Annotated in this window: 73 protein-coding genes and 3 pseudogenes; 32 read left to right on the top strand and 44 right to left on the bottom strand. The window is 71.9% G+C overall.

Annotated elements, in window-relative coordinates; genetic code table 11:
* Nucleotides 1-14 precede the first annotated feature (14 nt).
* Nucleotides 15-1,370, top strand: a complete 1,356-nt coding sequence (locus ACFWU9_RS22830; RefSeq protein WP_384321253.1) for a M14 family metallopeptidase — start codon at nucleotides 15-17, stop codon at nucleotides 1,368-1,370.
* An 86-nt stretch (nucleotides 1,371-1,456) separates the two neighbouring features.
* Here ACFWU9_RS22830 and ACFWU9_RS22825 read toward each other — a convergent pair whose 3' ends face one another.
* The gene (locus ACFWU9_RS22825; protein WP_384321197.1) at nucleotides 1,457-2,365 is read right to left on the bottom strand and encodes an aminoglycoside phosphotransferase family protein; all 909 of its coding nucleotides are present in this window, start codon (nucleotides 2,363-2,365) and stop codon (nucleotides 1,457-1,459) included.
* Nucleotides 2,366-2,629: 264 nt separating this feature from the next.
* On the opposite strand from ACFWU9_RS22825, the gene ACFWU9_RS22820 reads away from it, so the two are divergent.
* Complete coding sequence (locus ACFWU9_RS22820; protein ID WP_384321195.1) at nucleotides 2,630-3,247, top strand: TetR/AcrR family transcriptional regulator; 618 nt, start codon at nucleotides 2,630-2,632, stop codon at nucleotides 3,245-3,247.
* A 49-nt stretch (nucleotides 3,248-3,296) separates the two neighbouring features.
* On the opposite strand, the gene ACFWU9_RS22815 is transcribed toward ACFWU9_RS22820, so the two are convergent.
* Complete coding sequence (locus tag ACFWU9_RS22815) at nucleotides 3,297-4,796, bottom strand: LVIVD repeat-containing protein (protein WP_384321193.1); 1,500 nt, start codon at nucleotides 4,794-4,796, stop codon at nucleotides 3,297-3,299.
* A gap of 189 nt (nucleotides 4,797-4,985) precedes the next feature.
* On the opposite strand from ACFWU9_RS22815, the gene ACFWU9_RS22810 reads away from it, so the two are divergent.
* A complete protein-coding gene (locus ACFWU9_RS22810; RefSeq protein ID WP_384321191.1) occupies nucleotides 4,986-5,663 on the top strand; it encodes a DUF305 domain-containing protein in 678 nt (225 codons plus the stop codon).
* Between the two features lie 39 nt (nucleotides 5,664-5,702).
* On the opposite strand, the gene ACFWU9_RS22805 is transcribed toward ACFWU9_RS22810, so the two are convergent.
* Nucleotides 5,703-6,428, bottom strand: a complete 726-nt coding sequence (locus ACFWU9_RS22805) for a DUF6214 family protein (protein ID WP_384321189.1) — start codon at nucleotides 6,426-6,428, stop codon at nucleotides 5,703-5,705.
* A gap of 204 nt (nucleotides 6,429-6,632) precedes the next feature.
* On the opposite strand from ACFWU9_RS22805, the gene ACFWU9_RS22800 reads away from it, so the two are divergent.
* The 6 genes from ACFWU9_RS22800 (at nucleotide 6,633) to ACFWU9_RS22775 (ending at nucleotide 13,149) form a co-directional block, all read left to right on the top strand.
* Nucleotides 6,633-8,036, top strand: a complete 1,404-nt coding sequence (locus ACFWU9_RS22800; RefSeq protein ID WP_384321186.1) for an FAD-dependent oxidoreductase — start codon at nucleotides 6,633-6,635, stop codon at nucleotides 8,034-8,036.
* A gap of 211 nt (nucleotides 8,037-8,247) precedes the next feature.
* A complete protein-coding gene (locus ACFWU9_RS22795; RefSeq protein ID WP_384321184.1) occupies nucleotides 8,248-9,168 on the top strand; it encodes an aldo/keto reductase in 921 nt (306 codons plus the stop codon).
* Between the two features lie 133 nt (nucleotides 9,169-9,301).
* Nucleotides 9,302-10,390 carry a WD40/YVTN/BNR-like repeat-containing protein gene (locus ACFWU9_RS22790; protein ID WP_384321181.1) on the top strand — a complete coding sequence of 363 codons (1,089 nt, stop codon included), beginning with the start codon at nucleotides 9,302-9,304 and terminating at the stop codon, nucleotides 10,388-10,390.
* Nucleotides 10,391-10,433: 43 nt separating this feature from the next.
* Nucleotides 10,434-11,108, top strand: coding sequence for a uracil-DNA glycosylase (locus ACFWU9_RS22785; RefSeq protein ID WP_384321179.1), 675 nt, complete (start codon nucleotides 10,434-10,436; stop codon nucleotides 11,106-11,108).
* Nucleotides 11,105-12,133: an N-acetylglucosamine kinase gene (locus ACFWU9_RS22780; RefSeq protein WP_384321177.1), complete on the top strand. Its 1,029-nt coding sequence runs from the start codon at nucleotides 11,105-11,107 to the stop codon at nucleotides 12,131-12,133. The genes ACFWU9_RS22785 and ACFWU9_RS22780 overlap by 4 nt, the downstream gene beginning before the upstream one ends.
* Before the next feature lie 95 nt (nucleotides 12,134-12,228).
* The gene (locus tag ACFWU9_RS22775) at nucleotides 12,229-13,149 is read left to right on the top strand and encodes a sirohydrochlorin chelatase (RefSeq protein ID WP_384321175.1); all 921 of its coding nucleotides are present in this window, start codon (nucleotides 12,229-12,231) and stop codon (nucleotides 13,147-13,149) included.
* Nucleotides 13,150-13,309: 160 nt separating this feature from the next.
* Here the strand turns inward: ACFWU9_RS22775 and ACFWU9_RS22770 are convergent, their stop codons facing one another.
* Together ACFWU9_RS22770 and ACFWU9_RS22765 are read right to left on the bottom strand one after the other, a co-directional pair.
* A complete protein-coding gene (locus ACFWU9_RS22770; protein ID WP_384321173.1) occupies nucleotides 13,310-14,383 on the bottom strand; it encodes a lactonase family protein in 1,074 nt (357 codons plus the stop codon).
* A gap of 181 nt (nucleotides 14,384-14,564) precedes the next feature.
* A complete protein-coding gene (locus ACFWU9_RS22765) occupies nucleotides 14,565-15,497 on the bottom strand; it encodes an SDR family oxidoreductase (protein ID WP_384321171.1) in 933 nt (310 codons plus the stop codon).
* Nucleotides 15,498-15,613: 116 nt separating this feature from the next.
* Here ACFWU9_RS22765 and ACFWU9_RS22760 point away from each other — a divergent pair, with 116 nt between their 5' ends.
* The gene (locus tag ACFWU9_RS22760; RefSeq protein WP_384321170.1) at nucleotides 15,614-16,318 is read left to right on the top strand and encodes a TetR/AcrR family transcriptional regulator; all 705 of its coding nucleotides are present in this window, start codon (nucleotides 15,614-15,616) and stop codon (nucleotides 16,316-16,318) included.
* Here the strand turns inward: ACFWU9_RS22760 and ACFWU9_RS22755 are convergent.
* Nucleotides 16,310-16,603, bottom strand: coding sequence for a putative quinol monooxygenase (locus ACFWU9_RS22755; RefSeq protein WP_384321168.1), 294 nt, complete (start codon nucleotides 16,601-16,603; stop codon nucleotides 16,310-16,312). The genes ACFWU9_RS22760 and ACFWU9_RS22755 overlap by 9 nt on opposite strands.
* A 213-nt stretch (nucleotides 16,604-16,816) precedes the next feature.
* On the opposite strand from ACFWU9_RS22755, the gene ACFWU9_RS22750 reads away from it, so the two are divergent.
* On the top strand, nucleotides 16,817-17,524 hold the full coding sequence (locus ACFWU9_RS22750) for an HAD family hydrolase (protein ID WP_384321166.1): 708 nt from the start codon (nucleotides 16,817-16,819) through the stop codon (nucleotides 17,522-17,524).
* Here the strand turns inward: ACFWU9_RS22750 and ACFWU9_RS22745 are convergent.
* Entirely contained in the window at nucleotides 17,469-18,674 is a 1,206-nt protein-coding gene (locus tag ACFWU9_RS22745; protein ID WP_384321164.1) for a sensor histidine kinase, read from the bottom strand. The genes ACFWU9_RS22750 and ACFWU9_RS22745 overlap by 56 nt on opposite strands.
* Before the next feature lie 163 nt (nucleotides 18,675-18,837).
* Complete coding sequence (locus ACFWU9_RS22740) at nucleotides 18,838-19,491, bottom strand: response regulator transcription factor (RefSeq protein ID WP_384321162.1); 654 nt, start codon at nucleotides 19,489-19,491, stop codon at nucleotides 18,838-18,840.
* 87 nt (nucleotides 19,492-19,578) lie between these two features.
* Here ACFWU9_RS22740 and ACFWU9_RS22735 point away from each other — a divergent pair, with 87 nt between their 5' ends.
* From ACFWU9_RS22735 to ACFWU9_RS22720, 4 genes are read left to right on the top strand one after another with little or no spacing between them, the layout of a single operon-like run.
* A complete protein-coding gene (locus ACFWU9_RS22735) occupies nucleotides 19,579-20,145 on the top strand; it encodes a hypothetical protein (RefSeq protein ID WP_384321160.1) in 567 nt (188 codons plus the stop codon).
* The gene (locus ACFWU9_RS22730; protein WP_384321159.1) at nucleotides 20,142-21,419 is read left to right on the top strand and encodes a peptidoglycan-binding protein; all 1,278 of its coding nucleotides are present in this window, start codon (nucleotides 20,142-20,144) and stop codon (nucleotides 21,417-21,419) included. The genes ACFWU9_RS22735 and ACFWU9_RS22730 overlap by 4 nt, the downstream gene beginning before the upstream one ends.
* The gene (locus ACFWU9_RS22725; RefSeq protein WP_384321157.1) at nucleotides 21,419-22,150 is read left to right on the top strand and encodes an ABC transporter ATP-binding protein; all 732 of its coding nucleotides are present in this window, start codon (nucleotides 21,419-21,421) and stop codon (nucleotides 22,148-22,150) included. Before ACFWU9_RS22730 ends, ACFWU9_RS22725 begins: the two co-directional genes overlap by 1 nt.
* Nucleotides 22,147-23,379: an ABC transporter permease gene (locus tag ACFWU9_RS22720; protein ID WP_384321155.1), complete on the top strand. Its 1,233-nt coding sequence runs from the start codon at nucleotides 22,147-22,149 to the stop codon at nucleotides 23,377-23,379. The genes ACFWU9_RS22725 and ACFWU9_RS22720 overlap by 4 nt, the downstream gene beginning before the upstream one ends.
* A gap of 152 nt (nucleotides 23,380-23,531) precedes the next feature.
* On the opposite strand, the gene ACFWU9_RS22715 is transcribed toward ACFWU9_RS22720, so the two are convergent.
* The 4 genes from ACFWU9_RS22715 to ACFWU9_RS22700 form a co-directional block, all read right to left on the bottom strand.
* Nucleotides 23,532-24,014, bottom strand: a complete 483-nt coding sequence (locus tag ACFWU9_RS22715; protein ID WP_384321153.1) for an SRPBCC family protein — start codon at nucleotides 24,012-24,014, stop codon at nucleotides 23,532-23,534.
* Nucleotides 24,011-24,376, bottom strand: coding sequence for an ArsR/SmtB family transcription factor (locus ACFWU9_RS22710; protein WP_384321151.1), 366 nt, complete (start codon nucleotides 24,374-24,376; stop codon nucleotides 24,011-24,013). Before ACFWU9_RS22710 ends, ACFWU9_RS22715 begins: the two co-directional genes overlap by 4 nt.
* A 66-nt stretch (nucleotides 24,377-24,442) precedes the next feature.
* Nucleotides 24,443-24,919, bottom strand: coding sequence for a VOC family protein (locus tag ACFWU9_RS22705; protein ID WP_384321149.1), 477 nt, complete (start codon nucleotides 24,917-24,919; stop codon nucleotides 24,443-24,445).
* A 116-nt stretch (nucleotides 24,920-25,035) separates the two neighbouring features.
* A complete protein-coding gene (locus ACFWU9_RS22700; RefSeq protein ID WP_384321147.1) occupies nucleotides 25,036-25,455 on the bottom strand; it encodes a molybdopterin-binding protein in 420 nt (139 codons plus the stop codon).
* A gap of 194 nt (nucleotides 25,456-25,649) precedes the next feature.
* Between ACFWU9_RS22700 and efeO the strand changes: the two genes are divergently transcribed.
* The 3 genes from efeO to efeU all read left to right on the top strand — a co-directional run bounded on the left by efeO (nucleotide 25,650) and on the right by efeU (nucleotide 29,002).
* Nucleotides 25,650-26,801 (top strand): iron uptake system protein EfeO, encoded by a 1,152-nt coding sequence (gene efeO, locus ACFWU9_RS22695; RefSeq protein WP_384321146.1) that lies wholly within the window; start codon nucleotides 25,650-25,652, stop codon nucleotides 26,799-26,801.
* A 10-nt stretch (nucleotides 26,802-26,811) separates the two neighbouring features.
* Complete coding sequence (efeB, locus tag ACFWU9_RS22690) at nucleotides 26,812-28,098, top strand: iron uptake transporter deferrochelatase/peroxidase subunit (protein WP_384321144.1); 1,287 nt, start codon at nucleotides 26,812-26,814, stop codon at nucleotides 28,096-28,098.
* Nucleotides 28,099-28,165: 67 nt separating this feature from the next.
* Complete coding sequence (efeU, locus tag ACFWU9_RS22685) at nucleotides 28,166-29,002, top strand: iron uptake transporter permease EfeU (RefSeq protein ID WP_384321142.1); 837 nt, start codon at nucleotides 28,166-28,168, stop codon at nucleotides 29,000-29,002.
* 45 nt (nucleotides 29,003-29,047) lie between these two features.
* Here efeU and ACFWU9_RS22680 read toward each other — a convergent pair whose 3' ends face one another.
* Nucleotides 29,048-29,458, bottom strand: coding sequence for a cold shock domain-containing protein (locus ACFWU9_RS22680; RefSeq protein ID WP_384321140.1), 411 nt, complete (start codon nucleotides 29,456-29,458; stop codon nucleotides 29,048-29,050).
* A 132-nt stretch (nucleotides 29,459-29,590) separates the two neighbouring features.
* Between ACFWU9_RS22680 and ACFWU9_RS22675 the strand changes: the two genes are divergently transcribed.
* Entirely contained in the window at nucleotides 29,591-30,571 is a 981-nt protein-coding gene (locus tag ACFWU9_RS22675; RefSeq protein WP_384321138.1) for a YihY/virulence factor BrkB family protein, read from the top strand.
* Between the two features lie 37 nt (nucleotides 30,572-30,608).
* On the opposite strand, the gene ACFWU9_RS22670 is transcribed toward ACFWU9_RS22675, so the two are convergent.
* Nucleotides 30,609-32,324, bottom strand: coding sequence for an IlvD/Edd family dehydratase (locus ACFWU9_RS22670; RefSeq protein ID WP_384321136.1), 1,716 nt, complete (start codon nucleotides 32,322-32,324; stop codon nucleotides 30,609-30,611).
* A gap of 89 nt (nucleotides 32,325-32,413) precedes the next feature.
* Between ACFWU9_RS22670 and ACFWU9_RS22665 the strand changes: the two genes are divergently transcribed.
* Complete coding sequence (locus ACFWU9_RS22665; protein WP_384321134.1) at nucleotides 32,414-33,427, top strand: zinc-binding dehydrogenase; 1,014 nt, start codon at nucleotides 32,414-32,416, stop codon at nucleotides 33,425-33,427.
* A 421-nt stretch (nucleotides 33,428-33,848) separates the two neighbouring features.
* Here the strand turns inward: ACFWU9_RS22665 and ACFWU9_RS22660 are convergent, their stop codons facing one another.
* Nucleotides 33,849-35,444 (bottom strand): hypothetical protein, encoded by a 1,596-nt coding sequence (locus ACFWU9_RS22660; RefSeq protein ID WP_384321133.1) that lies wholly within the window; start codon nucleotides 35,442-35,444, stop codon nucleotides 33,849-33,851.
* Nucleotides 35,445-35,673: 229 nt separating this feature from the next.
* On the bottom strand, nucleotides 35,674-36,249 hold the full coding sequence (locus tag ACFWU9_RS22655; RefSeq protein WP_384321131.1) for a TerD family protein: 576 nt from the start codon (nucleotides 36,247-36,249) through the stop codon (nucleotides 35,674-35,676).
* Between the two features lie 196 nt (nucleotides 36,250-36,445).
* Here ACFWU9_RS22655 and ACFWU9_RS22650 point away from each other — a divergent pair, with 196 nt between their 5' ends.
* From ACFWU9_RS22650 to ACFWU9_RS22630, 5 genes are all read left to right on the top strand, one after another.
* Nucleotides 36,446-36,904, top strand: a complete 459-nt coding sequence (locus ACFWU9_RS22650; RefSeq protein WP_384321129.1) for an ATP-binding protein — start codon at nucleotides 36,446-36,448, stop codon at nucleotides 36,902-36,904.
* A gap of 114 nt (nucleotides 36,905-37,018) precedes the next feature.
* The gene (locus ACFWU9_RS22645) at nucleotides 37,019-37,666 is read left to right on the top strand and encodes a 2Fe-2S iron-sulfur cluster-binding protein (protein ID WP_384321127.1); all 648 of its coding nucleotides are present in this window, start codon (nucleotides 37,019-37,021) and stop codon (nucleotides 37,664-37,666) included.
* Nucleotides 37,663-38,691 (top strand): FAD binding domain-containing protein, encoded by a 1,029-nt coding sequence (locus tag ACFWU9_RS22640; RefSeq protein ID WP_384321125.1) that lies wholly within the window; start codon nucleotides 37,663-37,665, stop codon nucleotides 38,689-38,691. The genes ACFWU9_RS22645 and ACFWU9_RS22640 overlap by 4 nt, the downstream gene beginning before the upstream one ends.
* Nucleotides 38,688-40,790 carry a xanthine dehydrogenase family protein molybdopterin-binding subunit gene (locus ACFWU9_RS22635; RefSeq protein WP_384321123.1) on the top strand — a complete coding sequence of 701 codons (2,103 nt, stop codon included), beginning with the start codon at nucleotides 38,688-38,690 and terminating at the stop codon, nucleotides 40,788-40,790. Before ACFWU9_RS22640 ends, ACFWU9_RS22635 begins: the two co-directional genes overlap by 4 nt.
* A 191-nt stretch (nucleotides 40,791-40,981) precedes the next feature.
* Nucleotides 40,982-42,487 (top strand): phosphoesterase, encoded by a 1,506-nt coding sequence (locus tag ACFWU9_RS22630; protein ID WP_384321121.1) that lies wholly within the window; start codon nucleotides 40,982-40,984, stop codon nucleotides 42,485-42,487.
* A gap of 81 nt (nucleotides 42,488-42,568) precedes the next feature.
* Here the strand turns inward: ACFWU9_RS22630 and ACFWU9_RS22625 are convergent, their stop codons facing one another.
* The 7 genes from ACFWU9_RS22625 to ACFWU9_RS22595 form a co-directional block, all read right to left on the bottom strand.
* On the bottom strand, nucleotides 42,569-44,509 hold the full coding sequence (locus ACFWU9_RS22625) for a helix-turn-helix domain-containing protein (RefSeq protein ID WP_384321119.1): 1,941 nt from the start codon (nucleotides 44,507-44,509) through the stop codon (nucleotides 42,569-42,571).
* Between the two features lie 64 nt (nucleotides 44,510-44,573).
* Complete coding sequence (locus ACFWU9_RS22620) at nucleotides 44,574-46,061, bottom strand: MFS transporter (protein WP_384321117.1); 1,488 nt, start codon at nucleotides 46,059-46,061, stop codon at nucleotides 44,574-44,576.
* Between the two features lie 129 nt (nucleotides 46,062-46,190).
* Nucleotides 46,191-46,988, bottom strand: coding sequence for a 3-hydroxybutyrate dehydrogenase (locus ACFWU9_RS22615; RefSeq protein WP_384321115.1), 798 nt, complete (start codon nucleotides 46,986-46,988; stop codon nucleotides 46,191-46,193).
* Nucleotides 46,989-47,122: 134 nt separating this feature from the next.
* Nucleotides 47,123-48,616, bottom strand: coding sequence for a 3-hydroxybutyrate oligomer hydrolase family protein (locus tag ACFWU9_RS22610; protein WP_384321114.1), 1,494 nt, complete (start codon nucleotides 48,614-48,616; stop codon nucleotides 47,123-47,125).
* A 67-nt stretch (nucleotides 48,617-48,683) separates the two neighbouring features.
* Nucleotides 48,684-50,192 (bottom strand): PHB depolymerase family esterase, encoded by a 1,509-nt coding sequence (locus ACFWU9_RS22605; RefSeq protein WP_384321112.1) that lies wholly within the window; start codon nucleotides 50,190-50,192, stop codon nucleotides 48,684-48,686.
* Between the two features lie 203 nt (nucleotides 50,193-50,395).
* On the bottom strand, nucleotides 50,396-51,355 hold the full coding sequence (locus ACFWU9_RS22600) for a CU044_5270 family protein (protein WP_384321110.1): 960 nt from the start codon (nucleotides 51,353-51,355) through the stop codon (nucleotides 50,396-50,398).
* Complete coding sequence (locus ACFWU9_RS22595) at nucleotides 51,352-51,918, bottom strand: RNA polymerase sigma factor (RefSeq protein WP_384321108.1); 567 nt, start codon at nucleotides 51,916-51,918, stop codon at nucleotides 51,352-51,354. The genes ACFWU9_RS22600 and ACFWU9_RS22595 overlap by 4 nt, the downstream gene beginning before the upstream one ends.
* 198 nt (nucleotides 51,919-52,116) lie before the next feature.
* Between ACFWU9_RS22595 and ACFWU9_RS22590 the strand changes: the two are divergent.
* The 3 genes and pseudogenes from ACFWU9_RS22590 to ACFWU9_RS22580 form a co-directional block, all read left to right on the top strand.
* Nucleotides 52,117-53,575: pseudogene (locus tag ACFWU9_RS22590) on the top strand (ABC transporter substrate-binding protein); the annotation flags it as partial.
* A pseudogene (locus ACFWU9_RS22585) lies at nucleotides 53,575-55,793 on the top strand (bifunctional serine/threonine-protein kinase/ABC transporter substrate-binding protein). The pseudogenes ACFWU9_RS22590 and ACFWU9_RS22585, both read left to right, overlap by 1 nt.
* Before the next feature lie 73 nt (nucleotides 55,794-55,866).
* Nucleotides 55,867-56,598, top strand: a complete 732-nt coding sequence (locus ACFWU9_RS22580) for a beta-glucanase (RefSeq protein WP_384321106.1) — start codon at nucleotides 55,867-55,869, stop codon at nucleotides 56,596-56,598.
* A gap of 7 nt (nucleotides 56,599-56,605) precedes the next feature.
* Here the strand turns inward: ACFWU9_RS22580 and ACFWU9_RS22575 are convergent, their stop codons facing one another.
* The 3 genes from ACFWU9_RS22575 to ACFWU9_RS22565 all read right to left on the bottom strand — a co-directional run bounded on the left by ACFWU9_RS22575 (nucleotide 56,606) and on the right by ACFWU9_RS22565 (nucleotide 60,314).
* The gene (locus ACFWU9_RS22575) at nucleotides 56,606-57,064 is read right to left on the bottom strand and encodes a hypothetical protein (RefSeq protein ID WP_384321104.1); all 459 of its coding nucleotides are present in this window, start codon (nucleotides 57,062-57,064) and stop codon (nucleotides 56,606-56,608) included.
* A gap of 1,397 nt (nucleotides 57,065-58,461) precedes the next feature.
* Nucleotides 58,462-59,394: a serine hydrolase gene (locus ACFWU9_RS22570; protein WP_384321102.1), complete on the bottom strand. Its 933-nt coding sequence runs from the start codon at nucleotides 59,392-59,394 to the stop codon at nucleotides 58,462-58,464.
* On the bottom strand, nucleotides 59,391-60,314 hold the full coding sequence (locus tag ACFWU9_RS22565; protein WP_384321100.1) for a LysR family transcriptional regulator: 924 nt from the start codon (nucleotides 60,312-60,314) through the stop codon (nucleotides 59,391-59,393). The genes ACFWU9_RS22570 and ACFWU9_RS22565 overlap by 4 nt, the downstream gene beginning before the upstream one ends.
* 199 nt (nucleotides 60,315-60,513) lie before the next feature.
* On the opposite strand from ACFWU9_RS22565, the gene bla reads away from it, so the two are divergent.
* Nucleotides 60,514-61,476, top strand: coding sequence for a class A beta-lactamase (gene bla, locus ACFWU9_RS22560; RefSeq protein ID WP_384321098.1), 963 nt, complete (start codon nucleotides 60,514-60,516; stop codon nucleotides 61,474-61,476).
* Between the two features lie 15 nt (nucleotides 61,477-61,491).
* On the opposite strand, the gene ACFWU9_RS22555 is transcribed toward bla, so the two are convergent.
* The 14 genes from ACFWU9_RS22555 to ACFWU9_RS22490 all read right to left on the bottom strand — a co-directional run bounded on the left by ACFWU9_RS22555 (nucleotide 61,492) and on the right by ACFWU9_RS22490 (nucleotide 75,145).
* Complete coding sequence (locus tag ACFWU9_RS22555) at nucleotides 61,492-62,214, bottom strand: DUF6390 family protein (RefSeq protein ID WP_384321096.1); 723 nt, start codon at nucleotides 62,212-62,214, stop codon at nucleotides 61,492-61,494.
* An 11-nt stretch (nucleotides 62,215-62,225) separates the two neighbouring features.
* Nucleotides 62,226-63,218 (bottom strand): hydrogenase expression/formation protein HypE, encoded by a 993-nt coding sequence (gene hypE, locus ACFWU9_RS22550; RefSeq protein WP_384321251.1) that lies wholly within the window; start codon nucleotides 63,216-63,218, stop codon nucleotides 62,226-62,228.
* 155 nt (nucleotides 63,219-63,373) lie between these two features.
* Nucleotides 63,374-64,477, bottom strand: coding sequence for a hydrogenase formation protein HypD (gene hypD / locus ACFWU9_RS22545; protein WP_384321094.1), 1,104 nt, complete (start codon nucleotides 64,475-64,477; stop codon nucleotides 63,374-63,376).
* On the bottom strand, nucleotides 64,474-64,770 hold the full coding sequence (locus ACFWU9_RS22540; protein WP_384321092.1) for a HypC/HybG/HupF family hydrogenase formation chaperone: 297 nt from the start codon (nucleotides 64,768-64,770) through the stop codon (nucleotides 64,474-64,476). Before ACFWU9_RS22540 ends, hypD begins: the two co-directional genes overlap by 4 nt.
* Nucleotides 64,771-64,817: 47 nt before the next feature.
* Nucleotides 64,818-67,400: a carbamoyltransferase HypF gene (hypF, locus tag ACFWU9_RS22535; RefSeq protein ID WP_384321090.1), complete on the bottom strand. Its 2,583-nt coding sequence runs from the start codon at nucleotides 67,398-67,400 to the stop codon at nucleotides 64,818-64,820.
* A 2-nt stretch (nucleotides 67,401-67,402) separates the two neighbouring features.
* Nucleotides 67,403-67,951: a hydrogenase maturation protease gene (locus ACFWU9_RS22530; RefSeq protein ID WP_384321088.1), complete on the bottom strand. Its 549-nt coding sequence runs from the start codon at nucleotides 67,949-67,951 to the stop codon at nucleotides 67,403-67,405.
* A gap of 6 nt (nucleotides 67,952-67,957) precedes the next feature.
* Nucleotides 67,958-68,164 (bottom strand): hypothetical protein, encoded by a 207-nt coding sequence (locus ACFWU9_RS22525; protein WP_384321086.1) that lies wholly within the window; start codon nucleotides 68,162-68,164, stop codon nucleotides 67,958-67,960.
* Nucleotides 68,165-68,192: 28 nt separating this feature from the next.
* Complete coding sequence (locus ACFWU9_RS22520; RefSeq protein WP_384321084.1) at nucleotides 68,193-68,312, bottom strand: DUF6893 family small protein; 120 nt, start codon at nucleotides 68,310-68,312, stop codon at nucleotides 68,193-68,195.
* Complete coding sequence (locus tag ACFWU9_RS22515) at nucleotides 68,309-69,784, bottom strand: hypothetical protein (protein WP_384321082.1); 1,476 nt, start codon at nucleotides 69,782-69,784, stop codon at nucleotides 68,309-68,311. Before ACFWU9_RS22515 ends, ACFWU9_RS22520 begins: the two co-directional genes overlap by 4 nt.
* Nucleotides 69,781-70,479, bottom strand: coding sequence for a DUF6084 family protein (locus ACFWU9_RS22510; protein WP_384321080.1), 699 nt, complete (start codon nucleotides 70,477-70,479; stop codon nucleotides 69,781-69,783). Before ACFWU9_RS22510 ends, ACFWU9_RS22515 begins: the two co-directional genes overlap by 4 nt.
* Nucleotides 70,476-71,231 (bottom strand): DUF5947 family protein, encoded by a 756-nt coding sequence (locus tag ACFWU9_RS22505; RefSeq protein ID WP_384321078.1) that lies wholly within the window; start codon nucleotides 71,229-71,231, stop codon nucleotides 70,476-70,478. The genes ACFWU9_RS22510 and ACFWU9_RS22505 overlap by 4 nt, the downstream gene beginning before the upstream one ends.
* Entirely contained in the window at nucleotides 71,228-72,202 is a 975-nt protein-coding gene (locus ACFWU9_RS22500; protein WP_384321075.1) for a NifU family protein, read from the bottom strand. The genes ACFWU9_RS22505 and ACFWU9_RS22500 overlap by 4 nt, the downstream gene beginning before the upstream one ends.
* Nucleotide 72,203: 1 nt before the next feature.
* Nucleotides 72,204-73,976: a nickel-dependent hydrogenase large subunit gene (locus ACFWU9_RS22495; protein WP_384321073.1), complete on the bottom strand. Its 1,773-nt coding sequence runs from the start codon at nucleotides 73,974-73,976 to the stop codon at nucleotides 72,204-72,206.
* Nucleotides 73,977-74,089: 113 nt separating this feature from the next.
* Nucleotides 74,090-75,145, bottom strand: coding sequence for a hydrogenase expression protein HypE (locus ACFWU9_RS22490; protein WP_384321071.1), 1,056 nt, complete (start codon nucleotides 75,143-75,145; stop codon nucleotides 74,090-74,092).
* 187 nt (nucleotides 75,146-75,332) lie between these two features.
* Between ACFWU9_RS22490 and hypA the strand changes: the two genes are divergently transcribed.
* Nucleotides 75,333-75,662 carry a hydrogenase maturation nickel metallochaperone HypA gene (gene hypA, locus ACFWU9_RS22485; protein WP_384321069.1) on the top strand — a complete coding sequence of 110 codons (330 nt, stop codon included), beginning with the start codon at nucleotides 75,333-75,335 and terminating at the stop codon, nucleotides 75,660-75,662.
* A gap of 3 nt (nucleotides 75,663-75,665) precedes the next feature.
* Nucleotides 75,666-76,526: a hydrogenase nickel incorporation protein HypB gene (hypB, locus tag ACFWU9_RS22480; RefSeq protein WP_384321067.1), complete on the top strand. Its 861-nt coding sequence runs from the start codon at nucleotides 75,666-75,668 to the stop codon at nucleotides 76,524-76,526.
* Nucleotides 76,527-76,547: 21 nt separating this feature from the next.
* Here hypB and ACFWU9_RS22475 read toward each other — a convergent pair whose 3' ends face one another.
* Nucleotides 76,548-79,064 carry an alpha-L-fucosidase gene (locus ACFWU9_RS22475; protein ID WP_384321065.1) on the bottom strand — a complete coding sequence of 839 codons (2,517 nt, stop codon included), beginning with the start codon at nucleotides 79,062-79,064 and terminating at the stop codon, nucleotides 76,548-76,550.
* Nucleotides 79,065-79,495: 431 nt separating this feature from the next.
* Here ACFWU9_RS22475 and ACFWU9_RS22470 point away from each other — a divergent pair, with 431 nt between their 5' ends.
* Nucleotides 79,496-79,756, top strand: coding sequence for a hypothetical protein (locus ACFWU9_RS22470; protein ID WP_384321063.1), 261 nt, complete (start codon nucleotides 79,496-79,498; stop codon nucleotides 79,754-79,756).
* 101 nt (nucleotides 79,757-79,857) lie between these two features.
* Here ACFWU9_RS22470 and ACFWU9_RS22465 read toward each other — a convergent pair whose 3' ends face one another.
* The 3 genes and pseudogenes from ACFWU9_RS22465 to ACFWU9_RS22455 all read right to left on the bottom strand — a co-directional run.
* A complete protein-coding gene (locus ACFWU9_RS22465) occupies nucleotides 79,858-80,679 on the bottom strand; it encodes an endo alpha-1,4 polygalactosaminidase (RefSeq protein ID WP_384321061.1) in 822 nt (273 codons plus the stop codon).
* A gap of 262 nt (nucleotides 80,680-80,941) precedes the next feature.
* Nucleotides 80,942-83,686, bottom strand: a complete 2,745-nt coding sequence (locus ACFWU9_RS22460) for an alpha-mannosidase (protein WP_384321059.1) — start codon at nucleotides 83,684-83,686, stop codon at nucleotides 80,942-80,944.
* Nucleotides 83,683-86,433 (bottom strand): annotated as a pseudogene (locus ACFWU9_RS22455) (glycoside hydrolase family 2 TIM barrel-domain containing protein); the annotation flags it as partial. The pseudogene ACFWU9_RS22455 and the gene ACFWU9_RS22460, both read right to left, overlap by 4 nt.
* Between the last annotated feature and the right edge of the window lie 90 nt (nucleotides 86,434-86,523).

The raw sequence follows: 86,523 nt of genomic DNA, 5'->3' as shown, positions 1-86,523 counted from the left end.
ATCCGGGAGACAACATGCGACTTCGAATACGCGAGCACAGATCGAGGACCGCCGCTCTCGCGGTCATGCTGGCGCTCGCCGTGGCCGTCCCGTTCACGGCCGAGGCCGCGCCCCCGGCGCCGGCCGCGAAGGCCGCGCCCGGGACCGCGGGCGTGGCCGACGAGCGGATCCGCCAGTACGAGATCCCCGGCGCCTCCGACCCCGCGGCCCGCACAGCCCTGGCGGCGACCGGCGTGTCCGTGGACGAGGCGGGCGCACGCTCGACGGTCGTCAGCGCCACCGACTCCCAGGCGGAGCGGCTGCGGGCGCTCGGCCACGAGCTCGACCCGCTGCCCGCGCCGCCCGCCAGGACGAACGGCAAGGCCCCGGTGCCGTTCGACTTCCCCTCGGCCGACTCGCGCTATCACAACTACGCCGAGATGAACGCCGAGATCAACCAGCGGATCTCCGCCCATCCGAATCTGATCAGCAAGCGCGTCATCGGCAAGAGCTACGAGGGCCGGGACATCATCGCGGTCAAGATCAGCGACAACGTGGCGACGGACGAGAACGAGCCCGAGGTGCTCTTCACGCACCACCAGCACGCCCGAGAGCACCTCACCGTCGAGATGGCGCTGTATCTGATCCGTGAACTCGGCAACAGCTACGGCACCGACTCACGGGTCACCAACGCCGTGAACAGCCGCGAGATCTGGATCGTCCCGGACGTCAACCCGGACGGCGGAGAGTACGACATCGCCACCGGCTCCTACCGCAGCTGGCGCAAGAACCGCCAGCCCAACTCCGGCTCCTCGGCGATCGGTACCGACCTCAACCGCAACTGGGCCTTCCAGTGGGGCTGCTGCGGCGGCTCCTCCACGAGCCCCGGCTCCGAGACGTACCGCGGCCCCCGCGCCGAGTCCGCGCCGGAGGTCAAGGTCGTCGCGGACTTCGCGCGCGGCCGGATCGTCGGCGGCAGGCAGCAGCTCAAGGCGGCCATCGACTTCCACACCTACAGCGAACTGGTGCTCTGGCCGTACGGCTACACGAACGCCGACACCGCTCCCGGCATGACGCTGGACGACCGGAACGCCTTCGCCGCCGTCGGCGGCAAGATGGCGGCCAGCAACGGCTACACCGCCGAGCAGGCGAGCGACCTGTACATCACGGACGGGTCGATCGACGACTGGCTGTGGGGCAACCAGAAGGTGTTCGCGTACACCTTCGAGATGTACCCGGGTAGTTTCGGCGGTGGCGGCGGCTTCTACCCGCCCGACGAGGTCATCGAGCGGGAGACGAGCCGCAACCGCGACGCGGTCCTGCAACTGCTGGAGAACGCCGACTGCATGTACCGGTCGATAGGCAAGGAGTCCCAGTACTGCGCGGCCTGAGCACGCCGTCCCCGGTCTGAGTCGAGTGACGGTCGCGTCCCGCGTGCGGGGCGCGGCCGTCGTCGCCGGGGGTGGAATCCGCGCGGTCAGGCGAAGTGATCGTGGTCCGCGAGGACTTCGTCGATCACCCGCCGGTTGACGGCGGCCAGGTCCTCGTCCGTGTCGATGGTCTGGGACAGGACCAGCAGCGACTTCCACAGGGCCCAGCCACGTGCGCGCGCCCAGGTGCCGTCGTCCTGGCCGACCGCCCGCCTGAACGCCTCCCGGTCCTCGCCCGCGAACATCCCCCACGCGATCACCAGATCGCAGGCGGGATCGCCGACCCCGGCCGTACCGAAGTCGATGACGGCGGTGAGCCTCCCGTCGGCGACCAGCAGGTTGCCGGAGGCGATGTCGCCGTGGAACCACACGGGGTCTCCGTGCCACTCGGCCGCGAGCGCGGCTTCCCACACGGCGGCGGCGCGGTCGGTGTCCACCTGCCCCTTGAGGGCGTCCAGACAGCGGCGCGTCTCCTCGTCGTAATGCGCGGGCGGTGCTCCACGGTAGAAGCTGTGCTCCCCCGCGACGGGCCCGTCGGTGACATCACAGCGCCGCAGGGCTGCCAGGAACTCGGCCAGGTCGACGGCGAATCGGGACATGTCCCGGACGCGTTCACGCCGAGCCGTCTCACCGGGCACCCAGCCCCGCACCGACCAGGGGAAGGGATATCCCTCGCCCGGAACGCCCCGGCCGAGGACGGTCGGCACCGCCACGGGCAGCGAGGGCGCCAGCCTGGGCAGCCACCGGTTCTCCTTGTCGACGGCGGGAACGTAGCCGGCGGCCGTGGGCAGCCGGACCGTCATGCTGTCGCCGAGCCGGTAGGTCCTGTTGTCCCAGCCGTCGACCTCCACGGGTACGACCGGCAGCCCGCTCCACCGGGGGAACTGGGCGGCGACGAGGCGTTTCACCAGGGCGGCGTCGATGCCGGCGCGGCCGTCGGGGGGAGTGGGGACCATCCCACGATCATCGGCCCGGGGGATCGCGCCGGGCAACGCATTTATCGACCGCCCGTCGCGCGTCCGGCGATGGGTGGAGCGGTCGACGGGCGCCGGCCCTGGCGGGTCCACCGGTGCGGAAACACAAAAAGCCGTCCGCCTTGGACGATCCCCCGCGTCGCCCAAGACAGACAGCCTCGTCCCACGCCGACCAGGCCCGATGAATCGGGCCACAGGGACGTGCTGAGTATACTGGCTAGGAGCCAGTCAACGCAGGAGTCCAGCATGTCCCCGCGAAGCGCATCGGTCAATGAAGAACTTCGTCGGCGTTCCCGCGAACGGCTCCTGCAGGCCACCGTGGACCTTGTCGAGGAGCGCGGATTCGACGGGACGACCCTCGCCGACATCGCCGACCGGGCCGGAGCGGCACGGGGGCTGGTCTCGTACTACTTCCCCGGCAAGCGCCAGATGTTCCAGTCGGCCGTACACCGGCTGATGCACCGCACTCTGCGGGCGGCCCTGGAGCGCGAGCCCCGTACCGACGACGGCCATGAGCTGCTGGCGCGCGCCATCGACGCCGTCCTCGGTCTCACGGTCGACCATCCGGTCCTGATGCGCGCCCATATGGCGGGGATACTCCAGGCCGAGGGCTTCGTCCAGTGCGCGGAGCAGCAGCGGCTCGCGGAGCTGCTGCGCGAGACGATGGTGCGGTACGGGTCGGACGACGTGGACCGCGACTACCCGTTGCTGCGCGCGCTGATGATGGGCGCCGTGTTCGCGATTCTGCTGCCCGGGGCGGGCATGCCGCTGGTCAGCCTGCGGAACGAGCTGTTCCAGCGGTTCGGGCTTGATCCGGACTACCACGCTGCGCCGGGCGGGGAGCCCGCCCGGCGCAGCGTCTGACGACCGTTCGGCCGGTCCGGCCGGCCGCCTCAGCGGCCGGCCGCGCCGGTCAGTTGCGGAAGTCCTCGAAGTAGTCGGGCTGCGTCTGGACGTTGAGCTCGTCCATCCGCACCCGCTTCGCCTCGTCCGTCCGGCGGTCGTCGATCTTGATGACGTCCAGACCCTTGGCGATGTCGTTCGAGTAGATGTAGCCGTTGTAGTAGTACGCCGACCAGGGGCCGGCCGTCGTGACCTGGTCGAGGGTGACCGGGCCGCGCTCGAAGTAGGCGATCTCCTTCGGCTTCGACGAGTTGGTGAAGTCCCAGACCGATATGCCGCCCTGGTACCAGGCCTGGACCATGATGTCCTTGCCCTTGACCGGGATCAGCGAGCCGTTGTGCGCCACGCACACCTCGGCGTCCGCCTGCGGGCGGTCGATCTTGAAGTAGCTCTTGAACTCCAGCTTCCGCTTGTCGCCCTTGCCGAGGATGTCGTAGATGCCGTCCGCTCCGCGCTTCGGGCCGATCTCCTCGTTGCAGGTCGCCGCGCCACCGCCGCCGAGCTCGTCCGTGAAGACGACCTTGTTGGCGGCCTGGTTGAAGGTCGCGGAGTGCCAGAACGCGAAGTTGACGTTGTCCTGGACGCGGTCGATGACCCTCGGCGCCTCCGGGTTCTTGATGTCGAACAGAATGCCGTCGCCCATGCAGGCACCGGCGGCGACATCCTTGGAGGGCAGCACGGTGATGTCGTGGCAGCCGGTGGTGGCCGAGACGCCCGGGTTGGTGGGCGCGCCCGGGTTACCGCCGTCCGGGAAGAGCACCGGGAACTCGACGATCTTCGACTTCTCGGGCGCCTTGCGGGGCACCTTGATGATGCTGATGCCGTCGTGCGGCGGCTGGCAGTCCGGGAACGAGGCGCTCGGCGAGTACGAGGAGACGTACACGTACACGTTCTTGCCCTCGGGAACCAGCGTGTGCGTGTGCGAACCGCACGCGGTCTCGACAGCGGCGACGTACTCGGGGTTCCGCTTGTCGCTGATGTCGAAGATCTTCATGCCCTCCCAGGAGGACTTCTCCGTCGCCGGCGCCGAGACGCTGGAGCAGGAGTTGTCACTGCGCGAGGCGTCCGTCGACAGGAAGAGCAGGTCTCCCGAGACGGATATGTCGTTCTGACCACCGGGGCAGAGGACCTGGGCGACCGTCTTGGGCTTCGACGGCTTGCTGATGTCGAAGATCCGGAAGCCGTCGTAGTTCCCGGAGAAGGCGTACTTCCCCTGGAACGCGATGTCCGAGTTTGTCCCCTTCAGGTGCTCCTTGGGGACGTTGGCGACGTGCGACATGTTGTCACTGTGGATGATCTCGTCCACGCCGGGTATGTCGTTGTTCTCGATGGCCTTCTTGGCCTCGGCGCGCTGGCTCTTGGAAGTCTCTTCCTTGGCCGGCTTGTCGCCGGGGTCAGGCGTCGCGACCGCCGGTCCGGCGGCCAGCAGCGTGGCGAAGAGCCCGGCGGCAGCGGCTGCTGCCACGCCCAGACGTCTGCGCCGCACGCGGGTGCTGTGCAACGAAGTCACTGCGTCCTCCCTTGTATCCGTTCCCAGTTGAACGGCTTACGGACGTCGGCAGTATCGTCCTTCACATGTACATCTCAACAGATGGCAACCCAGATGTAATGAAAGTTTTTGATCATTCGTGTCCGGAAGCGTGTTAGGAAAGTGCCTGACAACGTGCCCGTTACACATCAAGTATCACAGGAGGTCGCCGTGTTGATCCGGACCAGGAGTCCACGTGCCCTCCGGCCCGTCGTGGCCGCGGCGGCCCTGGCCGCTCTACTCGCCCTGGGAGCCTGCGACTCGGGCGACGACGGCAAGAAGGGCGAGACGAAGAGCGAGGCCACCGGACAGGTGGTCGCCCCCGGCAAACCGGGCGAGAAGTCCAGGACCCTCTCCCCCGAGGAGGCGGCGAAGGAGATCCCGGACAACACACCCAACTCGTCCGACTACGGCTACGCGACGATGATGATCCAGCACCACAGCCAGGCGCTGGTGATGACCGAACTCGCCCCGGACCGCGCCGGATCCAGCCAGGTCAAGCGGCTCGCCGAGCGCATCGCCGCGTCGCAGAAGCCGGAGATCGGCGCCATGGAGGGCTGGCTGAAGATCAACGGCGGCGAGGAGAAGGCGAAGAAGGAGGGCGGCCACGACCACGGCTCGATGGCCATGCCGGGCATGGCGACCGAAGCCCAGTTGACGAAGCTGCGCGCCGCGAAGGGCAAGGCGTTCGACGACCTCTTCATCAGCCTCATGGTCACGCACCACCAGGGTGCGGTCACTATGGCGACGGACGCCCTCTCCGGCGGCAACAACATCCAGCTCGAAGAGATGGCCAACGATGTGATCGCGCAGCAGACGTCCGAGATCAACCGGATGCGCTCGCTGTAACACGGACCCGGTGGACCCCGCCGTCGCGTGCCGGCGCGGTCAGCGGCGGCGGTGACGAGGCGTCAGATAGCCGTCGTCGCGGGCGCTCGCGATGACGCTGAGCGACTTGCGGCGCCCGTAACCCGTCGCGCACATCACCGCGAGGACCGGGTCCTGCCCCAACTGCTGTGCCCTGCGGTACGTCTCGGCCACGCCGCGCCGGTCGGCGCGGTCGGACGACGAGGGGTCGTCGGCGCGGTGCCGGCCGCCGGGCAGGGGCTCGTCGTCCATCAGGTCGGCGTCGGTGCCGAAGGCACCGCACTCGTACTCGTAGCCCGCGCCCTCCTCCGTCACGGCCACGGCCGACCCGGGCGCGTCCGAGACGTTCTTCGGGGCGGCCGTCGGCGTGTCGGCCACCATCGGGCCCGCCGCCGTCGCGTCGTCGGCGAGGGACTCCGCCTCCACATCATGCTGTCCCGCGACCACCCGGCAGGCGTACTCGATCGGGGCCTCGATCCAGTCGGCCAGCTCGGTCAGGTCCTCCAGCGGCAGCGGCGGATCGGCCTGCGCGTCCTCCACGGCGACGACGCCGTCCCTCAGGACGGCCAGTACGTCGACCCGGGCGCCGTCGGCGAATGTCAGCCGGATGTCGACCCAGGGTGGTACGAGTTCGTGTCTCGGCAGTTCGCACCGGCCACCCGGCGGGGTGTCGCAGGTGACGGTGCCATACCCCTGCACCTCCCACCCGGGCCGGACAGGGATCGCGGGCTCAGCGGCGGAAGTCATCTCAAGTTCTGACACATTCACCACTTAATCAGGCAATTCTGCCCCTTCGTCGTGGCACACCCGCCGCCGGCGTGCATCGCACTCGGTCAGCGCACTGCCGTACCCCTCACCGGCGGCGGTCGCCCGCGACGCGACCGCCCCGCGTACTCCCCAGCCCCGCGCGCCGGTGCGATGCTGGAGGTCTCCCGCCGGAAGGAGCGCGCCGTGCCGCGCATCGCCGTCGTCGGATCGGGCCCCAGCGGGGTCTACACCGCCCAGGCCCTTGTCCAGCAGTCGCGGGTCCCCGGCATCCTGGTGGATGTCCTGGACCGGCTCCCCGCCCCGTACGGACTGGTGCGCTACGGCGTCGCGCCCGACCACGAGAAGATCAAGTCCCTCCAGAACACGCTGCGTTCGGTGCTGGAGCACGAACGCGTGCGCTTCCTCGGGAACGTCGAGATCGGCGCGCACGGCCTCACACCCGAACGGCTCCTCGGGCTCTACCACGCCGTCGTCTACTGTGTCGGCGCCGCCCGGGACCGCCGGCTCGGTGTTCCCGGCGAGGACCTGGCCGGCAGCCACTCGGCGACCGATTTCGTGTCCTGGTACAGCGCGCACCCCGACGCCGTGCCCGGCGGCTTCGGGCTCGGCGCGCGCTCGGTGGTGGTGATCGGCGTCGGCAACGTCGCGGTCGACGTGGCGCGCGTCCTGGCCCGCGGCGCGGAGGACTTCCGGCCGACGGACGTGCCGCACCCGGCGCTCGGCGCGCTGGCCGGGAGCGCGGTCAGGGAGGTGCACATGGTGGGCAGGCGCGGTCCGTCGCAGGCGAAGTTCACCACGAAGGAGCTGCGCGAGCTGGGCTCACTGCCCTCCGCCGAGGTACGGGTCGAGCCCGCCGACCTGGCGCTCGACCCGGCGTACGCCCCGGCCCCGGCTATGCCCACCGCCTCCGGTCCGCCCGCACGCGAGGCCCGGCCGCTGGCGGCCGTCAACCGGCGCAACGTCGAGGTCGTACGCGGCTGGGCGGGCGCGCCCGAGCTGGGGCGGGCACGCCGGATCCATCTGCGGTTCTTCCTGCGCCCGGTGGAGCTGCTCGGGGCCGGTGGCCGGGTGACGGCCGTACGGTTCGAGCGCACCGCCCCCGACGGGCACGGCGGGGTGCGGGGCACCGGGACGTACGAGTCCATCGAGGCGGGGCTCGTCCTGCGGGCGGTCGGCTACCGGGGGGTGCCGCTCACCGGGCTGCCCTTCGACGAGACGACCGGCACGGTGCCGCATCTGGCGGGCCGGGTGCTGCGGCAGGGGGCGGCGTCTCCCGGCGAGTACGTGGCGGGGTGGATCAAGCGCGGTCCGACAGGCGTGATCGGCACCAATCGCGCCTGCGCGAAGGAGACGGTCGCCTCCCTCCTCGCGGACGCGCCGGCGCTGGGCGCGCGCCGGATCACCGGGGACCCGCTGGACGCGCTGTGGGCGGCCGGGCAGCGACCGGTGGAGTGGACGGGCTGGCTGGCGATCGAGGACGCGGAGGCGGCGCTGGGCGCGGGGCTGGGGCGGCGGTCGGTGAAGATCCCGGACTGGGAGGGGCTGCTCGCGGCGGCGCGCGGTGAGCGGGGGCCGTCCGGTACGTAGCGCGGGACTCGTCCGCCCGGGGTCTCCTCGGCGGTGACGGGAGGCCGGGGCCGGCGGGTGGGGCCGGGCTGCTAGAGTGACGTGTCGTTCACGCCTCCTGTCTGTGCGGACTCGAATCCGCCGGGGAGGCTTTTTTCATGCCCGGATCCGGCTCCCCCGGCCGGGCCGATCCTTCGGGACCACCCGCCCGCCCTTCCCACAGAGGAGACCCATGTCTGACACGCGTCCGCGCCCCGCGACGGCCGCCGGCACCTGGCGGCTCCGTGATCTGACCGTGAACCGCGTCGGGTTCGGCGCCATGCGCCTGACCGGGGGCATCCCCTTCGGCCCCGGGGGCGGGCGGAGCGACCGCGCGAGGTCCGTCGAGGTACTGCGGCGCGCCGTCGAGGTCGGCGTGAACCACATCGACACGGCCGCCTTCTACTTCTCCCCGACCCGCTCCGCCAACGAGCTGATCAACACCGCGCTCTCGCCCTACCCGGACGATCTGGTCATCACCACCAAGGTCTGGCCGGCCAGGGACCCCGCGGGAGAGTGGTGGTGGGCCGGGCCGGAGCAGCTGCGCGGCCAGGTCGAGGAGAATCTGCGCCAGCTCGGCCGGGACCAGCTGGACGTGGTGAATCTGCGGCCACCGGGGAGCTGGGCGAGCCGCTCCATAGCCGAGCACTTCGGCGCGCTGGCCGAGCTGCGGGACGCGGGGCTCGTCCGTCATCTCGGGGTCTCGAACGTGACGTCGGAGCAGTTGGCCGAGGCGCGTGCCATCGCCCCCGTCGTCTGTGTGCAGAACGCCTACAGCGTGGATGCCCCGGGCGGCGAGCAGAAGCTCCTGCGGGAGTGCGGTGACCTGGGGATCGCCTTCGTACCGTTCTTCGCGATCGCCGGCGGGCGGCGCGAGGCGGGCGCCGGCGCGACGGACGACGAGGCGGTGCTCGCCGTCGCGCGGGCGCACGGCGCGTCGCCCGCGCAGATACGGCTGGCCTGGACGCTGGAGCAGGGCCCGCATGTGCTGGCCATCCCCGGGACCGGCGATCCCGAGCACCTCGTCGAGAACGTGGCGGCCGGTGCGATCCGGCTCTCGGCGGAGGAGATCGCCCTCCTCGGGTCGGCGCGGAGGACGGCCGAGCGGGCATAAGGGCAGGTCGGTGCCTTCCCGGCCTTCGGACGCCTCTGCCGGGCCCCCGCGGACGCGTCCGGAGGTCCGTTGTCAGTGGGTGGGTGCAGACTGTCCGGAGTCTGGGACAACGGCGTCTTCGGAGGTATCCGCCATGACCACTGACGTACTGCTCACCGTGGGCACGCGCAAAGGACTCTTCATCGGCCGCAGGCACGGCGGACGGTGGGAGCTCGACGGACCGCACTTCAACGCGCAGGCCGTGTACTCGATCGGGATCGACACCCGTCACTCCGTGCCGCGCCTGCTGGTCGGCGGCGACAGCGCGCACTGGGGCCCGTCCGTCTTCCACTCCGACGACCTCGGCGCGAGCTGGACCGAGCCCAGCGCGCCGGCCGTGAAGTTCCCCAAGGACACCGGCGCGTCGCTGGAGCGGGTCTGGCAGCTGCATCCGGCGGGACCGGCCGCGCCGGACGTGGTGTACGCGGGCTCCGAACCCGCCGCGTTGTTCCGCTCGGAGGACCGGGGCGAGACGTTCGAGCTGGTCCGGCCGCTGTGGGAGCATCCGACGCGTTCGCGGTGGGTGCCCGGCGGTGGCGGTGAGGCGGTCCACACGGTGGTGACCGACCCCAGGGACCCGGACGCGGTGATGGTCGCGGTGTCGACGGCGGGCGTGTTCCGCTCACGTGACGGTGGCGCGAGCTGGGGGCCCTCCAACAAGGGCGTGTCGGCGGTCTTCCTGCCCGACCCCGACCCGGAGTTCGGCCAGTGCGTCCACAAGATCGCCCAGGACGCGGTCGATCTGGACCGGCTCTACCTCCAGAACCACTGGGGCGTGTTCCGCAGCGACGACGGGGGCGCCCACTGGAAGGACATCGGCTCCGGGCTGCCGTCCGACTTCGGCTTCGCCGTCGCGGCCCATCCGCACCGGGGCGACATGGCGTACGTCTTCCCGATCCAGGCCGACTCCGACCGGGTGCCCGCCGGCCGGCGCTGCCGGATCTACCGTACGAGCGACGCGGGCGAGACCTGGGAGGCCCTGAGCACGGGGCTGCCCGAGGGCGACCACTTCGGGACGGTGCTGCGCGACGCGCTCTGCACGGACGACGCCGACCCGGCCGGTGTTTACTTCGGCAACCGCAACGGCGAGGTGTACGCGAGCGCGGACGACGGCGACAGCTGGCAGCAGCTCGCCTCGCACCTCCCCGATGTGCTCTGCGTCCGGGCGGCCGTCCTTGGCTGATTCGTTGATCACGAAGACCGACGGCGCATTAGAGTGACGCCCCGTGGCACGTGAACTCAAAGAAATCGTCGAGTCCGGATGGGCCGACGCCCTCGCCCCTGTGGCCCAACGCATCACAGCGATGGGCGACTTCCTCCGCGCGGAGATCGCCGCGGGACGTACGTATCTGCCCGCCGGGCCGAACGTGCTGCGCGCCTTTCAGCAGCCGTTCGACGAGGTACGCGTCCTGATCGTCGGTCAGGATCCCTATCCCACCCCGGGGCACGCGGTGGGACTGAGCTTCTCCGTCGCCCCCGAGGTGCGGCCGGTGCCGGGCAGTCTGGACAACATCTTCCGGGAGATGCACACGGACATCGGGGCGCCCCGCCCCTCCAACGGGGATCTGACGCCCTGGAGCCGGCAGGGAGTGCTGTTGCTCAACAGGGCGCTCACCACCGCTCCCCGCAAACCGGCGGCGCACCGGGGCAAGGGCTGGGAAGAGGTCACCGAGCAGGCGATCCGGGCGCTGGTGGCGCGGGACAAGCCGCTGGTGTCCATCCTGTGGGGCCGTGACGCGCGCAATCTGCGTCCGCTCCTCGGCCGGCTCCCCGCGATCGAGTCGGCGCACCCCTCCCCCATGTCGGCGGACCGCGGCTTCTTCGGTTCGCGTCCGTTCAGCCGCGCGAACGAACTCCTCGTCGAGCAGGGCGCTCAGCCGGTCGACTGGCCGCTGCCGTGAGCTGGGTGCTCGGCGTGGACTCGGGCGGGTCCGGGCTGCGGATCGCCCTCGGGGCGGTGGACGAGGCCGCGGACGGCCCGAAGGACGGATCGAAGGACGCCTCGGCGGACGGCGACGTGGGCGTCCGGACCGTCGGCACCGCCGTGTCCGCCGAGCCGGTCCGCACCGGCCCTTCGGGGATCGATCCGGACCATTTGCTGGAGCGGTTGCTGCCCGCCGTACGGACGCTGCTGACACGCGAGGGCGTGCGGTCGCCGGTGGCCGTCGCGATCGGGGCGGCCGGTATGGCGACGCTCGGCGACGGGCTGCGCGCCGAACTGCCGGCGGCGCTTGAAAGCGCTCTGGGAGTGCGCCGGTCGGCGCTGGCCGCCGACGCCGTCACCGCGTACGCGGGGGCGCTCGGACAGCGTCCGGGCGCCGTCGTCGCCGCCGGTACGGGCATGATCGCGCTCGGCACGGATCTGGCCGGCTGGCGGCGTGCGGACGGCTGGGGGCATCTGCTCGGCGACTGCGGGGGCGGTGCCTGGATCGGCCGGGCGGGCCTGGAGGCGGCGATGCGCGCGTACGACGGCCGGCACGGCGGTTCGGCCGCACTCCTGTCCCGGACGGAAGCCGTGTTCGGTCCCGCCCGGGAGATGCCGGGGGTGGTCTATCCGCGTACCGACCGGCCCGCCGTGCTCGCCTCCTTCGCCCCCGAGGTGGCCCGTTGCGCCGCGGACGACCCGGTCGCCGCGCGGATCCTCGACGAGGCCGCTCGGCACATCGTGGACGCGGCCGTCGCGGCCTGTCCGCGGGTGGAGGGGTGTCAAGTGGCCCTGACGGGAGGGCTGTTCAAGATCGGTGATCCACTGCTCCGGCCGGTGCGGGCGGAGTTGGCGGCCCGGCTGCCGCACGTGAGACCGGTGCCGGCGGCGGGCGACCCGCTGACGGGCGCCCTGCGGATCGCGGCGGCCCTCGCGACCGGTTCGCTCCGACTGCCGCGTGACGGGCGGATGTTGTCCGTTCCGACAGAGCGGGACGAATAAGGGTTAAGCATCATAGCGAAAAAATAGGGACAGATGACGCACGACCGGACCCTCCCCGAACAGCCGACCCCACAAAACCAGTAGCATTCGGCGCCATGAGCTCCCCCACTGGGCCGGCACCCGGCCTGCCTGTACGAATGCCTCGACCTCGACAGTCGGGGCGGCACCGTCGACCCGAACCCGTGGCGGCGCCCGAGGGCGCGCCCACGCTTGTGCTGGCCATGCCCGGCATCCCGAGTGCCGAGGTGCGGAACCTCGGTGAGGAGGTCGTCAGCATCGCCCGTTCCGAGCTGCCGGGCCTGGACGCCCGGATCGGCTATCTGGACGGCGACGACGACGAGTACCCCGCGCTGGGCACGGTCCTGGCGCAGACCGCCGAACAGCGTTTCGAGCGCTACGAGCTGGCGAAGGCGGCCGGCCGTGACGTCGCCGAGCCCGAGGGCATCTCGGCCGTTGTCGTGCCGCTGCTCGCGGGTCCCGACAACTCCCTGGTCAGGCGCATACGTCAGGCCGTTGTGGACAGCAAGGCCGTGGCGGAGATGACCGAGGTCCTCGGTCCGCACCCGCTGCTCGCCGAGGCGCTGCACGTGCGGCTGTCGGAGGCCGGGCTCGCCCGTGCCGACCGCGCGAGGCTCTTCACGGTGGCCACGGCCGCCGACGGCATCATCCTCGCCACGGTGGGCGGCGAGGAGGCCGTCCAGGCGGCCGGGATCACCGGGATGCTGCTGGCCGCGCGCCTGGCCGTGCCGGTGATGGCGGCGGCGCTCGACGACGAGGGCGCGGTGTCGGCCATCGCGGAGCAGCTGCGTGAGTCCGGCTCGACGCAGCTGGCGCTCGCGCCGTACCTGATCGGGCCCGAGCTGCCCGAGGGGCTGCTCGACGTCGCGCTCAAGGAGGCCGACTGCGCGGCGTCCGAGTCGCTCGGCGCGTATCCGGCCGTCGGCAAGCTGGTGCTCTCGCAGTACACGAGCGCGCTGGGCATCTCGGCGCAGACGCAGAACTCGCCGGCGTCCTGACGTCGGGCGCCCCGCACCGGGGCGCCCCGGACTCCGGGTGCCGGGGTCCGGGATGCTCAGCTCCGGTACCGCCCGGTGGTGCCGGTACGTCCCCGGTCGCCGGACGGTCTGATCTCTCAGCCCGTCCGGCGAGGGGCGCGGGCGCCGCCTGGCGGCCGTGTCAGCCGAAGATCACACAGGAGGCCGCGGGCGCCTCGAACGAGCCCGCACGGGACGGCACACCGGTCGCCGGGTCGATGTCGAACCAGGTCACATCGCCGGAGTGCTCGTTCGACGCGTAGAGCCTGCGCCCGGCGGGGTCCAGCGTGAGATCGCGCGGCCACCGTCCGCCGCAGTCCACCGTCGTGACCAGGACGGGCCTCTCACGCGTCTCGTCGAGCGTCAGGACGGCGATGCTGTCGTGTCCGCGCACCGCGGCCCAGAGGTGCCGCCCGTCGCGTGAGACGACGATCTCGGAGGCGTAGCTCGCCACCTCGACACCGTCGGGGAGGACAGGCGCCTCGCCGACCGGCTCCAGCGTGCCCTTCTCCCCGTCCCAGCGGCAGACCGTGAGGGTCGCCTCCAGTTCGTTGAGCACGTACGCGTGCGTGCCCGCCGGGTGGAACGCGAGATGGCGCGGTCCGGTGCCGGGGCGCAGCGCGGTCTCTCCGTGCGGGGTGATGTCGCCGCTGTCGGGGTCGACCGAGCTGATCAGTACGGAGTCGGTGCCCAGGTCGACGGCGAGCAGCCACTCCCCGCCGGGAGCCGGCACCACCTGGTGGGCGTGCGGCCCCTCCTGCCGGTCGGGGTGCGGTCCGCCGCCCTCGTGCCGGCGGATTCCCGCCGCCGCGCCGAGGGTGCCGTCCGCGCGGACGGGGAGCGTGGTGACGCTGCCCGAGCCGTAGTTGGCGGTCACCAGATGCCCGGCGGTGAGGGTGAGATGGGTCGGGCCCGACCCGCAGACGGGCACCGGCCGGCCCTTCAGCCGGGGCGCCGACGCGCCGCCCGACGCGCGCGGGACGACGTCGAAGGCCGCCGCGGCGCCTTCCTCCCCCTCGGAGACGGCGTAGAGCACCGAGCCGTCCTCCGAGAGGACCAGATAGGAGGGGTCGGCCAGTTCGTCGGTCGCGCCGATCTCCGTCAGCGAACCGGTGTCCGCGTCCACGGCGGTGGCGATGATGCCGCGGCCGCCGGCCGAGGTGAACGACCCGATGTAGGCCCGCCCTTCGCTCCTGCCGTCGCTCCTGTCGCCCACTGTCTGTCCCCTTGTCGCTCGATCGTCCTGCGCGTCCGTGAGCGTGCGCGTACCCGCTCATGTGTCCGCGCCGACGGTAGCAGTCGGTCTAGACCACCTGCTCACATCGGGTGCTGCCGCCTGAACTACCCATTCCGGCGGCCGGTTCACCCTTTCGGACGAGTCGGGGGCATATTCGCCCTCAGACGGCGTGCACGGGGAGCGCGACCCCGGTGAGGCGTTCGGCCTCGGCCCACAGACGGGCGCCGACCTCGGTGTCGTACGCCCTGCGAGGCATACGCGCGGTGGTGGTGGGGCCGACGAGTCCGAAGCGACCGCCGGGGCCGTAGTAGCCAGCGGCGACGGCCTCGGGGCTGGTCGCGGCGTACAGCAGCGGCTCGGCGCCCTGCTCGGGCTCCTGCGAGGGCAGGAAGTGGAGCTTGGTGAGCAGGGCCGTACCGAGGGAGCGCCTGCCGTCGCCGAGACTCGCGCCCGACGTCTGGAGGTTGGTGCGGGTGAAGCCGGGGTGCGCGCCCGCGCTCAGCAGGGGCCAGCCGCGCTCCTCGGCCGTCCGGGCGAGCTCCCTGATCATGATCATGTCGGCGAGCTTGGACTGCGCGTAGGAACGGCTGGAGCTGTAGGTACGGCTCTTCCACTGGAGGTCGTCGAAGTCGATCCGGCCGAAGCCAGCCGCGCCGCTTCCCATGGTGGCGACGCGGGGCGACCCGGCGGCCAGCAGCAGCGGAAGAAGCCGCACGGTCAGGGCGAACGGGCCGAGGAAGTTGCTGCCCATCTGGAGCTCGAAGCCGTCGGCCGTCTCCATACGGGAGGGCGGCGCCATCACTCCGGCGTTGTTCACGAGCAGGTCGAGCGGGGTGCCGTCGGCGACGAGCCCGTCGGCGAACGCGGCGACGGAGGCGAGGTCCGCCAGGTCGACGCGGCGTACATCGAGTGCGGCGTGCGGGTGGCGGGCCAGGATCTCGTCCCGGGCGCGCTCGCCCTTGGCGACCGTACGCACGGCCATCACGACGTGCGCCCCCGCGTCGGCGAGACGGCGGGCGATCTCCTCGCCGGTGCCGCTGTTGGCCCCGGTGACGACGGCGTGCCTACCGGTGAGGTCAGGAACGGTGTACATGGCGACTCCTTGGTGCGCGGGGGCGGCGACCATAAAGGACCGCCGGTCTCTTCTATTTCAAAGTTAGCAGACCGGCGGTCCGATAACAACAGACCGGGGGTCTGTAGACTTGAGCCATGGCACACACCTTCCAGCGCGCACGGAGCGAGGAGCAGCGCGCCGAGCGGCGCCGGGCGATCCTCGACACGGCGGCATCGATGCTCACCGAGATGCCGGTGGCCCAGGTGAGCCTCAACGAGCTGAGCCGGCGGGTCGGGCTGGCGAAGTCCAACGTCCTTCGCTACTTCGAGTCCCGGGAGGCCGTACTCCTCGATCTGCTCGATGTCGCGTGCCGGGAGTGGACGGAGTATCTGGCGGGGGCGCTCACCTCCGCCGTCGACGCGCAGGCCCCTCCCCGCGAGCGGGGGGACCGGGTGGTGGCCGTGCTCGCGGCCTCGCTGGCGGAGCGGCCGGTCCTGTGCGACCTCAGCAGCTCGCAGGCGGCGGTCCTGGAGCGCAACATCTCTCCCGAGGTCGCGGCGGAGTACAAGCGCGCCGCCATCGCGAACGTGGGCGAACTGGCGGCTCTGGTCCGCGCCCATGTGCCCGAGCTGAGTGAGGGGGACGCGTCGCGGTTCGCCGCCTACTGCGTCATGTCGACGGGCGCGATCTGGACCCACACCCAGCCGTCGGCCGCGATGCTGGAGGCCTACGAGGCCGATCCCTCGCTGGCGGCCATGCGGATCGACTTCGAGACGTCGTCGCGGGAGCTGCTGGAGGTCGTTCTCTCCGGGCTGCTGGCGCGGGCGCCGGGGAGCGCGTCAGCGCGGGCGTCAGGCTGAGAACGGGCCCGAGGCATCTATCTCGTACTGCGTGATCTCCATGCTGAGCACTACCGGCGACGGCTGTAACTCCCGCGCCGTCCGGGCCAGATGGGCCGCCAGATGCTCCCGCGACTCCCATCGCTCGTAGACGTTGACCCGGCCGGGCTCCACGGGATCGGCGGCCACCACGTAGTCGAGACAGCCCGGCTCGGTCCGCGCCCGCCGCTGCGCGGCCTCGAAGCCCGCGACGAACGCCTCGCGCTCCTCCGGATCGACGTAACCCTTGCCGGCGACGATCAGCATGGTGGCCTCCGTGGTGTTCGGGGGGTGACGGGTGAGCCGTGCCCGACCGAGCCGATGGTCCCGCCCGACGGTCCTGCCGGAAGGTGCCGCTCGATTCCGCCGCTCGATCGGGCCGCTCGATTGTCCCGCGAAACGGGCCGACCGTGTACGTGGGGGTCCGGCCGACTCGGTGTGGGTACGCGCCCGAGGGACCGGCTTGGCATGCTGGGACCCATGAGCACCACGCGCATCCCCTCCCCCGTCTCCGTCGTCTTCGATCTCGACGGCACCCTCGTGGACAGTGAGCCGAACTACTACGAGTCCGGCCGGCGGCTGCTCGCCCAGCACGGTGTAGCCGACTTCACCTGGGAGCACCACACCCGCTACATCGGCATCAGCACCCGCGAGACACTGCGGGCGCTGCGCGCGGAGTACGGGCTCGACGTGCCCGTGGACGACCTGCTGGCCACGAAGAACCGCCTCTATCTGGAGCTGGCGAGCGCGTCGACGGAGGTCTTTCCCGAGATGCGGAAGTTCGTGGAGCGGTTGCACGCGCAAGGGGTGCCGATGGCGGTCGCCTCCGGCTCGTCCCGTACCGCCATCGAGGCCGTGCTCGCCGGCACGGGGCTCGGCTCGTACTTCAGCCTCTACGTCTCCGCCGACGAGGTCCCGCACGGCAAGCCCGAGCCCGACGTCTTCCTGGAGGCGGCGCGCCGCCTGGGCGCCGACCCCGCCGACTGCGTCGTGCTGGAGGACGCGGCCCCGGGCGTGACGGCGGCGCGCGCGGCCGGGATGCGGTGCATCGCCGTCCCGTACGTGGCGGGGACGGCCGACGATCCGGCGTTCCGCCGGGCGGAGTTGCTGTTCGCGCGCGGCCAGAGCGAGTTCACGGCGCGGGCGGCGTACGCCTGGCTGGCCGGGACGGAGCAGGGCGACCGGTAGCCGCCGGGGCCTTCGGGACGGCGTGCGGCCGGCGGACCGCTTTACGCCCCCGCGCGGGGAACGCCACGGCGATGTCCAGCCCGCCCTCCGGTCCGGGAACGGCCGTCAGCCCGGCGCCGTGAGCGGTGGCGACGGCCTCCACGATGGACAGGCCCAGACCGAGACCGTCCGGGCCGCCCGCCCGGGACGCGTACCGCTGGAAGGGCTGGAACAGCGCCTCGACACGGTCGGCCGGAATGACCGGCCCGCTGTTGACCACGCGCAGCACCGGCCGCCCGCCCTCCATGCCCGTGGCGACCCGCACCCATGGCGTCGAGCCGTCCCCGTCGCCGTCGCCGTCGCCGTCGCCGACTCCGACTCCGACGTTGTGGCGCAGCGCGTTGTCGACGAGGTTGGTGACCAGGCGCTCCACCAGCCGTGGATCACCCGAGGTCCACGCCGGGGCGAGCGACCGCTCGATCCGTGCTCCCCCGGGCGCGGCGGATGCCAGCACCTCGGCGACGACGGGCGCGAGATCGGTCGGCCGCCGTCGCTCCAGGCCGCGCTGGCTCCGGGCCAGGGTGAGCAGCGCCTCGATGAGGCGTTCCTGGTGCTCCCCCGCCGCCAGCACCCTCTCGCAGACGGTTCGCAGCGACCGCGCGTCCGCCGCCGGGTCGGCCAACGCGACCTCGATCAGGGCGCGTTGGAGGGTGAGCGGCGTACGCAGCTCGTGCGAGGCGTTGGCGACGAAACGCTTCTGGGCGTCGAAGGCGCTGTCGAGCCGCGCCAGCAGGCTGTCGAACGTGTCGCCGAGGTCCTTGAGTTCGTCGGCGGGACCGGTGACGGCGAGTCGTTCGTGCAGATTGCGTTCGGAGATCCGGCGGGCCTTGTCGGTCATGGTGCGCACCGGGCGCAGTACGCGGCCGGCCGTCAGCCAGCCGAGGGCGACGGAGACGGCCGACATCAGCGCGAGGGCGAAGCCGGACTTGACGAGCAACTGGTGCATCGTCGCGGCGCGTTGCCGGTGGGACTCCTCCTTCAGGGTGCGGCGCATCATGTCGGTGTCCGGCTGGGGCATGTCCGGCGGGCCGTTGCCGATCAGGAGGACCCGGGCCTCGCCGCCGTTGGCGACGAGGAAGTAGGTGATGGCGAGGAGCGCGACTCCCGACACGAGGAAGAGCCCGCCGTAGAGAAGGGTGAGACGGAGCCGGGCCGTCCACCGGACACGGGGGAGGAGCGAGCGGGGGTGCCGGAGGGAGCGCGGGCTCCGCGGGCCGGGTGGACGCCGCTGGGCGCGCGGGCGCGAACCGGGTCGCGGGTCCGGGCGCGGGCGGTCAGATGCGGTAGCCGGCATGCGGCACCGTTTCGATCACCGACGGCTCGCCCAGCTTGCGGCGGAGCCTGCTGACGGTGACCTTCACCGTGTTGGTGAAGGGGTCGGCCGCCTGGTCCCAGGCACGTTCCAGGAGCTGTTCGGCGGAGACGACCCCGCCCTGGGCGGCCAGCAGCAGTTCCAGGACGGCCAGTTCCTTGGGCGAGAGTTCGAGCCTGCGTCCGCCGCGCCGCGCGATCCGCCGGGCCGGGTCCAGCGAGAGATCCCCGTGGACGAGGACGGGCGGTACGGCCGGGTGGGCGCGCCGCGCCAACGCCCGTATCCGCGCTATCAGTTCGGCGAAGGCGAACGGCTTCGGCAGATAGTCGTCCGCGCCGATGCCGAGTCCGTCGACCCGGTCCTCGATGGTGGCCGACGCGGTCAGCATCAGTACGCGCGCCCGGCCACCGCCCGCCACCAGGGCGCGGCAGATGTCGTCGCCGTGCAGACCGGGCAGATCGCGGTCGAGCACGACGACGTCGTACTCGTACAGGGCGGTCAGGTCGAGGGCGTGCGGCCCGTCATGGGCGAGGTCGACGGCCATGCCGTCCTGCCGCAGGCCGGTGCCCACGGTCTCGGCCAGTTCCCGGTGGTCCTCCACGATCAGTACGCGCATGTCGCCCAGCATGACGGAGCGGGGGTTACAGCGGCATAACAGCGGTCGTTCCCGCCCTGTAACCGCCGGGTCGGTAGATGTTGGCCCATGACCCACTCGTACAGGCGCGAAAGCGCGCGCATCGTTTCCCTTGTCCCGCTCCTGCTCGCGGGAGTGCTGCTCGCCGGCTGCTCCGACGGCGGCTCGTCGGCGGCGTCCGATGGCTCGTCGGGCGCCGGTGGCCGCCCGGACGCGTCCCCCACCGACCGCCAGGAACGGAGTCTCGCCTACGCGAAGTGCATGCGTGAGAACGGCGTGCCGAAGTTCCCCGACCCGGCCGAGGGAGGAGGCATCAAACTCGAACCCGGCAGCGGAGTGGACCCCGGGTCCCCCGAGTTCAAGAAGGCACAGGAGGCCTGCGTGGATCTGTCCCCGCAGGGCGTGGGCGGCGGCGGTGGCACGCTCGACTCCACCAAGGTCGCCGCGTGGGCCGAGTGCGTACGGAAGAACGGCGTACCCGAGTTCCCCGACCCGAAGATCAACGGCGGTTCCATGGAGATCGACCTTCCCCCGGGAACGGGCCGGGACAACGCCGACTTCCAGAAGGCCATGGACAGTTGCCGCGACACCTTCCCCGGCGGCGGCGTCATGTTGAAGGGGGGCGGCGGCTCATGACATCCCGTCAGACGGAAGAGGACACCCGATCCGACCCCATGACGGACGGGTCGGCGGACGGACCGACAGAAGAGCCGAACGACGGACCGGCCGACGGACCGGCCGACGTCTCCTCCGGCGGTTTCGCGGACGGACAAGCCGGAACCCGGCGCCGCCCGTTGCGCGTCTCGCTCATCACCCTGGCCGCCCTGACGGTCGTCGCCGCCGGCGGCGTCGGCGCGTCGGGCGTGCTCGGGGGCGACGGCGGCGAGTCCGCCGAGGCCTCGCCCTCCGTGCCCACGAGTTCGGCCACGGTCGAGAAGACCACGCTGACCCGCAGCGAGACCGTGGACGGCACGCTCGGGTACGGGGAGGCGACGACCGTAGGCGCCCCGGCCGGCGCGGGTTCCGGAGATCCGGGTGCCAACGGCGCGGGGGCCGGGTCCGGGACCCTCACCTGGCTGCCGGACACCGGCGACAGGATCGAGCGTGGTGAGACCGTGTACAGCGCCGACGAAGAGAAGTCGGTCCTGCTGTACGGGTCCACCCCGCTCTACCGCACGCTCGGCGTCGGCTCCGAGGGCAAGGACGTCAGGGTCCTGGAGCGCAATCTGGCCGCGCTCGGCCACACCGGCTTCACGGTGGACTCCGAGTACACCGAATCGACCGCCGACGCCGTACGGGCGTGGCAGGAGGACCTCGGCCGGGAGGAGACCGGCCGGGTGGCACCGGGCGACGCGGTCGTGGCCCCCGGCGCCCGCCGGGTCGCCGAGGTCAGGGCCGCGCGGGGCGGAGCCCTGACGGGCGACGTCCTCGGCTGGACCGGCACCGAACGCGTGGTCACCGTCGATCTGGAGGTGCGGTTCGAAGGTCTTGTCGAGGACGGCACCAAGGCCACGGTGCGGCTCCCCGACGGTACGACGGTCGCGGCGAAGGTGACGGACATCGGCGCCTCGGCCACGGCCGCGCCCTCCGAAGGAGGAGGGGGCGGCGAGGACACGAGCGCCGAGGACGCCACCCTGCCGGTCGAGCTGACCGTCAAGGACCAGAAGGAGCTGGGGCGCTACCAGGCGGCACCGGTCGATGTGACGCTCGCCGCCGAGAGCCGCGCCGATGTGCTCGCCGTACCGGTCAACGCCCTGATCGCCCGTCAGGGCGGTGGCTACGCCGTGCAGGCGATCACCGGGGAGGAAGTCGAGAACCGTCCGGTGGAGCTGGGCATGTTCGCGGACGGGCTGGTCGAGGTGGCCGGGCCCGGCATCACCGAGGGTCTGCGTGTGGGGGTCCCGGAGTGATGTCTACCTGGCCCGTCGTCGAACTGACCGGTGTCTCCAGGACGTACGGAGCGGTCACCGCGCTCGCCGACGCCGAACTCACCGTCGGGAAGGGCGAGTTGCTGGGCATCGTCGGCCCCTCCGGCTCCGGCAAGTCCACCCTGCTGAACATCATGGGCACGCTCGCCCGCCCGACCGCCGGCACGGTGTGCGTCGACGGCCACCGGGTGGACGAGCTGACCGACCGTGAACTGTCGGCGCTGCGCGCCCGGTCCATCGGTTTCGTCTTCCAGTCCTTCCATCTCGCCCCCGGCGTACCGGCGTTGGACTCCGTCGCCGACGGACTGCTCTACAGCGGCCGTCCACGCGGCGAGCGGCGCAGTCTCGCCGAACGCGCCCTGCGCCGCGTCGGTCTGGGACACCGGCTGGACAACGAGCCGCACCAGCTCTCCGGCGGGGAGAAGCAGCGCGTCGCCATCGCCCGCGCGGTCGTCGGCGACCCGCCGCTCCTGCTCGCGGACGAGCCCACGGGAGCGCTGGACTCGAAGTCCGGGGAGGTGGTGATGGAGCTGCTGCACGAGCTGAACCGGGCCGGTACGACGGTCGTGGTCATCACCCATGACCGGGACATCGCCGCCTCGCTGCCACGCGAGGTACGGCTCAAGGACGGCCGCGTCGCGCACGATTCGGCCGCCGGCGCGAGCGGCACTCCGTACGCGGGCGCCCGCGCGCCGCGGGAGGTGGGCGTATGAGCGCGAGTACGGCGTCTCCCCCGCGTCCGGCGCCCGCCCGCCCGCGCCCCGCCCGGCTCGGCGCGGCCGATGTCGTACGGGTCGGGGGCTCGGGTCTGCGTTCGCGCCCCATGCGGGTGTTCCTCTCCGCCCTCGGGATCGCCATCGGCATCGCGGCGATGACGGCCGTCGTGGGCATCTCCACCTCCAGCCAGGAGGAGCTGAACCGGCGGATGGCCACGCTCGGTACCAATCTGCTGACCGTGTCCCCGGGTCAGTCGTTCGCCGGTGACCAGGCGTTTCTGACCGACGACGCCGTCGGCATGATCGCGGCGACCGAGGGGGTGGAGTCGGTCTCGGCGATCGGTCGCACCGAGGCCGACGTCTACCGGACCGATCACATCCCCGAGGAACAGACGGGTGGTATCGGGGTGTTCGCCGCCCGGATCGATCTGCCGAGGACCGTGCGGACGGAGGTCGTGGACGGCCGCTGGCTCAGCACGGCGAACGAGCGGTACCCCTCCGCGGTGCTCGGTGCCAAGGCGGCCCGGCATCTGGGTGTCCTTGAGGCGGGGCCGGAGTCCCAGGTCTGGCTCGGCGGACGGTGGTTCACCGTCGTGGGGCTGCTCGCGCCGAACGAGCTGGCCCCCGAGCTGGACGCGGCGGCCCTCATCGGCTGGCCGGTGGCCGAGGACGTCCTCGGTTTCGACGGTCATCCGACGACCGTCTACACCCGCGCGGAGGAGGCGGCCGTCGGCTCCGTACAGAGCGTGCTCGGCGCGACGGCCAACCCGAGCAGTCCCGACGAGGTGGAGGTCTCGCGGCCGTCGGACGCGCTGGCGGCGAAGCGGGCGACGGACGACGCGCTCTCCGGTCTGCTGCTGGGGCTCGGCGCGGTGGCCCTGCTCGTCGGGGGTGTCGGGGTCGCCAACACCATGGTGATCTCGGTGCTGGAGCGCAGGGCCGAGATCGGGCTGCGGCGTTCGCTGGGCGCGACGCGTGGACAGATCCGTACGCAGTTCCTCTGCGAGTCGCTGCTGCTGTCGGCCCTCGGCGGGGTCGGCGGGGTGCTGCTCGGTATCGGGGTCACCGCCGGATACGCGGGGTATCAGGGCTGGCCGACGGTGGTGCCGCTGTGGGCGATGGCCGGCGGAGTCGCCGCGACGCTGCTGATCGGTGGTCTGGCCGGCTTCTATCCCGCCGTACGCGCCGCCCGGCTCCCGCCGACGGAGGCGCTGGCCGCGTCCTGAACCGGCGCGCGTCGACGCCCATGACCGGCCGCGCTCCCCGAGCCGTCGCACCAGGGGGACGGGCCCGTACCGAGCCACACGCTCGGTACGGGCCCGACCGGGCCGTCGTCGGAGCGGCGGACGCACCGGCCACCGCGTCCGGGCGCCGCGCGTTACGGCGTCCCGTCCTCGCCGGTACGGGTCAGATAGGCGCCCAGCGCGCCGAGCCACTCGCCCGTGCCGTGCTCGCGCCACTCCGGCTTCTCCTGGCCGTCGAGGAAGCCGCCCTGCTCGGTGAGGGTCAGCCGGGTGCCGTCGCCGTCGGGCTCGAACTCCACGGTGGTGAGCGAGGCGGTCGCCAGGGTGTCACCGCCGTACAGGGTGGAGCTGTAGACGACGCGCTCGTCCGGGACGATGTCGTGGTAGACGGAGGTGAACGTCATGACGGTGCCGTCCGGGGCCGTACCACGGTTGACCTCCCGGCCGTCGACGCGGAAGTCGAGCTCGTACGCGTGCTTCGGGCCCGCGAACCAGCTCCCCTTCGCCTTCGGGTCGGACCAGGCGGCGAACACGCGCGCCGGGGGCGCCGGATAGAGGCGTTCGATGGTGAACGTCGCGTGGGTGACGGTGTGCTGGGTCCGGGTGTCGTCGGTCATGAGGTGCTCCCTTGCTCTGCTGATCCTTGTTCTGTCGGCTCCTGGTCCGCCAGGTGCTCACCGAGCCGGTCCAGACGGTGCTCCCATGCGGTGCGCTGCCGCCCGATCCAGCCCTCGGCCGTCCGCAGACCGGCCGGCTCGATGTGACAGGTGCGGACCCGGCCGACCTTCTCGGACCGGACCAGACCGCACGCTTCGAGCACCTGGAGGTGCTGCATCACGGCGGGCAGCGACATCTCCAGGGGCTCCGCGAGCTTGCTGACCGAGAGCGGGCCACGGATCAACCGTTCGACCATGTCCCGCCGGGTCGGGTCCGCGAGCGCCTGGAACACCGCGTCCAACGAGCCTTCATAGTTAGGCACGTACTTAACTATCACTCCCCGGACGCCAACAGTCAAGCAATCGCTTAAGTATCACCCTGTCCTGGCTCAGGCCGTCCCGTCGGCGGCGGCCTGCAGACCGGCGAGGTCGATCTTCCTCATGCCGAGCATGGCCTTCATCGCCCGCTGGGACCGCTCCTGGTCAGGGCCGTTCAGCAACGTGTTCATCCCGGTGGGCACGACCTGCCAGGAGAGGCCGAACTTGTCCTTCAGCCAGCCGCACGGGCCCTCCTCGCCGCCCTCGGAGAGCTTGGACCAGTAGTAGTCGACCTCTTCCTGGTCGGCGCACTCGATGACGAAGGAGACGGCCTCGTCGAAGGTGAACTGCGGGCCGCCGTTGATCCCCATGTAGGGCTGGCCGTCCAGCTCGAACTCAACGGTGAGTACGGTGCCGGCCGGGCCGGGACCGGCCTCGCCGTAGTGGGTGACCGCCGTGATTCCTGAGTTCGGGAAGATCCCGATGTAGTACTCGGCGGCGTCCTTCGCCTGTCCGTCGAACCAGAGGCTGGGGGTGATCCTGGGCATGGTCTTCTCCCGGTGTCGTCGATGTCCGCCGCTTCCGCGGCCGCTTGTCCTCCTCCGACTGTGGCACCGGCCGAAACTCATCGCAGAAGGAGACGGACGCGCGGAAACCGTGGTGCTCAGACGGTGGCGAGGGAGATCTCCGTCGATTTGATCAGCGCGGTGACCCCGGTGCCCGGGGTGAGCCCCAGCTCCTCCACGGCCTCCCTCGTGATCACCGCGGTCAGCTCGGTCCCGCCCGTCGTCAGCTTGACGTTCGCGAGGCTGGTGCCGAGGACGATCTCGGTGAGCGTGCCGGACAGCCGGTTGCGGATGCTCAGGCCGTCGACCGGCCCGGTGGCCAGGGAGACCTCGGTCGCCTTGGCCAGCACCCGCACCGCGCTGCCCACCACGATGCCGAGCTCCTGAACGGCCTCCAGAGTGATGGCGGCGGTGACGTCCTGCCCACCCGGCAGATGAACCATGACCGTGGCCATGACCTCCCCGGGGACGACACCGGTGACGGTACCGGGGAGCTGGTTGCGGATGCTCGGCTGCATGGGAGGTCCGGCCTCTCGCTGGTGGGGCGTGGCATGGAAGGGAGCAGGCCCATTGAAAAGGATGAGCAAAGGCGAACCACCCATTGACTCCGGTATCTGGGATTTTGCTGTGGTTTCAGCAGAGTAAGGGTGAGCTAACTTAGGCTCGCCTCACCCCGGGGCCACGACGATCACCGTCCTCCGCTGGAGCCCACATGCGTCCCCTCCGCCTCTCCTCGGTCGCCGCACTCGCGGCGGTCGCCGCCCTCACCACCGTCACCGCGTGCGCCGACAAGAGCGACGCCGGAGGGGACGGGGCCGTCAAGGTCACGGCGACCGACACCTCGTGCGAGGTCTCGAAGAAGGAGTTCCCCGCGGGTCATCTCCAACTGGCCGTGGAGAACAAGGGCTCCAAGGTCACCGAGGTCTATGTGCTGTTCCCCGACGACCGGATCGTCACCGAGCGCGAGAACATCGGCGCGGGCACCAAGGCGAACATCACCGCGGAGATCAAGGCCGGTGACTACGAGATCGCCTGCAAGCCCGGGATGCGGGGCAAGGGGATCCGGCAGCAGGTCAGGGCCACGGGCGGCGGCGAGAGCGCGAAGCGCGACCCGGAGCTGGACGCGGCGGTCGCCGCGTACCGCCAGTACACGCTGGAACAGGCCGAGGAGACCCTGCCGAAGGCGAAGGTGTTCGCGGAGGCCGTGAAGGCCGGTGACATCGAGGCCGCGAAGAAGGCGTACGCCGACTCCCGTATCGGCTGGGAGCGCACCGAGCCGGTGGCCGAGTCCTTCGGCGACATCGACCCGAAGGTCGACCTGCGCGCCGACGGCCTCGAAGAGGGCCAGGACCCCAAGACGGACTGGACCGGCTGGCACCGGCTGGAGAAGTCGCTGTGGCAGGACAAGAAGATCACCCCGCGCGACAAGGAACTCGCGGATCTGCTGATCACGGATCTCACCGCCTGGCAGAAGAAGGTCGGTACGGCGGAGATAACCCCGACGTCCATGGCGAACGGCGCCAAGGAGCTGCTCGACGAGGTCGCGAGCGGCAAGGTCACCGGCGAGGAGGAGCGGTACAGCCACACCGACCTCGTCGACTTCAAGGCCAACGTCGAGGGCGCGGAGAAGTCGTACGCGCTGCTGAAGCCGGTGGCGGCGAAGAACGACGCGAAGCTGACCGGTGAACTGGACTCCAGCTTCGCCGCGTTGAACACGCTGCTCGACACCTACCGCGAGGACCCGACGAGTTACGTGTTCACCTCGTACGACAAGGTCGGCGAGCCGGAGCGCAAGGAGCTGTCCGACGCGGTGAACGCGCTGGCCGAGCCCCTGTCGAAGCTCGCCGCCGCGGTCGTGAAGTAGCGGTGCGGGCATGAGCGACGAGACTGAGCCGGGCGGAGCGGGCGGCGGAGCCCGTACACCGTCCCGGCGTGCGGTGATCGGCTGGGGCGGCGCGGGCCTCGCGCTCGGCGCCGCGGCGGCCGGCGGCACGGTCGCGGCCCTGGGCCGTACGGACGGGTCGGAGCCGGCCGGGTCGGCGGGCGCGGCCGTCCCCTTCCACGGCGCGCACCAGGCCGGAATCGCCACGGCCGTCCCCGACCGGCTGCACTTCGCGGCCTTCGACGTGACCACCGGGGACCGGGCCGAGCTGATCCGGCTCCTCAAGGAGTGGACGGCGGCGGCCAGTTCGATGACCGAGGGGCGGGCGGTCGGCGAAGGCGCGTTCGGTGGACTGCCGGAGGCTCCGCCCGACGACACGGGCGAGGCGGCCGGCCTCAGACCGTCCCGGCTGACGCTGACCATCGGGTTCGGTCCGTCCCTGTTCACGGGGGACGGCGGGAGTCGCGAGGACCGGTTCGGGCTGGCGGGGCGGAGGCCCGACGCGCTGGTGGACCTGCCGAAGTTCCCCGGCGACAATCTCGACCCGGCACGTACCGGCGGCGATCTGTGCGTGCAGGCCTGCGCCGACGATCCGCAGGTCGCGGTGCACGCGATCCGCAACCTCGCGCGCATCGGCTTCGGCCGGACCGCGATCCGCTGGTCGCAGCTCGGCTTCGGCAAGACGTCGTCCACCACGCCCGACGCTCAGACTCCGCGCAATCTCTTCGGCTTCAAGGACGGCACCCGCAATGTCGCGGGCACCGACACGGCCGCGCTCGACCGGCACGTGTGGGTGTCGGCCGGGGCGGGACCCGCCTGGATGGCGGGCGGCTCCTACCTGGTGGCCCGCCGGATCGCGATGCGGATCGAGTCCTGGGACCGCACCTCCCTCCAGGAGCAGGAGGACGTCTTCGGACGGGACAAGGGCGAGGGCGCCCCGGTCGGCAAGGCGCGCGAGCACGACGAGCCCTTCCTCAAGTCGATGCTGCCCACCTCGCACGTACGCCTCGCGCACCCCGACTCCAACGGCGGGGCGCGGATGCTGCGGCGCGGCTACTCCTACACCGACGGCACGGACGGACTCGGCCGGCTGGACGCGGGCCTGTTCTTCCTGGCGTACCAGCACGACGTGCGGGAGGCGTTCATCCCCGTACAGCGCACTCTGTCGCGCGCCGACGCGCTCAACGAGTACATCCAGCACGTGGGTTCGGCGGTCTTCGCCGTACCGCCCGGCGTGCGGGACAAGGACGACTGGTGGGGACGGGAGCTCTTCTCGTGAACGGCGCCCGCACAGCACTCACCGCCCACACAGCACGCACAGTGATCTCGGCGGAAGGACGGCCGGCATGTTCGGCAACTATCTGATCGGTCTGCGCGAGGGTCTGGAGGCCGGGCTGGTCGTCTGCATCCTCGTCGCGTATCTGGTGAAGACCGGGCGCCGCGACGCGCTGCGGCCGGTGTGGACCGGCATCGCCATCGCCTGCGCCGTCTCGCTGTCCTTCGGCGCCGCGCTCGAATTCGGCTCCCAGGAGATGACGTTCGAGGCGCAGGAACTGCTCGGCGGGTCGCTCTCGATCCTCGCCGTGGGGCTGGTGACCTGGATGGTCTTCTGGATGCGCCGCACCGCGCGGCATCTGAAGAGCGATCTGCACGGCAAGCTCGACACGGCGCTGCGCATGGGTACGGGGGCGCTGGTCGCGACCGCGCTGCTCGCCGTGGGACGGGAGGGCCTGGAGACGGCGCTCTTCGTGTGGGCGTCCGTACGGGCCAGTGGCGAGGGCAGGGCGGAGCCGCTGATCGGCGTACTGCTGGGGATCGCCACCGCGATCGTGCTGGCCTGGCTCTTCTACCGCGGCGCGCTCAGGATCGATCTGGCGAGGTTCTTCACCTGGACGGGATCGATGCTGGTGGTCGTGGCGGCGGGCGTGCTCGCGTACGGTTTCCACGACCTTCAGGAGGCGCGCTTCATCGGCGGCCTCCAGGACAAGGCGTTCGACATCACCAGCACGGTCCCGCCGGACAGTTGGTACGGCACCCTGCTCAAGGGCGTCTTCAACTTCCAGCCCGACCCGACGGCCGTCCAGGTGACGGTGTGGGCGCTGTATCTGATCCCGACGATGTTCTTCTTCCTCGCCCCGCGTCGTACGAAGACCGGGCCCCGGCCCGCTCCGCGGACGTCCTAGAGAGGTCGGGCCGGGTGGTGGGCGCTGCTCCGCCCACCACCGCGCTCAGGATTCGAGCCAGCCGTGGGAGCGCGCCAGCTCGATCACCGACGTGCGCACCCGCTTGATCTGATCACCCGTCAGGGACCCGTCGGCCTGGAGCAGCGCCTCGGTCAGCTCGTTCCGCAGCTCGACCGGGGACAGCACGTCCGAGTAGTCGCCGTGCGGATCCACCGGTCCCGTACCCGACGAACTCCGCTGCGACGCGGGCGCGTTCACCAGTCTGATCTGCGACGCCTTGGGACCCTTGTCCCCCATCTCCAGGAAGTACTCGACCTCACTGCCCGCCTTGTACTGGTACTTCTCGTCCAGAAGATCGTTGGCGTGCATGAACACGTCTTCGTCCCCCTCGCTCGGGACGATGAACCCGTACCCGCGAACCTCGTCGAACCTCAGCACTCGACCTACCTGCAACACAGCCCCTACCTCCACGGCCTGCCACTACCTCGGCTACCTCTGCGGGGTCCACACCGAACCCCCGAGCAACCTCTCATATCCGCCCGCCTGCGAGAATCCGTCGTCAGCAGTTCGATTCGAGTCGGGGGCACGATGGGCACGGTGGTGCGGGTACCGCAGACCAGGGACATGATCGGGGAAGAGCTCTCGGGCGACGAGGCGTGGGCGGCGCTGCGCACCTACGGCGGGGGCAAGCTGCTGAGCGACGCCTTCCTGCGGTTCCGTTACGCGGACGGGTTCAGCATCGCGAGGGCGCTGGCCTTCCAGTTCGTCCTGGCGCTGGTGCCGTTCAGCATCGCCCTGGTGGGCGTGGCGATGTCCCTGCACACGGAGAGTGTGGGGCGGGTCGTCGAGTTGACGCTCACCCGGATCGCGCCGGGGCCCAGCGCGGATCTTGTCCGCACCTCGCTCGGGCGTGCCGGGACGGACGCCGGTTCGGGCTCCGGCGGTGAGCTGGCCGTCTGGCTCGGGCTGGGGTTCGCGACGCTGAATCTCGCGTCGGCGATGGCACAGATAGAGCGGGGCGCGAACCGTATCTACGGCGTGGAGCGGGACCGCCCGTTCCTGGCCAAGTACGGCCGCGCGCTGGGGCTCGCGGTCGCGGCGGGGCTGCCGCTGGTCGGCGGGTTCCTCATCCTGGTGGGCGGGGAGGCCGTGGGCGGCGCGCTCGCGGAGACGTTCCGGTGGGGCGGGTCGACGCGGGACGTCTGGGACTGGCTGCGGATCCCGGTGGGCGTCGCGCTGACGTGGCTGGCCTCGGCGGTGCTGTTCCGCCTGGCCCCGCGCCGTGATCAACCGGGTTATACGTGGCTGGCGTTCGGGTCGGCGGTGCATCTGCTGCTCTGGGTGGGCGCGACGTGGCTGCTCACTCTCTACGTCGGGTTCAGCGGGTCGTTCGGGTCGGTGTACGGTCCGCTGACCGCGTTCGTCGCGCTGCTGCTCTGGTCCCAGCTGGCGGGTATCTCGCTGTTCCTCGGGCTGTCGCTGGCGGCACAGTTGGAGTCCGCGAGAGCCGGGCAGCACGACCCGGTGCATCCGGACCCGGGCCACGGCGGGGATCCGGACCACGTCTGAGGTGCGGGCCGCGGGCCCGGAGCCTCCGGGCCCGTGCTCAGTGCGACTCGCGCGACACCTCGTGGCCGCTCGATCCGACGAGGAAGTCGAGATCGACACCGGTGTCGGCCTGCATGACATGGTCGACATAGAGACGTTCCCAGCCGCGCGCCGGAGCGGCGAAGGCGCCGGTCATCTCCGGTGCGGGAGCCCGCAGTTCGAGCTCGGCGGCCGGTACGTCCACGTCCAGGCGTCGCCCCGCGACATCCAGCTCGATCCAGTCCCCGGTACGCAGGAGTCCCAGCGGACCGCCGGCCGCTGCCTCGGGCGCGACGTGCAGGACGACCGTGCCGTACGCCGTCCCGCTCATCCGGCCGTCGCAGATCCGCACCATGTCGCGTACGCCCTGCTCCAGCAGCTTGGTGGGCAGCGGCAGGTTCGCCACCTCGGGCATGCCCGGGTAGCCCTTGGGGCCGCAGCCCCGGAGCACGAGCACCGACGACGCGTCGACGTCGAGATCCGGGTCGTCGATACGGGCGTGCATGTCCTCGACGCTGTCGAAGACCAGGGCCCGGCCCCGGTGGTTCAGCAGCTCGGGCGAGGCGGCGGCGGGCTTGATGACGGCGCCGGAGGGGGCCAGGTTGCCCCGGAGGACGGCGATGCCCGCGTCGGCCTGCAAGGGTTCGGCGCGTGGGCGGATGACGGTGTCGTCCCAGATCCGCGCCCCGTCCAGATGGTCCACCAGCGGTGTGCCGGTGACGGTGAGCGCCGCCGGATCGAGCAGGTCCCGCACCTCGTTGAGGACGGCGAGCAGACCGCCGGCCCGGTGGAAGTCCTCCATGAGATGGCGTCCGGCGGGCTGGAGATCGACCAGGAGCGGTACGCCCGCGCCGGTGCGGTCGAAGTCGTCGAGCGTCAGGTCGATGCCGAGCCGCCCGGCTATGGCGAGCAGATGCACGACGGCGTTGGTCGAGCCGCCGACGGCCGCCAGGGCGACGATCGCGTTGAGGAAGGACCCCTTGGTCAGTGTGGTGCTGGGGCGTCTGCCTTCGGCGACCATCTCCACGACGAGCCGGCCCGTGCCGTGGGCGCTCTCCAGCAGGCGGCTGTCCGGTGCGGGGATGCCCGCGACCCCGGGGACGGTGGTGCCGAGCGCCTCGGCGACGCACGCCATGGTCGAGGCGGTGCCCATGGTGTTGCAGTGGCCCCGGCTGCGGATCATGGAGGACTCGGAGCGCAGGAACTCCTCCTCGGAGAGGGTTCCCGCCCGTACCTCCTCGCTGAGTCTCCACACGTCCGTGCCGCAGCCCAGCGGCGTACCGCGGAACGTGCCGGTCAGCATCGGACCGCCCGGCACCACGACGGCGGGCAGGTCCACGGAGGCGGCGGCCATCAGCAGGGACGGGATGGTCTTGTCGCAGCCGCCGAGGAGAACCACGCCGTCCACGGGGTTGGCCCGCAGCATCTCCTCGGTCGCCATCGCCGCCATGTTCCGCCAGAGCATGGCGGTGGGTCTGACCAGCGTCTCGCCGAGGGAGACGACCGGGAGGTTCATCGGGACGCCGCCGGCCTCCCAGATGCCCTGCTTGACGCTCTCGGCGACCTCGCCGAGGTGGGCGTTGCAGGGGGTCAGATCGGACGCGGTGTTGGCGATCGCGATGTGGGGGCGGCCATCGAAGGCGTGCGCGGGCAGTCCCCGGCGCATCCACGCCCGGTGTATGTAGGCGTTCCGGTCCGTTCCCGCGTACCACTGAGAGCTGCGCTGCTCGGGCATGGCTGGCACCCTAACTTTCCCGAGCCGTACGGGGGAAGGGCGCACCCGCTCTCCGCCCGCCGTCCGGCCGCCCGTACAGGAGGTCGTCCTTGCGTGCATTTGTCATCACCGGGCCGGGCCGTTGCGAGGTACTGGACGTCGAACCGCCCGTGGCCGCGCCCGGCGAAGTCGTCGTCGATGTCGACCGGGTGGGTGTCTGCGGCACCGACGTCGAGTTCTACACGGGCGAGATGAGCTACTTGCGTGACGGGCACGCCTCGTATCCGGTCAGGATCGGCCACGAGTGGTGCGGCACCGTGTCGGCCGTGGGCGAGGGCGTCGAGCCCGGCTGGCTCGGGCGGCGCACCACCGGGGACACCATGCTCGGCTGCGGGCGCTGCCGGCGGTGCCTCCGGGGGCTGCACCATGTGTGCGAGGACCGTTACGAGTTGGGCATCCGGCACGGGCGGCCGGGCGCGCTCGCCGAGCGGGTCGCCGTGCCCGTCTCCTCGCTGCACGCCCTGCCGGACAGCGTAGACGCGGCGGCGGGGGCCATGGTCGAGCCGGGCGGCAACGCGCTGCGCGCCGTGGAGGCCGCGGAGCTCTCCCCCGGAGACCGGCTGCTGGTGCTCGGTCCCGGTGCCATCGGTCTGCTCGCGGCGGGCTTCGCGCTCGCGCGGGGCGCGGAAGTCCACGTACAGGGGCTGACGGAGGAGTCACTGGACTTCGCCCGCTCCGTGGGCGCGCACGGCGCGTGGACGGCCGACGGGCTTCCCGATCTGCCCTTCGACGCCGTGATCGACGCGTCGAACGCCGCGCACCTTCCGGCGCGGGCGCTGGAGCTCGTCGAACCGGGCAGGCGCGTCGTCTACATCGGCCTGGCGAGCGAACCGAGCCGCATCGACACGCGTGATCTGGCGCTCAAGGACGTGACCGCGGTGGGCATCCTGAGCGCGTCCCCCGCACTCGCCCGCACGATCGACCACTACGCCTCGGGCGCCGTCGACCCACGCCCCCTGATCGCGGCCACGGTCGCGCTGGAGTCCCTGGCCTCGGTACTGGCGGGCACCCGCCCCGACGGCGCCGGACGGGGACCGAAGATCCAGGTCGATCCGCGGCTGTGAGGGGGGCCTGCGGGACGGCGGGTGACCGCGCGGGTCGGCGGTGGCCGCGCCGGACCGCAGGCGCCCGCGCGGGCCGACGCGGGCCCTGCGGCGTCAGGCCAGGCAGACCTGGACGTCACGGCGGCCACGCCGGACCACAGGCGACCGTGCCGGACCAACGGCGGCCACGCAGAACCGCAGGTCACCGCGCCGGACCACTGTGACCGCGCAGAACCGACAGTCGCCGTGCCCGACGCACGACAATCGTGCGGGCCGTCGGTGGCCACACCGGACCGCAGGCGCCCATGCGGGCCACCGGTGACCGCGCCAGACCAAAGGTGGCCGTACCGGACCGCAGGTCACCGTGCCAGACCAACCGTGGCCATGCAGAACCGCCGGTGGCCGCGCCGGATCGCAGGTGACCGACCGTGGACCCGCCGCCTTACGCCAGGTGGACACCGACCTGGTGGCGGCCCCGCAGGGTGGGTGGGATCGTGGTGGTGCGGCGGCCGTTCAGTGTTGTGGATACCGGGCGATTGCCGGAACCGGTGAGTGTGATGTCCAGCGTCATGTTCCGGTAGGGCAGGTCGCGGAGCGTCACCGGGCCCCACCCCGGGGGCAGGCTCGGGGTGAGGCGCAGTCCGTCCCGTTCGAAGCGCATTCCGAACAGGCCCTGGTGGATCAGCCGGAGATACCCGGTGGCCGACCAGGTCTGGTCCGGCTCGGACTCCCACTGCCGTTCGTTCTGCCAGCCACCGTCCACGGCGCCGGTCCTGGCGTTGTAGATCTCCCAGAAATGGCCGTCGGGCCGCTGGAGGGTGGCGATGTCGACCGCCGCCTGTCCGAACAGGTCGACCCGCCCGCCGACCGCCGCCGCGTGCCCCCACATACCGACCGTCATGGGCCAGACGATCACGTTGTGGCGGCCCGGCCGCTCGTCGTCGAAGCCCGAGAAGTGCGGGTACACGTTGACCACCCCGCGCGGCTGGCGGTGGGTGGTGCGGAGCAGCTCGCGTGTCCGGCTCCGGGAGGCGACCCCGCACAGCACGGCGAAGGCGAGCCCGTTCCCCTCCTGGTACGTCTCCAGTTGCCCGACCCGCTCGCCGGAGCCATGGATGAAGTAGCCGTAACTGCCGGCCTCGGGCCGCCAGAGGCGCGTGTCGATCGCGGTGCGCAACCGGGCCGCCTCGCCGCGCAGTTGACCGGCCGCGGATCTGTCGCCCACCGCCTCGGCCATGTCCGCGCAGGCCAGATACGCCGCGTGGTGGAGGCAGTTGGTCGACAGACACATCAGGGTGTCCGTGTCCGGGTGGTCGAGGACGAAGGAGGAGCCGTTCTCCGGGTCGTACGGCGGGCTCGGGTAACCGGCGATGCCGTCCTGCATGAAGGCGGGGCCCTCGAAGAGGCCGTACTCCTCGTTGAAGTGCCGTTCCCGGCCCAGGTGCAGGGTCGTGAGGGCGGCCTGGTACGCGTCGGTGACGAACGCGCGGTCCCCGGTGGTCAGATAGTGGCTCCGGGCGGCGATCGCCCAGATGATCTGGTCCCACCACTGGTTGTCCTGCTGCACGACGAGCCCGCCGTCGTCCTGCCGGCGGCAGACCGACCACAGCGTGTTGCGGGCCACGTCGGGGGACAACAGGCTCGCGGCGTTCCAGGAGTTGACCGAGGCGTCGCGGGTCCAGGGCTGTTCGTAGCCGCCGCCGGCCCGGACGAAGACGCCGGGCGGGTCGGTCATCAGGCCGGTCTGGTTGTACTCGGCCGGGTCGTAGGGGACGGTGTTGATGTCGAGGAGATTGTCGAGCGCCGCGCGGTAGGCCCCGCCCAGCAGCGCCTCGTGGGCGTCGGATCCGCCGAACTCGATCCGGGGGCGACCGGTGCCCGTGCGTCCAGGCCCGGCGGGGACGGTCCCGGCGGAAACGGGCGCCGCGAGGGCGGGCGCCCCGGCGGCCGCCATACCCGCCGCCGCCAGTCCGGCCACGGCTCCGGCCCGCAGGACGTGTCGTCGTGCCGGTCCCTGCCGTCGCTCGTCCGAACTCATGCGGCCTCCCCATCGACACCGTTGTCATGCACACACGCAGGGTGGATGTTCGCGGTGACATGACGGGCTGTCAATGAGACCGCCGATCAGGGCTGTTCAAGCCGGACGGCGGCGGACCTGGTCCTCGTCCCCCGCCGTCCCGCTCGTGCTCGTACCTCTCGGTCCGGAGCACGCCCGTGAGCGCGTACTCCCGAACCCGTCCCCGCTTCCCGCGTGCGTCGTGCCTGTGTCAGACGTTGACGCCGAAGTCGGCCGCAATACCGGCCAGCCCGGAGGCGTAACCCTGGCCGACGGCGCGGAACTTCCACTCCGCGCCGTGCCGGTAGAGCTCGCCGAAGACCATCGCGGTCTCGGTGGAGGCGTCCTCCGTGAGGTCGTAGCGCGCGAGTTCGGCGCCGCCGGCCTGGTTCACGACGCGGATGAAGGCGTTGCGGACCTGGCCGAAGCTCTGGCCGCGGGCGCCCGCCTCGTGGATGGAGACCGGGAAGACGATCTTGTCGACGTCGGCGGGGACACCGGCGAGGTTGACCTTCAGCGACTCGTCGTCGCCCTCGCCCTCACCGGTGAGGTTGTCACCGGTGTGCTCGACCGAACCGTCGGGGCTCGTCAGGTTGTTGTAGAAGATGAAGTGCTGGTCGGAGAGCACCCGGCCGGCGCTGTTCACCAGCAACGCGCTCGCGTCGAGGTCGAAGTCGGCGCCGGTCGTGCTGCGCGCGTCCCAGCCGAGGCCGACGAGCACCGCGGTCAGGCCGGGAGCCTCCTTGCTCAGCGAAACGTTGCCACCCTTGCCCAGGGAAACGCCCACGATCTCCTCCTGCTGTTCGGGACTGAAAAGTGGATCAAAATCTATAACACCGCGCGACTGTCGGTCCCGTTATCGACCAGGCTCGTACGGTTCGTTGCCCACCCTTGGGACTGAAGTGGCTGAAGCGGGGCAGGCGGTGAGATGAACAGAGGAAGAGCCGGCCGTCAAGGCCGCCACGGGGGAACGGATCGAAGCTATGGACAGGTGGTTGGAGAAGACCGAGGACCGATGTCCCACCACGGGCGAGGTGCTCAGCAGGGGCGCCGTGTTCGACGGGGACTCGGGGATGATCGGGGAGGCACGCCGCTTCACGGCCGGCTTCCTCTCGGGCGTACGGACCGATCGGGACCGGACGGTGCCGTCGCGGGTGATCGACACGGCGCAGCTGGTCGTCAGTGAGCTGGTGACCAACGCGTACAAGTACGCGCCCGGGCCCTGCCTCCTCGACCTCGTCTTCGACGGGGACGTCGTGGAGATCACGGTGTGGGACACCGACTCCACACTGCCGGTGCCGCGGGCCGCCGAGCCCGGCCGCATCGGACAGCACGGGCTGGAGATCGTCATCGCGCTCTGCGAGGGGTACGACGTCCGGCGCGAGCCCGTCGGCAAGCGCATCAAGGTCCGGCTCGCGGCACGGGACGACGGCCGGCGGTAGGGTCCGGGCACCGCCCCCGCCGGGCCCCCGGTCCAAGAGGCCCCACCGGTCCAAGCGTCGCCCCACCGGGCCGGAGCCGATCGGGTGGTCCCCGGCGAGGCCCGTTTGCCCGGTATGCCCGAGGGATACCCGACGGTGATGCCGCACACCTCCGAAGTGATGCTCCATGTCAACGGAACCCCGCACCGGCTGACCCTCGACAACCGCACCACGGTGCTCGACGCGCTGCGCGAGCACCTCGACATCACCGGCCCCAAGAAGGGCTGCGACCAGGGCCAGTGCGGTGCCTGCACCGTCCTCGTGGACGGCCGGCGCGCCAACAGCTGCCTTCTGCTGGCCGTCGCGCAGAGCGGCGCCCGTATCACCACGATCGAGGGCCTCTCCGGGGGCGCGGACGCGCCCGACCGGCCGCACCCGCTCCAGCAGGCGTTCCTCGACCACGACGGCTTCCAGTGCGGCTACTGCACACCCGGCCAGATCTGCTCGGCGGTCGGCGTCATCGCCGAGGCGGCCGGCGGGCATCCGTCCCACGTCACCGGCGCCGACGGCCCGCCGCCTGGCGAACCGGTCCCGCTGACCGCCGACGAGATCCGCGAACGGATGAGCGGCAACATCTGCCGCTGCGCCGCGTACCCGAACATCCTCGCCGCCGTCCAGGACGTCGCGGGTACGGGGGCACGACCGAGCACGACGGTCGGCACCGGCGGGACGAGCGGCAGGACCTGGACCGGCGGCACGAGCAGGGCGGGCGTGACCTCGTGAAGTCCTTCACCTACGAGCGCGCCACCGACCCGGCGCAGGCCGTCGCCCTCCTCGCGCGCGACACGGACGCCCGCTTCCTCGGCGGCGGCACCAATCTCGTCGACCTGATGAAGCTCGGCGTCGAGACCCCCGGCCGGCTGGTCGACGTCGCCCGGCTGCCGCTCGACCACGTCGAGGTCACCGCCGACGGCGGACTGCTCATCGGCGCCACCGTGCGCAACAGCGACCTGGCCGCCGACCCGGCCGTCCGCACCCGCTACCCGGTGCTGTCGCAAGCGCTGCTCGCGGGGGCGTCGGGACAGTTGCGCAACTCCGCCACCACCGGCGGCAATCTGCTCCAGCGCACCCGCTGTACGTACTTCCAGGACGTCACCAAGCCCTGCAACAAGCGTGAACCCGGCTCCGGTTGTCCCGCGAGGGAGGGCGCCCACCGGGATCTCGCGGTGCTGGGGCACTCCGAGGCGTGCGTGGCGACACACCCCTCCGACATGGCGGTCGCCCTCGCCGCGCTCGACGCGGACGTCCTGCTGCTGGGTCCGGACGGCGAACGGACCGTGGCGCTCACCGACTTCCACCGGCTGCCCGGCGAGCACCCCGAGAGGGACACCGTGATCCGGCCGGGCGAACTCGTCACCGGTGTCCGGCTCCCGGCGTCCACCGCCGATCTGCCGTCCGCCTACCGCAAGGCCAGGGACCGCGCCTCGTACGCCTTCGCGCTGGCCTCGGCCGCGGTGCTGCTCGACGTACGGGACGGTGTCGTGGGCGACGTACGGATCGCCTTCGGCGGGCTGGCCCACAAGCCCTGGCGGGCCACCACCGCGGAGGCCACCCTGCGCGGCGAACCGGCCACGCCCGACTCGTTCGGGCGCGCGGTCGAGGCCGAACTGGCCGCCGCCCGGCCCCTGCGGGACAACGGCTTCAAGATCCCCATGGCCCGCAACCTGGCAGTCCGGCTGCTCACCGAGCTGGCCGACCCCACCGCGAGCGCCACCGACCACACCGATCCCCGCCGAGGAGACCGATGACGACCAGCCGGGAGCGCGCCCTGGGCGCGGCCGCCGTCCGGATCGAAGGCCTGGCCAAGGTCCGGGGCGCCGCCCGCTACTCGGCGGAGCACACTCCGCCCGGCTGCCTCTACGCGTGGCCGGTGCCCGCCACCGTGGCCCGGGGCCGGACCGTCTCCTTCGACACGGCGGCCGCCCTGGCGGAACCCGGGGCCGTCGCCGTACTGACCCATGAGAACGCGCCGCGGATCAGCGACCCGGCGGACGCCACGCTCGGTGTGCTGCGCGACGACCGGGTGCCGCACCGGGGCTGGATCGTCGCGGTCGCCGTGGCCGAGACACTGGAGGCGGCGCGGGCGACGGCGGACGCCGTGCGGGTCTCGTACGTGACGGAGGACCACGACGTCGTCCTCACCCCCGACCACCCCGGCCTCTACGCCGCGGAGATGGCGAACGGCGGTCATCCCGGCACCCGGGAGCGCGGAGACTTCGACGCCGTGTACGAAGCCGCCCCGGTCACCCTCGATGCCACGTACTCCATGGACCCGATGCACAACCACGCCATGGAGCCGCACGCCGCCGTCGCCCACTGGCACGACGGGCGGCTGACCGTGTACGACTCCAGCCAGGGATCGACCACCGTGCGCGAGACGCTGGCCGCGCTCTTCGCACTCGATCCGGCCCAGGTCACCGTCGTCAGCGAACACGTGGGCGGCGGGTTCGGGTCCAAGGGCACACCGCGCCCGCAGCCGGTGCTGGCCACGATGGCGGCCCGGTATGTCGGACGCCCCGTCAAGCTCGTGCTGCACCGCTCCCAGCTCCCGGCGGTCGTGGGGCACCGGCCGCCGACCATCCAGCGGGTACGGCTCGGCGCGAACCGGGACGGGGTGATCAGCGCCCTCGCGCACGAGGTGGTCTCGTACACCTCCACGGTCAAGGAGTTCGTGGAGCAGGCCGCGACACCCGCCCGCACCATGTACACCTCTCCGCACAGCCGCACCGTCCATCGCGTCACAGCGCTCGACGTGCCGACACCGTCGTGGATGCGCGCGCCCGGCGAGGCGTCCGGCATGTACGCGCTGGAGTCTGCGATGGACGAGCTGGCCGTCCTCGCCGGTGTGGACCCGGTGGAGCTGCGGGTGCGCAACGAACCGTCGCACGAGCCCGACTCGGGCCGCGCCTACAGCAGCCGTCATCTGGTGGAGTGTCTGCGCGAGGGGGCCCGGCGGTTCGGCTGGCGCGACCGCGATCCGCGTGCCGGGCTGCGGAGGGAGGGCCGGTTCCTGGTCGGCAGCGGTGTCGCTGCCGCCTCGTACCCGGTGATCATCTCGCCCTCCACGGCCGAGGCGCGCGCGGACGCGGACGGCGGTTTCCTGGTACGGATCAACGCCACGGACATCGGTACGGGAGCCCGCACCGTGCTCGCCCAGATCGGCGCGGACGCGCTCCGGGCGCCCCTGGACCGGGTCCGGATCGAGATCGGCGACAGCGATCTGCCCCGGGCACCGCTGGCGGGCGGTTCCTCCGGTACCGGCTCGTGGGGCTGGTCCGTCGACAAGGCGTGCCGGGCGCTGCGGGCGCGTATCGACGCGGTGGGCGGCGCCGTGCCTCCCGAGGGGCTGTCCGCGAGCGCCGACACCACCGAGGACGTGCGGGCCGGGACGGAGTTCGCCCGCCACGCCTACGGCGCGCACTTCGTCGAGGTCCAGGTGGACCGGGACACGGCGGAGATCCGGGTCCGCCGGATGCTGGGGGTCTTCGCCGCCGGGCGGATCCTCAACCCCCGTACGGCGCGCTCCCAGTTCATCGGCGCGATGACGATGGGGCTGGGCATGGCGCTGATGGAGGGAGCGACGATCGACCCGGTCGCGGGCGACTTCGTGGAGCGCGATCTCGCCTCGTACCACGTTCCCGCCCACGCGGACGTGCGTTCCATGGAGGCGTACTGGATCGACGAGGACGACCGGCACCTCAACCCGATGGGCAGCAAGGGCATCGGCGAGATCGGCATGGTCGGGTCGGCGGCGGCGATCGGCAACGCGGTGCGGCACGCGACAGGGGTCCGGCTGCGCGAGGTGCCGATGCGACCGGACGCGCTGCTGCCGCTGCTGGAGGCCTGACAGAGGGGGACGGAGGGGCCCGCGCGACACGCCGCGCGACCTGCGGCACGGAGGGGTCCGGCGGTCGGTGTAGGGGGCAGTGTTCGTTGTTCTCGATGGACCCCGCCTGTGTTCACCGGGCGTTCGGTTTGATCTCCGAAACTCAGTGGTTGGCACCCCCCGCGCCGAAGTTGAACGAAAGGCTTCACACCGTGAAGGACAAGAACACCGAAGACCCCGAGCGCTCGGCCCTCTCCCGGCGTCGGCTCGTCAAGTTCGCAGGCGTCGGCGCGACCCTCGCCGCGGCTGCCCCCATCGTCGGCGCCGGTGTCGCCTTCGGCAACGACGAGGACGACGATCGCAAGTCCGGCCACTCCGGTGACTCCCGCAGACGCTCCTGGCGCGCCGGCGACCACCACGTGCACTCGGAGTACAGCGGTTCGTTCGACACGACGAAGAACCCGCCCGTGTTCCAGAAGGGCGGCGACGCCGTCTACCCGATCGTGACCAACGCGATCATGGCCAAGAACTTCGGCCTCAGCTGGGCCATGTGCACGGACCACGGTGGCCCGACCCACTCGAAGGTCAACCTGGAGCAGGCCTACCCCGACCTGCTGCGCTCGCGTGCGCTCGTCCCCGAGGTGCTCCAGTTCTGGGGCATGGAGTTCGACGCCCCCGCGCTCGACCACCACACGCTGATGATCCCGCACCACACCGACGAGGCGCAGCAGCTCTTCGAGCTGGAGTCGCGCTTCGCCAAGCTCGACCCGTTCCCCGCCGACCCGGGCCGTGACACCGAGGCCAAGATGGTGGAGTTCCTGAAGGCGGCGAAGGACATGCGCCGCAAGCCGCTGGTCATCGCCCACCACGCCTCGCGCTCCGCGCCGGGCCTCGGCGTCTACGGTCAGGACACGCCCCGCGAGTTCCGCAACGGCAACGACGCCGCCCCCGACATCTACGTCGGCTTCGAGGGTGCCCCCGGCCACCAGGCCGGTCCGCTCAACGGCGGCGACCGCGGCGGGTACGGCAACTACCCCACGCACGGCGGCTTCGACCAGATGACGGCCCGCGTCGGCGGTCTGTGGGACGCGCTGCTCGGCGAGGGCCGGCGCTGGTGGATCACCGCGACGTCCGACTCGCACGTGCACTGGACCCGCGGCGGCTCCGACTTCTGGCCGGGCGAGTACAGCAAGACGCACGTGCTGGCGCGTCAGGACTACGCCGACATCATGGACGGTCTGCGCAACGGCCGTATCTGGGTCGGCACCGGCGACCTCATCCGCACCCTGGACGTCACGGCGCGCAACCGTGGCAACGAGGCCGCCGTCGGTGAGTCGATCACGATCGACAACCGGGGCCGTACGGACGTCGAGATCGAGATCCGCTTCCGCCCGCTGGACGGCAAGAACGCCAACGGCGACCGTCCCGAGGTGCGCCGGGTCGACCTGATCACCGGCAGGATCACGGGCAAGAGCGACGACCGCGACTCCGACACCAACCCGACCACCAAGGTCGTGGCGCGGTTCGGCAAGCGCGACTGGCGCAAGCAGGGCGACGAGTACGTCATCAAGCACACCCTGCGCGACGTGGACGGCGACATGTACGCCCGTGTCCGCGGTACCAGCACGGACGAGGCCGAGCCGCTCGCGGACGGCCTGGAGAGCCCGTGGGACGACCTCTGGTTCTACTCGAACCCGGTCTTCGTCAAGGTCCGCTGACCCCTGGTCAGTTGGGGCCGGCCCGCTGAGAGGCCGGTCCCCGACGGCCGTTCGACCCATCGATCGCCGGACGGGCGGAGTTCAGCCCGTCCGGCGATCGACGTCGTACGGCGCCGGACGCGGCCCGCCCGTCAACCCGTGCAGCCGCAGGGCCAGTTGGATCTCCAGGGAGCGGGCCGGGGAGTTCCAGTCCTGGCCGAGCAGCCGGCCGACCCGCTCCAGCCGCTGCACCACCGTGTTCACATGGACGTGCAGGGCGGTCTTGGTCCGGGTGAGGCTCGCCCCCTCGGCGAAGTACGCGTCGAGCGTCCCCACCAGGTCGGTGCCGCGCTCGGTGTCGTAGTCGAGTACGGGGCCGAGTGTGGCGCGTACGTAACCGCCCAGGTCCGACCGGTCCCCCAGCAGGACGCCCACGAAGCCGAGGTCGTCGGTCGCCCCGCCGTGCCCGGTGTGGCCCAGGGCGCGCAGCGCCGAGAGGCAGCGGGACGCCTCGGTGTGGGCGGTGGGCAGTTCGGCCGGACCGGCGGCCGGCCCCGCGGCGCCGACGGTGACCGGGGAGCCGACCGCCTGGCCGAGTTCGGCGGCGAGCCTGCGCGCGCTGGGCCCCGGGGTGTCGGTCGGCGCGACCAGCACCACCTGTCCCTGATGGATACCGGCCAGGCCCTTTCCGGCCCCCGCGTGCCGGGCGGCCACGGCCAGCAGTCGGTGCCGGTCCGCCTTCTCGCCGTCCGCGACGAACACACAGTGTCCGCGGGTCAGATTGACGCCCAGCCGCCGTGCCCGCGCGGAGAGCGCGCCCGGATCGCCGGAGCGCGAGAGCAGGTCGCCCAGCAGTTCACCGCGTACCCGGTCCTCGGCCTCGGCGACCGAGCGGCGCAGCAGCAGAAGCAGCGCCGTGACGACCCCGGCGCGTTCGAACAGGAGCCGGTCGACGTCCGCGAGGTCCGCGCGCCCGGTGAGGGCGATGCTGCCGAGGAGTTCGGGACCGGCGAGGACCGCGCAGACCCAGGTGCCGTTCAGCGGGACCGCCCGCCCGCTGGCCCTGGAGGCGGCGACGGCGGGGGCCGGTGGAGCCAGCGACTCGGCGCGGGCGCGGGCGAGTTCGGCGCCGTCCGCGTCATGGATGAGGATCCCGCCGTCCAGGATGTCGGCGATGGCCTCGGCGACGTCGTCGGCTCCGCCGCCCCGCAGGACGAGGTCGGTGAGCTGGTCGTGCGCCTGCTCGGCGCGGCGCATCTGGCCGCTGTGCGTTCTGATCGTCTCCGACGCCGAGTTGAGGTCGACCAGCGCGGCCCGGGTCTCCTCCAGAAGTCGCGCGCCGTCGATGGCGATGGCGGCGTGGTCGGCCAGCGAGGAGAGCAGGGCCACCTCCTCGGCGGCGAACTCACGGGGCGCGCGGTCGGCCGCGTACAGCACCCCGATGATCCGGGCGCCCACGCGCAGCGGCACACCGAGGATCGCGCGCAGGCCCTCGTCGAGTACGGCGCTGTCGATGGTGGCGGTGTGGTGGAAGCGGGTGTCGCGCTGGTAGTCGCCGGTGGCGTACGGGCGGGCGGTCTGCGCGACCAGCCCGCCGAGGCCCTCGCCCATCCCGAGGCGCACCTGCTGGAACGCGGCGGCCACGGACCCGTCGGTCACCCGCATATAGGTGTCGCCTGCGGCCTCGTCGTTCAGGGACAGATAGGTGACGTCCGTGCCGAGCAGCAGCTTGGCCCGGTGGACGATCGCCCGCAGCACCGCGTCCAGGTCCCTGAGCGCGGCCAGGTCGCTCGCGGTGTCGAAGAGCGCGGTGAGCTGCGCCTCACGGCGCCGGTGCTGGCTGAGGGTCCGTCTGATACGCAGGGCGACATCGGTCGCCTCGGTGATCGCGGCCAGTTCCCCGCCCCGCACGCCGGCCTCGCGGGCGTCGGCGGCGGGGCGGGCGAAGTCCTCCGTGGGCGCGCCCTGCGCCAGCAGATCGAGCAGCCGGCGGAGGGCGGCCACGGAGTGCCGGGTGCCTGGAGCTGTCACGTCGGCGAGCATACGGTGGTCACCTCCGGGTGGGCATGGGTGCGGCGGCGCCGGTACGGCCGAGGGCGCGGGCGGGTCAGCCGCCCAGCCGGGCCGAGTCCTTGACGCTCCGGGCGCTCTCGGTGCGGCTTCCGCCGGGTGCCCGTGTCTCCACGGCGCCTCCGGGATCGCCGGTGGGCGCCGGGTGCGAACCGACCAGTCCGTCCCTGGTCAGGTCACGGCCCCTGGTCTCCTTGGCCACCCACACGGTGACGACGGTGACCAGCGCGGCGGCGCTGAGATACAGGGACACCGGCAGGGACGAGTCGTAGTCCTTGAGCAGTTCGACGGCGATGAGCGGCGCGAGCGCGCCACCGATGATCGAGGCGAGCTGGGAGCCCATCGACGCGCCGGAGTAGCGGACCTTCGTGTCGAACATCTCGGAGATGAAGGCGGCCTGCGGCCCGTACATCGCCCCGTGGAACAGCAGGCCGACCGTGACCGCGACGGCGATGACCGGGAACGACTCGGTGTCCAGCAGCGCGAAGAAGGCGAACGCCCAGCCCACCATGCCGATCGCGCCGATCTGGGTGACCGGACGGCGGCCCAGCCGGTCGGAGAGCGCGCCCCACATCGGGATGGTGACGAAGTGCACCGCCGAGCCGATCAGGACCGCGTTGAGGGCGTCGCTCTTGGGCAGCTCCAGATGCACGGTGACGTAGACGAGCACGAAGGCGGTGAGGATGTAGTACGAGACGTTCTCGCCGAAGCGGGTGCCGATCGCGACCAGGACCTCACGCCAGCTCTTGCGGAACACCTGGACGACGGGGGCTTCCTCCTTGACCGCGGGGGCGCCGCCCTTGGCAGCGGTCCCGGCCGCGCGCGCCGCCTCCTCGGCCTCCTCCGCGGCCTTCCGCTGGGCGTCGAGGAAGACGGGTGACTCCTCGACCGAGATACGTATCCACAGGCCGATCATGACCAGCACCCCGGAGAGCAGGAACGGGACGCGCCAGCCCCAGGCGAGGAACGCCTCGTCGGACTGGACCGCGGCGAGCAGCGCGAGCACACCGGTGGCCAGCAGGTTGCCGCCGGGGGCGCCGGCCTGCGGCCAGGAGGCCCAGAAACCGCGGCTCTTGTCGCCGCCGTGCTCGGAGACGATCAGGATCGCGCCGCCCCACTCGCCGCCGAGGGCGAAGCCCTGGACGAGCCGCAGCACGGTCAGCAGGATCGGCGCGCCGACGCCGATGGTCGCGTGGGTGGGGAGCAGCCCCATGGCGAAGGTGGCGCCGCCCATCAGCAGGAGGCTGAGCACCAGCAGTTTCTTGCGGCCGACCTTGTCCCCGTAGTGACCGAAGACGATGCCGCCGAGGGGACGGGCGGCGAAGCCGACGGCGTAGGTGAGGAAGGCGAGGAGCGTGCCGACGAGGGGGTCGCTGCTGGGGAAGAACAGGGTGTTGAAGACCAGCGCGGCGGCGGAGCCGTAGAGGAAGAAGTCGTACCACTCGATGGTGGTGCCGACGAGGCTCGCCGCGACGATGCGGCCGATGTTGGCCCGGCGGGGTTGTGGGGAGCTGGGGACGCTCATGGTGAAGTCACCGCGTTTCGTTGGGCGGGCAGGGACGGGGGTGCGGGTGGGGCGAAGCGGGAGCGGGGAAGGGGGATCGAAGCGGGAGCGGGCTCTGCCGCGGGGCGCGGGTGCGGGCGCGGGCGCGGGTCAGCCGGCGCCCCACCCGCCGTCGACGGGCAGGGAGGAGCCGGTGATGTAACCGGTGTCGGGGCCGCAGAGCCAGAGGCACACCGCGGCCACCTCCTCCGGCTCGATCAGCCGTTTGATCGCGGAACGGTCCAGCAGTACGTCCCTGACGACCTCGTCCTCGGGGATTCCGTGGGCCGTGGCCTGGGCGGCGATCTGCCCTTCCACGAGTGGAGTGCGCACATAACCGGGGTTGACGCAGTTGCTGGTCACTCCGTGCGGCGCGCCTTCGAGAGCGGCCACCTTGCTCAGCCCTTCCAGGCCGTGCTTGGCGGCGACGTAGGCGGACTTGAAGGCGCTGGCGCGCAGTCCGTGCATGCTGGAGATGTTGACCACGCGGCCCCAGCCGCCCTCGTACATGTGCGGGAGGCAGTGCCGCATCAGCAGGAACGGGGCGGTCAGCATCACCTTCTGGATCAGCTCGAACCTGTCGGGCGGGAAGTCCTGGATGGGGGCGACGTGTTGCAGCCCGGCGTTGTTGACCAGGATGTCGACGGCTGCCGGGAGGCGGCCGATCGCTCCGGTGTCGGCGAGGTCCACGGTGTGGCTCACGCCTCCGGTGTCGGCGGCGGCGGATTTGGCCGCGTCGGCGTCGCGGTCGACGATATGGACCAGCGCCCCGGCCCGGGCGAGCGCCTCGGCGCAGGCCCGTCCGATGCCGCTGCCGCCGCCGGTCACCAGTGCGGTGCGGCCCTTGAGCTCCGGGCCGTCCGCGCGGGGTGCGGAGGGGTCGGCGCCTGCGTGACTTGGGCTCTTCATGGCCGGAACGGTAGAGACACCTGACCGGACATCCCATGTGACGGTTCACCACAGTGGATGGCGATCAGGTGTCCCTGTCCACCACATTCCTTACGTAGAGCGGCGGTTCGCCACTCCGCGTAACACCCTTGTGCTCACCGGCCGAGCGGGCACCGGTCGAGCAGCGCGGCCGGATCCGCCCCCTCGGGCATCGGCAGCGTACGGCTCGCCGGCGGGCGCCGGCCGTCGTCCAGCCAGCGCTCCAGCGCGGTGACGGCCGAGCGGTGACACGGCACCAGGGGGCGGAGCCGGTCGGGGAAGGTGTCGAAGAGCGAGTCGACATGGGTGCCGCCCTCGACCCGGTAGTAGCGGTGCAGTGAGCCTCGGCCCTCGTGGCGCACCATCCGCGCGTACGCGTCCGAGGTCCTGGAGATGGGCAGCAGTACGTCGAGCGTGCCGTGGAAGCTGATCAGCGGTTTGCCGATCCGCCCGGTCAGCCCGATCTTCGCGATCGCCTCGCGGACGGAGTCCGGCCGGGCGCCGTAGTCGTAGTCGGCGTCGCAGGCGGGTGTTCCGGGTGCGCAGAAGGGGGTCCCGGCCTCGGTGGCGCCGTCGTACCCGGGGTCCAGTTCCTCGCGGTAGATGCGCTGGGTGAGATCCCAGTAGTACTGGTGGTGGTACGGCCAGAGGAACTCCGACCCGGCCGGGAACCCGGCTTTCACGATCTCCCGGTGTGCGGCGCCGGCGCCCGCGCCGCCGGCCGCGTAGACGGGATAGGCGCGCAGGGTGGGCGGCAGGAAGGTGAGGGGGTTGGGGTCCTCGGTACGCCAGAGGGTGCCCTCCCAGTCGACGCCGCCGTCGTACAGCTCGGGGTGGTTCTCCAACTGCCAGCGCACCAGATAGCCGCCGTTGGACATGCCCATCGCGAGGGTGCGGGCCACCGGCCTCTGGTAGCGCTGGGTGGTCACCTTCCGTGCCGCGACGGCGAGTTGGGTGACGCGGCTGTTCCATTCGGCGAGGGCGTCGCCGGGGGCCGAGCCGTCGCGGTGGAACGCGGCGCCGGAGTTGCCCTTGTCGGTGGCGGCGAAGGCGTAGCCGCGCGCGAGCACCCAGTCGCCGAAGGCCCGGTCGTTGGCGTACTGCTCCCGGACCCCGGGCGATCCGGCGACGACCAGCCCGCCGTTCCACCGGTCCGGCAGCCGGATGACGAACTGCGAGTCGTGGTTCCAGCCGTGGGTGGTGTTGGTGGTCGAGGAGTCGGGGAAGTAGCCGTCGATCTGGATGCCCGGTACGCCGCTCGGGGTGGCGAGGTCCTTGGGCGTCAGCCCCGACCAGTCGGCCTCGTCGGTGTGGCCCGAGGCGACGGTTCCGGCGGTGGTCAACTCATCGAGGCAGGCGGGCCGCTGGTGTTCGGCGCCGGGGACGTCCAGGGCGTCCATCCTGGCGCAGTGGCCCGGCGGCCGGTCGCCGGCCGCGGCGGAGGCCGCCGTGGCCGGGACCGCGGAAGCCGGGACCGCCACCGTCAGGGCCGCCACGGCGACGCAGACGGCGCGCAGGTGGCGGACGGCGGACCGCACGCGCCTGACGGACCGCACGGACCGGGCGCGCCGTGCCGGCCGGGGTGGGACGTTCTGCGGGACAACTGGCATGGCTCATCACTCCGTTGCAAGGACACGACACGCGACACGTACGGGGCGGCGGGACGCTACCCGCCCGTCAGGGGCAGCGAGCGTCGGCGAGGACGTAATAACCCGTCGGTGACTCCTTCAGCGTGCGGACGACGAACGTGTTGTTGAGCCCCATGTTCTGGTTCGAGCCCTTCGCGTACACGTATCCCGCGCTGGTGGTCGCCCGTCCGGCCCGTACGTGCTCGTAGTTGCTCGACGTCCAGCAGGTCGCCGTCGCCCCGGTGGTGGTGGCCGTGACCTGCGCCGAGCGGGCGCCCTCGACCCCGTCCGCGCCGTGCGCCGCCACGCTGTACGCGTGCGTGGTCCCCGCGCCCAGACCGGTGTCGGTGTACCGCGCCTCGGCCGGCCCGCCCACCCGCGTACCGCCGCGGTAGACCGCGTAACCGGTCGCTCCCGCCACCGGTTCCCACGCCAGCGCGACGGAGGAGCCCGTCACGCCCGTGGACCGCAGTCCGGCCGGGGCGGGCAGATCACCGGGGTCGGGCGCGGACGCGTCGAGTCCGAAGAAGCGGGTGACCCAGTGGCTGGAGCAGATCGAGTCGATGAAGTTGGCGGTGCCGGTCGCGCCGCACTGCTCGGGCCCGGTCCCGGGGTCGACGGGTGTGCCGTGACCGATGTTCGGTACCCGGTTGACCTCCACGGCCACGGTGCCGTCCCCGGCCAGATACTCGTCCCGGCGGGTGCCGTTGGGGCCGATGGTGGAGCTGCGGTCGGGCGTCTGGTCCAGACCGTGCACCTGGGTCCACTGGTCGCGCAGTTCGTCCGCGTTCCTCGGGACGACGGTGGGATCGTTGTCGCCCTGCCACACGGAGACCTTCGGCCAGGGGCCGGCGTAACCGGGGTGCGCGTTCCGTACCCGCTGGGCCCAGTCCGTGGGCGTACGGTCCGCGCCGGGGCTCATACAGGTGAACGCCCCGAGGACGTCCGTGGCGCACTCGTAGGGGATTCCGGCCATCACCGCGCCGGCGTCGAAGACGTCCGGGTACGCGGCGAGCATGACGGCCGTCATGGCACCGCCGGCCGACAGTCCGGTGACATTGACCCGTCCGGCGTCGGCGCCGTAGGACGACACGGCGTGGGCGACCATCTGCCGGATCGAGGCGGCCTCGCCCTGGCCGCGCCGGATGTCCCCGGCCTGGAACCAGTTGAAGCACTTGTTCACGTTGTTCGTGGTCGTCGTCTCGGCGAGGACCAGCAGGAAGCCGTGCCGGTCCGCGTAGGTGGTCAGACCCGAGTTGTCGGCGTAGATCTGGGCGGACTGGGTGCAGCCGTGCAGCGCGACGACCACGGGCGCGTTCGCCGGCAGCGACGAGGGCCGGTATACGTACATGTTCAGGCCGCCGGGGTTGGCCCCGAAACTCGTCACCCGTTCAAGGGCGACCGCCGCCTGCGCCTGCGGCGCGGGCGGGAGCAGGGCGATTCCGGTGGCGAGGGCGAGGGCGGCGGCGATACGCGCGAGGACGCGCCGCGCGCGGCCGTGTCGTCGTGGGTGCGAGGGTGTCGGCTGATCCGGGCGGGAAGGCGGTACGTGGGACAACGTGACCTCCGGCGACGAGGACCGGCCACCGCCCTCAGGAAGGACGGTGGCCGGAGTGGGGTGCGGTCACAGTAGGAGCGCGCGATCCGCGCCGGAATGTGGCGCCGCTCCACAACCCGGCCCCCACGAGGGGGCCGTCACCTGTTGCGCGGAGCACGACGCGGTGCTAGGGGTGTTCACATCCCGCTGGATCGGCGGCGCCGTCAGTCGAGTGCCGACACCGGGCCGGTCGACAGGAAGGTCACGGTCGACGGGCCGTACTTGCCGTCCCTGCGGTGCTCCAGCAACTTGCTGCTGGCCGGATCCACGATGAGGACATGCTTCACCTTCGGGCTCCTCCACTCCACGCCGGTGCCCTTCCGGCCCTCGCGGTCCTTCATCGGTCCGACGAGCCGCACCCCGTCCATACCGGCGAGGACTTCGAAGAGAGCCGCCCGCAGGTGCGGTCCCGCCGGCGCGGTGCCGAGCAGGCCCAGGATCTGGCTGTTGACCGAACCCCGGCTGTCGGTGGATCCGCCGAGGAGCTCGGCCCTCAAGGCCTTCGGATCGGTGGGCAGTGCGGCGAGTCCGTCCCAGGTGATCCGCTTCCCTCCGACCGACCAGTGCATCTGCCCGAGGCCCCCCGCGGGGAAGGTGCAGTAGTCGCCGTCGCAGACGGTCGACTTCCCGCCCCCGGGGTTGCTGACGACCAGGGACGTGCGGCTGAACCAGATCGTCTGGTCCTCGGTGACCGGCTTCGCGTCGGGCACCCCGATGACGCGGTTGCCGACGAAGCGCCTCTCCACCTTCCAGTACCGGGCGTTGGGGGCGGGCTTCTCCGCCGCCGTGGCCGCGACGTCCCGCAGGAAGGACGCCGCGTTCGCGCTGGCGGCCGGCGGCGCGCCGTCCATCCCGGTCACCGGCAGGACGAAGATCCCCGCGGCGACCGCGGCCACGGCCACCGCCGCCACGACGGAGCGGCGCCGTCGCAGGCCGGGCCGACGTCCGGCAGACGGGCTGGCCGTGTCCCGGGCCACGGCGTCGAGTACGGCCTTCCGGGCGGCCTCGACGGCCGCCCCGTCGGCCGGCTCCACGCGCCCGGCCGCGAGCAGGGTGTCGGCGCCGGGGAAATCCAGGAAATCGGGGTCGGGGCCAAGTGCTTCGGGGCGGGTGTTCCTGGTCATGCGGGGTCTCCTGTCCGGGGAAGTGCGTTGGCCGGTTCGAGTGCCTGGCGCAGCCGGGTGCGGGCGCGGTGCAGCCGGGACCGGGCGGTGCCGGCCGGGATGCCGATCACGGCCGCCGCCTCGGTCGGGGTGAGCTGCTCCCAGGCCACCAGGAGCAGCAACTCGCGCTCGGCGTGCGGGAGTTCGTCCAGGGTGCTGCGTATCGCGGGGGCGACGGCGGCGGCGTCCAGCCGTTCGTCCACCGCCTGCCACGGATCGCTGACGGCACGGTCCTCGCGACCGGCCGCTCCCGACCGTTCCGGCGCGCTGCGCCGCCAGTAGGCGGCGAGCACGTTCCTGGTCACTCCGAAGAGCCAGGTGCGTGCGGTGCCGCGGCTGGCGTCGAAGGTGGTACGGCTGGTGTACGCCTGGAGCCAGACCTCCGCCAGCAGGTCGTCGGCGACGGCGGGCGCACGGCGGGCCAAGTAGCCGTGCAGGACATGGGCGTGGCGCTCGACCAGCGGTTCGAAGGCGGCCGGGTCACGCGCCGACCGCGCGAGCAGGTCGTCGTCGTCCGTTTCCATAAGGATCCCTCCCACGGCCGCGGGGTCGCGGCCACACCCCGTACTTGTCGACGAGGGCCCGGTGCGTTCGGTCCCCGGTGCCCGGACGTCGTTCGCACGGGTGTGTGACAGATGAGGTACGGCTCTGCCACGGGATCGTCAACCGGCCGGGGGCCGCGGCGCGTTGCTGCCTACGATCCTCGAGGAGTCATCCTTCCCGAGTACGCGGACCAGCCCGAGTTCCGCGCACGCTTCCGCCGTGAGGTCACGGCCGCCCGGCGTGTGGACAGCCCGTGGGCCGTGGCGGTCACCGGCGCCGACCCGGACGCCTCATCTCCCTGGCTGGCCACCGCCTTCGTGCCCGGCCCCTCGCTCGCCGAGGCCGTCGCGGAGTGCGGTCCGCTGCCGTCGCGCGGTGTGCGCGTCCTCGGCCGGATGCTGGCCCGCGCCCTGACCACCGTGCACGAGGCGGGACTTGTGCACCGTGACGTCAAGCCCGGCAATGTGCTGCTCACGGTCGACGGTCCGCGCCTCATCGACTTCGGCATCGCCCATGCCACCGAGGAGACGGCCCTCACCTCCGCCGGCATGGTGATCGGGACGCCCGGCTTCCTCGCTCCGGAGCAGGCGCGGGCGCGGCCCGCCTCGCCCGCCGGCGATGTCTTCGCCCTCGGCTGTCTTCTCGCCTACGCGATCACCGGGCGCCCGCCCTTCGGGACCGGCGCCGTGGACGCCCTCCTCTACCGCACGGTGCACGACGAACCCGACCTGGACGGTGTACCCGACCCGCGCGGCCAAGGTGGCACGTAAACTCGCCGACGACCGCGATCTGCTCGCCGTCATCGGCTCGACGGGTGACGAGGCCACCGGCGCGAGCCTCGGCGGCTACGACGAACGGCGGATCCCCCAGCTCACGGCGTCGTCGGCACAGAGCCCGTACGGCACCGCCGACCCGCGCCACTTCCTCCAGGCCGTGCCCTCCTACACCCACCTGCCGGCCACCGCCGCCTTCTCCCTCCACTCCCAGGGCGCGAAGCGGGTGGGGGTACTGGTCGACCGCGGCGGCGGCATGCCCGCCTGGCAGCTCGGCAACACGATGTTCCAGAATCTCGGCGTACTCAAGATCGCCGGCGAGCCGCGCGTCGCTCCACGGCTGGCGGAGGACCTCACGCGGGTCGTCGCCGAGATGGTCGGGAACAAGCCGGACGGCTTCGTCTTCACGGGCACCCCGGCCAGGGCCGCCGCCGTGGCCCGCGCCCTCGCGGCCACGGACTTCGGCGGTCCCCGGGTGCTCGGCTATCCGGCGGCCGACAAGGAGTTCCTGACCGCCGCGGGACCCGCAGCCGACGGCTGGCAGGTCTTCGCGCCGTACATCGACCCGTCGGCCTCCCCGGTCCGGGCCTTCAGCACCGCGTATCGGAAGCGGTACGGTTCACCGCCTCCGTACTGGGCCGCGGAGGCGTACGACGTGGCCCGTATGGTCATCACCCGCCTCACCGAGGCCGGCGGCCGACCCACCCAGGCGGAGCTCTTCGACCTGCTGCTGAAGAAGCCGTACAAGGGCGTCGTCCGGTCCTACACCTTCGACAAGGAGTACCGCTGGCTGGAGAGTTACGAGGCCTTCCGGTACGAGGTGAAGGGCGGCCGGTACTCCTACGCGGGCAAGGTCGACGTCTGATGCGCCCCCTGGCCGCCGACGACCCCGGGGAGGTGGGCGGGCACCGGCTGCTGGCCCGGCTCGGCGCGGGTGGCATGGGCGTCGTCTATCTCGCCCGTACGGGAGGCGGCGCGCTCGTCGCGCTCAAGACGATCCACGCCCGGCACGCGGCGGACCCCGCCTTCCGTACCCGGTTCCGGCGCGAGGTCACGGCGGTCCGGGGGCTGACCGGGCGCTGGATCGTGCCGGTCGTGGCCTCCGACGCGGAGGCCCGGGAGCCGTGGCTGGCCACCGAGTTCGTGCCCGGTCCCTCGCTGGTGGAGGCCGTCGACGGCTTCGGGGTGCTGCCGGTCGCCGCCGTACGGACCCTGGGGTCCCGGCTGGCCGAGGCGCTGACCGCCGTACACGACGCGGGAGTTGTGCACCGCGACGTGAAACCGGGCAACGTGCTCCTCGCCCTCGACGGCCCCCGGCTCATCGACTTCGGCATCGCGTACGCCGGGGGCGCCACCGCGCTCACCGCGCCCGACGCCGTCGTCGGTACGCCCGGTTTCCTGGCGCCCGAGCAGGCGCAGGCGCGGGCGGGTGAGGTCGGCCCGGCGAGCGACGTCTTCTCGCTGGGCTGTGTGCTGGCGTACGCGGCTTCCGGCCGGCGCCCGTTCGGCGGCGGGAACGCGGCGGGTGTCCTCTTCCGCACCGTGCACGAGGAGCCCGACCTGGCCGAAGTGCCGCGCGAACTACAGGCATTGGTCCGGGCCTGCCTGACGAAGGATCCGGCGGAGCGGCCGACGGTCGGGGAGGTCGCGGCCACGCTCGACGACCCACGGGTCCCGCTCGCGCGCGATCTCGCCGAGGACCGGGAGGAGGGCTGGCTGCCCCCCGCCCTGCTGCGCGTCGTCGCCGAACGCTCGGCGCGGGCGCTGGAGGTCCCCACCCCCGGGCGGGCCGCACGGCCGGCCCCGCGGGAAGGGACGGGCGACGACAGCCCCGCCGCCGGGCCCCCGGCGTCCCCGGGGCCGGGGGACGCCCCGCAGCCGAGCCGGCGGCGTTTCCTGCTGATGGGGGGCGCGGCGGCCTCCGTGGCCGCCGTCGGCGGCGGGGTCACCGCGTATCTGACGGCGGGAGGAGGAAGCACCGGCGGCGGCTCGGACGGCGGCCTTCCCCTGCACACGCTCGGCTTCCAGGCCGACCTCACCGGCCCGGGCAGGACGGACAGCGTGGCGCAGGAGCGCGGGGCACGGCTGGCGGTCGAACAGCACAACCAGCGCGCGGGCATCACCTTCCGCCTCGCCCTCAACACCCTTGACGACCGGGGTGACAAGGCCCGCGCCGAGGACGCGGCCCGGCGCCTCACGGAGGCCGGGGTGAGCGCGGTCCTCGGTCTCGGCACACCGGCCGCGGCGCTGGCCGCCGCCCCGGTCTACCAGGAGGCCCGCACGGCGATGGTGCTGATCTCGGCGGACGGCGCCGAACTCGGCGCGTCCGGGCCGAACGTGAGCACGCTGAGGGTGACCCGGGGCCCGAGTCGTTCCTCGGGCTGGAACTGATCTCGTATCTGACCTCGGCGGCGCCCGTCGACCGTACGGCGGTCATCGATGACGGAGCCGCCGGCCCGGCGGGGCGCGCCCTCACCAGCTCGTTCAGAGGGACCTCGCCGAACGAGGGCATCACCAGCGTCCACCCCGTCGCGGGCGACAGCGACGACTTCGCCGCCGCCGTGCGCGACGCCATGGCCGACAGGGCGCAGGCCGTCGTCTTCGGCGGCACCTCACCCGAGCGCGCCGCGCTGTGCGCCCGCGCGCTCGCCGAGGCGGACTTCACCGGGCCGCGCCTGGGCATCTGGCACAGCATGACCTCGGTCTTCCTCCGGCGGGCCGGAGGCGCGGGCCGGGGCTGGGTGTTCGCCACCCCGTTCACCGACCCGGGCACCGTGTCCGGCACCTTCAGGACCGCCCACCGGGAGAAGTACCGCTCCGAACCAGGACGCTGGTCCCCGGAGGCGTACGACGCGGTGGGGCTGGTCGCCCGCACCCTCGACAAGCTGGGCGGAACGGCCGACATCGAACCGGCGGCTGTGGCGCAGCGCCTGTTCGACGCCGAGTACGGCGAGTACCGGGGGATCGCCAAGCCCCTGCGTTTCTCGGCGGACGGCACGAACGTCCTGGACCTGAACTCGCGGCCGTACTTCCTGTTCCGGTCGGAGGAGCGGGGTTTCCGTCCTCTGGACCGGCAGGACTGAGTCGAGTAAGTGTGCGGTATTTTATGGCGTTTCGTCGACCGCCGTCGTAGGTACGTATGTCAGATGCGGGGCGGTGCTGTGCGAGATCGAGGCGGTCGACGTCATGTGCGAATCCCCAGATACGGCGGACGAGTCCGCGAACTCCTTCTCCCCCCGTGGCCGGCGGGTGTTCACGGCCGACTTCTCGTCGGAGGACCAGTGGGTGGCCGGCCACTCCTGGGCCTATCCGGGGGGCGGCCCGACCAATCCGGACGACAACAAACTCGACTACCTCACCGCTGACCCGGCGTACAGCAGGAGCGGTGTCTTCCGCGCCACCCGGAGACCCCAAGGCACCTGGTACACGGGGCTGTTGACCACGGAGGGCAGCCACGAGGACTTCATGCTCCGCACGGGCGACACCCTCGAAGCCCGGGTCCGTCTCCCCCACGAGATGGGCGCGTGGCCGGCGATCTGGACCTGGCTGGACGGCGGCAACGAGATCGACGTGTTCGAGTACCACCCGGACAACCCGGATCTCCTGGAGCTGTCGAACCGTGTGAACGGCGGCCAGCGCTACTACCGCGACCGGGCGATCCGGCCCGGCGCGTGGGTCGACTTCGAGGTCCGCCTCGGCGCGCGCTCGGTCGACTGGTACGTCAACGGCGTCCACGCCTTCGCCGATCGCAGGGGCGTGGGCCGGAACTGGCAGGCCTATCTGATCGTGAACCTCTCGGTCTGCGCGGGCCGCTACCACCCGCGCCCGGACCCGGCCACGCGCGAGATGTCCTACGAGGTGGCCGAACTCCTCGTGTACCGCGCCTGATCCGGGGTCAGTCGCCGAGCAGACCGCCGAGAAGGCCGCCGAGCGGGTCGTGGTCGTCCGACGGGGGTTCGCTCGCCTCGTCCGACGGGGTCGGTGACCCGGTCCCGGTACCGGCGCTGCTCGTGCCTGCGCTGGGTGACTGCGGGGTGGTGCTCTCCGAGGCGCTGGGACTCCCGGACGTGGCGGACGGTGATACGGCGCCGGTCTCCGTCGGGACGGGTTCCCCCGAACCGCCGCCACCGGACCGTGCGCCGGCCGACGGCTCGGCGGCCACCCCGCTCCGGGGGGTCTCGCCCGGTACGGGCGCGCCGCTCCGGCCGGGTCCGCCCTCGGGCGCGCCCGGGACCGAATCCGCGGGGCGGGGCGTGGTGTTCGCCGGATCCTGGCCGTCGCTCTCGGCGACCCCGGGTATGGACAGCCAGGGCGGCGCGGAGCCTCCACCGATGACCGCGCCACCAAGCACCACGGCACAACAGACCCCGGCCCCGGCAAGAACCCACCCCCTCCGCCCGAGCCGCTTCCGCGAAGGCTGATGGGTGTCACCGTACGTCCCGGGCGGGGGCGGGGGTACGACCTCGGGCCCGGCGACAGTCTCGCCTGTCGGCCTCCCGGAGGAACCGGGCACAGCCGCCGCCGCGATCGCCGCGGTTACGGAGGTTCCGGTCCCGGCGGGCGCACCCACCCCCTCCACAGTCGCCACGACAGAGTCACCGGACTCCCGCTCGGCCGCCACCACGCCGGCCGAACCCGCCTCTGATGCCCCAGCGTGCACACCAGCCGCCGCGACCGCCGCGGTCGCGGAGGGACCCGGGCCTGCCGCACCGGGCGAACCCGCCTCCGGCCGCCCGGCGGGCACTGCCACCACGTTGACCATCGCGGTCACGGAGGAGCCGGGCTCCGCAGAAACAGGCTCCGCACTCTCCGCGGTCGCCGCCCCGGAGGGGCCACGCTCCCCCTCGGCCGCAACAGCCGGCGCCGCCGCGCCGGGCGAAACGGCCTCGGGCTGTCGCGGTCCCGCCGCCTCAACCGTCGCCGCGACAGAGTCATCGGACTCCCGCTCGGTCGCCGCAGCGCCGGGCGGAACCGCCGCAACCGTCGCGGTTACGGAGGAGCGGGGCTGCGCCGGACCGGCGGACTCGGCCCCGTACGGGCCGACGGGCAGAGCCGCACTCTCCGCCCCGGAGGGGCCGCGCTCCCCCTCGGGCGCAACGGCCGGCGCCGCCGCGCCAGGCGGAACCGCCTCGGGCCGTCGCGGCCCCGCCGCCGCCTCAACCGTCGCCGACCCGGAGGGGCCACGCTCGCGCTCGGCCGCGACAACCGGCGCCGACGCGCCGGGCGGAACCGCCTCCGGCGGCCCGGCGGGCACAGTCGCCGCAGTCACAGAGGGACAACGCTCCGCCGGACCTGCGGCCCCGGGCGGGCCCGCAGGTACCGCCGCCGTCTCAATCGTCGCCGCCGAGCGGCCACGCTCCGCCGGAGTCGCGGGCTCCGCCTCGGGCCCGGCATCCGGGCCTGGCACGCCGGGCGGACCCGCCTCGGGCCGCCCGGCGGGCTCAGCAGCCGCCTCAACCGTCGCCGACCCCGAGGGGGCAGGCTCCGGGTCGCCCCCGGCCGGCTCCCGTTCCGCGCGCCCCGCCTCCGCCGCCATTCCGGCGACCATCTGTTCCAGCCGGCCGAGTCGGTCGCTCAGGGTCGTCTCGTCCCGCTCGGCATCACCCTGTGCTCGGTGCTCTTCCACAACCGCCCCGCTCGGTGCTTCCCAGTCGTACGACGGACGTCCAGCGTCGCCGATGAGACTAGTACTACCGCACCGGCGAACACCTCCCCGCGTAGACGACAAGAACCCGTCCGCTTCGTCCGGTTCTACCGGCCCGGCCGTGCCCGGACGCCGCCCGTCGAACGTGGATCAGGAGTGCGCAGCGCGTCGATCGCGATGCGCGCCGCCGTGCCGATGACCGCGTCCGCCGCAGGGAGCGCGGCGGCCGGGCTCGCCGCGCGCGTGAAGACCGCGACGGCGTAGCGGCCCCGGTCGGGGTACTCGATGACGCCCACCTCGTTGCGGAGGGTCGGCGCGCTGCCCGTCTTGCCCGCGACATGCACCTCGTCGAACGGAAAGCCCGATGCCAGCCGGTGGGGCCATACCTGGAGGCCGAGGAGGCGGCGGACGGCCGCCCCGTACTCGGGTCCGCACGCCTCGTCGCGCCAGATCGCGCCCAGCAGCCGGGTCATGTCACGCGCCGTGCTGCGGTTGGTCCGGGCCGGGTCGAGGGCGCGCAGGCGGGCGAGTACCCGGGGATCGGCCAGGGCCTGGGGGCCGCCGTGCCCGGCGTCCTCCCTGATGCTGGTGAGGAACTCGCGGAAGCTCTGCACAGCGTGTGTACGGGTGAGCCCCAGCCCCGCGGTGGTGTCGTTGACGGCGTCCAGGCCGACCCGTTCCAGGAGGAGTTCGGCTGCGGTGTTGTCGCTGACGGCCATCATCAGATACGCCGCGTCGCGCAGCGAGAGCCGTGCCGGGTCGAGCATCGCGGAGAGTCCGGTGGGCCCCGCCGTACGGTCCTCGGCAGGTGACTCGGCCTGGTCCGTCAGGGCCAGCCTCCCCGCCTCGGCGTGCTGATGGAGTGTGACGAGCAGCGGAAGCTTGTGGACGCTCGCGGTGACCACGGGCTGGTCCGCGCCCACGTCGATCTGGGCGCCGGAGTCGATGTCCACGGCGTGCAGCCAGCCGGTGACTCCGGCTTCGGCGAACGCGGTGCGGATGCGGTCGCGTGGGTGGGTGCGGGCGGGGGGCTCGGTCATATCCAGTACTCCGCCGCCGGGCGCAGATGCAGCGGGCCGGTGGATAGGTCGGGGCCGGCCGCGGTACGGCCCAGGGCATCGGTGACGGTATCGGCGAAGGCTCGTACGGCGGCGTCGCCCCGCCCTTTGGGCCAGGCGGCCGAGTGACGCCGGGCCAGCGGCGCCCCGCTGAGGGGGCGCCAGCTGAGGTCCGGGTCCCCTGCGTGGTGGGCGTCGCGCGGGCCGAAGGCGACGGCGCGGCCGGACAGGAGCAGACCGCGTATGAAGCTCGGCCCCTGGCCGTGGCGGACGGCGGTGGGGGTGTAGCCGTGCCGCGCGCAGGTGGTGAGGAGGTCGTCGTGGACCGCCGGGGCGTGTGCGCGGGGGGAGAGGATCAGGTCGTGTCCGGTGAGCGCGGCGAGCGGGACCGTTTCGAGGCGCGCCTGCGGGGCGTCGCGCGGCAGCAGGACGCCGAGTTCATGGCGCAGCACGGGGCCCAGCTCCAGCCCGGACACGTCGCAGGGGTGGTGGATGAGTCCGACGTCCAGTTCGTGCGAGGCGAGCCGGGCGAGCTGCTCGGCCGTCTGGAGTTCGTGCAGTTCCAGCTCAACGCCTCCTTCGCGCTCCTGGAAGCCGGCCAGGATCGCGGCCACCGTCTCCCCGGCGATGTCGGGCGGCAGCGCGGCCCTCAGCAGCCCGCTGTGGCCCTCCTGGATACGGCGGGCCGTGGCCATCAGCGCATCGGACCGGGCAAGCAACTGCCGCGCGTCGTCAAGGAGGAGCGCGCCTCCCTTGGTGATCGTGACCTGTCTGCTGGAGCGTTCGAAGAGGCGTACGCCCAACTCCCGCTCCAGCCGCTGGATGCGCTGCGACAGGGGCGGCTGGGCGACACCGAGCCGCTGGGCGGCGCGGCCGAAATGTAACTCTTCCGCAACAGCCACAAAGCATTGCAGGTGCCGTATCAGGTCCACGACCAGCGATCATATCGATTCTTGATGGATCCATGAGCGATACCGGTCTTGGACGTGAACGGGCGGGCGTTGGTCTCCTCGGGGTCGGAGGAGGTACGGACCACCACAGGCTCCCCGCCTCCGTCCGCAGCGTCCGACCAGCGCGCCCCGAGAGGAAATCCGTCACCGTATGCCGACCCGTACGCGTACCCCGCTCCCCCGCCGTTCCGTGCTCGCCACCCTCACCGGCCTCGCCACGATCCCGCTCGTCGGGTGCGGCGGCGGCTCGTCCGACGACGGGGCGCCGTCCCGCTCGGGCTCCACACCCACGAAGTCGGGCCCGGCACCGTCCGGACCGTCCACCGCCGATCCCGGAACGGCGCGCGCGTTCGCCGGGCTGGAGAAGAGGTTCGACGCCCGGCTCGGCGTCTACGCGATCGACACCGGCAGCGGCCGGACCATCACCCACCGGCCCGACGAGCGCTTCGCGTACGCCTCCACCTGCAAGGCCCTGCTCGCCGCCGTGATGCTGGAGAAGAACACCCTCAGGGCGCTCGACCGTCTGGTGCGGTACGACCGCACAGCTCTCGAAGGGCATTCCCCGATCACCGAGCGGCATCTCGCCACGGGTATGACCCTGCGCGAGCTGTGCGACGCCGCCGTCCGCTACAGCGACAACGGCGCCGCGAACCTGCTCTTCGACGAACTCGGCGGCCCCAAGGGTCTGGAGAGGGCCCTTGTCGCCATCGGCGACCGCGTCACCCGGTGCGACCGTTACGAGGTCGAGCTGAGCGACGCGGTCCCCGGCGACCTCCGCGACACCAGCACCGCCCGCGCGCTGGCCACCGATCTGCGTACGTACGTCCTCGGCGACACCCTGCCCACCGACAAGCGGGCCGTGCTGACGGACTGGCTCAAGCGCAACACCACCGGTGACACGGTCATCCGCGCGGGCACCCCCAAGGGCTGGCAGGTCGGTGACAAGACCGGCACCGGCGGGTACGGCACACGCAACGACATCGCCGTCGTCTGGCCGCCCAAGGCGGACCCGATCGCCATCGCCGTCCTGACCCGCCGGGACGTCAAGGACGCCGAGCCCGACGACGCCCTCATCGCCGAGGCGGCCAAGGTCACCCTCAACGCCCTCGCGTAGTGGGCGTCTTCGGCGTCACCCTGTCGCGGGCACGCGCTCCGGCAGCGTGAGCCGTCGCGCCTCGATCGATTCGAGGCGTGCCGCCTGGGCCTCGGTCAGCACGTCGCACACCCAGTCCCAGTGCAGCGCCACCAGATCACCGGGAGCGGGCCCGGCGATCAGTGAGCGGCCTCCCGTCGACCAGCGCACGGACTCCTCGCGGGCCGGCCCCCGCGCCAGGGCCGTTCCCGTCCGGACGAGCGGGCGGGACTCGACCGTGGCCGACTCGCCCGAGACCGAACGGACCACGCCCGTACGGATGCGGCACCGGTCGAGGACCGACAGCGCGGTCGGGTTGCCCGACGCGCGCAGCAACTCCGCCCAGGGGTAGACGTCGAAGACCTGGAAGCTGTGGTGCGCGAGGGCGCGGTCGGCGGCGTCGCGCCAGGTCCCGCCCCGCTGGCCGCGGAAGCGGTCGCGCATCCGGGCCAGCAGGGCCGCCGGGTCGGCCAGGTCCAGGAGGTCGTTGCCGATCCAGTACGCCTCGACGACCCGTTCGTCGAGCGGATCGTCGAGGCCGGCCGTCTCGGCGAGGAATTCGAGATAGCACCAGGCGCCCTCGAACTCGCGGGCACCGCGCTCGATGCCCTCGGGGTCCGCGGGGCGCAGCAGCGCGGCGGAGTCCGCCGGGCCGCAGTAGCCGAGTTCGTTGGGCGGGTAGGCGTAGCGCGCGAAGAGGATCGCGCCGCGCTCACTCATCGCTCGCTCATTCAGCAGATCCTCGGGAGCTGTTCGCCGACGGGGAGGGGGACCACCCGGGAGCCGCCGAGTCCGGTCCTGGCCACCACCATGCCGGGGTGGTCGGGTACGCAGGTGCCGATCCGGCGGGCGGCGGTGCCCAGGGGGTGTGCCTGGAGGGCCGCGAGGATCTCGTCGGCGCGGTCACCGGGGACGATGGCGATCAGCTTGCCCTCGTTGGCGACCTGGAGCGGGTCGAGCCCGAGCAGGCTGCACGCGTCGCGCACGGTGGCCGGTACGGGGAGGTCGCGCTCGACGAGTTCGACGCCGACACCGGAGGCGGTGGCGATCTCGTTCAGCGAGGCGGCGACGCCACCGCGCGTGGGGTCGCGCAGGACGTGGACGTCGACGCCGGTGGCGAGCATCGCGGCGACGAGACCGTGCAGGGGCGCGGTGTCGCTCTCGACGGTCGTACCGAAGTCCAGGCCGTCGCGGCAGCTCATGACCGCCACGCCGTGCACCCCGATGTCGCCGCTGATCAGCACGGCGTCCCCGGGCGTGGCGCGACGGGGGCCGATGTCGACGCCCGCCGGGACCAGCCCGATCCCCGAGGTGTTGATGTAGACGCCGTCGCCGCTGCCGCTGTCGACGACCTTGGTGTCGCCGGTGACCAGGCTGACCCCGGCCGCTCGTGCCGCCGCTCCCATGTCCTGGGCGATCCGGCCGAGTTCGGTGAGCGCGGTGCCTTCCTGGAGGATGAACGCGGACGACATGAAGAGCGGTGTGGCGCCGGACATCGCGAGGTCGTTGACCGTTCCGTTGACGGCGAGGTCCCCGATGGAGCCGCCGGGGAAGAACATCGGCCGGACCACGAACGAGTCGGTGGAGAAGGCGAGTCGGGTGTTGTCGCCGACGGTGAGTACGGCGGAGTCGCCCAGTTCGGGCGCGGCGGCCGAGCCGTACGCGGGGAGGAAGAGGTGCTCGACCAGTTCGGCGGACATCGCCCCGCCGCCGCCGTGGCCCATGACGACGGTCGGGGTCGCGCGGAGGGGGACGGGGCAGGACCAGCCCTCGAAGTCGAGGTCACTGCCTGCGGGAGAGGTCGCCGGCGCGGCTGCGGGGGCGCTGGCCGGGGCGGGCACGTGGTTCGTCGTGTCGGGCGCGTGGTTCGTCGTCTCGGTCACTTCGCATCGACCAGTTCGAGCCGGCGGTAGGTGAAGTAGGCGGCGCAGGCGCCCTCGGAGGAGACCATCGTGGCGCCGAGCGGGTTCCTGGGGGTGCACTCCTTGCCGAAGGCGGCGCACTCGTGGGGTTTGATCAGTCCTTGGAGTACGTCTCCCGACCGGCACAGCGACGACTCGGCGGTACGGATGCCGGCCACGTCGAACCGGCGCTCGGCGTCGAACTCCGCGTACTTCTCCGACAGTCGCCATCCGCTGGCCGGGATCATGCCGATACCGCGCCAGGTCCGGTCGGTGACCTCGAAGACGTCCCGCAGCATCTCCATGGCGGGGAGGTTGCCCTCCGCGCGGACGGCGCGGGGGTAGGCGTTCTCGACCTCGTGACGGCCCTGTTCGAGCTGGAGGACCGTGCGTCGGACGCCTTCGAGGATGTCGAGCGGCTCGAATCCCGTGACGACGACGGGCACCCGGTACTTCTGTGCCAGCGGCGGGTACTGCGAGGTCCCCATCACGCTGCACACGTGCCCGGCGGCGAGGAAGGCCTGCACCCGGCAGGTGGGGGACTCCATGATGGCGGCGATCGCGGGCGGGACGAGCACGTGCGAGACGAGCAGCGAGAAGTTCCGCACGCCGAGCCGGCGGGCCTGATGGACCGTCATGGCGTTGGCGGGGGCGGTCGTCTCGAAGCCGATGCCGAAGAAGACGACTTCCTTGTCGGGGTTGTCGCGGGCCAGTCTCAGCGCGTCGAGCGGGGAGTAGACGACGCGTACGTCGCCGCCCGCGCTCTTCACCGAGAACAGGTCCTGGCCGCTGCCCGGCACCCTCAGCATGTCGCCGAAGGAGCAGAAGATGACACCGGGGCGGGCGGCGATCGCCAGTGCCCGGTCGATGATCTCCAGCGGGGTGACACAGACCGGGCAGCCCGGCCCGTGGATCATCTCGACGCCGTCGGGCAGCAGTTGGTCGATACCGTGCCGGATGATCGAGTGCGTCTGCCCGCCGCAGACCTCCATCATGGCCCAGGGGCGGGTGGTGGCCGCGTGGATCTGGTCGACCAGCCGCCTGGCGAGTGCGGGGTCGCTGAACTCGTCGAGGTACTTCACTTGCCCATGCCTTCCACTGATTCCCGCTGTCTGGCCGCGAGTTCGAAGCCGTCGCCGAACTCCTCCTCCAGAAGGCCGAGTTGTTCGAAGTTCGCCAGGGTCCGCAGGGCCGATTCCTCGTCGAGCCGCTGGATGGCGAATCCGACGTGGACCACGACGTACTCGCCGATCTCCGCGTCGGGGATGTACTGGAGGCAGACCTCCTTGCGTACGCCGCCGAAGTCGACCTGGGCCATCAGGGCGCCGTCGACCTCGGCCGTGCTGAGCACCCGCCCGGGGACTGCCAGACACATGGAGTCTCTTCCTTCTCTGGATCTGGATGGTGTGGTCGGACGTGGGGTCAGCCTGACGCCGCGATCAGCAGTTGGCCGAAGGAGATGCCGCCGTCGTTGGGCGGCAGCAGACGGGGGCGCAGAACGGTGAAGTCCCGTGCCCGCAGGGCCTGTTGGGTTGATCCGAGCAGGAGGGCGTTTTGGAAGACCCCGCCCCCGAGTGCGACCACGCCGAGCCCCGTCCGGCTTCGGCACAGCTCGGCGAGTTCGACGGTGAGGGCGGTGACGGCCGTGTGGAAGCGGAGGGCGATCAGCTCCGGGGGTACTCCCGCACGTAGGTCGTCGACCACCGCGCGGATCACCGGGCCGGGGTCGGCGATCACGGGCTCGTCGGCGCCCGGTGTGGTCGGCTCGTCGAGGGCGAAGGCGTACGCACGGCCGGGGTCCTCGCCCTGCGCGGATCTGGCGAGGCCCTCCAGCGCGACGGCCGCCTCCGCCTCGTACGCGACCTCGTGCCGTACGCCCGCCAGTGACGCCACCGCGTCGAAGAGCCGGCCCATGCTCGACGTCGGCACACAGCCGAAGTCCGTCGCGAACTGGTGCGCCAGCACGTCGCGTTCCCTGACCGGGCACGCGGCCACGGCCGGCAGCCTCTCGTCCCAGGCGATCCCGGCGGCGCGCAGATGCGCGAGCGCCATCCGGTAGGGCCGCCGCACGCTCGCGTCCCCGCCGGCGAGCGGTACGTACGCCAGGTGCGCCGCCCTGCGGTAGGACTTGTAGTCGGCGATCAGCGTCTCGCCGCCCCACACCGCACCGTCGGGGCCGTGGCCCGTGCCGTCGTAGGCGAAGCCGATGACGCTCTCGCCGGGGCGGACGCCGTGCTCGCCCAGCACGGACGCGATGTGCGCGTGGTGGTGCTGCACGGTGACCACGGTCCGGCCCCCGGCGTGCGCGCGGGCCCATGCGCCGGAGCGGTAGCCGGGGTGGGCGTCGGCCACGAGCTGTTCGGGTTCGACGCCGGTCAGCAGCCCGAGATGGGCCGCCGTGCGGGTCAGCGCGTCGGCCGTGGAGACGTCGTCCATGTCGCCGATGTGCTGGCTGACCCAGGCGTAGCCGCCCTCGCCGAGCGCGCAGGTGTTCTTGAGGTCGGCGCCGGCGGCGAGCAGCGGCGGGATGTCGAAGGGCAGCGCGACGGGCAGCGGCGCGTACCCGCGCGATCTGCGTACGGGAAGCTCGGCCCCGGCGACGAAGCGGCTGACCGAGTCGTCGCACGGCACCTGGATGGGACGGTCGTGCCGCAGCCAGGCGTCCACCAGCGGCGCGAGTTCGGTCAGGGCCTTCGTGTCGTCGGTGACGATCGGCTCGCCGGAGCGGTTGCCCGAGGTCATCACCAGGGCGTCGGGGCCGGGGGTGTCGTCGTCGGCGCCGAGGAGGAGGACATGCAGCGGGGTGTACGGGAGGAGCACGCCGAGGTCCGGGTTGCCGGGCGCCACGGCGTCCGCGAGACCGGCGCCGGTGGCCGACGTGCGGCGCGGGAGCAGCACGATGGGTGCCCGGGGGCCGGTGAGGAGGTCCCTCTCGTCGTCCGTCAGCGTCACCAGTTCCTCGGCGACGCCGAGGTCGGCCACCATGACGGCGAAGGGTTTGCCGCCGCGGTGCTTGCGGCGCCGCAGTTCGGTGACGGCCGCCTGGTCACGGGCGTCGCAGGCGAGGTGGTAGCCGCCCAGTCCCTTGATCGCGACGATCTTTCCCTCGGCGAGCAACCTCCGCGCGGCACGCAGTGCCTGGTCTCCCTGGCGGACCACCTCGCCGCCCGCGCCGACGAGTTCGAGGCGCGGACCGCAGGCGTGACAGGCGATCGGCTGCGCGTGGAAGCGGCGGTCGCGCGGATCGCCGTACTCGGAGCGGCAGTCGTGGCACATCTCGAACGCGGCCATGGTCGTCTTCGCGCGGTCGTAGGGCATGCCGGTGACGATCGTGAAGCGCGGCCCGCAGTGGGTGCAGGTGATGAAGGGGTGGCGGTAACGGCGGTCGGCCGGGTCCCGCAGTTCGGCCAGACAGTCCCGGCAGATCGCGGTGTCCGGCGAGACCAGGGTGCGGACCCGGTCGGCGCCGCTGGAGTCCGCGATGACGAACTCCGCTCCCCCTATGGCCGGTCGGTCGGTCGCGGTCACGGACTCCACGACGGCCAGCGGCGGCGGGTCCGACCGCAGCCGGCGGCCGAACTCCGCCACGGCTCCGGCGTCGCCCTCCACCTCGGCGACCACGCCGGAGCCGGTGTTGGCGACCGATCCGGTGAGCGCGAGTTCGGCGGCGGTGACGTAGACGAACGGGCGGAAGCCCACGCCCTGGACGACTCCGCGTACCTCGAACCGGCGCCGGACCCGGGGCTGTTGGGCTTCGGCGGCAGCCGGCTCATCGGCCCCGCTGCCCATCATCCGCAGTCCCGACAGCGCTTCGGCCGCCTTCGCCCCGTCGATGATCTCCATGGCGAAACCCATGTGCAGCAGTACCCAGTCGCCGGCGGCGGGGACCGAGTCGAGCATGCCGACGTTGATACGGCGCCGGGCGCCCTCCACGTCGACGAGGGCGAGCTGGTCCGCGTACCCCTCGACGATCTCCACGACTCGCCCGGGGATGCCGAGACACATGATCAGGTCCTCCGGGTCCGGGCGGGTACGGGAGCGGGGGCGGCCGTCGCGGGGTCCACCGCCGACGACGGCGCGGCTCCGGCGACAAGCAGCCGCCGGACCAGCGCGCGCACCTCCGCCACCGCTTCGGGTACGGCGGCGGCGACGGCCTCACTGAGGCCGATGCCCTCCTCGACGTCGGCGGGGGTGCACCCCACAACGTGGGTGAGCGGAAGCGTACCGCCCAGTTGGCCCAGATTTGCCAGGACAGATACCGGATTCATGCCGTGTGCGTCGAATTCACCCGTCCCGAGGTCGTCCGGGCCGACCTCCAGAACGGTCAGCTCGCCGGGCGCGCCGCCGCCCGCGTACGCGTCGACCAGCACGAGCGCGTCGTACCCGTCGAGCAGGTCGTACGCGAGGTGCATGCCCCGGATGCCGTAGTCGACGACCCGGACGCCGCCTGGAAGCGGCGTTCCGGGTCCGGCGAGCCGGCGTACGACCTCCGGCCCGAAACCGTCGTCGCCGAGAAAGAGATTGCCGATGCCGGCAACGAGAACCCCGCCGCGCACGTCGGGTCAGTTCCCGCCGGACTGGAGGTTCGGCGAGTCCGGGTCGATGGGCTCACCGGGTTTGACGGAGGTGTCCGACCTCTTGCCGGAGCGCCCGGAGGGGCGGTCGGAGGGACCGGCGGACGGCTGGTCCGATCCGGTGTCGCGCGAGCCCTTGGGGCCCCGCTCCTCCTGCGGCTCCTCGTCGTGCCGGCCACGTGCCGCATCGGTCATCGGATGCTCCTCTCACTCGTTCCGGCGCTCACATCGAGCGCATTCGGACGTATCTGCGGATGTCGGGGAGCCAGCGCACGCCGACGGCGACGGCTGCCGCCGCCATGGCGGCGGCCACACCCGTGGTGATCATTCCGATGGTTCTCACGAGGGGTTCTCCTTCCGGTGTTCGGGTGGACGGGGTCCTTCGGGGGCGCCGGCGGGCAGCGGTTCCAGTTCGTCGGGGGCGAAGTAGAAGTAGCGGCCGTACCAGTCGTGCAGGTCGGCCGCCGGGTCGTCGACCAGGACGAGGGCGACGTGTACGCCGCCGTCGACGTCCGAGAGCACGGCGGTCACCCGTGCCACCCGCCCGGCGAAGAAGAGGTCCTGCGCGTCGGCGCGTCGGGACGGGTGGACGCGTACGAGGCTGCCCTTGGTGACGGGGACGCCCTCGATCACGACGGAGTCGGAGGCGGGCGACACGGCGGCGTCGGCGGCCGGGTCCCACCAGGGCGCGCCGCCGGTGTCGAAGGCCGGGGGTTCGGCGTCCCGCAGATCGGCGAGGGGGTCTCCGGCGTCGGCGCCGTCTCCCGGCGCGGGTCCGTGCGGGTCGCGGAGCAGGCCGTGGAGACGTTGGAGGTCGCTCGCCGACATCGTGTCGCAGCGGTCGATGATCTCCCGGGCCCGGGGGTCGGTGGCCCGTGCCTCCGCCTTCTCCCCCTCCGTCATCGTCATCACGCGGAGCGTCAGGATCTCGTCGATCTCCGTGGAGTCGAAGAGCGCGCCGGGGCTCTGCTCGGCGATCTCCGGGTGGTCGTAGAGGATGATCGGCGCGCCCAGGACGGTGTCCGTGGAGCCCTTCGCCCCGGCGAGGACCGGCCAGCATCTGCGCTGCCGGCACCGGGCGGCGGCGGGCGCGGCCCCGTCCGGGGGCTCGCGCAGGGAGACGAACTCGGCGCCGTGGGCCTGGAGGAGCAGATGCGCGCCGATGAGCGAGGCGCGGATCGCGGCGTCCTTGTCGGTGGCCGTCCCGGGGTGCTCGTTCTCCACCGACACCGAGAGCCGCAGGAAGCCGTCGTCGCGTGTCGTACGGGTCCGGACGCGGGCGGTCAGCGGTTCACGGCGCCGTACGACGCGGCCGACCGCCACTCCGTGCGCGTCGGTCAGCGGCTCGGCCTCCTCACCGCCCGCAACGGTGTGCGCCTCCTCCGTCGAGCCGCCGTCGCCCTTCAACGGGACGGCGCCCAGGTCGAGTTCGCACTCGACGGCCTCGTCCCAGCTCAGCACGGGCACACCGGCGACATCGAGGGCGGCGACGGGTGTGTGCCCGCCGTCCTCGTCGAGCCGCTGCACCTCACGTACCTGGAGCTGGAGGAATCGGAGCCGGACGGTCACCTCCGCGCCGGCGGCCGACGCCTCGTCAGGAACCGTCAGCAGGCACTGCGTCTCCATGCCCGGGTCCTCGGCGAAGCTGCCCGGCGCCGCGTCGGGCGGTCCCAGCACCCCGAACTGCCAGCGGGACCGGTTCTTGTGCGAGCTGGCCCGGTACGGGTAGAGGAGGTAGCCCTCGTACAGCACCGCGTCGGCGATCGTACGGACATGGTCGAGGCCCGCCGGGGCGGTGGGCGTCAGGGGGGTCATGTGACCACCTCGCCGATCTCGTCGGCCGCGGCGCGCGCCCGCGCGTCCGCCAGCACCGTGGTCACCGTCTCGTCCCAGCTGATCAGTCCGCGCCGCTCACGGAAGTCCGCGAAGCGGGCGATGACGTCGTGATCGAGCCTGATCCAGCCGGAGTTGGGGAAGTGGCAGGCGATCAGCTGCCGCCAGACGGCCACCGGCAGCTGGTAGCGCGCCTCGCAGTCCCAGGGCACCTGGCGTACGCCGAATCCCGAACCGCCGCCGCTGCCGCCGCCCTTGGTGAAGACGGTGCCCGAGAAGAGCAGGCTCATGGGCACCGTCCCGTCCCCGAGCGCGTGCAGATAGCGGGAGCCGATGACGTCGAAGTCGTAGGTGCAGGGCAGCGCGAGGTCGACCTCGGTGGAGCCGGTGAAGCCCTGGACGGTGGTGTGGCACTGCATCCACTGGAACGGCCGCAGTGTGTCCGACCAGCGCTCGCGCTCCCCGAACAGGCCGCGCAGGGCGTCCTGTTCGTCCGGCCCGTAGTGGCGGCGCTGGGGATCGATACGGACCTGGCAGCGCAGCACGATCGCGTGGATCCGCTCGTCCGAGCCGTCCTCGATCCGCAGCTTCGCCGTCAGCTGGGGGGTCGCGGTGTACGGCTCCGCGACGATGTCCCGTACGGAGAACTCCAGGCCGGGGGCGGCGGCGCCGGTCATGAGGTCCCGCCGCCGGCCGGGGTGCCGGGCGCAGTCGTCGCCGCCGTGTCCGGGGCAGTCGCCGGCACGGTGTCCGCGGGCCGGCTGCGGCCCTCGACGTGCTCGAAGAAGGCGTCCATCGCGGCGTGCGCCTCCTGGCCGCCGTCGAAGCCCCGCCACAGGGTGCGCAGCCGCCCGACCAGTTCGTAGCAGGCGTCGATCGGCACCAGATGGCAGGAGGCGGCCGTCTCGCGACCGCCGCCGCCCCCGCCCGTCACGGTGCGGCGGACGAGGAGCGCTTCTACGTCCGGGCGCAGCACGGCCAGTTCGGGGTTGGCCTCGACGATGGTCGCCCAGGCGTCGAGGGGCAGTTCGGACTCGGTGGCCCCGGCGGGTCCGGGGTAGAACGCGATGGTGCGCTCCTGCGTGGAGTTGCGGAACAGGAAGGCGAGCCCCACGGGGATCTGGAGCTCGTCCCAGGTGCGCGCGTCCAACGGGAGCCCGTCGAAGCGCAGATACCGGTCGGGGACCGCCCGGTAGCGCAGTTGGGCGCCCTCGTCGGTGAAGAGGAGGTAGCAGGCCCGGCAGCCGCACATCAGGCTCCGGCTCTCCAGATTCACCACGTGTTGATGGTCGTCGCCGATCGGCGCGGCGCACATCTCGCACCGCTCACCGGCGGCCGGCCGCGGCCGGTTGCGGCTGACCCGCAGCAGCGCGGCGACCGGGGACACGGCCCGGCCGACCGGCGCGGTGCTGCCCTGGGGTGCGCTCATGTCGTGACCACGGCCCGCGCCGGTACGGCGACGGAGACGGTCGCCCCGTCCGCCAGCAGCGGCAACGGGTCCAGATGCGCCCCTTCGGCCTCCGCGTCGAGGCAGGCGCCGGCCTGCCGTACGTCGTAGTGCGCACGGCAGGCGGAGCAGCGCAGCACCCCGTCGCCCGAGCCGCCCCCGAGCCGCCGGGCCAGCGTGGCGCCCTCCATGGGGCGCTCGCACCGGGCGCAGCGGTCGCGGAAGGCGAACAGGTCGGGGCCGATCCGACAGGCCACGACCGGCAGTCCGCCGACGGTGAAGCGTTCGACCGCGCCGGACTCCAGGGCGAGCAGGGCGGGTACCGCCTCCCACACGGCGCCCGTGTCGCCGTCGGCGGGCTCCGTCTCGTGCAGCCGGGCGAAGAGGGCGTCGACCGGCACCAGCGGGCCGGCGGCGCTCTCCTCGGCGGGTTCGACCTCGACCGCGGTGATCTCGGGGGCGGCGGCCTCGACCGCGCCCCGTACGGCGAGTTCCAGGGTGGCGGAGGAGGAGGGGCAGCCGTCACAACTGCCCAACAGCCGCAGTCTCACGGCTCCTTCGTCGGTGACACCCAGCAACTCCACGTCGCCGCCGTGCGAGCCGAGATACGGCCGTACGCTCTCCAGGGCCTTCTCCACCCGGGTCGCCACGCTGTACGGGTGCAGTCCGTGCACCAGCAGCACACTGGCCACCAAGTCGTCGGCGGCGATGGCGGCCAGGGTCTCGTCGTCGAGCCGCCCGCCCTCGTGGACGAGGTCGAGGAGGCGTTCGAGGCCGGCGCCGTAGAAGTCGGTGACGAGCCGCACCAGTTCCTCGCTGCGCTCGCGCGCCACGGCGCCGCCGGCCGCGCTGGCGGCGACCAGGGTGTCGATCCGCTCCCCGGTCGCCCGCCACTCCTCGGATCGAGGGGGCTGCTCGGCGGGCCGCTCCGCCGTGGCGTGCACGTCTGCCATGTCACTCACTGCCCGCGGACTGCGTGGGCGAGTGCAGCAGTTCCAGTTTCTTGCCCTCACCGAGATACATGTGCACGCCGCAGGGCAGACAGGGGTCGAAGCTGCGGACGGTACGCATGATGTCGATGCCCTTGAAGTTCTCCCGGTCGTTCTCCTCGAAGATCGGCTGGCCCTGCACCGCGTCCTCGTAGGGCCCCGGTGTGCCGTAGGAGTCACGCGGGCTCGCGTTCCAGGGGGTCGGCGGGTACGGGTGGTAGTTGGCGATCTTGCCGTCCCTGATCACCATGTGGTGCGAGAGCACCCCGCGTACGGCCTCGGTGAAGCCGCAGCCGACGCCCTCCTCCGGGACCTCGAACTTCTCCCACGTCTTGGTACGGCCGGCCCGGATCTCCACGAGCGCCTTCTCGGCGAAGTGCAGGGCGCAGGCCGCCGCGTACGCCTGGAAGTAGGTCCGCGCCCGGTTGCGCTCGATGGTGTTGCTCCAGCGCGGGACGTGCCACTCCAGCTCGACCGGGCCCTTGAGCGCCGTCTTGGGGAGGTTGATCTTCACGCTCTTGCCGGTGGCCTGGATGTAGCCGATGTCGACGAGGCCGGCCAGCGCGGTGACCCAGAGCCGGGCGAGCGGCCCGCCGCCGGTGTCGAGGGCGAGGTAGTCCTGGCCGTCGAACCAGCGGGGGGACATGACCCAGCTGTACTTGTCGCCCAGGTCGCGCTTCTGCGGCTGGGGGTTGGTGTGCTGGTTCCACGGGTGGCGCCGGTCGACCGGGTTGCCGAGCGGGTCGTGGCTCACGAACATCTCCTGTTCGTCCCAGTCGTTGTAGTACGACGAGCCGAGCAGGATGCGGATGCCGAGGTTGATCTTCACGAGGTCGGTGGTGACGAGCTTGCCGTCCACGACGACGCCGGGGGTCACGTACATCTTCCGACCCCAGTCGGTCATGTCCTTGTACTCGAAGTTGCAGTGCTCCGGGTCCTGGAAGGAGCCCCAGCAGCCCAGCAGGATACGGCGGTTGCCGACCTCCTCGTAGCCGGGGAGCGCCTCGTAGAAGAAGTCGAAGAGGTCGTCGTGCATGGGCACGACCTTCTTCATGAACTCCACGTAGCGCTGGAGGCGGGTGATGTAGTCCGTCATGAGCTGGATGGTCGCCACCGTGCCCACCCCGCCGGGGTAGAGCGTGGAGGGGTGCACATGGCGGCCCTCCATGAGGCAGAACATCTCGCGGGTCATACGGCTGACCTGGAGGGCCTCGCGGTAGAACTCGCCCGTGAAGGGGTTCAGCGACCGCATGATGTCGCCGATGGTCTTGTACCCGTGGTCCTCGGCGTGCGGGGAGTTGGTGCGGTTGGCCAGTTCGAGTACGCCGGGATTGGTCTCGGCGACCATCTTCTCGCAGTAGTCGACCCCGACCAGATTCTCCTGGAAGATGTTGTGGTCGAACATGTACTCGGCGGCCTCGCCGAGATTCACGATCCACTCGCCCAGATGCGGCGGCTTCACGCCGTACGCCATGTTCTGCGCGTAGCAGGAACAGGTGGCGTGGTTGTCACCGCAGATTCCGCAGATCCGGCTGGTGATGAAGTGGGCGTCGCGCGGGTCCTTGCCCTTCATGAAGACCGAGTAGCCGCGGAAGATCGAGCTGGTGCTGTGGCACTCGGCGACGACCCGCTGCTTGAAGTCGATCTTCGTGTAGATACCCAGACTCCCGACGATTCGGGTGATGGGGTCCCACGCCATCTCCACCAGTTCGTCTCTGCCCTGGCTCGTCGCCGTCATGGGGCCGCCTCTTCTTTCCGTTTCGGTTTCGTGGAGCGGTGAGTTACCAGGTGGTTTCCAGGTGAGTGCCCCATCGGCCGCCGGGTCGCCGGCCGATGGGGCATTTCGCAGGATTACCAGGTGCGGGTGGCGCCGGTGGTGAGTTCCTTGCCGCGCTTACGCCACTTCGGTTCACGGTCGAGCGTGTGGGTGGTGAGATGACGCAGTCGGCGCATCGTCGCCCCGTACATTCCAACGGCATTCGTGGAGAGTTTCCCGCCGGGGGGCTCGTCCATGAACGGCATGAATTTGTCGGGGAATCCGGGCATGGTGCAGCCGATACAGATTCCGCCGACGTTGGGGCAGCCGCCGATGCCGTTCATCCAGCCGCGCTTGGGCACGTTGCACTTCACGGCGGGACCCCAGCAGCCCAGTTTGACGATGCACTTGGGCGAGCCGTACTCCGTGGCGAAGTCACCCTGCTCGTAGTACCCGGCCCGGTCGCAGCCCTCGTGGACGGTCTGGCCGAACAGCCAGGTCGGCCGCAGCTCGTCGTCGAGGGGGATCATCGGGGCCTGGTCGGTGGCCATGTAGAGCAGATAGGTGAGCGTCTCCGAGAGGTTGTCCGGCTGGATGGGGCAGCCGGGGACGTTCACGATGGGGATCCCGGCCTTGGACTTCCAGTCCCAGCCCAGGTAGTCGGGGACTCCCATGGCACCGGTGGGGTTGCCCGCCATGGCGTGGATGCCGCCGTACGTGGCGCAGGTGCCGGCCGCGACGATCGCGGTGGCCTTGGGCGCCAGCCGGTCGAGCCACTCGCTGGTGGTCATCGGCTGACCGGTGGCCGGGTCGTTGCCGAAGCCGCACCAGTAACCCTCCTCGTGCAGCCGCTCGTTGGGAATCGAGCCCTCGACGACCAGGACGAAGGGTTCGAGTTCGCCGCGATCGGCCTTGAAGAACCACTCCAGGAAATCGTCGGCGCCGCCGTTGGGGCCGCACTCGAAATCGATCAGCGGCCAGTGCACGGCGATCTGCGGCAGACCGGGCAGCGCGCCGAGTGCGATCTCCTCGATGCTGGGCTGGGTCGCCGCGGTCAGCGCGACCGAATCCCCGTCACAGCTCAGTCCGGCATTGATCCACAGCACGTGGATCAACGTGTCCTCGGCTTTTTTCGCCGCTTCTGTCGGCATAGCACCGCTGCCTTCCGGGATTGGCCCACCCGATACCCATGAATCCCATGGGTGTGGCGTCACTCACATTGCTACCATCTAGGATCCGGCTGAGCGTTCTGTCAACACGAGTTTCGTCCGGGCGGCCCTGCTTTTGCGCCCGGCGATTCTGGTCCGGTTGGGTGACTTGAGGAAGGCCGGTCGGTCGGTGCACGAATTGTCGATCACACAGAGCATTGTCGACGCGGTATGTGAGCGGGCGGCGGGAAAACGGGTACGTACCGTCAGTGTCAGGGTGGGAATGCTGACCGCCGTGGTGCCCGACTCCATGCGTTTCTGCTTCGATCTGACCACGGCCGGCACGGTCGCGGAAGGCGCGTCGCTCGAAATCGAACAGCCGCCGGGAACGGCCCGCTGCCGGGCGTGTTCGGAGGACTTCACGCTGGCGGATCTTGTATTGCTGTGTCCGTGCGGGAGCGCCGATGTGGAGATCACGTCGGGACAGGAACTCCAGATCGTCTCCATGAGAGTGGGCTGACCTATGTGCGGTACGTGCGGTTGCTCGGGCGGAAGCGAAGGCGGCACCGGGACGCGGATCGCCCTACCTCATTCCCCTCCGCACGAGGGCGATCACGAGCACGAGCACGCGCCCGGACACACGCACGGTCCCGGGCAGGCGCACGATCACGTCCACGAGCACGCCGAGCCGCACCACGGCCACGCGGCGCCGGTCGCGATCCGCGTCGCGGAGGAGGGCCCCGAGACCGTCACCCTCGAACAGCGGGTCCTCGCCAAGAACGAGGAGCTGGCCGCCCGTAACCGCTCGTGGCTCGCCGAGCGGGGCATCGTGGCGGTGAACCTGATGAGTTCGCCCGGCGCCGGCAAGACCACCCTCCTCGAACGCACCATCCGGGACTTCGCCGGGCTGCGCCCGGTCTCCGTCGTCGAGGGCGACCAGGAGACGATGCTCGACGCCGACCGGATCAGACGCGCGGGCAGCACCGTCGTCCAGGTCAACACCGGCGCGGGATGCCATCTCGACGCGGAGATGATGCGGGACGCGCTCACCACCCTGGCCCCGGTGTCCGGATCCCTCGTCCTGGTCGAGAACGTCGGCAATCTGGTCTGCCCCGCGCTCTTCGACCTCGGCGAGGGCAGCCGCGTCGTGATCATCTCGGTCACCGAGGGCACGGACAAGCCGCTCAAGTACCCCTATATGTTCGCCGCCGCGGATCTGGTGATCATCAACAAGATCGATCTCCTGCCGTACGTCGACTTCGACGTCGCACGCTGCGAGGAGTACGCCCGTTCGGTCAACCCGGGCCTGCGGCTGCTGACGGTGTCGGCGACCACCGGAGAGGGCATGCGCGACTGGTACGACTGGGTGGCCGAGCGGTACTGAGCCCCCTCGGCCACCCCGTTCCTACTCGCTCCGGCGGGCCCGGACCACGACCTCCGTCAGGGACAGCGGGTTCGTCGCGGACGCCAGTTGCACCCGTACGTAGCGGCCCTTCGCTCCGCCGAGATCCACGGCCGTGGGGCGGCCCGCCCGGTCCTCCCGATGGACGGCGGTCACCCCCGGCGCGGTGCGCGCCTCGTCCAGCGAGTCGGTCGTGAACGGGGTGTCGGAGACCAGCAGCCAGTAGTCGGCCAGGCGTTCGGCGCAGCAGTCGGTACGGTTCCAGATCTCGACCGTGTCGATGGTGTGGGAACGCTCCAGATCCACCTGCCACCAGGCCTGGTCGGACGGTTCGGCCGTGTGGGTGGTGGTGTTGTCGCGCAGGTAGTCCCCGGCCGTGTTCCCGTCCACCGCGCGGCTCGCGACCCCGTCCCACGCGGTGCTCGACTGGGTGGCCGTCCGGTCGCGCGCCACGTTGGGCAGGACGACGTCGACAGTGCCGGTGAGTTCCAGGACCCGCCGTCCGGCGCCGGTCAGCACGGTCTCCAGACCGGCCGGGCCGGTCGTGGAGTCGGCCGGTACCGACACCGGGGCCGTGACGGTGTGGGTACGGCCGGTCGTCAGACCGCTGAACGTCACCGCTCCGCCGGTGGTCCAGCCGTCGGGTGCCCGCAGCGCGAGGGTGCCGCGCGCCGTGTCGCGGCCGAGGTTGGTCACATGGACCGGAACGCCGGTCACCGTCCCGACCGTGAGCCGCTCCGGTGCCCGGGCCCAGGAGACGACGCTTCCGGTGGGCGCGACGAGCACCGCGTCGAGACTCAGCCCGAGGTCCTCGCCCGCGTGTTCGGGCCGCGCGAGGGTGAGGGTCACGGGGGTGACCTGGCGGGGTCGTACGGGGAAGGGGCCGATCGCCTCCCGGGTCAGGTCCTCGCCCTTCACCAGCCGGGTGCGCTCGCCGACCCGGACGCGGTAGAGCGCGTCGGGGCGGGCCTCGCCCTGTACGGCCAGGGAGACCTGTCCGGCGTGGTCGGCGGTGACGTAACCGGTGTGGCGGACGGTGGTCCGCCGGGTGCTGGGGTAGCTGCCGTCGTCGGCGTAGCTGTAGCCGTCCTCGAAGTCCCCCGCGCCGAGGACCACGGCGCCGTTGCCGCCGGAGTCGGCGCGGCCGAGGGAGACGGTGCCCGGCGGGACGACGCGGAGTTCGCCGCCGAGTTCGACCTTGATCACGGGGAGCACCTGGTCGAGCGGCGTGCCCGGGAGCGTGACGATCAGATCGTCACCGTCCCGGCGCCAGTCGAGCCGCTGCCGCGCGCCGTCCTCGCCGACCGTGGTCACGGAGGTGGCCAGGCCGGGCAGGCGCAGTTCCCCCGACTCGGGCCAGTCGGTCACGTGCAGGAACAGGTCGCGGTCCTTGACCGTCACCTCGCCCCAGGGCTGGCCGCCGAACCGGGTGGCGGAGGCGTCGAGCACGGCGTCGGGGTGGCGGTCGAGCCAGTCGCCCATCCCGCGCAGGACGTCGGCCTCGAACTCGACCACGGAACCGTCGCCGCGCGGGCCGATGTTGAGCAGATAGTTGCCGCCGCGGGCCCGTACTCCGGTGAGTCCGACGACGAGGTCCCGGATCTTGCCGGGCAGGTCGTCACGGACCTGCCAGCTGCGGTAGCCCCAGGTGTCGTGGTAGATGGACGCGGGGGTCTGCCAGGCGCCGTCGAGGGCGACGGACGGGATCTCGTTGTCGCCGAGGGTGCGGAAGTCGCCCTTGTTGTTCCACACTCGGCTGTTGACCGCCGCCCTCGGCTGGAGTTCGCGGACGATGCCGGCGAACTCCTCGCTCTGCGCGTCGGTGGGTGACGACATGTCGAACCACACTTCGGCGATGTCGCCGTAGTCGGTCATCAGCTCGCGGAGCTGCGCCTTGATCACGGGTTCCATCGAGGCGGGGATCGGATTGTTGTTGCCGCCGTCGAACTCATGGCCCTGGTGCCAGTCCACGAGGGAGAAGTAGAAGCCGAACTTCAGCCCCTGGCTTCGGCATTCGTCGGCCAGGGCCTTCAGCGGGTCCTTGCCGTAGGGGGTCGCGTCCGTCACGTCGTAGCCGGTGGTGGCGGTGTCGAACATGGAGAAGCCGTCGTGGTGCTTGCTGGTGATGACGACGTACCGCATCCCGGCCCGCTTCGCGAGCGAGCAGATACCTGCGGGGTCGAAGCGGTCGGGCCGGAAGCGGGCGGCGACGTCCAGATACTCCTCCTCGGAGATGTCGGCCCACATCTGGATCTGCTCGCTGTAGCCGGAGGTGACCGGCTCGCCCTCCCAGACACCGCCCAGTTCGGAGAAGAGGCCCCAGTGGATGAACATCCCGAACTGAAGGCGCTGCCAGGCCGCGAGGTCGCTGTCGGCGCTGAGATCGATGGCGCCGGGTATGCCTCGGACGGAGGGGCCCTCGGGCAGGTCCGCGGAGGTGGCGACGGCGGCGGGAGGGCTCGTCGCGACCGCTCCGGCCGCGAGCAGCAAGGCGAGCATGACGCCGATCAGCTTGCGCATTCCGACACTCCTCCGCGGGCGATCCCCTGGATACATCCGACCCTGAAGCCCCAATTGGCGGCTTTGCTCCCACATTTGACCGCCTGCCAGAGCAACAGATCGGATGTTAGAGGCGAGTCGGTCCGACGTCACCCCCTCGGGCACGGCTCTCGCCTCGCGGTGTGCGCGAACGGGCGGGCGGACCCGCTGTCCCCCGGAAGGGTGGTCGCGGCGAAGCCGCCGGCTCTCCGGGGAGGGACTGATGAACCGTCCGGTCCCGGGTGGACGCATCGTTCCCGGGGCCGTGGTCCGCCGAGCCGGTCCGAACCGCGCCGGGCAGCGCGTCGACCGTCGTCTCACCGACCGACTGGGGTAACCATGAAACCGCCCCCAGACCGAGCGCCGATCCGGACCTCCCGGTGATCGGCCGTCCCCCACATCCAGGAGCAGTCATGACCACGGAGCAGGAAGCACTCGACGCCATCCACCACGCGTTCGGCGACAGCGCCCACGCCGAGGTGGCGACCTTCCCGGCGGGCAATGTGTCGATCACCCTCACCAAGGGGGAGCACGCCGCGACGATCGACGGACACCCGGAGAGCGGCTGGGGCTGGACCGTCGACCCCGGCGACGACGAGGGATTCAGCGGGCACGAGAACACCGCCGACACGCTGGACGAGGCGCTCGCGGACGTCCGCGCCTCCCTCATCTGAGCCACCCGGACGGTGCGGCGGCGAGGGACCCGGCCCATGGTCGCCGTCATCCTGGATTCGGGCGGCGTCGGCAATCCGGGGGACCGTCGGTGGCGAAGCGGTCAGCAGGTCTGACGCAGATGGCCTTCGTCGCCGGCGGGGACGACGTCCAGATCGCGGCGGACGATGCTGAGCCTGTCCTTCCAGCCCGCGCACGCGGTCGCCAGGCCCTTGACCGTGTACTCGACGACGATCACGTTGTCGCCGAAGTACTCGGTGAAGGAGTCGCACTCCTCGTACTCCCCGCACTCCTCGACGACGGCGAAGTCCAGTCCGGCCCCGTCGCGGAACTCGGCGAGGTCGGCGGTGTTCTTCTGGCCGATCGCCAGGCCCTCGCCGTGCGCGTGCTCCGAGAGCAGGGCGATGAAGGCCATGGCGGCGGAGGAGCCGAACCGCCCCCGGCTGCGCTCGTAACTGTCGTAGTTGTCGGGCTCCACGGCCTGGAAGCCGTCGTCCGCGCAGCCGTCGATCCAGCCGTTCACCTTGGCCGCGATCCGCTCGCGTTTGCCCTCGGTGCCGATGTCCAGGATGGCCTCGTCCCACTCCTCGTCGATGATGACGTCGCCGTTCCCGTCGCGGAGCAGAAGGTCCGGCTCCCACTCGTCCAGCTCGTCGGGCTGGACCTGGAAGGCGTTGACGTAACAGATGTTGTAGAGCCCGGGCGCCGGGGAGTCCTCCCGGTCCCGGCTGACGACGCCCACCCCGGCCGGGGGCGGATAGCCGCCGCCGATCTGGTAGTCGAACCCCGCGTGGGCCGGGGGCGGGGACGGGGCGGCGGACCGCGTACCCGTGGACGACGAGGCGAGGAGGGGCGTGATCAACGCGGCCGTGAGGGCCGCGACCGCGACGAGGAAGCGGCGGGAACGGGCGGGTGTGACGCTCACAGTCGAGCTCCGGGAGAGTGGGGGGTACCAGAGGCGATCGAGGGGTCCTTCACCGTGTCGACAGCCCCTCGGTCGGGAGGATCCGGCAGACCGTGGCGGGGGCGCCATGTCCGCTGTGACGACCACCCATTCTGGCCGAGTGCCCGCGAGTTCGCCGTGCGGCCCTCCATGATCGGGATCGCCGCCGCCCACCGTGCCCTTTACGGCGGGCGGCGTCCGTGGAGAGCATGTCGTGCGGGTGGTGTGATGCCCGGAGAGCGGCTCACCCGGAGAGGCGCACCGTCGCTATCTCCCAGGCCCGCAAGGGAATCCGGACGGTTCCGGCGTCGACAGCCGGCTCGTCGGCGGGCTCCGTACGGCTGTCGTCGCCGCCGAGAAGACCGACTCGGCGGGCGCCCGCGAACGCGCCGCGAACGACAGCGGTGACCGGCTCCGGCGAGGCCGCGACGAGGCGCATTTCCAGTTCTCCGTCACGGCGGCGAAGGCTGGTCATGACCGCGCCCTCGACCGAGGGGCCCCTCCCCGAGGTGGGCGGGGCTTCGAGCGGCCCCGTGCCGGGTGCGGCGTGCAGCGGGTGGCGGAAGTGTTCGCCCGCCTCGACGAGTCCCGCCTCGTGCCAGTCGCCCCTGTGCGGCAGCACGGCGAAGGAGACGGTGCTCGTACCCGTCATCTGGGCCGCCGGGACGGGGAGTTGCGGCCCGGCGGGCTCCGCGCGGTAGGGATGGATGTTGCGGCTGAGCCACCCGGTGCCGCGCAGGACCGTCAACGCGAGTTCACCGTCCAGGAGTTCGTACTCGCAGGCCTGCGTCAGCAGCAGTCCCGCACCGCCCGCGTCGACGAAGCCGTGCGCCGGGAACGTCGGGACGGGGCGCTCGCTGAAGCCGCCCTCCGCGGTGCGCCCGCGTTCGACCACCGCGAACTGCCCTTCGGCGTACGAGGACGTGGCCGGCCTCGCGAGCGGCACATGGCAGCGCACCCGGTGGTCGAGCGAGGCGTTGTCCAGGGTCAGATCGAGACGGACGAAGGGCTCCCCCGCCCGTAGTTCGACATCGAGGCGGACACTCCCCCGCCGGGTCGTGGCCGTACGCCGGTCGGCCGTCCGGTCCACGGCCTCGGGCCAGTCGTACACGCGCTCCACGGTCAGCGAGGCACGCAGCGGGCCCCCGACGGCGGCGGAGACGCGCAGCGAGCGGGGGGTCTCGACGAGCCGGTCCGTGCCGGGCGGGGCGTAGTTGTAGCTGTCGCCCCGGTCGCCTCCGTCGACGATGCGGCCGACGCCGTCGAGTACGGTCCCGTCGGCGGCCGTGACGCGCAGCGTGCCGTCGTCCAGGGCCGTGACGGTGACCAGGCCGTTCGACAGGGTCCGGCCCTCGGCACGTACGGGCCCCGCCTCGGGTCGCGCGTCCGTCCGCTCGACGGGCCGGCCGCCCCGCACCGGGCGCAGCGATGTCCAGCCGAGTGCCGGTACCCGGGCCAGACAGGTGACCGTGCGATGCGCGGCCCGGGTGATGCGGACCGTCCAGTCGCCGCTCGCGCCTGTCACTGCGGCGCGGACGGCCTCCACGTCGAAGGGTGCGTCGCCGCCGTGGCGGGCCACGCCGAATTCCAGTACGCGCCGCTCGTTGTCGCAGCTCCAGTGCGTGATCTCGCTGCCGAACAGCTCCCGCCCGTGGACGCGTGGCAGGAAGGCGGGCAGTTCCTCACCGGGCATGGCCTCGGAGAGCAGAATCCGCTCCGCGCGCACGTCGGTCTGGGCGGGGAGCCTGCTGCCGTCGGGCAGTTCGACCGCGATGTCCTCCCACTCGTCGGGGACTTCGAGATCGACGGTGACCAGGTCCTCCCGGACGGCCGGGGTGGGATTGAGTACGAGTACGGCGTCCCGCGACACCTTCCGTGCGAGGCCCCCGGCGACCCTGTCCCGTACGGCCTGACCGAGGTGTCCGGCCTCGCTGATACGGGCGAACACCTGGGTGGCCGTCTCGTCCACGCCGCATCCGGTGACGGAGTCGTGGCCCGAGGCGTCGATCAGCCGCCACCAGGCCATGTCGAGGAGCTTCCCGGGCCACTCGGCGGACCAGAGCGCGGCGAAGGGCTCGGCGTAGCGCTCGACAAGACGCTCGGAGCGTGCCAGCGCCTGCTTCAGATGAGGGCGTACGGAGAGCACACCGGGCAGGATGTTCGCGTGGGCGTGGCTGCGCAGTTCGCCTTCCACGACGGGCAACGACCGGTCGTGGGGGTCGCGTTCACCGATGTACTCGGCGAGGGTGGTGATCCGTACGTCGACCTCCGCCGGGTCCAGGTCGGCGACCAGCTTGACGAGGGAGCCGACCGGGGCCGAGTGGTCGGTGCCGTACATCGCGAGGACCGGGTCGGTGCCGAAGTCGGGTGTCAGCCGCCTGCCGAGGTCGGCCATGCGCGCGGCGAAGTGTCCGGGGTCGGAGAAGACGTAGGCGGCGTTGCCGTAGCCGCCGGCGAGGTATTCGGTCCGTACGGAGCTGCCGTCGGGTGCCTGCCAGCGGAAGGCGTGGCCGGGTACGCCCGCCGGGACTCCGCGCCATACGCAGGCGTGGTCGAGACCGGCGGCGGAGAGGATCTGCGGCATCTGGGCGCAGTGGCCGAACATGTCGGGGAGGTAGCCGACGGGCATGGGGCTGCCCAGTTCGGTGGCGCGCCGGTGGCCGAGTTCCAGGTTGCGGACGATGTTCTCGCCGGAGCAGAGGAACTCGTCGAGGAGGATCTGCCAGGGTCCGACGGCCAGTTGGCCGCGCCGGACCAGCCTCAGTACGCGGTCGCGGTGTTCCGGGCGTACCTCCAGATAGTCGTCCACGGCGGCCATCTGGCCGTCCAGGGTGAAGCGGAAGCGTTCGTCCGCCTCCGCCCGGTCCAGGACCTCGTCGAGCAGATCGACCAGACGCAGCCGGAAACGCTGGAAGGGCTCGTACCATTCGCGGTCCCAATGGGTGTGCGGGACGAGCGAGACGGTGGGGACGTGGGCGCGGGCGGTCATCGGGACGGTGTCTCCTCTGTGCGCGGGTCCGAGGGGGTGAAGGTGAGCGTGAGGGAGGCGCTGTCCGGGTGCAGGCGGTACCGGGGCAGGACGCCGGGGCCGCAGGAGGCCGACCCGAGTCCGTTCTGCGCGAGGTCGAGGTTGAGGACGATTCCGTCGCCGGGGACGAGGTCGGTGGCGCGGGTGGCGGCGTCGAGCTGTTCGGAGGTCCAGCGGCGGGCGGTGAAGGCGAAGGCCGGTTCACCGTCGACGCGCAGGCCCGCGCCGTCGGCGGAGGTCAGGTTCAGCCACCGCAGGTCGATACGGTTCCCGTTCTCCTGCGGGAAGACGTACGGGGTCTGAAGGGCGTCCACGGTGCTGGTGAAGCGGCCGATCCGGGCGGCCTGGCGGCTGTCGGCGTACGCCTCACCCGGTCCCCGCCCGAACCACTCGACGCGGTCGAGCGCGGCGGGCAGGGCCATGCGCACACCGAGCCTCGGCAGTGTGGGGGGCCAGTCGCCCTCGGGCTCGACGTCCAGCTCCAGCCGCAGACGGTGGAGGTCCCCGCTCCAGCGGTAGTCGGCGCGCATACCGAAGCCGAGACCGGGCGGGGCGACCCGCGTGCGTACGAGGAGGGCGTCGCCGAGGGGTTCGACGCCGACGACGCGGTGCTGCAACCGGTGCAGGCCGGCGGCCCGCCACCGGGCTTCCTCGGGGTCGTCGGAGCCGCGGTCGTTGTCGGTGGGGGCACGCCACAGGTCGAGCCGGGGCCCGTCGACGGGCAGGCCGCCGAGTGCGGTGAGCCGTCCGGTCACCGGGTCGAACTCGCCGGGTCCCAGGCGCAGCGAGGCGCCGCTCAGCCGCGGGGCCGCGCCGGAGGCGGGGGTGACGGTGGCCGGTCGGAGGGCGGCCGGTCCAGTGGCCGGGGTGGCGGTGGCCGGTCCGGACGCCGGGGTGGCGGTGGCCGGTTCGCCGGCGACGCGCGTCTGGCCCCAGGCCACCACATGACCGACCGGCGCCCACGCGGTGTCGGCGGCGAGCGCGGCCCGTACGGTGAGCCAGCTCTCCGCGCCGGTGGGGGGAAGGTCGGGCAGGGGCAGGTCGGCGCCGCCGCCCGCGGCGACCGGCGGCACGGTGAGCGGGCCCCGCGCGACCTCGATCCCCTCCTCCTCCAGCACCCAGGAGAAGTCGAGATGGGCCGTCGACAGGAGGTCGTAGTGGTTGGTGACGCGCAGCGCGCCGTCGGCTCCGGCGATCCGCACCGGTTCGAAGACCTTCGCGAACTCGGCGAGGGCGGGCGACGGGGTGCGGTCGGGATGGACCAGTCCGTCGATGACGAAGTTGCCGTCGTGCAGCGGCTCACCGAAATCGCCGCCGTACGCGAAGTAGGCGCGGCCCTGGTCGTCGCGCCGGGCGATCCCGTGGTCGAGCCACTCCCAGACGAAGCCGCCCTGGCAGCGCGGGTGGCGTTCGAACAGCTCGCGGTACTCCAGCAGGCCGCCGGGGCCGTTGCCCATCGCGTGGCCGAACTCGCAGAGGATGAAGGGCCGTTCACGGACGCGTTGATGCCCTTCGACGCCCTGTCCGATACGGTCCACCACCTCGTGGCTCGCGTACATCCGGCTGTGGACGTCGGTGTACGAGCAGTCGGTGTCGCCCTCGTAGTGCACGGGGCGGGTGGGGTCGCGCCGGTGGGTCCACTCGGCGGCGGCGGCGAGGTTACGGCCGGTGCCCGCCTCGTTGCCGAGCGACCACATCACGACCGAGGGGTGGTTCTTGTCCCGCTCGACCATGCGGCGCATACGGTCCGCGATGGCGTCCGCCCACCGGGGGTCGTCGCTGGGATTGCCCCGCCAGTCGAGTGCGGAGAAGCCGTGGGTCTCCAGGTCGTTCTCGTCGACGACCCAGAGTCCGTAGGTGTCGCACAGGTCCAGGAACGCGGAGTCGGGCGGATAGTGGCTGGTGCGGACGGCGTTGACGTTGTGCCGTTTCATCAGCTCGATGTCGGCGACGGCGAACTCGCGGGGTACGACACGTCCCGACTCGGGGTGGAATTCATGCCGGTTGACGCCCCGGAAGACGATGCGGCGGCCGTTGACGGTGAGTTGGCCGTCCTTGACGGCGACGGTGCGGAAGCCGATTCGGACCGGTACGCGCTCGGTCTCGGTGTGGATCTCGCCCTCGTACAGCCGGGGTTCCTCGGCGCTCCACGGCTCGACACCGGGTATCTCGGCCTGTTCACCGGCGGGCAGGGCGACGATGCCGAGCTCGGGGACGCTGACGCGTACGCCGCTGTCGGCGTCGACGCAGAGCGTGCCGCGTGCGGTGAGGTGGTCGTATCCGGCGTCGACGGTGAAGTCCCGTACCCCGCCCGCCGGTCGGGCGAGCAGGGTGACATCGCGGAAGATGCCGGACAGCCACCACATGTCCTGGTCCTCGAGGTAGCTGCCCGCGGACCACTGGTGGACGCGGACGGCGAGCAGATTGCCGCGCCGTCGCAGCAGTGGGCCGACGTCGAACTCCGTGGGCAGCCTGCTGCCCTTGGTCACGCCCAGCTCGACGCCGTTGAGCCAGACGCGCCCGCAGGAGTCGATGCCGTCGAACCGCAGGACGGCGGGCCCGGCAGACCAGTCGTCGGGCAGGTCGAAGACGAGGCGGTGGTCGCCGGTCGGGTTGTCGGAGGGCACATGCGGCGGGTCGACCGGGAAGGGGTAGCGCACGTTGGTGTAAGCGGGAGCGCCGTGGGGCGCCCACACCCACAAGGCCGGCCCCCCGGGGTGGGGGCCCCCCCCCCCGCAGGATTAGTGCCCGGAGTTACCCACCCGCGCCCCCCCCCCCCCCCCGGGGATCAAGAACCC

The organism is Streptomyces sp. NPDC058653 (assembly GCF_042716895.1).
GTDB lineage: Bacteria > Actinomycetota > Actinomycetes > Streptomycetales > Streptomycetaceae > Streptomyces.
Note: the sequence above shows the minus strand (reverse complement) of the source record. Positions and strands in the feature narration are given on the sequence as shown.

What these genes read in the sequence shown, in the direction of transcription:
- ACFWU9_RS22540 (WP_384321092.1), bottom strand. Translation starts at nt 64,770, where the DNA reads ATGTGTCTGGCAGTCCCCGGGCGGGTGCTCAGCACGGCCGAGGTCGAC.
- ACFWU9_RS22755 (WP_384321168.1), bottom strand. Translation starts at nt 16,603, where the DNA reads ATGCTGATCGTCGCCGGCAAGGGTTACGTCGATCCGGAGGAGCGCGAG.
- ACFWU9_RS22505 (WP_384321078.1), bottom strand. Translation starts at nt 71,231, where the DNA reads ATGAGCGCACCCCAGGGCAGCACCGCGCCGGTCGGCCGGGCCGTGTCC.
- ACFWU9_RS22765 (WP_384321171.1), bottom strand. Translation starts at nt 15,497, where the DNA reads ATGTACACCGTTCCTGACCTCACCGGTAGGCACGCCGTCGTCACCGGG.
- efeO (WP_384321146.1), top strand. Translation starts at nt 25,650, where the DNA reads ATGCGTCCCCTCCGCCTCTCCTCGGTCGCCGCACTCGCGGCGGTCGCC.
- ACFWU9_RS22730 (WP_384321159.1), top strand. Translation starts at nt 20,142, where the DNA reads ATGACATCCCGTCAGACGGAAGAGGACACCCGATCCGACCCCATGACG.
- ACFWU9_RS22615 (WP_384321115.1), bottom strand. Translation starts at nt 46,988, where the DNA reads ATGAAGAGCCCAAGTCACGCAGGCGCCGACCCCTCCGCACCCCGCGCG.
- ACFWU9_RS22460 (WP_384321059.1), bottom strand. Translation starts at nt 83,686, where the DNA reads ATGACCGCCCGCGCCCACGTCCCCACCGTCTCGCTCGTCCCGCACACC.
- ACFWU9_RS22500 (WP_384321075.1), bottom strand. Translation starts at nt 72,202, where the DNA reads ATGGCAGACGTGCACGCCACGGCGGAGCGGCCCGCCGAGCAGCCCCCT.
- ACFWU9_RS22775 (WP_384321175.1), top strand. Translation starts at nt 12,229, where the DNA reads ATGAGCTCCCCCACTGGGCCGGCACCCGGCCTGCCTGTACGAATGCCT.
- efeB (WP_384321144.1), top strand. Translation starts at nt 26,812, where the DNA reads ATGAGCGACGAGACTGAGCCGGGCGGAGCGGGCGGCGGAGCCCGTACA.
- hypE (WP_384321251.1), bottom strand. Translation starts at nt 63,218, where the DNA reads ATGGGCCACGGCGGCGGCGGGGCGATGTCCGCCGAACTGGTCGAGCAC.
- ACFWU9_RS22720 (WP_384321155.1), top strand. Translation starts at nt 22,147, where the DNA reads ATGAGCGCGAGTACGGCGTCTCCCCCGCGTCCGGCGCCCGCCCGCCCG.
- ACFWU9_RS22705 (WP_384321149.1), bottom strand. Translation starts at nt 24,919, where the DNA reads ATGCCCAGGATCACCCCCAGCCTCTGGTTCGACGGACAGGCGAAGGAC.
- ACFWU9_RS22750 (WP_384321166.1), top strand. Translation starts at nt 16,817, where the DNA reads ATGAGCACCACGCGCATCCCCTCCCCCGTCTCCGTCGTCTTCGATCTC.
- ACFWU9_RS22625 (WP_384321119.1), bottom strand. Translation starts at nt 44,509, where the DNA reads ATGCTCGCCGACGTGACAGCTCCAGGCACCCGGCACTCCGTGGCCGCC.
- ACFWU9_RS22740 (WP_384321162.1), bottom strand. Translation starts at nt 19,491, where the DNA reads ATGCGCGTACTGATCGTGGAGGACCACCGGGAACTGGCCGAGACCGTG.
- ACFWU9_RS22510 (WP_384321080.1), bottom strand. Translation starts at nt 70,479, where the DNA reads ATGACCGGCGCCGCCGCCCCCGGCCTGGAGTTCTCCGTACGGGACATC.
- ACFWU9_RS22670 (WP_384321136.1), bottom strand. Translation starts at nt 32,324, where the DNA reads ATGCCCGAGCAGCGCAGCTCTCAGTGGTACGCGGGAACGGACCGGAAC.
- bla (WP_384321098.1), top strand. Translation starts at nt 60,514, where the DNA reads ATGCCGACCCGTACGCGTACCCCGCTCCCCCGCCGTTCCGTGCTCGCC.
- ACFWU9_RS22515 (WP_384321082.1), bottom strand. Translation starts at nt 69,784, where the DNA reads ATGACCCCCCTGACGCCCACCGCCCCGGCGGGCCTCGACCATGTCCGT.
- ACFWU9_RS22470 (WP_384321063.1), top strand. Translation starts at nt 79,496, where the DNA reads ATGACCACGGAGCAGGAAGCACTCGACGCCATCCACCACGCGTTCGGC.
- ACFWU9_RS22650 (WP_384321129.1), top strand. Translation starts at nt 36,446, where the DNA reads ATGGACAGGTGGTTGGAGAAGACCGAGGACCGATGTCCCACCACGGGC.
- ACFWU9_RS22825 (WP_384321197.1), bottom strand. Translation starts at nt 2,365, where the DNA reads ATGGTCCCCACTCCCCCCGACGGCCGCGCCGGCATCGACGCCGCCCTG.
- ACFWU9_RS22760 (WP_384321170.1), top strand. Translation starts at nt 15,614, where the DNA reads ATGGCACACACCTTCCAGCGCGCACGGAGCGAGGAGCAGCGCGCCGAG.
- ACFWU9_RS22570 (WP_384321102.1), bottom strand. Translation starts at nt 59,394, where the DNA reads ATGACCGAGCCCCCCGCCCGCACCCACCCACGCGACCGCATCCGCACC.
- ACFWU9_RS22700 (WP_384321147.1), bottom strand. Translation starts at nt 25,455, where the DNA reads ATGCAGCCGAGCATCCGCAACCAGCTCCCCGGTACCGTCACCGGTGTC.
- ACFWU9_RS22795 (WP_384321184.1), top strand. Translation starts at nt 8,248, where the DNA reads ATGTCTGACACGCGTCCGCGCCCCGCGACGGCCGCCGGCACCTGGCGG.
- ACFWU9_RS22805 (WP_384321189.1), bottom strand. Translation starts at nt 6,428, where the DNA reads ATGACTTCCGCCGCTGAGCCCGCGATCCCTGTCCGGCCCGGGTGGGAG.
- ACFWU9_RS22820 (WP_384321195.1), top strand. Translation starts at nt 2,630, where the DNA reads ATGTCCCCGCGAAGCGCATCGGTCAATGAAGAACTTCGTCGGCGTTCC.
- ACFWU9_RS22790 (WP_384321181.1), top strand. Translation starts at nt 9,302, where the DNA reads ATGACCACTGACGTACTGCTCACCGTGGGCACGCGCAAAGGACTCTTC.
- ACFWU9_RS22475 (WP_384321065.1), bottom strand. Translation starts at nt 79,064, where the DNA reads ATGCGCAAGCTGATCGGCGTCATGCTCGCCTTGCTGCTCGCGGCCGGA.
- ACFWU9_RS22830 (WP_384321253.1), top strand. Translation starts at nt 15, where the DNA reads ATGCGACTTCGAATACGCGAGCACAGATCGAGGACCGCCGCTCTCGCG.
- ACFWU9_RS22715 (WP_384321153.1), bottom strand. Translation starts at nt 24,014, where the DNA reads ATGACCGACGACACCCGGACCCAGCACACCGTCACCCACGCGACGTTC.
- hypB (WP_384321067.1), top strand. Translation starts at nt 75,666, where the DNA reads ATGTGCGGTACGTGCGGTTGCTCGGGCGGAAGCGAAGGCGGCACCGGG.
- ACFWU9_RS22620 (WP_384321117.1), bottom strand. Translation starts at nt 46,061, where the DNA reads ATGAGCGTCCCCAGCTCCCCACAACCCCGCCGGGCCAACATCGGCCGC.
- ACFWU9_RS22735 (WP_384321160.1), top strand. Translation starts at nt 19,579, where the DNA reads ATGACCCACTCGTACAGGCGCGAAAGCGCGCGCATCGTTTCCCTTGTC.
- ACFWU9_RS22635 (WP_384321123.1), top strand. Translation starts at nt 38,688, where the DNA reads ATGACGACCAGCCGGGAGCGCGCCCTGGGCGCGGCCGCCGTCCGGATC.
- ACFWU9_RS22490 (WP_384321071.1), bottom strand. Translation starts at nt 75,145, where the DNA reads ATGCCGACAGAAGCGGCGAAAAAAGCCGAGGACACGTTGATCCACGTG.
- efeU (WP_384321142.1), top strand. Translation starts at nt 28,166, where the DNA reads ATGTTCGGCAACTATCTGATCGGTCTGCGCGAGGGTCTGGAGGCCGGG.
- ACFWU9_RS22525 (WP_384321086.1), bottom strand. Translation starts at nt 68,164, where the DNA reads ATGACCGATGCGGCACGTGGCCGGCACGACGAGGAGCCGCAGGAGGAG.
- ACFWU9_RS22675 (WP_384321138.1), top strand. Translation starts at nt 29,591, where the DNA reads ATGGGCACGGTGGTGCGGGTACCGCAGACCAGGGACATGATCGGGGAA.
- ACFWU9_RS22595 (WP_384321108.1), bottom strand. Translation starts at nt 51,918, where the DNA reads ATGGAAACGGACGACGACGACCTGCTCGCGCGGTCGGCGCGTGACCCG.
- ACFWU9_RS22555 (WP_384321096.1), bottom strand. Translation starts at nt 62,214, where the DNA reads ATGAGTGAGCGCGGCGCGATCCTCTTCGCGCGCTACGCCTACCCGCCC.
- ACFWU9_RS22600 (WP_384321110.1), bottom strand. Translation starts at nt 51,355, where the DNA reads ATGACCAGGAACACCCGCCCCGAAGCACTTGGCCCCGACCCCGATTTC.
- hypF (WP_384321090.1), bottom strand. Translation starts at nt 67,400, where the DNA reads ATGTGTCTCGGCATCCCCGGGCGAGTCGTGGAGATCGTCGAGGGGTAC.
- ACFWU9_RS22610 (WP_384321114.1), bottom strand. Translation starts at nt 48,616, where the DNA reads ATGCCAGTTGTCCCGCAGAACGTCCCACCCCGGCCGGCACGGCGCGCC.
- ACFWU9_RS22660 (WP_384321133.1), bottom strand. Translation starts at nt 35,444, where the DNA reads ATGAGTTCGGACGAGCGACGGCAGGGACCGGCACGACGACACGTCCTG.
- ACFWU9_RS22645 (WP_384321127.1), top strand. Translation starts at nt 37,019, where the DNA reads ATGCCCGAGGGATACCCGACGGTGATGCCGCACACCTCCGAAGTGATG.
- ACFWU9_RS22495 (WP_384321073.1), bottom strand. Translation starts at nt 73,976, where the DNA reads ATGACGGCGACGAGCCAGGGCAGAGACGAACTGGTGGAGATGGCGTGG.
- ACFWU9_RS22725 (WP_384321157.1), top strand. Translation starts at nt 21,419, where the DNA reads ATGTCTACCTGGCCCGTCGTCGAACTGACCGGTGTCTCCAGGACGTAC.